The sequence below is a fragment of the Sphingobium xanthum genome, assembly GCF_019737615.1.
GTDB classification, from domain to species: Bacteria; Pseudomonadota; Alphaproteobacteria; order Sphingomonadales; family Sphingomonadaceae; genus Sphingobium; species Sphingobium xanthum.
This window is the reverse complement of the sequence record NZ_JAHKKS010000001.1, coordinates 223,549-335,107: the sequence shown is the minus strand read 5'-3', so window position 1 is coordinate 335,107 and position 111,559 is coordinate 223,549. Positions and strand designations below refer to the sequence as shown.

The 111,559-nt window shown below is 65.0% G+C and carries 116 protein-coding genes, 1 tRNA gene and 1 pseudogene (2 of these 118 running past the window's edge); 60 read left to right on the top strand and 58 right to left on the bottom strand.

What is annotated here, in order from left to right:
* Nucleotides 1–155, bottom strand: partial view of a MarR family winged helix-turn-helix transcriptional regulator gene (locus KM135_RS01670; protein WP_221712156.1) — the 5' portion only. The gene continues 316 nt to the left of window position 1, outside the view; the window shows 155 of its 471 coding nt (coding positions 1–155); it begins with the start codon at nt 153–155; its stop codon lies beyond the left edge, outside the window.
* A gap of 250 nt (nt 156–405) precedes the next feature.
* On the opposite strand from KM135_RS01670, the gene KM135_RS01665 reads away from it, so the two are divergent.
* Entirely contained in the window at nt 406–843 is a 438-nt protein-coding gene (locus KM135_RS01665; RefSeq protein ID WP_221712155.1) for an organic hydroperoxide resistance protein, read from the top strand.
* 113 nt (nt 844–956) lie between these two features.
* Here the strand turns inward: KM135_RS01665 and KM135_RS01660 are convergent, their stop codons facing one another.
* From KM135_RS01660 to pgsA, 4 genes are all read right to left on the bottom strand, one after another.
* On the bottom strand, nt 957–1,397 hold the full coding sequence (locus tag KM135_RS01660) for a hypothetical protein (RefSeq protein WP_221712154.1): 441 nt from the start codon (nt 1,395–1,397) through the stop codon (nt 957–959).
* Nucleotides 1,398–1,473: 76 nt separating this feature from the next.
* Nucleotides 1,474–1,923, bottom strand: a complete 450-nt coding sequence (locus KM135_RS01655) for a molybdenum cofactor biosynthesis protein MoaE (RefSeq protein ID WP_221712153.1) — start codon at nt 1,921–1,923, stop codon at nt 1,474–1,476.
* 1 nt (nt 1,924) lies between these two features.
* The gene (locus tag KM135_RS01650; RefSeq protein WP_221712152.1) at nt 1,925–2,185 is read right to left on the bottom strand and encodes a MoaD/ThiS family protein; all 261 of its coding nucleotides are present in this window, start codon (nt 2,183–2,185) and stop codon (nt 1,925–1,927) included.
* 3 nt (nt 2,186–2,188) lie between these two features.
* Nucleotides 2,189–2,755: a CDP-diacylglycerol--glycerol-3-phosphate 3-phosphatidyltransferase gene (pgsA, locus tag KM135_RS01645; RefSeq protein ID WP_221712514.1), complete on the bottom strand. Its 567-nt coding sequence runs from the start codon at nt 2,753–2,755 to the stop codon at nt 2,189–2,191.
* 155 nt (nt 2,756–2,910) lie between these two features.
* Here pgsA and KM135_RS01640 point away from each other — a divergent pair, with 155 nt between their 5' ends.
* Nucleotides 2,911–4,239 (top strand): MFS transporter, encoded by a 1,329-nt coding sequence (locus KM135_RS01640; protein WP_221712151.1) that lies wholly within the window; start codon nt 2,911–2,913, stop codon nt 4,237–4,239.
* 69 nt (nt 4,240–4,308) lie between these two features.
* Here the strand turns inward: KM135_RS01640 and KM135_RS01635 are convergent, their stop codons facing one another.
* A complete protein-coding gene (locus tag KM135_RS01635) occupies nt 4,309–4,500 on the bottom strand; it encodes a hypothetical protein (protein WP_221712150.1) in 192 nt (63 codons plus the stop codon).
* Between the two features lie 302 nt (nt 4,501–4,802).
* On the opposite strand from KM135_RS01635, the gene KM135_RS01630 reads away from it, so the two are divergent.
* From KM135_RS01630 to KM135_RS01620, 3 genes are read left to right on the top strand one after another with little or no spacing between them, the layout of a single operon-like run.
* Nucleotides 4,803–5,237 carry a hypothetical protein gene (locus KM135_RS01630; RefSeq protein WP_221712149.1) on the top strand — a complete coding sequence of 145 codons (435 nt, stop codon included), beginning with the start codon at nt 4,803–4,805 and terminating at the stop codon, nt 5,235–5,237.
* Complete coding sequence (locus KM135_RS01625; RefSeq protein ID WP_221712148.1) at nt 5,173–6,810, top strand: transferrin-binding protein-like solute binding protein; 1,638 nt, start codon at nt 5,173–5,175, stop codon at nt 6,808–6,810. The genes KM135_RS01630 and KM135_RS01625 overlap by 65 nt, the downstream gene beginning before the upstream one ends.
* Nucleotides 6,811–6,841: 31 nt before the next feature.
* Nucleotides 6,842–8,218: a surface lipoprotein assembly modifier gene (locus tag KM135_RS01620; RefSeq protein WP_221712147.1), complete on the top strand. Its 1,377-nt coding sequence runs from the start codon at nt 6,842–6,844 to the stop codon at nt 8,216–8,218.
* 89 nt (nt 8,219–8,307) lie between these two features.
* Here the strand turns inward: KM135_RS01620 and KM135_RS01615 are convergent, their stop codons facing one another.
* The 5 genes from KM135_RS01615 to KM135_RS01595 all read right to left on the bottom strand — a co-directional run bounded on the left by KM135_RS01615 (nt 8,308) and on the right by KM135_RS01595 (nt 12,787).
* The gene (locus tag KM135_RS01615; RefSeq protein ID WP_221712146.1) at nt 8,308–9,093 is read right to left on the bottom strand and encodes a hypothetical protein; all 786 of its coding nucleotides are present in this window, start codon (nt 9,091–9,093) and stop codon (nt 8,308–8,310) included.
* 32 nt (nt 9,094–9,125) lie between these two features.
* Entirely contained in the window at nt 9,126–9,881 is a 756-nt protein-coding gene (locus KM135_RS01610; RefSeq protein WP_221712145.1) for a DUF2334 domain-containing protein, read from the bottom strand.
* A complete protein-coding gene (locus KM135_RS01605; RefSeq protein WP_221712144.1) occupies nt 9,868–11,046 on the bottom strand; it encodes a glycosyltransferase in 1,179 nt (392 codons plus the stop codon). The genes KM135_RS01610 and KM135_RS01605 overlap by 14 nt, the downstream gene beginning before the upstream one ends.
* 254 nt (nt 11,047–11,300) lie before the next feature.
* A complete protein-coding gene (locus KM135_RS01600) occupies nt 11,301–11,825 on the bottom strand; it encodes a DUF2141 domain-containing protein (protein ID WP_221712143.1) in 525 nt (174 codons plus the stop codon).
* Nucleotides 11,825–12,787 carry a hypothetical protein gene (locus KM135_RS01595; protein ID WP_221712142.1) on the bottom strand — a complete coding sequence of 321 codons (963 nt, stop codon included), beginning with the start codon at nt 12,785–12,787 and terminating at the stop codon, nt 11,825–11,827. The genes KM135_RS01600 and KM135_RS01595 overlap by 1 nt, the downstream gene beginning before the upstream one ends.
* A gap of 348 nt (nt 12,788–13,135) precedes the next feature.
* Here KM135_RS01595 and KM135_RS01590 point away from each other — a divergent pair, with 348 nt between their 5' ends.
* On the top strand, nt 13,136–13,843 hold the full coding sequence (locus tag KM135_RS01590) for a PEPxxWA-CTERM sorting domain-containing protein (protein ID WP_221712141.1): 708 nt from the start codon (nt 13,136–13,138) through the stop codon (nt 13,841–13,843).
* 129 nt (nt 13,844–13,972) lie between these two features.
* Here KM135_RS01590 and KM135_RS01585 read toward each other — a convergent pair whose 3' ends face one another.
* The gene (locus KM135_RS01585; RefSeq protein ID WP_221712140.1) at nt 13,973–16,021 is read right to left on the bottom strand and encodes a TonB-dependent receptor; all 2,049 of its coding nucleotides are present in this window, start codon (nt 16,019–16,021) and stop codon (nt 13,973–13,975) included.
* Between the two features lie 278 nt (nt 16,022–16,299).
* Here KM135_RS01585 and KM135_RS01580 point away from each other — a divergent pair, with 278 nt between their 5' ends.
* Nucleotides 16,300–16,932, top strand: a complete 633-nt coding sequence (locus KM135_RS01580) for a PEPxxWA-CTERM sorting domain-containing protein (protein WP_246605654.1) — start codon at nt 16,300–16,302, stop codon at nt 16,930–16,932.
* A gap of 223 nt (nt 16,933–17,155) precedes the next feature.
* On the opposite strand, the gene KM135_RS01575 is transcribed toward KM135_RS01580, so the two are convergent.
* From KM135_RS01575 to KM135_RS01525, 11 genes are all read right to left on the bottom strand, one after another.
* Entirely contained in the window at nt 17,156–18,004 is an 849-nt protein-coding gene (locus KM135_RS01575; protein ID WP_221712138.1) for a hypothetical protein, read from the bottom strand.
* 90 nt (nt 18,005–18,094) lie between these two features.
* A complete protein-coding gene (locus tag KM135_RS01570) occupies nt 18,095–18,895 on the bottom strand; it encodes a glutathione S-transferase family protein (protein WP_221712137.1) in 801 nt (266 codons plus the stop codon).
* Nucleotides 18,896–19,036: 141 nt separating this feature from the next.
* Nucleotides 19,037–19,882 carry a beta-etherase gene (locus KM135_RS01565; RefSeq protein ID WP_221712136.1) on the bottom strand — a complete coding sequence of 282 codons (846 nt, stop codon included), beginning with the start codon at nt 19,880–19,882 and terminating at the stop codon, nt 19,037–19,039.
* A 161-nt stretch (nt 19,883–20,043) separates the two neighbouring features.
* Complete coding sequence (locus KM135_RS01560; protein WP_221712135.1) at nt 20,044–20,820, bottom strand: glutathione S-transferase family protein; 777 nt, start codon at nt 20,818–20,820, stop codon at nt 20,044–20,046.
* 78 nt (nt 20,821–20,898) lie between these two features.
* Nucleotides 20,899–21,813: an SDR family NAD(P)-dependent oxidoreductase gene (locus KM135_RS01555; protein ID WP_221712134.1), complete on the bottom strand. Its 915-nt coding sequence runs from the start codon at nt 21,811–21,813 to the stop codon at nt 20,899–20,901.
* A 151-nt stretch (nt 21,814–21,964) separates the two neighbouring features.
* Nucleotides 21,965–23,791 (bottom strand): glycogen debranching protein GlgX, encoded by a 1,827-nt coding sequence (gene glgX, locus KM135_RS01550; RefSeq protein WP_221712133.1) that lies wholly within the window; start codon nt 23,789–23,791, stop codon nt 21,965–21,967.
* Complete coding sequence (locus tag KM135_RS01545) at nt 23,788–25,419, bottom strand: alpha-D-glucose phosphate-specific phosphoglucomutase (protein WP_221712132.1); 1,632 nt, start codon at nt 25,417–25,419, stop codon at nt 23,788–23,790. The genes glgX and KM135_RS01545 overlap by 4 nt, the downstream gene beginning before the upstream one ends.
* Complete coding sequence (glgA, locus tag KM135_RS01540; RefSeq protein ID WP_221712131.1) at nt 25,416–26,870, bottom strand: glycogen synthase GlgA; 1,455 nt, start codon at nt 26,868–26,870, stop codon at nt 25,416–25,418. Before glgA ends, KM135_RS01545 begins: the two co-directional genes overlap by 4 nt.
* Before the next feature lie 39 nt (nt 26,871–26,909).
* A complete protein-coding gene (glgC, locus tag KM135_RS01535; protein WP_221712513.1) occupies nt 26,910–28,175 on the bottom strand; it encodes a glucose-1-phosphate adenylyltransferase in 1,266 nt (421 codons plus the stop codon).
* A gap of 10 nt (nt 28,176–28,185) precedes the next feature.
* Entirely contained in the window at nt 28,186–30,339 is a 2,154-nt protein-coding gene (gene glgB / locus KM135_RS01530) for a 1,4-alpha-glucan branching protein GlgB (protein ID WP_221712130.1), read from the bottom strand.
* Nucleotides 30,336–32,756: a glycogen/starch/alpha-glucan phosphorylase gene (locus tag KM135_RS01525; protein ID WP_221712129.1), complete on the bottom strand. Its 2,421-nt coding sequence runs from the start codon at nt 32,754–32,756 to the stop codon at nt 30,336–30,338. Before KM135_RS01525 ends, glgB begins: the two co-directional genes overlap by 4 nt.
* Before the next feature lie 271 nt (nt 32,757–33,027).
* On the opposite strand from KM135_RS01525, the gene KM135_RS01520 reads away from it, so the two are divergent.
* Nucleotides 33,028–33,549, top strand: coding sequence for a MarR family transcriptional regulator (locus KM135_RS01520; protein ID WP_221712128.1), 522 nt, complete (start codon nt 33,028–33,030; stop codon nt 33,547–33,549).
* A 129-nt stretch (nt 33,550–33,678) separates the two neighbouring features.
* Here the strand turns inward: KM135_RS01520 and KM135_RS01515 are convergent, their stop codons facing one another.
* Complete coding sequence (locus tag KM135_RS01515; protein ID WP_221712127.1) at nt 33,679–34,632, bottom strand: amidohydrolase family protein; 954 nt, start codon at nt 34,630–34,632, stop codon at nt 33,679–33,681.
* Between the two features lie 269 nt (nt 34,633–34,901).
* Between KM135_RS01515 and KM135_RS01510 the strand changes: the two genes are divergently transcribed.
* From KM135_RS01510 to KM135_RS01500, 3 genes are all read left to right on the top strand, one after another.
* Nucleotides 34,902–36,533, top strand: coding sequence for a thiamine pyrophosphate-requiring protein (locus KM135_RS01510; protein WP_221712126.1), 1,632 nt, complete (start codon nt 34,902–34,904; stop codon nt 36,531–36,533).
* Nucleotides 36,534–36,655: 122 nt separating this feature from the next.
* Nucleotides 36,656–36,814, top strand: coding sequence for a hypothetical protein (locus tag KM135_RS01505; protein ID WP_221712125.1), 159 nt, complete (start codon nt 36,656–36,658; stop codon nt 36,812–36,814).
* A 52-nt stretch (nt 36,815–36,866) separates the two neighbouring features.
* Complete coding sequence (locus KM135_RS01500) at nt 36,867–37,241, top strand: YbaN family protein (protein ID WP_221712124.1); 375 nt, start codon at nt 36,867–36,869, stop codon at nt 37,239–37,241.
* Nucleotides 37,242–37,271: 30 nt separating this feature from the next.
* On the opposite strand, the gene KM135_RS01495 is transcribed toward KM135_RS01500, so the two are convergent.
* Nucleotides 37,272–37,357, bottom strand: a tRNA-Tyr gene (locus KM135_RS01495).
* 105 nt (nt 37,358–37,462) lie between these two features.
* Between KM135_RS01495 and rlmB the strand changes: the two genes are divergently transcribed.
* From rlmB to KM135_RS01480, 3 genes are read left to right on the top strand one after another with little or no spacing between them, the layout of a single operon-like run.
* Nucleotides 37,463–38,215, top strand: a complete 753-nt coding sequence (gene rlmB / locus KM135_RS01490) for a 23S rRNA (guanosine(2251)-2'-O)-methyltransferase RlmB (protein WP_221712123.1) — start codon at nt 37,463–37,465, stop codon at nt 38,213–38,215.
* Nucleotides 38,216–38,257: 42 nt separating this feature from the next.
* The gene (locus KM135_RS01485) at nt 38,258–39,046 is read left to right on the top strand and encodes a hypothetical protein (RefSeq protein ID WP_221712122.1); all 789 of its coding nucleotides are present in this window, start codon (nt 38,258–38,260) and stop codon (nt 39,044–39,046) included.
* 1 nt (nt 39,047) lies between these two features.
* Nucleotides 39,048–39,476, top strand: coding sequence for a DUF2147 domain-containing protein (locus KM135_RS01480; protein WP_343228120.1), 429 nt, complete (start codon nt 39,048–39,050; stop codon nt 39,474–39,476).
* A gap of 30 nt (nt 39,477–39,506) precedes the next feature.
* On the opposite strand, the gene KM135_RS01475 is transcribed toward KM135_RS01480, so the two are convergent.
* Entirely contained in the window at nt 39,507–39,824 is a 318-nt protein-coding gene (locus KM135_RS01475; protein ID WP_221712120.1) for a 2Fe-2S iron-sulfur cluster-binding protein, read from the bottom strand.
* A gap of 95 nt (nt 39,825–39,919) precedes the next feature.
* Here KM135_RS01475 and KM135_RS01470 point away from each other — a divergent pair, with 95 nt between their 5' ends.
* Nucleotides 39,920–40,534 carry a DNA-3-methyladenine glycosylase family protein gene (locus KM135_RS01470; RefSeq protein WP_221712119.1) on the top strand — a complete coding sequence of 205 codons (615 nt, stop codon included), beginning with the start codon at nt 39,920–39,922 and terminating at the stop codon, nt 40,532–40,534.
* A 3-nt stretch (nt 40,535–40,537) separates the two neighbouring features.
* Here KM135_RS01470 and KM135_RS01465 read toward each other — a convergent pair whose 3' ends face one another.
* The gene (locus tag KM135_RS01465) at nt 40,538–40,840 is read right to left on the bottom strand and encodes a 4a-hydroxytetrahydrobiopterin dehydratase (RefSeq protein ID WP_221712118.1); all 303 of its coding nucleotides are present in this window, start codon (nt 40,838–40,840) and stop codon (nt 40,538–40,540) included.
* Nucleotides 40,841–40,897: 57 nt separating this feature from the next.
* On the opposite strand from KM135_RS01465, the gene ccmA reads away from it, so the two are divergent.
* Both ccmA and KM135_RS01455 read left to right on the top strand, forming a co-directional pair.
* Nucleotides 40,898–41,497, top strand: coding sequence for a heme ABC exporter ATP-binding protein CcmA (gene ccmA / locus KM135_RS01460; protein WP_221712117.1), 600 nt, complete (start codon nt 40,898–40,900; stop codon nt 41,495–41,497).
* Nucleotides 41,494–42,135: a heme exporter protein CcmB gene (locus KM135_RS01455; protein ID WP_221712116.1), complete on the top strand. Its 642-nt coding sequence runs from the start codon at nt 41,494–41,496 to the stop codon at nt 42,133–42,135. Before ccmA ends, KM135_RS01455 begins: the two co-directional genes overlap by 4 nt.
* Here KM135_RS01455 and KM135_RS01450 read toward each other — a convergent pair.
* Complete coding sequence (locus tag KM135_RS01450) at nt 42,132–42,635, bottom strand: nuclear transport factor 2 family protein (RefSeq protein WP_221712115.1); 504 nt, start codon at nt 42,633–42,635, stop codon at nt 42,132–42,134. The two genes, KM135_RS01455 and KM135_RS01450, sit on opposite strands and share 4 nt — an antisense overlap.
* Before the next feature lie 245 nt (nt 42,636–42,880).
* Here KM135_RS01450 and KM135_RS01445 point away from each other — a divergent pair, with 245 nt between their 5' ends.
* The gene (locus KM135_RS01445; RefSeq protein ID WP_221712114.1) at nt 42,881–43,030 is read left to right on the top strand and encodes a hypothetical protein; all 150 of its coding nucleotides are present in this window, start codon (nt 42,881–42,883) and stop codon (nt 43,028–43,030) included.
* Between the two features lie 3 nt (nt 43,031–43,033).
* Here the strand turns inward: KM135_RS01445 and KM135_RS01440 are convergent, their stop codons facing one another.
* The 11 genes from KM135_RS01440 to coxB form a co-directional block, all read right to left on the bottom strand.
* Nucleotides 43,034–43,924: a class I SAM-dependent methyltransferase gene (locus KM135_RS01440; protein WP_221712113.1), complete on the bottom strand. Its 891-nt coding sequence runs from the start codon at nt 43,922–43,924 to the stop codon at nt 43,034–43,036.
* Nucleotides 43,925–44,047: 123 nt separating this feature from the next.
* Complete coding sequence (gene thrC / locus KM135_RS01435) at nt 44,048–45,451, bottom strand: threonine synthase (RefSeq protein WP_221712112.1); 1,404 nt, start codon at nt 45,449–45,451, stop codon at nt 44,048–44,050.
* Nucleotides 45,452–45,506: 55 nt separating this feature from the next.
* Entirely contained in the window at nt 45,507–46,154 is a 648-nt protein-coding gene (locus tag KM135_RS01430; RefSeq protein ID WP_343228119.1) for an SURF1 family protein, read from the bottom strand.
* On the bottom strand, nt 46,151–46,540 hold the full coding sequence (locus KM135_RS01425; RefSeq protein ID WP_221712111.1) for a DUF983 domain-containing protein: 390 nt from the start codon (nt 46,538–46,540) through the stop codon (nt 46,151–46,153). The genes KM135_RS01430 and KM135_RS01425 overlap by 4 nt, the downstream gene beginning before the upstream one ends.
* Entirely contained in the window at nt 46,533–47,066 is a 534-nt protein-coding gene (locus tag KM135_RS01420) for a DUF3291 domain-containing protein (protein WP_246605653.1), read from the bottom strand. The genes KM135_RS01425 and KM135_RS01420 overlap by 8 nt, the downstream gene beginning before the upstream one ends.
* A gap of 22 nt (nt 47,067–47,088) precedes the next feature.
* Nucleotides 47,089–47,919 (bottom strand): cytochrome c oxidase subunit 3, encoded by an 831-nt coding sequence (locus tag KM135_RS01415; RefSeq protein WP_221712110.1) that lies wholly within the window; start codon nt 47,917–47,919, stop codon nt 47,089–47,091.
* Nucleotides 47,920–47,960: 41 nt separating this feature from the next.
* Complete coding sequence (locus tag KM135_RS01410) at nt 47,961–48,539, bottom strand: cytochrome c oxidase assembly protein (protein WP_221712109.1); 579 nt, start codon at nt 48,537–48,539, stop codon at nt 47,961–47,963.
* A gap of 1 nt (nt 48,540) precedes the next feature.
* Nucleotides 48,541–48,663 (bottom strand): hypothetical protein, encoded by a 123-nt coding sequence (locus tag KM135_RS19970; RefSeq protein ID WP_281422107.1) that lies wholly within the window; start codon nt 48,661–48,663, stop codon nt 48,541–48,543.
* Entirely contained in the window at nt 48,660–49,541 is an 882-nt protein-coding gene (locus tag KM135_RS01405; RefSeq protein ID WP_221712510.1) for a heme o synthase, read from the bottom strand. The genes KM135_RS19970 and KM135_RS01405 overlap by 4 nt, the downstream gene beginning before the upstream one ends.
* Before the next feature lie 169 nt (nt 49,542–49,710).
* Nucleotides 49,711–51,396, bottom strand: coding sequence for a cytochrome c oxidase subunit I (gene ctaD, locus KM135_RS01400; protein ID WP_221712108.1), 1,686 nt, complete (start codon nt 51,394–51,396; stop codon nt 49,711–49,713).
* Between the two features lie 11 nt (nt 51,397–51,407).
* On the bottom strand, nt 51,408–52,442 hold the full coding sequence (gene coxB, locus KM135_RS01395) for a cytochrome c oxidase subunit II (RefSeq protein ID WP_221712107.1): 1,035 nt from the start codon (nt 52,440–52,442) through the stop codon (nt 51,408–51,410).
* Nucleotides 52,443–52,632: 190 nt separating this feature from the next.
* On the opposite strand from coxB, the gene pyrE reads away from it, so the two are divergent.
* The 5 genes from pyrE (at nt 52,633) to KM135_RS01370 (ending at nt 56,581) form a co-directional block, all read left to right on the top strand.
* Complete coding sequence (gene pyrE / locus KM135_RS01390) at nt 52,633–53,211, top strand: orotate phosphoribosyltransferase (RefSeq protein WP_221712106.1); 579 nt, start codon at nt 52,633–52,635, stop codon at nt 53,209–53,211.
* Nucleotides 53,208–53,945, top strand: a complete 738-nt coding sequence (locus tag KM135_RS01385; RefSeq protein WP_221712105.1) for a pyridoxine 5'-phosphate synthase — start codon at nt 53,208–53,210, stop codon at nt 53,943–53,945. Before pyrE ends, KM135_RS01385 begins: the two co-directional genes overlap by 4 nt.
* A gap of 151 nt (nt 53,946–54,096) precedes the next feature.
* On the top strand, nt 54,097–54,498 hold the full coding sequence (gene acpS / locus KM135_RS01380; RefSeq protein ID WP_221712104.1) for a holo-ACP synthase: 402 nt from the start codon (nt 54,097–54,099) through the stop codon (nt 54,496–54,498).
* The gene (lepB, locus tag KM135_RS01375; RefSeq protein ID WP_221712103.1) at nt 54,495–55,439 is read left to right on the top strand and encodes a signal peptidase I; all 945 of its coding nucleotides are present in this window, start codon (nt 54,495–54,497) and stop codon (nt 55,437–55,439) included. Before acpS ends, lepB begins: the two co-directional genes overlap by 4 nt.
* On the top strand, nt 55,436–56,581 hold the full coding sequence (locus tag KM135_RS01370) for an AI-2E family transporter (RefSeq protein ID WP_221712102.1): 1,146 nt from the start codon (nt 55,436–55,438) through the stop codon (nt 56,579–56,581). Before lepB ends, KM135_RS01370 begins: the two co-directional genes overlap by 4 nt.
* A 195-nt stretch (nt 56,582–56,776) precedes the next feature.
* Here the strand turns inward: KM135_RS01370 and KM135_RS01365 are convergent, their stop codons facing one another.
* The 3 genes from KM135_RS01365 to KM135_RS01355 all read right to left on the bottom strand — a co-directional run bounded on the left by KM135_RS01365 (nt 56,777) and on the right by KM135_RS01355 (nt 59,543).
* Complete coding sequence (locus KM135_RS01365) at nt 56,777–57,349, bottom strand: FKBP-type peptidyl-prolyl cis-trans isomerase (protein WP_221712101.1); 573 nt, start codon at nt 57,347–57,349, stop codon at nt 56,777–56,779.
* 72 nt (nt 57,350–57,421) lie between these two features.
* Nucleotides 57,422–57,628 (bottom strand): 30S ribosomal protein S21, encoded by a 207-nt coding sequence (gene rpsU / locus KM135_RS01360; RefSeq protein WP_014075155.1) that lies wholly within the window; start codon nt 57,626–57,628, stop codon nt 57,422–57,424.
* Between the two features lie 181 nt (nt 57,629–57,809).
* Nucleotides 57,810–59,543: a bifunctional metallophosphatase/5'-nucleotidase gene (locus KM135_RS01355; protein ID WP_246605652.1), complete on the bottom strand. Its 1,734-nt coding sequence runs from the start codon at nt 59,541–59,543 to the stop codon at nt 57,810–57,812.
* Nucleotides 59,544–59,695: 152 nt separating this feature from the next.
* On the opposite strand from KM135_RS01355, the gene KM135_RS01350 reads away from it, so the two are divergent.
* From KM135_RS01350 to KM135_RS01335, 4 genes are all read left to right on the top strand, one after another.
* Nucleotides 59,696–60,454: a class II aldolase/adducin family protein gene (locus KM135_RS01350; RefSeq protein WP_221712100.1), complete on the top strand. Its 759-nt coding sequence runs from the start codon at nt 59,696–59,698 to the stop codon at nt 60,452–60,454.
* Between the two features lie 43 nt (nt 60,455–60,497).
* The gene (locus KM135_RS01345) at nt 60,498–61,049 is read left to right on the top strand and encodes a (2Fe-2S)-binding protein (protein WP_221712099.1); all 552 of its coding nucleotides are present in this window, start codon (nt 60,498–60,500) and stop codon (nt 61,047–61,049) included.
* Between the two features lie 192 nt (nt 61,050–61,241).
* Nucleotides 61,242–62,279 carry an RcnB family protein gene (locus tag KM135_RS01340; RefSeq protein WP_221712098.1) on the top strand — a complete coding sequence of 346 codons (1,038 nt, stop codon included), beginning with the start codon at nt 61,242–61,244 and terminating at the stop codon, nt 62,277–62,279.
* A 275-nt stretch (nt 62,280–62,554) separates the two neighbouring features.
* The gene (locus tag KM135_RS01335; RefSeq protein WP_221712097.1) at nt 62,555–63,244 is read left to right on the top strand and encodes a prolyl hydroxylase family protein; all 690 of its coding nucleotides are present in this window, start codon (nt 62,555–62,557) and stop codon (nt 63,242–63,244) included.
* Between the two features lie 22 nt (nt 63,245–63,266).
* Here the strand turns inward: KM135_RS01335 and KM135_RS01330 are convergent, their stop codons facing one another.
* Complete coding sequence (locus KM135_RS01330; protein ID WP_221712096.1) at nt 63,267–63,893, bottom strand: glutathione S-transferase family protein; 627 nt, start codon at nt 63,891–63,893, stop codon at nt 63,267–63,269.
* A 275-nt stretch (nt 63,894–64,168) separates the two neighbouring features.
* Here KM135_RS01330 and KM135_RS01325 point away from each other — a divergent pair, with 275 nt between their 5' ends.
* From KM135_RS01325 to KM135_RS01315, 3 genes are all read left to right on the top strand, one after another.
* On the top strand, nt 64,169–64,612 hold the full coding sequence (locus KM135_RS01325; protein ID WP_221712095.1) for an RcnB family protein: 444 nt from the start codon (nt 64,169–64,171) through the stop codon (nt 64,610–64,612).
* A 445-nt stretch (nt 64,613–65,057) separates the two neighbouring features.
* Complete coding sequence (locus tag KM135_RS01320; protein ID WP_221712094.1) at nt 65,058–66,881, top strand: DUF885 domain-containing protein; 1,824 nt, start codon at nt 65,058–65,060, stop codon at nt 66,879–66,881.
* 136 nt (nt 66,882–67,017) lie between these two features.
* Nucleotides 67,018–67,452 carry a hypothetical protein gene (locus KM135_RS01315; protein WP_221712093.1) on the top strand — a complete coding sequence of 145 codons (435 nt, stop codon included), beginning with the start codon at nt 67,018–67,020 and terminating at the stop codon, nt 67,450–67,452.
* On the opposite strand, the gene KM135_RS01310 is transcribed toward KM135_RS01315, so the two are convergent.
* The gene (locus tag KM135_RS01310; protein ID WP_221712092.1) at nt 67,453–69,069 is read right to left on the bottom strand and encodes a lysine--tRNA ligase; all 1,617 of its coding nucleotides are present in this window, start codon (nt 69,067–69,069) and stop codon (nt 67,453–67,455) included.
* 165 nt (nt 69,070–69,234) lie between these two features.
* Between KM135_RS01310 and KM135_RS01305 the strand changes: the two genes are divergently transcribed.
* The 4 genes from KM135_RS01305 to KM135_RS01290 all read left to right on the top strand — a co-directional run bounded on the left by KM135_RS01305 (nt 69,235) and on the right by KM135_RS01290 (nt 74,042).
* Nucleotides 69,235–70,119, top strand: a complete 885-nt coding sequence (locus KM135_RS01305) for a class I SAM-dependent methyltransferase (RefSeq protein WP_221712091.1) — start codon at nt 69,235–69,237, stop codon at nt 70,117–70,119.
* Nucleotides 70,120–70,243: 124 nt separating this feature from the next.
* The gene (locus KM135_RS01300; RefSeq protein WP_221712090.1) at nt 70,244–70,660 is read left to right on the top strand and encodes a PilZ domain-containing protein; all 417 of its coding nucleotides are present in this window, start codon (nt 70,244–70,246) and stop codon (nt 70,658–70,660) included.
* Between the two features lie 77 nt (nt 70,661–70,737).
* Nucleotides 70,738–73,494: an ATP-dependent DNA helicase gene (locus KM135_RS01295; RefSeq protein ID WP_221712508.1), complete on the top strand. Its 2,757-nt coding sequence runs from the start codon at nt 70,738–70,740 to the stop codon at nt 73,492–73,494.
* Nucleotides 73,491–74,042, top strand: coding sequence for a SixA phosphatase family protein (locus tag KM135_RS01290; protein ID WP_221712089.1), 552 nt, complete (start codon nt 73,491–73,493; stop codon nt 74,040–74,042). The genes KM135_RS01295 and KM135_RS01290 overlap by 4 nt, the downstream gene beginning before the upstream one ends.
* A gap of 162 nt (nt 74,043–74,204) precedes the next feature.
* Here KM135_RS01290 and KM135_RS01285 read toward each other — a convergent pair.
* The 7 genes and pseudogenes from KM135_RS01285 to KM135_RS01255 form a co-directional block, all read right to left on the bottom strand.
* Nucleotides 74,205–74,531, bottom strand: a pseudogene (locus KM135_RS01285) (MerR family transcriptional regulator); the annotation flags it as partial.
* A 49-nt stretch (nt 74,532–74,580) separates the two neighbouring features.
* Entirely contained in the window at nt 74,581–74,877 is a 297-nt protein-coding gene (locus tag KM135_RS01280) for an integration host factor subunit alpha (RefSeq protein ID WP_221712087.1), read from the bottom strand.
* 157 nt (nt 74,878–75,034) lie between these two features.
* Complete coding sequence (locus tag KM135_RS01275; protein WP_221712086.1) at nt 75,035–76,006, bottom strand: beta-ketoacyl-ACP synthase III; 972 nt, start codon at nt 76,004–76,006, stop codon at nt 75,035–75,037.
* Nucleotides 76,003–77,049, bottom strand: a complete 1,047-nt coding sequence (gene plsX, locus KM135_RS01270; RefSeq protein WP_221712085.1) for a phosphate acyltransferase PlsX — start codon at nt 77,047–77,049, stop codon at nt 76,003–76,005. The genes KM135_RS01275 and plsX overlap by 4 nt, the downstream gene beginning before the upstream one ends.
* Nucleotides 77,050–77,072: 23 nt before the next feature.
* Nucleotides 77,073–77,252 carry a 50S ribosomal protein L32 gene (gene rpmF / locus KM135_RS01265; RefSeq protein ID WP_221712084.1) on the bottom strand — a complete coding sequence of 60 codons (180 nt, stop codon included), beginning with the start codon at nt 77,250–77,252 and terminating at the stop codon, nt 77,073–77,075.
* 194 nt (nt 77,253–77,446) lie between these two features.
* Complete coding sequence (locus KM135_RS01260; RefSeq protein ID WP_221712083.1) at nt 77,447–78,121, bottom strand: MBL fold metallo-hydrolase; 675 nt, start codon at nt 78,119–78,121, stop codon at nt 77,447–77,449.
* 31 nt (nt 78,122–78,152) lie between these two features.
* Nucleotides 78,153–78,857, bottom strand: a complete 705-nt coding sequence (locus KM135_RS01255) for an NAD-dependent deacylase (RefSeq protein WP_221712082.1) — start codon at nt 78,855–78,857, stop codon at nt 78,153–78,155.
* Nucleotides 78,858–78,909: 52 nt separating this feature from the next.
* Here KM135_RS01255 and dapB point away from each other — a divergent pair, with 52 nt between their 5' ends.
* From dapB to KM135_RS01200, 11 genes are all read left to right on the top strand, one after another.
* The gene (dapB, locus tag KM135_RS01250) at nt 78,910–79,677 is read left to right on the top strand and encodes a 4-hydroxy-tetrahydrodipicolinate reductase (RefSeq protein ID WP_221712081.1); all 768 of its coding nucleotides are present in this window, start codon (nt 78,910–78,912) and stop codon (nt 79,675–79,677) included.
* A gap of 18 nt (nt 79,678–79,695) precedes the next feature.
* Nucleotides 79,696–80,337: an endonuclease III gene (gene nth, locus KM135_RS01245; protein ID WP_221712507.1), complete on the top strand. Its 642-nt coding sequence runs from the start codon at nt 79,696–79,698 to the stop codon at nt 80,335–80,337.
* A gap of 96 nt (nt 80,338–80,433) precedes the next feature.
* Nucleotides 80,434–80,700, top strand: a complete 267-nt coding sequence (locus KM135_RS01240; RefSeq protein WP_221712080.1) for a spike base protein, RCAP_Rcc01079 family — start codon at nt 80,434–80,436, stop codon at nt 80,698–80,700.
* Nucleotides 80,701–80,762: 62 nt separating this feature from the next.
* Nucleotides 80,763–81,104: a hypothetical protein gene (locus KM135_RS01235; protein ID WP_221712079.1), complete on the top strand. Its 342-nt coding sequence runs from the start codon at nt 80,763–80,765 to the stop codon at nt 81,102–81,104.
* A gap of 5 nt (nt 81,105–81,109) precedes the next feature.
* On the top strand, nt 81,110–82,657 hold the full coding sequence (locus tag KM135_RS01230) for an SGNH/GDSL hydrolase family protein (protein WP_221712078.1): 1,548 nt from the start codon (nt 81,110–81,112) through the stop codon (nt 82,655–82,657).
* Nucleotides 82,654–82,929 carry a hypothetical protein gene (locus tag KM135_RS01225; protein WP_221712077.1) on the top strand — a complete coding sequence of 92 codons (276 nt, stop codon included), beginning with the start codon at nt 82,654–82,656 and terminating at the stop codon, nt 82,927–82,929. The genes KM135_RS01230 and KM135_RS01225 overlap by 4 nt, the downstream gene beginning before the upstream one ends.
* 10 nt (nt 82,930–82,939) lie before the next feature.
* On the top strand, nt 82,940–83,173 hold the full coding sequence (locus KM135_RS01220) for a DUF7940 domain-containing protein (RefSeq protein WP_221712076.1): 234 nt from the start codon (nt 82,940–82,942) through the stop codon (nt 83,171–83,173).
* Nucleotides 83,170–83,670 carry a lysozyme gene (locus KM135_RS01215; RefSeq protein ID WP_221712075.1) on the top strand — a complete coding sequence of 167 codons (501 nt, stop codon included), beginning with the start codon at nt 83,170–83,172 and terminating at the stop codon, nt 83,668–83,670. The genes KM135_RS01220 and KM135_RS01215 overlap by 4 nt, the downstream gene beginning before the upstream one ends.
* Before the next feature lie 35 nt (nt 83,671–83,705).
* Nucleotides 83,706–84,179, top strand: a complete 474-nt coding sequence (locus KM135_RS01210; protein ID WP_221712074.1) for a hypothetical protein — start codon at nt 83,706–83,708, stop codon at nt 84,177–84,179.
* A gap of 444 nt (nt 84,180–84,623) precedes the next feature.
* On the top strand, nt 84,624–85,565 hold the full coding sequence (locus KM135_RS01205) for a SurA N-terminal domain-containing protein (RefSeq protein ID WP_221712073.1): 942 nt from the start codon (nt 84,624–84,626) through the stop codon (nt 85,563–85,565).
* Nucleotides 85,566–85,664: 99 nt separating this feature from the next.
* Nucleotides 85,665–86,849: a glycosyltransferase family 2 protein gene (locus KM135_RS01200; RefSeq protein WP_221712072.1), complete on the top strand. Its 1,185-nt coding sequence runs from the start codon at nt 85,665–85,667 to the stop codon at nt 86,847–86,849.
* A gap of 13 nt (nt 86,850–86,862) precedes the next feature.
* On the opposite strand, the gene KM135_RS01195 is transcribed toward KM135_RS01200, so the two are convergent.
* Nucleotides 86,863–87,180: a hypothetical protein gene (locus tag KM135_RS01195; RefSeq protein WP_221712071.1), complete on the bottom strand. Its 318-nt coding sequence runs from the start codon at nt 87,178–87,180 to the stop codon at nt 86,863–86,865.
* Between the two features lie 187 nt (nt 87,181–87,367).
* On the opposite strand from KM135_RS01195, the gene KM135_RS01190 reads away from it, so the two are divergent.
* Genes KM135_RS01190 through KM135_RS01180 form a run of 3 tightly spaced genes read left to right on the top strand, consistent with a single transcriptional unit; the run spans nt 87,368 to nt 90,091 of the window.
* Nucleotides 87,368–88,594 carry an MFS transporter gene (locus KM135_RS01190; RefSeq protein WP_221712070.1) on the top strand — a complete coding sequence of 409 codons (1,227 nt, stop codon included), beginning with the start codon at nt 87,368–87,370 and terminating at the stop codon, nt 88,592–88,594.
* The gene (locus tag KM135_RS01185; RefSeq protein ID WP_246605651.1) at nt 88,591–89,631 is read left to right on the top strand and encodes an amidohydrolase family protein; all 1,041 of its coding nucleotides are present in this window, start codon (nt 88,591–88,593) and stop codon (nt 89,629–89,631) included. The genes KM135_RS01190 and KM135_RS01185 overlap by 4 nt, the downstream gene beginning before the upstream one ends.
* Before the next feature lies 1 nt (nt 89,632).
* On the top strand, nt 89,633–90,091 hold the full coding sequence (locus tag KM135_RS01180) for a nuclear transport factor 2 family protein (protein WP_221712069.1): 459 nt from the start codon (nt 89,633–89,635) through the stop codon (nt 90,089–90,091).
* A 4-nt stretch (nt 90,092–90,095) separates the two neighbouring features.
* Here KM135_RS01180 and KM135_RS01175 read toward each other — a convergent pair whose 3' ends face one another.
* The 3 genes from KM135_RS01175 to KM135_RS01165 form a co-directional block, all read right to left on the bottom strand.
* Nucleotides 90,096–91,364, bottom strand: coding sequence for an MFS transporter (locus KM135_RS01175; protein ID WP_221712068.1), 1,269 nt, complete (start codon nt 91,362–91,364; stop codon nt 90,096–90,098).
* A 186-nt stretch (nt 91,365–91,550) separates the two neighbouring features.
* Nucleotides 91,551–92,048: a MarR family winged helix-turn-helix transcriptional regulator gene (locus KM135_RS01170; protein ID WP_246605650.1), complete on the bottom strand. Its 498-nt coding sequence runs from the start codon at nt 92,046–92,048 to the stop codon at nt 91,551–91,553.
* Nucleotides 92,049–92,165: 117 nt separating this feature from the next.
* Nucleotides 92,166–93,071: a CmcJ/NvfI family oxidoreductase gene (locus KM135_RS01165; RefSeq protein ID WP_246605649.1), complete on the bottom strand. Its 906-nt coding sequence runs from the start codon at nt 93,069–93,071 to the stop codon at nt 92,166–92,168.
* Nucleotides 93,072–93,223: 152 nt separating this feature from the next.
* Here KM135_RS01165 and KM135_RS01160 point away from each other — a divergent pair, with 152 nt between their 5' ends.
* From KM135_RS01160 to KM135_RS01120, 9 genes are all read left to right on the top strand, one after another.
* The gene (locus KM135_RS01160) at nt 93,224–94,705 is read left to right on the top strand and encodes an MFS transporter (RefSeq protein ID WP_221712067.1); all 1,482 of its coding nucleotides are present in this window, start codon (nt 93,224–93,226) and stop codon (nt 94,703–94,705) included.
* A gap of 63 nt (nt 94,706–94,768) precedes the next feature.
* On the top strand, nt 94,769–95,731 hold the full coding sequence (locus KM135_RS01155) for an AraC family transcriptional regulator (protein ID WP_221712066.1): 963 nt from the start codon (nt 94,769–94,771) through the stop codon (nt 95,729–95,731).
* 374 nt (nt 95,732–96,105) lie between these two features.
* A complete protein-coding gene (locus KM135_RS01150; protein WP_221712065.1) occupies nt 96,106–97,947 on the top strand; it encodes a PEP-utilizing enzyme in 1,842 nt (613 codons plus the stop codon).
* 13 nt (nt 97,948–97,960) lie between these two features.
* Nucleotides 97,961–99,001 (top strand): PEP/pyruvate-binding domain-containing protein, encoded by a 1,041-nt coding sequence (locus KM135_RS01145; RefSeq protein WP_221712064.1) that lies wholly within the window; start codon nt 97,961–97,963, stop codon nt 98,999–99,001.
* Nucleotides 98,998–99,468, top strand: a complete 471-nt coding sequence (gene accB, locus KM135_RS01140; protein ID WP_221712063.1) for an acetyl-CoA carboxylase biotin carboxyl carrier protein — start codon at nt 98,998–99,000, stop codon at nt 99,466–99,468. Before KM135_RS01145 ends, accB begins: the two co-directional genes overlap by 4 nt.
* A 155-nt stretch (nt 99,469–99,623) precedes the next feature.
* Nucleotides 99,624–100,973: an acetyl-CoA carboxylase biotin carboxylase subunit gene (locus KM135_RS01135; RefSeq protein WP_221712062.1), complete on the top strand. Its 1,350-nt coding sequence runs from the start codon at nt 99,624–99,626 to the stop codon at nt 100,971–100,973.
* 146 nt (nt 100,974–101,119) lie between these two features.
* A complete protein-coding gene (locus KM135_RS01130; RefSeq protein WP_221712061.1) occupies nt 101,120–102,586 on the top strand; it encodes a biotin carboxyl carrier protein in 1,467 nt (488 codons plus the stop codon).
* Between the two features lie 142 nt (nt 102,587–102,728).
* Nucleotides 102,729–103,577 (top strand): HAD-IIA family hydrolase, encoded by an 849-nt coding sequence (locus KM135_RS01125; RefSeq protein ID WP_221712060.1) that lies wholly within the window; start codon nt 102,729–102,731, stop codon nt 103,575–103,577.
* A gap of 104 nt (nt 103,578–103,681) precedes the next feature.
* A complete protein-coding gene (locus tag KM135_RS01120) occupies nt 103,682–104,317 on the top strand; it encodes an O-methyltransferase (RefSeq protein ID WP_221712059.1) in 636 nt (211 codons plus the stop codon).
* 19 nt (nt 104,318–104,336) lie between these two features.
* On the opposite strand, the gene KM135_RS01115 is transcribed toward KM135_RS01120, so the two are convergent.
* Nucleotides 104,337–106,004, bottom strand: a complete 1,668-nt coding sequence (locus KM135_RS01115) for an MFS transporter (protein ID WP_221712058.1) — start codon at nt 106,002–106,004, stop codon at nt 104,337–104,339.
* Nucleotides 106,005–106,084: 80 nt separating this feature from the next.
* Complete coding sequence (locus KM135_RS01110; protein WP_221712057.1) at nt 106,085–106,798, bottom strand: arylesterase; 714 nt, start codon at nt 106,796–106,798, stop codon at nt 106,085–106,087.
* Between KM135_RS01110 and KM135_RS01105 the strand changes: the two genes are divergently transcribed.
* Nucleotides 106,797–107,486, top strand: coding sequence for an ABC transporter ATP-binding protein (locus KM135_RS01105; RefSeq protein WP_221712056.1), 690 nt, complete (start codon nt 106,797–106,799; stop codon nt 107,484–107,486). The genes KM135_RS01110 and KM135_RS01105 overlap by 2 nt on opposite strands.
* Nucleotides 107,483–109,993, top strand: a complete 2,511-nt coding sequence (locus KM135_RS01100) for an ABC transporter permease (protein WP_221712055.1) — start codon at nt 107,483–107,485, stop codon at nt 109,991–109,993. Before KM135_RS01105 ends, KM135_RS01100 begins: the two co-directional genes overlap by 4 nt.
* Nucleotides 109,994–110,035: 42 nt before the next feature.
* On the opposite strand, the gene KM135_RS01095 is transcribed toward KM135_RS01100, so the two are convergent.
* Nucleotides 110,036–110,815, bottom strand: coding sequence for a citryl-CoA lyase (locus KM135_RS01095; RefSeq protein WP_221712054.1), 780 nt, complete (start codon nt 110,813–110,815; stop codon nt 110,036–110,038).
* A 92-nt stretch (nt 110,816–110,907) separates the two neighbouring features.
* Between KM135_RS01095 and KM135_RS01090 the strand changes: the two genes are divergently transcribed.
* Nucleotides 110,908–111,559, top strand: the 5' portion of a protein-coding gene (locus KM135_RS01090) for a CaiB/BaiF CoA transferase family protein (protein WP_246605647.1). 491 nt of this gene lie beyond the right edge of the window; 652 of the gene's 1,143 nt are visible here — the first part of the coding sequence; it begins with the start codon at nt 110,908–110,910; its stop codon lies off the right edge, out of view.

The following is a 111,559-nucleotide window of genomic DNA, read 5'->3' as shown; positions in this document are numbered from 1 at the left end:
ACGAGATATTGCGGATAAGTCAGGCCGAGATCGTCCAGAACGCTCTTGTAGAGGCGATTGAACGCCAGGCTGGTCGAATAGGCGGCAAAGCAGAGGAAGCGGTCGAAGGGCCCGGCATCCTCGCTTTTCTGCGGCTCTTGAGCTGAAAGGGTCATGCTCTGCGGCTCCTAACTTCACTAACTTCGCGCATATGCGCCATGTGGACGAACAAAAATGTTTAATTTCAATATCTTGATTACATAAAAATTACCAAATGCTGCGCCTGTAGGACAGCGAAAACCAATATATATCGCACACGATTAAATCGCAAGGTTGACATCCGAAGGCAATTCACCTAGATAAATCGTACACGATTTAATCGTGATCGATTTTAACTCCGCTCGACGACCCTGAAAGGACCCAGACATGACCAGCAAGATCCTCTACTCGACCAGCTCCACCGCGACCGGCGGCCGCGACGGCAAGGCCCGCACTGCGGACGGCAGCTTCGAAGTAACGCTCGGCACGCCCAGGGAACTGGGCGGCAACGGGCAGGGCAACAATCCCGAGCAGCTGTTCGCCTCCGGCTATGCCGCCTGCTTCCTCGGCGCGCTGAAGTTCGCCGCCTCGCAGAACAAGGACCTCGCCCGCGTCCCCGCCGACACGACCGTGACCGCGACGGTCGGCATCGGCCCGCGCGCCGACAAGGGCTTCGGCCTCGCCGTCACGCTCGACATCGCGCTGCCGGGTGTGGAGCATGACGCCGCCGAAGCGCTGATCGCCGAAGCCGACACGATCTGCCCCTATTCGCACGCGGTGCGCGGCAATATCGATGTGCAGTTGAAGGTGGCGGAACTGGCCTGAGTTGGACACCGATGAGCGGGCGACCTAGAGTCGCCCGTTTGTGCGTTTAATGTGCGCGAGTATGAAAGGTACGCTAATGATGGGCGAAAACATGACTTGAGGTAGTAAACTCCTTAACAGCCCCGCTCCCCGATCTGCTCAACAACCTGCCGAATTTCCGGTTCTATGAAGAGTCGCTCACGCATGAATAGCAGTACACTTTCCCTGTCTTCCTCGGAGAGAGAAACAATCAGATTTATGAGAAATGGACGATAGTATATGGCAGCTCTGACGATAATATCATCAGCATGATCCGGTGCCCTGTCACATATTCTTGCGACCTCTTCTCCGAGAACACAGAAATAGACTTGATCTTCGGCTAGTGACAGCCTTTCATTCACGCTCTCCTGTGAACCGAAATCGTCAATCGGTAGAAAAGTATCGAATAGGGCGCGAGTGAGTTCTTTCGATAGGGGGGAGGCGATGGATTCGACAGTCTCGACGAAAAGGTTTTCCTCAACCTCCGAGCGCCGCCACATCGTAGCGCGCAGCCTATCGATAATTTCGGAATCCATATCCACAAAGCTTCCTACACGGAAATAGCAGAGCACCACACGCACGCAATTGGTCGGCTTAGGTCCTCAGCCGGCCCTAGCGCCACTTCTCCGCTCGCGCATCGTCGGCACCTTGCGCCTCGACCCATCCCCGCGAGCCATCGCGGCGGAGTTCCTGTTTCCAGAACGGTGCCGAGACCTTCAGCCAGTCGATGAGGAAAGCGCAGGCTTCCAGCGCGGCGACGCGGTGTGAGGAGACCGTGCCGACGAAGACGATGCGGTCGCCGACCTTCATCGTACCGTGGCGGTGAATGACGGTGACGCCGAGCAGAGGCCAGCGCGCAGCCGCCTGTGCGACGATCTCCTCGATCTGGCGCTGCGTCATGCCGGGATAATGATCGAGATGCAGCGCTTCCAGCCCGCCATCGTTGCGCACGAGGCCGGTGAAGCTCGCCACGGCGCCGCTGGGCAGCGCCTCCAGCGCGGCGAGTTCCGCGCCGGGATCGAAATCCTCGGTCGAGACGCGCACGCTCAGCACGGCGGGCATGTCAGCCGCCCGTGACCGGCGGGAAGATCGCCAGCTCGCTCGCCTCGCCGATCTCGGTATCGAGCGGCACGAAGCGCTGATCGAGTGCCGCGCGCAACCTCGACCGCTCGGCAAAGGCGGCAGCGTGCGCCTCATCGGCCGCGCCGAGCGTATCGAGCAGGCTTGCGATGGTCGCGCCAGCGGCGGGCCGCTCCACCACTTCCTCATCCTGCCCGATGCGCTCGCGCACCCAGGCGAAGTAGAGAATGCGGAGCGACGCCATCGCTCAGGCCTTCATGTGCTTGAGGCCGACGCGCAGATAATCCCAGCCGGTGATGAGCGTGATGACCGCCGCCGCCCAGAGTGTCACCAGCCCGGTGATCTTCACGAAAGCGAATTGAGGCACGCCGCCCGCCAGGATCAACGCGCCCAATGAGATAAGCTGGAAAGCGGTCTTCCACTTGGCGAGACGCGAGACCGGCACGGAGATGCGCAGGCCGGCGAGAAACTCGCGCAGACCCGAAACCGCGATCTCGCGCAGAAGGATGACGAGCGCGGGCACGATATGCTGGCCCTGAATATCCCCCGTGGAGCACAGGATGAGGATCACCGCACCGATCATGATCTTGTCGGCAATCGGATCGAGGAAGACCCCGAGCCGGGAAACGGTGCCCTGCGCGCGGGCCAGATAGCCGTCGAAATAATCGGTGATGCCCATCAGGCAATAGAGCGCGAAGGCCAGCAGATAGCCGAGGCGCCATTCATGCCCGGTCTCGGCCGGCCAGAGCAGCGCCACGAGCAGCGGCACCGCGAGAATGCGGGAGAGCGTCAGGATATTGGGCAGGAGCATCAACACGGCGAGGATTGGCCTGCCACAGGCCGGGCGGGCAGACAAGAGGCTGAAACCGGGACGAATGCCGCAACGATGCCGTCTTTTCTCTGACTCATTTCACGGCTAGAAGGCCCGCGCGGCGCATGGACAGCCGCGCCACAAGAGTTGATGCACTTATGCAGGCATCCCTGCGATTACTGGCGCACCGGAAGTTTCTCCCACTCTTCGTCACACAGTTTCTCGGCGCTTTTAACGACAATCTGTTCAAGACGGCGATGATCCTGTTCGCGACTTATGTCGTGTTTCAGGATCCGCAGCAGGAGAGCTATTTCAACGCCATCGCGACGGGCCTGTTCATTCTGCCCTTCTTCCTGCTCTCGGCGCTTTCGGGACAGCTGGCCGACAATATCGACAAGGCGCGCATCATCCGCGTCGTAAAGCTCGCCGAGATCGTGATCATGGTGTTCGGCGCGGCCGGGCTGCTGATGTCGCAGAGCTATCCGATGATCGGCGTCGGCCTCATGCTGGTTGCGGTGGCGGCCATGGGCGTCCACTCGACCTTTTTCGGCCCGATCAAATACGCCATCCTGCCGCAGCATCTGGAGCCCGACCATGTGCTCGGCGGCACGGGGCTGGTCGAGGCGGGCACCTATATCGCAATCCTTGCCGGCACGATCGTCGCCGGCTGGATCAATCCGGCGACGGCCGCGATCGCCGTGCTCGTCATCGCCGTCATCGGCTATTTCTCCGGCCGCATGGTACCGCCCGCGCCGCGCGTCGGTCCGCCGCTGGTACTCGATTACAACCCGTTCCGCGCTTCCTGGCGCCTGATCTATGCCACGATGCACATCCGCCGGCTGTTCCTGGCGATCATGTCGATCAGCTTCTTCTGGATGGTCGCGACGGTGCTGATCATCATCTTCCCGCCGATGGTGAAGAACGATTTCACGGCCAGCAAGGAAGTGGCGAGCATGTTCCTCGCGATCTTCTCGGTCGGCGTCGCGGTCGGCTCGGTCGCGATCAACCGGCTGCTGCAGGGCCATGTCTCGGCGCGCTATGCGCCCATCTCGGTGATCATGATGGCCGCCTTCGTCTGGTTCTTCCAGTTCGTCTCGGAAGGGTGGACACAGGCGCCGGCCGGCGCGCTCTACACCGTCTCGGACTTCCTGGCGGCGCCGCACAGCTGGCGCATCCTCTTCGCCCTGTTCGGCATCGCCGTGTTCGGTGGCATGTTCGTCGTGCCGCTCTATGCTTTTCTCACCACCACCGTCCGCAAGGACGAGACGGCGCGGACCGTGGCGGCCAACAATGTCGTCAATTCGGGCGCGATGGTGTTCGGCGCGGGTGTGATCCTGGCGGCGACCGGCGCCGGGCTCAGCACGCAGCATGCGCTGCTGATCGTTTGCGGCATGTGTTTCGTCTGCGCCTTGCTCGCCATCAAGCTGCAGCGCGCCTGCGAGAAGGAAGGCCATGTCTCCCGCCCGCAGCAGGAACGGGTGGGCTGACCGTCAAACCTCTTCGATTTCGGTAAGTTCCGGGCATCAGATCACGCCTGACGACGCCGGTGCGCTCGCTCAGGCGATGAACGTGTAAGCCACCGTGAAGAAAGCCGCAAAGCTCAACAGGAAGAGCTTCCAGTCCTGATCGTCCGACCGCGCGGCGCGCGGGGCCGGCTCCTTCGCCGCGTCGACGAAGACGTGGCGGGCGAGACTGCGCCGGAACGGATGCCGGGCTTCCTCATGCGTCAGGACCAATGTTCGTTTCATGACCGCAAGAGTTACCGGGGCGTTAACGAATTGAAAAGGTTAAAACAAGGTTAACGGAAAGCTGCGCCGTTCCGGGACAGGCACGCATGCATTTCATGGCCTGATCTCACTCGGCTCGGCGTGCGGCGACGTCTCGGACGGGTGGAAAATGGGGCGCGGTAACTTTTCCTAAAGCATGATGTGGGCAGGGTTCGGATCGACAGCGCACCGGCGTGCGCCCGCAAATCCGGAGTTTCCGAGACCATGGTTCGCAACAGGCATTGGGCCGCCCCCACCCTTTTCCTCCTGCTTAGCACCACCGCTTGCGGTGGCGGCGGCGGAGGCGGTGTAGGCTCGACGCCGACACCGGCCGGATCGCCCACTCCTACTCCTACTCCTACTCCTACTCCTACTCCTACTCCTACTCCTACTCCTACTCCTACTCCTACTCCTACTCCTACTCCGACGCCGACGCCGACTCCGACGCCGACGCCCACGCCAACCCCGACACCGACACCGACGCCCACCCCGACCCCGACACCGACACCGACACCAACGCCAACGCCAACGCCAACGCCAACGCCAACGCCAACTCCGACGCCGACGCCCACGCCAACCCCGACGCCCACGCCTACCCCGACACCGACACCAACACCGATCACGCCGAACGTCACCGGTCCGAACAGCAGCCTGATGGGAACGCTCCAGACCGAGACGTTCACCAGCAACGGTGCCAATGCCTCCGGCCGCTTCTATGACGACGAGCGTCCGGTGGAGAATGGCACGGCGGGCGCCGGCGCGCTCACCATCGCCTATGATGCCGGCACGCAGAGCTACACGATCACGACTGCGGGCCGCACCGCAACGTTCGCGCCGGCGGATCTCGTCGGCTCCGGTTCACCGGATTTCGTCAGCTACGAGAAGATCGGCGCGACCAGCGAAGCGCTCACCATGACGCGGCCGGGCACGAGCGGCGCGCTCACCTATCGCTATGTATCCGGCGGCGCCTGGGAGCGCGCCACGATCTCCGGCGATCAGCTCGACTTCAGCTATGACCCCTTCACTTATGGCGTCGAGACGCCCGACAATGCGCTCGTGCGCAGCGGCACCGGCCTTTACGCCGTGAGCCTGGTCGGCGCCCGCGCAATGGACGCCCCCTATGCGATGGCCGGCAGCGGCACGATGCAGGTCGATTTCCTGGGCGGATCGCTCACCAGCAGCGGCGTGCTCACGAGCATCGACGTGGAGACCGGGCTCATCAAGAGCATCGGCGTCTATTTCGGCTCCGGCGCGCTTTCGAGCACGACGAACGATTTCACCGGCGCCTTCTTCATGGATGACGGCAAGCGCTTCACCGGCGGGTGGGACGGGCGCTTCTACGGCCCCGACGCCGAGGAAGTCGGCGCCACATGGTATCTGCGCAGCGCGGATGGCGAAGCGGCGGCCGGCTATCTGATCGGTCGCGAGGACGCGACCGTCGCGGGCCTCAACACGACGCTGACGGCGCTGGTCTATGACGACCTGTTCGAGCATCAGTTCAGCCAGGTCGGCTTCACCGATCTCGGCACGGGCAACAGCGCGACGGGCTTCGACGATCTGCGCGCCGAGGCCGAGCTTCGCTATGCTGCCTCCACGCAGAGCTATCGTTATGTGGACAGCGCGCGCAGCATCGACACGAGCTTCACTCCGGCCAATCTGGTCGCGGGCGAGACGACCGATGCGCTCGCCGTCTATCGGATGACCGCGATGGACGGCCTCACCTACAAGCTCTCGCTCAACAAGGCGGGCAGCGGCAACTCGACCATCGCACTCACTTATGCGAGCTTCGGCCACTGGGAACGGCTGCAGGCGGCGGGCAGCGACAAGCTCGATCGCTGGTTCACCTATGGCATCCGCACCAACGGCTTCCAGATTCCCAGCGGCACCGGCACCTATGTCGGCATCATCCGCGGCACGGCGAACCGCTTCAACGGCGGCGCGCTCTACTCGCTGGCCGGAACCGCGAATTTCGCCCTCGATTTCGGCAACAGCAGCTTCACCGGATCGATCAGCCCGGTCGGCACGAGCCTCGCCGATGGATCGACGCGCAATTTCGGCAGCTTCACCTTCGCCCGCGGCGCGATCGACCTCGATGCCGGCCTGAATGCCGACATCGTGAACGGCAGCAATGCCTATCTGGGCTATTTCCAGGGCGCGCTCTACGGCCCGACCGCATCGGAAATCGGCGGCAGCTTCGGCATGCAGACCGAGAACACCGATAGCGGCTCGGCCCCGGGCGCCAATGCGGCTTATCTGACCGGCGTCATCGTGGGCACACGCACGGGAAATTGAACCGACCCCGCCATCTCGGCTAGGAAGTCCCATGATTCGCCGCCCGGCAACCAGAGCCCGCCTGCTTGGCGGACTGGCGCCCCTGACCATTGTCCTCGCCATCGCCCTCTCGGCGCCGGCGCTGGGCCAGGAGTCGGCGGGGCCGCAGGTGTCGTCCGACGGCACCGCCCTCACCGGCCTGAGCGCCGCCCAGCTGTTCGACATTGCCGATCAGGCGCGCGTGGCCGGTCGCCTGGCCGATGCCGAGGCGATCTACAGGGCGCTGACGCAGGATGCCGCGCAGGAGATCCGCTCGGAGGCGCGCTTCCGGCTCGGCATGATGCTCTCGGACCAGAAGCGCTATCAGGACGCCGCGCTGGCTTTTCGCGCCATTCTCGACGAGCAGCCGGAGGCGACGCGCGTCCGGCTGGAACTGGCCCGCGTGCTCGCCGCCATGGGCGACGAGGGCCGCGCCCGGCAGCAGCTGCGCCAGGCGCAGGCGGCGGGCCTGCCGCCGGAGGTGCAGCAGGTCGTGAATCGCTTCGCGTCGGCGCTCCGCTCCAACAAGAGCTTCGGCGGCAATTTCGAAGCCGCTTTCGCGCCTGATACCAATCTGAACCGCGCGACGCGCTCCAAGACGCTCGATACGGCCCTCGGCGAGTTCACGCTCTCGGACGATGCGCGCGAGCAATCGGGCCTCGGTTTTCACCTGACTGGTCAGATCTATGCCCGGCTCGGCCTCGGCGGCAATTTCACGCTGGTTCCGCGGGTTTCTGGCGATGGCACATTCTACGGCAAGAGCCAGTTCAACGATCTTGCGGGCAGCGCGCTGATCGGCGTCGAATGGCAGTCGGGCGGCGACCGGATCATTCCCTCGGTGGGCCGGACCTGGCGCACCTATGGCGGCAACGCTTATTCGCGCACGACGAGCGCAGACCTGCGCTGGACGCATCGGCTGGGGCAGCGCGCCCAGTCCGACATCGGCCTGTCCTATGCGCGGACACATTATATGCGCAACGCCCAGCAGGACGGCGACCTGTTCGGCCTGACCGCCAGCATCGAACGGGCACTCAATGCACGAGCGGGTGTCGGCATCAGCCTGAGCGGCCAGCGGCAGACGGCGGCAGACCCGCAGTTCGCGACCACGTCAGGCGGCGCGACCCTGCTGGGCTGGCGGGAGGCGGGACGGATGACCTTCTTCGCCAACGCAACGGTGCGGCGGCTGGAATCCGACGCGCCCTATCTGCTCACGGGAACGCGCCGCAAGGAATGGTTTCTGCGCGGCGGCATCGGCGCGACTTTTCGGCAGATCGAGGTCGCCGGCTTCTCGCCCGTGCTGCGCTTCGCCTATGAGCGTAATATCTCGTCGGTCACCTTGTTCGACTATCGCCGCGCAACGGTCGATGTGGGGATTACGCGGGCGTTTTAGGCAGGCTAAGTTTTTGGCCGATCAGGATAGTCCGGCAGCGTTCCATCTGCGAATCAGCCAATTTCGCAAAGGAAGAGCATCGTTCCGTCTCAGTAGATGATCGCGATCCGGCGGCCGTCCCAACTTGCGATGGGGTTACCATTCGCGTCTATCGCCGGTTTTGAATAGCGAACCCGCTTCATGAAGGAAGAGCAGATCGCGACATCCAGTTCGACCTTTCCAGAACTGGAAACCAGCTTACAACGTGACGGCTGACCATTGGTGTCAACTCGCCAGATCACGAACGGCCGGTAGAGCGCTCGATCGCTCCGTGAGCGCGGCAAATCGGCTTCGTCAAACCAAATCTTGGGATTCGGTGATGGGATAGCACGAGTGAAAGAATATCCGACCTCTGCAGGATCGATATCCAGCTGTTGAAGGTATTGCGATCGACAGGCGTTCAGCAAATTTTGCCCATCGGTGAGGCCGTCGGGCGATACCACTCTTCGGCCATCGGCAGTTTTTAGGCCAAGCCCACTAAAGGAAACAGACTTCGCCCAATCCCGGGAAAGCCTGACCTCCACATCATAACGCTTGCCCGACAACTTTCGCGAAGTGAAGCTCGGCTTGGGAACTCGCATGGGCTCGCTCGCAACTTCGTAAGTTGGCTCTCCCATTGTCTTCCATCCAACGCCTGATACAGGAGCAGAAATCGTCACCTTGAAATAATTGAACACGATGTCCCAAGAGATCGACGTGACCTCGACCTCATCGGCGGAAACGCTGCCATTCCGTTGAACTATGCAGTGCCCATCATGATATGCCGCATCCCAGTTTTCTACGTGGGTCTCCGGTGGCGTAGCTGTCACCAACGCAAACATAACGAACGAGAACATCTTCACTTTCCCCCAATGTTTGCCACGACGGCTCAGCCGCCGGTCAGCAATTCCGCATACCGCCCTGGCCGGTGACTACGCGCAACCTTGGCCAGCGCGCCGCTGATGCTGCGCAGGAGCGCGGGGACGCCGGTGTCGCCGGGATGCACGGCGATGCGGGCGACGGGCATGCGGCGGAGCAGCGGCGGCAGCGCGGCGGCTGCGAACAGGGATGAGGCGATGCGGGGCTTGCTGCGGCTGGCCCAGGTGAGCACCGGTCCCTTGGCAAGCGGCGCATCGGGTGCGGCCGGCTTCCAGATGCGCCAATGATCCTCGGCCAAGGCAAAGCCGGCGCGCGCCATGGCGGCATGGGCGCCGGGGCCGTAGAGCCACGCCGGGGCAATGAAGCCGGTGACCGGGCGGCCGATGATATCCTCGATCAGCGCGCGGCCTTCGGTCATGCGGCGATAGGCGGTCTCTTCGTCGAGGCCGAGAAACTCGCCTTCCGACGCCGTCATATGCTTCGCCTTCATGCGCGCGGCGAAGCTCTCATGCTCGGAGGTGTCGCGATGATACCAGCCATGCACGAACATCTCGCTGCCCGCCTCCGCCCAGGCGCGCAGGCGCGCGGCGAAGGGCGTGCCGGCCTTGAGTGGCGCCTCGCCCCAATGATCGGGCACGACCAGCATGGCGAGGCTTTCGACCGGGACGTGGGCACCGAGATGATCGCGCAGGGCATCGACCTGCGCTTCGGAACGCGGGCCAACGTCGTGGATGGACGTCAGCAGCAGGCGGTCAGGCGGCGACATGCGGGATCGTCACTTGCTGGCGGGCATAGAGGTCGAACAGGCTCTCGAAATGCGCTTCCATGGTCGGGACACTCGCCGCCGTCGCGGTGGCGCGCCAGCGCGCGCCCTGCGGATCGCCCGCCAGAAAATCGGCAATCGCCGCGGCCAGCGCCGCGCCGCTGCGTGCGCGGTAGCGCGCGCCCTGCCCTTCGACGAACTGGTCGCTGGCGCCGCCTTCGTCCGGCACGATGATCGGCAGGCCGCTGGCCTTGGCTTCCGCCGCGACCATGCAGAATGTCTCCGCCTCGCAGCCATGGACCAACGCATCGGCACTGGCGAGGATGGTCGCGAGGTCCTGTCGGTCAGTCACGGGCGCGGCGAGATGGATATGCGGATTGAGGCCGGCGGCGCGCACGACGCGCGATCGCTCGCGCCCGTCGCCGAACAGGATGAGGCCAATCGGCCGCTGATAGGCGGCCGCCGTGACCGCATCGAACACCATCGGCCAGCGCTTCTCGCTCGCATGGCGGCCGAGCGCGACGAGCAGGGTCGCCTCCGGCCCGAGACCGCATCGCTGGAGCAGCCGCGCACGCAAATCGGTATCGCGCCGGGCCGGATCGAACAGGCCTTTCTCGACGCCCATCGGGATCGTATGCACGCCGGTCATACCGCCCTCGATCAACCGGGCGCTGAGGCTGGGGCTAGCGCTGATCACCAGCTCGAAGCTTTCGTCGAGCTTGCGCAGATGCCGCCAGAACCAGTCGAAGCCCTTGTCGATCATCTCCCGCGAGGCGACATGGCCGAACCAGCGATAAGCATAGGCCGAGAGCGGATCGGCATGCATGATGAGCGCGCGCGGCACATCGGCTTCCCAGCGCGCCACCATGGACGGGCTGCCCCAGGGCGAGGAGCATTCGACGAAATCCGGCCGCAACTCATCGAGCGCGGCATGCAGCGCGGGCTCGTCCTGGAAGTAGCGATAGCGCCGGTCGAGCGGGAAGAAGGGCGCCTTGACGGTGCGTATCGATCCGCCCGGTGCCTCATGGATGACGCCGTCGCTTTTGCCGGGCGCGAGGATGATGACCTCTTCCCGTCCGGGGCGCGCTGCCGCCAGCTTGCGCTCGACATAGGTCTTCACCCCGCCGCCATGGGGCGAATAGAAGGCGCAGACATCGACGATGCGCATCAGGGTCAGACGGAACGGGTCATGAAGGTCACGACCCGACCCCTAGCGCGTTTCGGCAGCCGAGGGAATCGTTCCGCTTCCAGGCATGCGCATTCTCCGCCGCGCGAAGTCCGAACAATCCTCCCCGGTGGGAGAGGTGGCAGCCCGCAGGGCTGACGGAGGGGGTCTGCGACAGCGCACGGCCGGGCCACCCCCTCCACCACCGACCTGGCTGGTTGGCGGTCCCCCTCCCCGTTCCGGGGAGGATTTGATCTCTATCGGTTGACGGGACCGAAGCTGAAGAGGCCCCTGCGATATTGCATGGTGACGTTAATCCGCGTCGGCCCGTTGCCCGCGACCGCGGCGGCGCTGCGCCATTTGGGCTTGGACCAGCCGAGCTTGGGATCGGTCGGGAAGCCGACGCCATCGGTCGACAAGCCGAACTTACGATTGGCATCGCGGTCATGGAGCAGGCTCAAGGTCCAGGTTCCGGCCGAGGGCGCGCGCACGCACAGGACGACGGGGCCGGTCGCCGGCACGTCCATCTCCACCCGGCGGAACGTCTTGCCGGCAGCGACGAGCTTGTTGTCGTCCTGCAGGAAATCCTCGTCATTGGGCGGATAGAGCTCGACCTTCACCCGGCCCTGACGGTCCTTGAGACCGACAAGGTTGATGAGAAAGGACGGCCCGCTCTCATTGGGGCGGCAGCGACCCTCGGCAGTGCCGAGATCGGGCGTGGAAGGAATGGCCTTCACCGTTCCGGCGGCAGCGGCCAGAGCGAGAAGCATGGTCATGGACATCAGCTGGATTTCTCCCTGATGAGACCGGTCACGCCGAACACGAGACCGATCACGAAGTGAGCTGCCACCGTCAAGGTGGCGAGCAGGAGCATGGCATGTGACACCTCGGTGTCACGGCCGACGAAGAAAGTTGCGAGACTGACGAAAATCACGTCCTTGTTGGGCAGGAACGGCAGGCGCGAGAGCAATTGCCGCATGGTCGCCAGCAACAGCCAGTAGGTGAAGCTGATGCCCGGCAGGATCAGGTGCCAGAGCAGGCCGCTCAGCAGCGCATAGGAGAAGATGCGCACGAAATGGACATTGGCGACGAACCAGAGATCGCTCGCGGGCAGCGTGAACAATTGGCGGCGCAGCAGCAGGAACAGGATCGAGGTGCCCATCACGAAGGCGATCGACCAGGCGAAGGTGTTGCTCGAGATGCCGAGATTGAGCTGGCCGATCATCGGCGCGGCGAGCACGACCATCAGGATCGTCGAGATGTTGCCGGTGAGCGCGGAAAGGATCGTCACATCCTTGATCGCGCCGAACGGCGAGGCAATGCTGGTCACATGCCGCTTGGCCCAGGCATAGAAATAGACCTCGCCCAGGTAACCCAGCAGGATCTCGTTGCTGACATATTTGCGCAGCAGCGCGCCCATGCCGGAAAAGGGAAGCTGCCAGAGCCGGCGGAACATGATCCAGTCCGTGAGCGGCGCCTGAAAATAGCTGAAGAGGAAGACCAGCCAGAACAAGAGCGAGGTCGGCATGAGATCGCCGACCTTGCTGAAGTCCATGTCGCGCAGCTGCCAGACCGCTCCCGCCAGTAGCAGAATCGACACAGCCGGACCGAAATAGCTCGGCCAGTTTCGGCTTTTCTCGACCAGCGGCTTGGGATCGATGAACCGGCCGACGCTGGCGCCGGCAGCCGCCGCTGCATTGGGGGCATCGCTGCCGGGCGCGACCAATTCCCCGCCTTTATCCATACAGTCATTCCCGATCAGCAGCTTCAAACAGTCGCTTGCCCCCGCAGCGGGGGCGTATGTAGTCATTTTCACACTGGTCCGCTAGGCAATGATTGTGGCCGTATCTGGACCATGGCGTGGCGCGGGTGAACGGGACATGGCTGAGTCGGGCGAGGTTGCGAAAGAGCCTGCACTCGTAGCCGGGGCCGTTGATTTGCTCCGGCCATCGGCTCGAAAATCCCGATCTGTGCCGCATCGGAACGGCAAAGATGACAGTTGCCGTTAGGAAGATGAAGAATGTCTTCACCGCGTTGACGTCGCGGTCCGCCTCGCTCTTCCTCCTGCCAGCTCATGTGGGAGGAATGAAAAATGCGCACTATTTTGGGGAATGTGGCGATGCTGGCCGCGACGGCAATGAGCATGCCTGCCTCGGCGGCTTCGCTGCTGACCAACGGCAGCTTCGAGCAGGGCCCGGCCCTCAATGTTCAGGGCTATAATCGCGGCGGCCTGCCGACCAGCTGGTCGTCCTCTCCAGGCTGGGAAACGCCGGACATTCTCGGCAGCGGCTATCATCAGACGGGCGCGGGCTTCGCACAGTTGCTGGGACCCCAGGACGGCGATCGCTATCTCGACATGAATGGAGCGAGCCCGACCGGTGCCATCCGCCAGACCGTTTCCGGTCTGACGGGGGGATCGTTGCTGAAGCTCAGCTTCTGGAGTGGCAGCTGGGCGCAGAACAGCTCGGGCAATCTGACCGCCTATCTGGTGGACGCCGCCAACATGGCCGTGCTGGCCAACAAGAGCATCGATTATCCCTATAATCCTGGCGCGACGACCAGCCAGTGGACGCAATATTTCCTGAGCGCAGTGGTGCCGGTTTCCGGACAGGTCAGCGTCGTCTTTTCCGGCAACAGCGGCTCGAGCGCGCGCGGCGCGCCCGGCCTCGATAATGTCGCGCTCGTCGCCGTGCCGACGGCTGTACCCGAGCCGGCGAGCTGGGCGATGATGATCGGCGGTTTGGCGTTCGTCGGCGGAGCTTTGCGCGGCCGCCATAAGGCGCGCGCCGCGACCGCCTGAGAAGCGCCGCCGAATCCGACGGACTATCGCGTGAACTCCTTCCCTTCAGAGGGCTCAGCACGGCTGTCGGCCAGGAAGCACGCGGGTTGTCCCCGTGTTCGCCCCATGTCGACCGAAACGCGAGATAGCCTATCCGAAGCTGTGCTTCACCGTGATGTAACCGAGCACATGGGTGCTGCGGAGGCGGTCCTCGTGGATCACCGGGTCCGGCGACCGGCGATCCGGCGTGTAGAAGTCGCGCCCGCGACTGACGGCCGCGTCCGTCAGGTTGCGCGCCCCCAGCACGACCGTCCATTTCGACGTGGGGCGATATTCAACGAAAGCGTCGAGCTGCGGCATGAGGCCGACGAGCTCATCCGTCTCGTCACGGCGATAGTTCGTATACGAGGTGTTGCCCTCCAGTTCGAGGCCCCAGGCGAAGCGGCCGAGATCCTGACGGAAGTTCGCCGTGAAATAGAACAGCGAATTGCCCGAGAAGGGCCGCTTCCGGAGCGTATAGGGGTCCCGCACGGACGTCTCGACATAGGACCCGTAGAGGCTGAGTCGCCCGCCGGTCACGCCCACGGTGCCGAGCGGCAGATCGAGATTGCCGCGCACGATGAACTCCGTGCCGCTGCCGAGATTGCCCGGCGCATCGAAACCCTGCGGCGTCGGGACGCGGTCCTGCACGAGAGAGACGGCATTATAGCCGACGTCCAGCTTGACGCGGCCATCGCCCAGCACCGGGCGATCGACGCTGGCGAGAAATTCCCACGCACGCTGCGGCAGCAGCTCGGCGTTGCCGCCATTGACCCGGTCGCTGCCAAGATCGGCACCGCTGATGAAATCCTCGAAAGCGAGCTGCGCGACCGTGCGCTGGGCCGTGAACTGACCGTGCCAGACGCCCGACCGCCAGTCGATCGTCGCCTTGGGCTTTAGGAACTGCAGCGAGCGCTTCGCCTGCGCGTCGCCCGTGACGGTAAGGCGCGAGGCCTCGTAAGTGACGCCCAGATCGAGCCGGATGCCGCGCGTCAGCGCGCGCCCGGCATTGGCGAAGACCTCGCCGCGATATTCCTTCACCACGGCATCGTCGATCGGCAGATCGACTGCGGTCTTGTTGCCCGCGCCGTCGGTCTGCACGAGATTGACCTTGCTCTCCAGCCGGTTGAGCGCGCCTTCCGCGCCGAACTCGACGGTCCAGCCGGCAAGCTTGGGATGCGTCCAGCTAAGCCGCGCGACACTCTCCTCGCGCCAGTCCTTCTGGTTCTGCGAGACGCCGCCGAGCGCGGTTCCGGTCGTCGTCATCAGCGTCGCGATGTCGTCGCGATCGCGCTTGCGGCGCGTGATGAGTCCGACCAGCTTGATGCCGCCGCCGGCGAGCGGGCGCGTGACGTCGCCGCCCAGTTCGATCGTGCGGGCGTAATAATTGTTGTAGAGCGTGTCGTCGCGCTCGGGCGCGCCGCGCGGGATCACATGACTGGTCTGGTTGAGGATGAACGCGCCGGCGCCGTAGCTCGCATTGAGATGCGCACTGCGATTGTTGCCGTCCTCCAGCGCCCAGCTCACCGAGCCGGTGGCATAGGGTTCCTTGATCCGGTTCATCTTGATGCGCAGCTCTCGCTCCGCACCACCCGGCAGATCGGTCAGCCGGTCGGTGCCGTTCTCCGTGGTCGCGTTCGCGCGCAGATTGACAGCCACGTTAAAGGTGGACGGGCCTCGCCGGATGAGCGCGGACGCGCTGCCTTCCGGGACGATCGCTCCGGTGAACTCGCGGTACAAGGTCGCCTCGGCCGTGCCGGCGAGTCCGCCGGCACCGGACAGGACGATGTTCACGACCTGCGGCTTGCCGGCATAGTCGGACCCGAACTGCTCGCCCGAGGCAAGCTCGACACGCAGCACGCTGGAGGCGGGGATGCGCGTCAGCACGGTTTCCAGCGTCTCGCTCTTCGAACTCGGGCGCTGGCCGTTGATCACGACATTGCCCGCGGCCTGGCTGAAGCCGCGCACCTCATCGTCGCCTTCATCGAAGGTGAAACCCGGCACGCGCTCGACGATCTGCAAGGCGTTGGCGGGCGAAAAGGGCTGGAAGAACGCAGCCTCATAAACGAGCCGACCGTTGGCATCCGTCTGCTGTGCATATGCGGCTTGCGCCGACAGCGATATCGCCAATGCGGCGATCAGGGCAACGCGGCCTCCCACAAATCCCTCCTCCATATCGATCGGACGATTTGCCGACCGCGCGCCGCCATGGCTACGCGGCGTAGCGGCACCAATGCAAGGTCTGTTGGGGTGTGGAAACACACGACGCCGCATGCCGTTGCCGTGGAGCGACAGTCTGTCCGAATTGCCGTTACGTCACCGGTGAAAAGCAACGGCTCGTCTCGCGGACGGCGACGATCGCCCGGCGCGGGAATATGGTTAACGAAACCAGAAAAGTCGGTCGCATCGAAACAGAACCAGACACGTGGGAGTTAAGGATGCGCACTTTGAAAGCGACCGCCCTCGCGGCGGCTACCGCCTTTGCCCTTTCGTCGGTCCCGGCCAACGCCACGGGCAGCCTGTTCTTCATCATCGACGGCGACACATTCAGCCAGCCCTATTCGATCACGAACAATAGCGACGCCGGTGAGACGGTCGTCGGCTTCGGGATCACGCTGATCGCGCCGTTCGGCTTCGATACCGTCAACGGCGGCTTCGGCATCGACAATTCGACGGCTTTCGCGCCGGTCGGCGGCACCGACGTCACGACGGGCTATACCGGTCCGGGCGTCTTTGCCGATGGCGCCACGAGCATCGCCTTCACCTTCAACGACTTCGACGCGGGTGAGAGCTTCATCTGGAACATCGACGTGGATTCGCCCTCGACAGCGACGATCTTCGGCAATGAGCTGATCGGCTCCGCCGTCTATGTCGATTTCAGCAACGGCCTGCGCGGCTCCGGATTCCTGGAAGCCGTGCCGGGCAACGATGACGCGGCGCAGTTCGTGATCCGCGTCTTTTCGCCGACCCCGGCCATACCGGAGCCGGCGACCTGGGGCATGATGATCGCCGGTCTCGGGGCCGCCGGTTACGCGATGCGCCGCGCGCGCGCCAAAGTCGCCTTCGCCTGATCGATCATCGGGCGAGCCCCAGTGAAGAGGGGTCCGGCGATCTGCTCGCCGGGCCCCTTTCCGTTTTGAAGAGATTTGTTTTCGTGATGTCCGAGCCGCCCGATTATGCCGTCTGGCGTGAAATTGCACAAGTTGGGAACCAGTGAATTGGGCCAATCTCGCGCCGGCTTTCGGACATCGTGGTGTGGGGCAGAGCGTGTGAAATGGGGTGATGAGCGGACCTTCACCGTGCGTCGATTGGCTCCAATCGCAGAAAACGTGGAAGGGGAAAGCCAGATAGGTGCGAAGCCAATGTCGCACCCACTTCCTCATAGGTGAAGGTATCATCTAAGACAGAGTGACCAGTTGCCGCAGAGTCATTCCGAACTGCTCTGTAATGTTTATCCGGCCTACCCTTGCGAACCTCAAGAACATATTCCGCATCTCGGCAAGCTGTTTGAATGTAATTCTGTGATCCGGTCTCAATTATCAAAAAATCTCCATTCCCTACACGCATTAACGCGCTTTGGGCGGCCTCCTGCGTTACTGGGGTATCAAGATGGTCACCGTTCAAAATCAGTCGAAATCCCTCTCGAATATCGAGACCGCCTCCCGTCGATTTAGGGCGAGCAGCGGAGGGGGTGAGGTTCTTGCGCAAGAAGCGCTCAAGCGGTTCGGCATCCTTCCGCTGTTTGTGCGCAGACCAATAGACCACTGGGCCACCAACGAGGAACAGCAACGCTATGACTAACAGCCGCCCAAATGAGGCTTGCCCTTCAGAAATCATCATGAAGACCAGCCAAGCCATCATCGGGATCAACAACGTGAACGTCACTACGCCGTTTAGGTCTGACCCCGTCCTGCCTTTCACGCGAGTGCCGGAATTGTCGGCTGAGATGAGACCAAACAACATTGGCCCGTACCGGTCAAAAGCGCTGAACCATAGGCATATGAACGGCCCGACGATCCACCCGCGAGCGCCGTTCTTGGCGTCGAATACTGTTGTCTTCTTCGACCGAATTGCCGCCTTTGCCTCCGTCGGAGTAAGTTCCGAGGTGATTTCGAAACGGTGTCCGAAAGGTTGGAACGTCAAGTGCTCTTCCTATAGTCCCTCAGCAGGCCACGAGAGTGACATGGCATCGCTATGTCCGCAATGGCGTCGGGTCCGGACTGTCCGCTTTTATCAGGCGGCGGCCGGGGCCAACCCAAGCTCCGCGTCGGTCGCGGCATGGCCCCATTTGTCGCGAGGCGGCATCGGCCGTGTGCGCCAGTCGAAATCCGGCGAGAAGCTCGAGATGGCGCGGCCTTCCGGAATGCGTCCGTTTCCGCCGCCCTGGCTGTAGTCGTAGTACAGCTTCAGCAGCTCTTCCTTGCTGCGATATTGCGCGGCGTGATGCGACAAGCAGGCCTCGCGCCAGCGCAGCACGCGGTCATATTGGGCCGGCACGTCGTAGCCCTCGTAATAATCGAGGAACCAGAGCCGCTTGAACATCGGCGTGAAGGCGACTTCCGCCCAGCCGAAGCGATCCTCGAACAGGAAATCCTTGCCCGTCGCATAGCGCTTGAGGAAGGTATCGACCTTGCCAAATTCGGCATCGACCGCCGCGCGCATCTCGTCGCGCTTGGTCTCGTCGCGATTGAGGATCATGCGATAGCCCGCGCCCGAGAACAGCCCGGACAGCTCCGCCAGCATGCCCTCGACCGCATGCTTGTACGGGTCGCTATGCTGCACGGCCGGCTCGGGATAGCGCTGCTCCAGATAGCGCAGGATGACCATGCTCTCCTTGAGGCTCTCGCCATTCTCGACATCGAGCAGGGGCAGCGCGGTCGTGCCGCCGCTCTTGGCGAGCAGCCAGTCCGGGCGCGGCTTGGAGATGTCGATCTCGACATCCTTCATCGCCAGGCCCTTGAGCTCCAGCATGATCTCGACCCGCTCCGAAAAGGGGCAGCCGGGGATATGATAGATGGTCAGTTCCTGAGGCATGCTGTCGTCCTTTGCCTTAGCCCTCCTCTTCAGGAGGGGTTGGGGTGGTGCTGGACGATGCCGTGAGATCGCTACGCGAGCGATGCTGGCGCATCGCCACCACCCCTTACCCCTCCTCTGAAGAGGAGGGGCTATTCTTTGCTATTCCGCCTTGGCGTCCACGCGCTCCGGCATCTTCGTCGCCTGCGGGCCGGTATTGACCCGCTGGCCGCCCGCGCCGGCGGGGCCGGTCTGCCTGGCGAACGGCTCGGGATCGCCCTCGCGCAGCTTGAGGCCGAACAGCGGGTTCATGCCGGGATGCCGGCCAAGGCCGCCGAACAGATCGAAGCCGCGATCCAGCCAGTCGCGCAGCGGATCATCCTCGACCAGCGGCGGCGTGCGCGCGACCGAGGCGGTCCAGAGGAACACGGCCAGCGCCGAATAGTCGGCGAAGTTCGGCGTATCGCCGCCCAGCCACTTGGTCTCGTTCAGGATCTTGCGCAGCGGCTCCAGCGTCGGCGAGACGAGCGGCAGGCGATCCTCGCGCCCGGCCTGCACATCCTCCAGCTTCTGGCCGCCCAGGAACCACTGCTCGCGGCTCCAGCGGACATAGTCGCGGTCCTGCGGCAGCGAGAGGTCGTGATAATCGAGGATGTAGCAGCGGAACCACGGACCGATCGCCGTCGCCCACAGCCAGTTGTCCAGGAACTTCATGAGGTTCTTCTGGGTCGGCCCCTCGAAGAGCATCGGCCGGTCGGGATATTTCTCGTCGAGATATTCCGCGATCACCCAGCTGTCGAGCACCCACTCGCCATCATCGACGATGACGGGCACGCGCTCCGAACGGCCACCGGTGCGCTCGGCGATGCCGGTGAAGCCGCCGGGCACGATGTCGATGTCGAAGCCCTTGTGCGCCAGCGCATATTTGGTGCGCCAGACATAGGGACTGATCGTGCAGCCGCTTTCGAGCTGCAGATCATAGAGGGTGATGGTGTTGTTCTTGGCCATGGCTCAGCCTTTCCGTTCTTGAGGATCCTCCCGTGCAAAGGGAGGGGGACCGCCAGCGCAGCTGGTGGTGGAGGGGGCGTCAGGCGTAACGCTGCCTCGCAGAGCCCCTCCACCAGCCTGCGGCTGGTCGCCCTCCCCGTGCCGGGGAGCAGTGAAATGTCTTACGCATCGACCTTCTTGTCCGCGTCCTTGAGCAGCGCCTCGCGCTGAGCCTTGGCGAACATCTCCTTGATCGCCGGGCGCTCGTTAATGCGGTCGAGCCAGGCGCACAGGCCGGGAGTCTTCTCCGGACTCACGTAATCGCCGAAGAAGCCGCCGGGTCGCTGCAGGCCATTGGCAATGGCGAAATTGCAGATGTCGGCGAGGCTGTAGCCACTGTCGACCAGATAATCCTGCTTGGAAAGCGTCTCCTCCAGCCGCGCGACCGACACGCCGACCTTGCGGAATTCCTCGTCCAGCATCTCCTGCGGGAAGCCGTTGCGGGCGCGGCGCCACTTCAGCTGCTGCTCGGGGATCGTCACGTTCTTCTCGATGTGTTCCTCGAACTCCTTGTCGCTCATCTTCTGGGCGATCGCCTTGATACCGAACGCCCAACCAATCGTGGAGACGCACCAGCAGAAATATTCATCGACCCACTTGGTCCACACGCGCATCTCGGCGCGCTTGAACGGATCGGCCGGACGCAGCGAATTGCCGGCATCCGGGAACACGTCCTCCAGATATTCGCAGATCACCGTCGATTCCGTGATGACCTTGCCGTCATGCCACAGCGCCGGCACCTGACCGCGCGGGTTGATTGCCTTGAACCAGTCGGAATGCTGCTCGAACTTGGCCGGATCGACGAAGACCGGCTCGAACGGCAGCGCTTTCTCATAGAGCGTGGCGAGCGGCTTCAGCGAATTGGCGCCGGGGCCAAAGCTGTAGAGTTTGAGGGTCATTCTTATCTCCTGGCATCTTGTTCGGTTATCATGTGCGAAAAGGGCGCGGCGCAGTAGCCGCCACGCCCCGGGATTTCGTCAGGCGCCTTCCTTGCCTTCGGAGAAGACGCGGGTGCGGTCCCTGCCCCAGTTGACCAGGGCCTCGACCCGCAGCCTTGCGCCTTCGGGATCGCTCTCCATCGGGGCGACCGAGTCCACGATCGCGGCGAAATGCTTCTCCAGCCCCTCGCGCACTTCGGGATAGGGGATGATGTAGAGCGCATTCTCCTCGATCCCCTTCTTGATCGCCTGGCCGAGCGCTTCGGGATCAAGGCCATGCTGGTGGATCGAGTGGAGCGAGGCGATGCTGTCCTCATTCTCGACATAGCCGCTGGTACCGTATTTCGCCGGACGCAGCTTGCTCGCCTCCGCAATGTTCGACTTGATATTGGCCGGGGTTACGACCGAGACGCCAATGCCGTATTTCTCGAGACCCTGACGATAGCCTTCCATCAGGTTGATGCTCGCGGCTTTGGCGGCGGAATAGGGGCCGGCCAGCGCGCTGCCCATGAATCCGCCCAGCGAGGAGACGGTGACGATGTGGCCGGGCACGCCCGCTGCGATCATGCGCGGCACGAAGGTGACCATGCCGTTGATCACGCCGTTCAGATTGACGCCGATGATCCAGTCAAAGTCATCATAAGTCGTGTTTTCGATCGGACCGAAGCTGTTCACGCCCGCCGTGTTCGAGAGGATGGTCGGCGCGCGGCCGCAGACCGCCTCGACCTCGTCGGCGGCTGCCGCATAAGCGTCGCGATCCATGATGTCGAGGACGACGCCATGCGCCTTGATCTGTTCCTCGCGCAGCTCGGCAACGGCCTTCTCGACCGCTTCGGCGCGCACATCGGCAATGACGATCTCTGCGCGGGCACGCCCAAAAACCTTGGCCTGCCCGAAGCCGGCGCCGGACGCGCCGCCTGTGATAAAAGCGAGCTGACCCTCGAAATCCTTCATGCCTTCTCTCCTTGACGCGGCGCGCGAGGATGAAATCGCTCAATCATGAGCTTTGCAACGATTCCCTGTTCCGCGTTCATGCGCAATGCCGGAAATTGCTGCAAATCATGCGCTCAATGAAAAGCGAGCATGTTGAGTCCTCACGCGACCCTCAGCGAGCCGGGCTTTCCACGCAATTCTGGACAATGTCAACGATTACTCTGCGGGCAACCCGATCGATCGTGAGGCGATAGCGCCCGCCATCCTCGATAACCGCCTCATAACGCGCGAAATCGGTGGCGGGAGACTCCCAGTCGGCAACCGTCATATCGACGCCATCCGCGCGATACCAGGTGCCGGGCTCGGGGAAGGTCGCGAAGAGCGCGGCATGCTCCTTCCGTGTTTCGGAGAGCGCGGCCGCGAAGTCCTCCAGCGCAAGATCGCGCCCGGCCCAGTCGACCCAGCTCAGATCATTGTCCTGCGCATAGGCATTGTTGTTGCCCCGCTGGCTACGGCCGAATTCGTCGCCGGCGGTCAGCATGACCGTGCCGGTCGATGCGAAGAGCGTGCCGAGCAGTGCCCGCAGGTCCGCCTGCCGCGCCGCGATCACCGCCGGATCGTCGCTCGGCCCCTCGACACCGTGATTCCAAGAGAAATTCTCGCCATGGCCGTCGCGATTCTGCTCGCCATTGGCTTCGTTGTGGCGTTCCTCGTAGGCGACCGTGTCGGCGAGGGTGAAGCCGTCATGCGCGGCGAGGAAATTGACACTGCGCGTGGGCTTGCCGAACAGATCGGCGGACCCGGCGATGCGCGTTACCGCCTTGCCGATGCCTTCGTCGCCCCGCCAGAAGCGGCGGATATCGTCGCGATAGCGATCGTTCCACTCGATCCAGTCCGATGGAAAATTGCCGAGCTGATAGCCGCCGGGGCCAATATCCCACGGCTCGGCAATGAGCAGCCGATCGGCAAGCCAAGGATCGGCGGCAATCTCGGCGAAGATCGGCGCTTGCGGCTCGAAGCCCGGACCGCGTGCCATGATCGGCGCCAGATCGAAGCGGAAACCGTCGACGCCAGCCTGCCGCACGAACTGGCGCAAGCTGGCAAGGATGAGCGCGCGCACCTGTGGCTCGGCGCAGTTGAGCGTGTTGCCGGTGCCGGTATCGTTGATCAGCCGCCCGTCCGGTTCCAGCGCGTAATAACGCCGCTCGCCAAGGCCGCGCATCGAGAGCGTCGGGCCGAGCCGGTCGCTCTCGCCCGTGTGATTGAAGACCAGATCGAGGACGACGCCGATGCCGGCGCGATGCAGCGCGGCGACGGTCGTGCGCAGCTCCGACATGCCGCCGGGGCAGAGGCGCGGATCGAGCGCCATCGGCACGACCGGGTTATAGCCCCAGGCATTGGTAAGGCCGAGCGGCGGCAGATGGCGCTCGTCGATCCAGGCGGTGATCGGCATCAGCTCGATGGCCGCGACATGCAGCTTGCGCAGATGCGCGATGATCGCGGGATGGGCGAGCGCGGCGACGGTGCCGCGTTGCTGCTCCGGCACGTCCGGGTGCAGCATGGTGAAGCCGCGCACGTTGAGCTCGTAGACGAGACCCGCAGGGTGGAAGCGCGGCGGCGTCCGGCGCACATCGGCGAGCGGCTTTTGGAGAACGGACTTCGGCACCAGTCCGGCAGTATCCACACCGCGCTCGCCGAGGCACGGGTCGTACACGAATGGGCGATCGATCGCCGTCGCATAGGGATCGACGAGCAGCTTGGCAGGGTCGAAGGCCAGCCCCTGATCCGGCTGCCACGGGCCGTCGGCGCGATAGCCATAAAGCTGGTCTGCCGCGACAGCCGGCACCTTTACGCGCCAGACGTCGCCCTTGCGCGCCATGGAGAGAGGACGCTCGGCCTCGCCGTCGAACAGGCAGAGCGTGAGCGCCGTTGCATCGGGCGCCCATACGGCGAACTCGGCCCCGCCGCGCGTCAGCCGGGCGCCGGGCGCGTCGCTCATGTAACGACGTCGGGTGCGGTGCGACCGGTGTGGCGGACGATCCCGGCGATGGCGTCGGCCGCGGCGATGAGATCGGCCAGCATATCGGGTGTTTCGGCGTCCAGCGTCCCGCCCGCAGGCTCGTAGCGCTCCAGATAGACGCGCAGGGTCGCGCCTTCCGTGCCGGTGCCGGAGAGGCGGAAAACGATGCGCGAGCCGCCCTCGAACATCACCCGCAGCCCCTGATTGGCGCTCACCGAGCCGTCGACAGGATCGGCATAGGAGAAGCTGTCGGCCGCCGCGACGACGAGCGGGCCGTGCGCAGTGGCGGGCAGCGCGGGAAGCGCCGCCGTCAGCTCGGCGATCAGCGCATTGGCCTTGTCAGTCGACAGTGCTTCATAGTCGTGCCGCGCATAATAGTTCCGGCCGAAGCGCGCCCAGTGATCCTGCGCCAGCGCCTTGGCCGGCACTTGCCGTATCGCGAGGATGTTGAGCCAGAGCAGCACGGCCCAGATACCGTCCTTCTCGCGCACATGGTCGCTGCCGGTGCCCGCGCTTTCCTCGCCACAGATGGTCGCCATGCCGGCATCGAGCAGATTGCCGAAGAATTTCCACCCTGTCGGCGTCTCGAAGCAGGATATGCCGAGCGCCTCGGCCACGCGATCCGCCGCCGCGCTGGTCGGCATCGAGCGGGCGATGCCCTTGAGGCCGCCCGCATAGCCCTTCGCCAGATGCGCATTGGCCGCCAGCATCGCGAGCGAGTCCGAGGGCGTGATGAAGATGCCCTTGCCGATGATGAGATTACGGTCGCCATCGCCGTCCGACGCCGCGCCGAAATCGGGCGCCGCCGCGCTCATCATCAGATCGTAGAGCTCTTTCGCGTGGACGAGATTGGGATCGGGATGATGATGGCCGAAATCCTCGAGCGGCGTGCCGTTGCGGACCGTGCCCGGCGCGAAGCCCAACCGCCCCTCGAAAATCTCGTGCGCATAGGGGCCCGTCACCGCGCTCATCGCATCGAACGCGAGGGTGAAGCCACCATCTGCCATGCCGCGGATCGCATCGAAATCGAACAGGGCCTCCATGAGCGCCGCATAGTCGGCCACGCTGTCGATCACCTCGACGCTCATGCCGCCGACCTCGACCGTACCGATCGCATCGAGATCGATATCCGCCGCCTCCACGGTCAGCCAGCGGTCGATCGTCGTCGTGCGGTCATAGATCGCCTCGGTGATCTTCTCCGGCGCCGGGCCGCCGTTGGAGACATTATACTTGATGCCGAAATCCTCGTCCGGCCCACCCGGATTGTGGCTGGCGGAGAGGACGAGGCCGCCGATCGCGCCATATTGCCGGATGACGTTGCTCGCGGCCGGCGTCGAGAGAATGCCGCCCTGCCCCACCAGCACCTTGCCGAAGCCGTTGGCGGCGGCCATGCGGACCGCCTGCTGGATAACCGTGCGATTGTGGAAGCGCCCGTCGCCGCCGATGACGAGCAGCGCGCCCTCTTTGCCCTCAACCACGTCGAAGACCGACTGGATGAAATTCTCGGAATAATTGGGCTGCTGGAAGACCTTCACCTTCTTGCGCAGGCCGGACGTCCCCGGCTTCTGCCCGTCGAACGGCGTCGTCGGCATCGTCAAAATAGTCATTGAGGCTCCTTCAGCCGACGATAGAGCGCGGCATAGTCGCGGCCGCTCTGGTCCCAGGAAAAATCCGCCGCCATGCCGCTGCGCTGGATCTGCTTCCAGACGGCCGCGTCGCCATAGAGCTTGATCGCACGCGCTATGGCGTCGGCCAACGCTTCATAGCTGACGGGCGAGAACTGGAGGCCGGTTGCGGATTTCGACGCGATCGCCGCGACATTGGTGTCGACCACCGTATCGGCGAGGCCGCCGGTCCGCGCGACGATCGGCACGCAGCCATAGGCCAGCCCATAAAGCTGGGTGAGCCCGCAAGGCTCGAAGCGCGAGGGGATGAGGATCGCGTCGGCGCCGCCCTGCAGCAGATGCGCCAGCTTCTCGTCATAACCGATGCGCACGCCGATGCGCCCCGGATGCCGCGCGGCGGCGGCATGAAGCCCGGCCTCGATTGCCGCGTCCCCGGTGCCGAGCAAGGCAAGCCGTCCGCCGAGGCCGACCAGATGGTCGAGCACCTCGATGAGCACGTCCATGCCCTTCTGCCAGGTCAGGCGGCTGATGACGGTGAACAAAGGGCCATCGCCCGGCGTCAGCGCAAAGGCCGTTTCGATCGCGCGCTTGTTGGCCGCGCGACCCGCCAGCGCCTTGGCCGTGAAAGGCGCGTTCAGTGCCGGATCAGTCGCCGGGTTCCATTCCTGCGTGTCGATGCCGTTGACAATGCCGGACAGCCGGTCCTGGCGTCCCAAGATGAGCCCTTCCAGCCCCATGCCGAATTCCGGTTTCTTGATCTCTTCCGCATAGCGCGGGCTGACGGTCGTGATCGCATCGGCCAGCATGACACCCGCCTTCAGCATGCCCACGCCGCCATGATATTCGACGCCGTCGATGGAGAAGGCCGCGCGCGGCAGCTCCAGCCGGGGGAAGAAATCCGCGCCGAAAAAGCCCTGAAACGCCATGTTGTGGATCGTCATGACGCTGGCCGGACGGTGGTCGGCATTCGCCCCATGGACGAGATAGGCCGGTGCAAGCCCCGCCTGCCAGTCGTGCGCATGCAGCACGTCGAACGGCTTGTGGCCCGCGCGCCCGGCGGCGACATCCGCTCCGGCCCTGGCGAGGGCCGCGAAGCGCAAGCCATTGTCGAACCAGTCACGCCCCATGGGATCCGAATAGGGCCCGCCATCGCGATCATAATAAGCCGGCGCATCGAGGACGAGCAGCGGCCGGTCGTCATGCTTCGTCGCGAGGATGCGGGCCGGGCTGCCGAGCAGCGAGTCATATTTGTGCAGCGTCCGCTTGCGGCCGAGCTTGTGCATGACGGCGGGATAGCCCGGGATCATGCGCGTCATCGCGACGCCATGCGGCTCCACCGCTACCGGCAGCGCGCCCACAACATCCGCCAGGCCGCCGGTCTTGACCAGCGGCCAGCATTCCGATGCGAGGGAAAGGACAGTGAGATCGGTCACGGCGTGAATGAATAGAAGGTCAGAGCCAAAAAGAACAACTCATCCCAGCCGATCGATCATCGACTTGGTGATCAGGCAGATCCCGCTATCGGTCCGGCGAAAACGCCGGGCGTCCTGCACAGGGTCCTCACCCACGACGAGTCCCTCGGGAATCCGCACGCCGCTGTCGATGACGCAGCGGCTGAGGCGCGCGCCGCGGCCGATGTTGCAATAGGGCAAGATCACCGCTTCCTTGACGTCGGAATAGCTGCCCATCTTCACGCCGGTGAACAGCAGGCTGCGCCAGGCGCTCGCGCCCGAGACGATGCAATCCTGCGAGATCAGCGAGGAGACGGCCATGCCGCGCCGTCCCTCCTCGTCATGCACGAACTTCGCGGGCGCGGCGATGATCTGGTCGGTCCAGATCGGCCAGTCGCGATCGTACATGTTGAGCTTGGGAACGACGTCGGTGAGATCGATATTGGCTTCCCAATAAGCGTCCAGCGTCCCCACGTCGCGCCAATATTCCTCGATCTCCTCCGCCGCGCGAATGCCGCTGTGCGAGAAGAGATGCGCCACCGCCTTACCGTGCTTGACGATATAGGGGATGATGTCGCCGCCGAAATCGCGCTTGCTGTCCGGCGTCTCGGCGTCGCGGCGGAGCTGGTCGAACAGGAAATCCGTGTTGAACACATAGATGCCCATGGAAGCGAGCGCGACATCCGGCTTGCCGGGCATGGCCGGCGGATCGGCCGGTTTCTCGACGAAATCGGTGATGCGGCCCTTCTTGTCGACCGCCATGACGCCGAAGCCGGTCGCCTCCATGCGCGGCACTTCCAGGCAGCCGACGGTAACGTCCGCGCCTTCCCGCACGTGCTGCTGGAGCATGATCTCATAGTCCATCTTGTAGATGTGATCGCCGGCCAGCACGACGATGTAGCGCGGGGCGTGCGCCTGGATGATGTCGATATTCTGGAAGACCGCGTCGGCCGTGCCCTCGTACCAGTGGAACTCGTCGATGCGCTGCGAGGCGGGGAGGATATCGAAGCTCTCGTTGCGCTCCGGCCGCATGAAGTTCCAGGCGCGCTGCATGTGGCGGATAAGCGAATGCGCCTTGTATTGCGTGGCGACGCCGATCCGGCGGATGCCGCTGTTGAGCGCATTGGACAAAGCGAAATCGATGATGCGCGACATGCCGCCGAAATAGACGGCGGGCTTGGCGCGATTGTCGGTCAGCTCCATGAGGCGACTGCCGCGCCCGCCGGCCAGCACATAGGCCATGGCTTCGCGCGCCAGCGGCTGTCCTCTCATTTCGCGCACCGGCATCCCCATCGCTTCATCCTTCGCTCAGCAGCATGATCGTCGCCAGCGGCGGCAATCTCACGCTCGCGGCACCGTCCCTGGCCGTGACTCGACCCATATTGCCGATACCGCTGCCGCCATAATCGGTTGCATCGCTGTTCAGTATTTCTCGCCAGATTCCGCCGACTGGCAAGGGCACGCGGTAATTTTCGCGGGCGAAAGGCGTCATATTGGCAATGACCGCCACCGGCTTCTCGCCCGGCGCCTTGCGCAGCCAGGCAAAGACGGAATTGTCGCGGTCATCGACGATGAGCCACTCGAACCCCTCACCCTCGCAATCGCGCGCATGCAGGGCGGGAAGATCGCGATACAGGCCGTTGAGATCGCGGACGAGATTGCGCACGCCTTCGTGAGACAGCGCGTCGCGCAGCTCCCAGTCGAGCGCGCGCTCTTCGCTCCATTCGCGGCGCTGGGCGAACTCCTGCCCCATGAACAGCAGCTTCTTCCCCGGATAGCCCCACATCAGCGCGTAATAGGCGCGCAGATTGGCGAATTTCTGCCAGTCGTCGCCGGCCATCTTGTTCAGCAGCGATCCCTTGCCGTGAACGACCTCGTCATGGCTCAGCGGCAGCACGAAATTTTCGGCGAAGGCGTACATCAGACCGAAGGTGATCTCGTCATGATGGTGCCGGCGATGGATGGGGTCACGCGCCATATATTTCAGCGTGTCATGCATGAAGCCCATGTTCCACTTGAAGCCGAAGCCGAGGCCGTTGTCGTGGACCGGATGGGTCACGCCGGGCCAGGAGGTGGACTCCTCCGCAATCGTCAATATGCCGGGATGCGCGCCGTACATGGCCTTGTTCATCGCCTGGAGGAAAGCAACCGCTTCCCAGTTCTCGCGGCCGCCCTGCTGATTGGGGATCCATTGATCGGCGGCGCGGCTGTAGTCCCGATAGAGCATGGAGGCGACGGCATCCACGCGGAGGCCATCGACATGATAGCGCTCCGCCCAGAACAGCGCATTGTTGACGAGGAAGCTCGAGACCTCGCGCCGCCCGAAATTGTAGATGGCCGTGTCCCAGTCCGGATGATGGCCAAGGCGCGGATCCTCATGCTCGTAGAGCGCCGTCCCGTCGAAGCGGGCGAGGCCATGCGCGTCTGTCGGGAAATGCGCCGGCACCCAATCGAGCAGCACGCCGATGCCGGCCCGATGCGCGCCATCCACGAAGCGCGCGAAGCCGGCCGGATCGCCGAAGCGCGCGGTCGGCGCGTAGAGGCCGGTCGTCTGATAGCCCCAGCTGGGGTCATAGGGATGCTCGCTGACCGGCAGGAACTCGATATGGGTGAAGCCCATCTCGACCACATAGGGAATGAGCCGCTCGGCCATCGCATCCCAGGTCAGGAACCAGTCATGCGCGTCGCGCTGCCAGGAGCCGGGATGGACCTCGTAGATGGAAATGGGCACGCGGCGCGGATCGACCGAAGCCCAATAGGCGCGATGCCCCTCGTCGCCCCAGTCGGCCTTGCCGGTCGCCATCGTCATGGAGGCGGTCTTGGGTCGCAATTCGGACGCGAAGGCGAACGGATCGGCCTTGAGCGGCTGAATCTCGCCGTCCGGTCCGGTGATCTCGAACTTGTAGGCCTGCCATTCGCCGACATCGGGCACGAAGATTTCCCACACGCCGATGTCGGCGCGCTGGCGCATGCCGTGACGGCGCCCGTCCCAATCGTTGAAATTGCCGAGCAGGGCGACCCGCCGAGCATTGGGCGCCCAGACCGCGAAGTGGACGCCGCGCGCGCCCTCATGCTCGATCAGATGCGCGCCCAGCTTGTCGAACAGGCGGAAATGCGTGCCCTCGGCCATGAGCAGATCGTCGACCGGGCCGAGCACAGGCCCGAAACTGTAGGGATCGCTCACCCACCAGGCGCCCTCGCCGCCCACGGCGCGATATTTGACCGGCTGGCGCGGGCCTTCGATGGTGCCTTCGAAGAGACCGCGCGGATCGACCCGCGCTAGCTTGCCGAGCAGTTCACCTGAGAGATCATGCGCGGTGACGCTGTCTGCACCGGGAATGACGGCGCGCGCAAAAACCCCTTCCGGGCCTTCATGCACGCCAAGCAGCGAGAAGGGATCGGCATGTGTGCCTGCAAGCAGGGCTTCAATGGCCGCTTGGGGCGGCTTCACATAACTCCCCAGATGTCTTTCGCATATTCGGCGATGGTCCTGTCTGACGAGAACCAGCCAACGTTCGCAATGTTCCGGATGGCGGCCGCTTGCCAGCCGGTCGGATCGATCCAGCGCTCGTCCACCGCGCGCTGCGCCTGGCTATAGCTCTCGAAATCGGCGGCGACCATGAACCAGTCGTGGTCGTAGAGGCCGCCGATGAGGTCCTTGTAACGGTCCGGATCGTCCGGAGAGAAGACGCCCGACGCAATGGCAGAGACAGCCTGCTGCAACTCGCGCGAGCCTTCGATGACGGCACGCGGATTATAGCCCGATGCGCGTTTTTCGGCGACCTCGTCCGCCGTGAGTCCGAAGATGACGATATTCTCGTGGCCGACCCGATCCTTGATCTCGATATTGGCGCCATCGAGCGTGCCGATGGTCAGCGCACCGTTCAAGGCGAACTTCATGTTGCCGGTGCCCGAGGCTTCCATGCCGGCGGTCGAGATCTGCTCGGAGAGATCGGCCGCGGGCATGATCTTCTCGGCCAGGCTCACATTATAGTTCGGCACGAACACGATCTTGAGCAAGCCGCCCACAGATGGGTCACTGTTCACCCGGCGCGCGATGTCGTTGGCCAGTTTGATGATCAGTTTGGCATTATGGTAGCTCGGCGCCGCCTTGCCACCGAAGACCTTCACGCGCGGCACCCAGTCGCGCTCGGGATGACTACGGATCTGGTCGTAAAGCGCGACGGTCTCCACCAGATTGAGCAGTTGGCGCTTATATTCGTGAATGCGCTTGATCTGGACGTCGAACAGCGCGCCGGGATCGAGCCGGACGCCCATATGCGTTTTGAGATGCGCGGCCAGCGCTTCCTTGTTGGCGCGCTTCACGGCGGCGACCTTCGCGTTGAAGCTGCCGTCCTCGGCGAAGCGCGCTAGATCGACGAGTTTCTCGGCATCGTCCATGAACCCGTCGCCGATTGCCTCGCGAATGAGGTCGGTCAGCCCGGGATTGCACTCGAGCAGCCAGCGGCGCGGCGTCACGCCATTGGTCTTGTTGTTGATGCGATCGGGGTAGAGGCGATGCAGATCGGAAAACACGGTCTGCTTCATGAGCTCCGTGTGAAGCGCCGCCACGCCATTGACGCTGTGCGCACCGGCGAAAGCGAGATTGGCCATGCGCACGCGCCGTTCGCCGCTCTCGTCGATGATCGAGATCGATGAGATCGCGCCATCCTCGAGGATCTTCTTGGTTCGCGCCTCGCGCAGCACCATCGCGTTGATCGCGTAGACGATCTGCATGTGACGCGGCAGCATCCGTTCGAACAACGGCAGCGGCCAGCTCTCCAGCGCCTCGGGCAGCAAGGTGTGGTTCGTATAGCCGAAGGTCGCTCTGGTCATCACCCAGGCATCGGCCAGTTCCAGCCCGTGATCGTCCATGAGCAAGCGCATCAACTCGGCGACCGAGACTGCCGGATGCGTGTCGTTGAGCTGGATAGCGACCTTTTCCGGCAGGGTCTGGATGTCGCCATGATATTGCATGTGCCGCCGGACGATGTCCTGGATGGACGCGGACGAGAAGAAATATTCCTGCCGTAGGCGCAACTCCTGACCGGCTGCAGTCGAGTCCGCAGGATAAAGCACGCGAACGAGGCTCTCGGCGCGCACTTGCTCGGCCAGCGCGCCGGCATGGTCACCGGCATTGAAGGCGTCCAGCCGGATGGGGTCGATCGGGAAGGCATTCCAGAGGCGCAACGTGTTCACGCGCTTGCCGCGCCAGCCGACCACGGGCGTATCGACGGCCGTCGCGATCACCTGCTCCGCCGGTTTCCACTGGACCTGGCCGTCGGCGTCGCCGATCACCTCACCACCGAAGCCGATGCGATAAGCGCTTTCGCGCCGCTCGAACTCCCAGGGATTGCCGTGCGCCAGCCAGTTTTCCGGCAGCTCGACCTGCCAGCCATCGTCGATGCGCTGGCGGAACATGCCGTTCACATAACGGATGCCATAGCCATAAGCGGGTATATCGAGCGTCGCCAGACTCTCCATGAAACAGGCGGCGAGACGCCCGAGCCCGCCATTGCCCAGTGCGGCATCCGGCTCGATTTCCTCGATCTCGTCGAGATCGACGCCGTGCGCCGCGAGCGCCGCCCGCACCTCGCCCGACACGCCGAGATTGGCGAGCGCGTCGCGCAGCAATCGGCCGATCAGGAACTCGAGACTGAGATAATAGACTCTTTTCGCACCCGCAGCATGAGACGCCTTGGATGATGCCATCCAGCGCTCGATGATGTCATCGCGCAGCGTGTAGATCGTGGCCGCGAGCCAGTCATGCGTCAGTGCGGCCTGCGTGTCCTTGCCGATGCGGTGAACCAGCGCGTCCTCGATCCGCTCCTGAAGGCTTTTCCCCGCCAAGGACTGAATCGTCGCCATATCAGCTTACCCCCTGTTCGATCCACGCCCGGCCTATGCCGCAGTGCGACATGACCGATGGATATCAAGGGATGCGCCGGGGCGCCACTGCTCGTTTCGACAAAATTTCGGGATGATCTCGCGGCCCTTCCTCACTCCGGCCCAACCCGTTGGCCCGTCAGGGGAGGATGCGTGGTTGCGCGGATTTCATTCGGCCTCTAACGTTGAGCCATTCCACAAGGCGGAACGCCGGAAAGTCCGGCAACTGCCGCCAGGAGGGGGGCAGGAGATTTTGACGAACAGCATCGCGACCATGGCCGACGACGAGAGCATCTTCGGGACCATCCTTCCCTCCAGGGAAGGCTATCCCGCGCCCGAGCTCGGCCTCACGATGTCCATCGTGCTGACCGGCCGCCGCTGGCGATCGCTCCTCGACGACAAGTTGCGCGAACTGGGCCACAGCGCCTCGCGCATGGAAGCCATGTCCGCCATCGCCTACGCGCCGCCCCACACGACACAGATCCAGATCGCCAAGCGTGTCGGCATCGAAGGCCCGACGCTCACCCGCACGCTCGACATGCTGGAGGCGGACGGGCTGGTCGAGCGCCTGCCCGACCCCTCCGATCGCCGCAACAAGCACATGAAGCTGACCAACGCCGGCTTTACCGCGCTCGGTGAAATGCTCGCCGTGACCGGAGCGCTGCGCAGCAAGCTGCTCGAAGGCATCCCCATGACCGAGATTCGCAGCAATCTGGGTTTCCTCTCGCTGCTGATGGAGCGGATCGACGACGGGCTTTCGCTCGACGAGGATTGAGAAGGTGGCGGCGGCTCGCGAGTGATTGAGGCCTTTAACCCCTCCTCTTCAGAGGTGGGGTGATGACAGCTGCTCCCGTTACGGCCGTTCCACAATGCAACCGAGCGAAGGACGAAGTGATCGCCAACCTCAGTCCGTGCCGTCCCACTTCATGAGGACGCGGCGGCCGGTGTCGTGCAGCACCTTGCGGCGCTCCTCGTCCGTAAGCAGCACTGTGGAATCGACGGCGCGCTGGACCATCTCCTTGTAGGTGCCCGAGGACGTGCCGATGTCCGAGCCCCACATGATCTTGTCCGCACCGTAGAAATCGACCGCGCGGCGCAGCACGTCCGGGACCGAAATGCCCTGCTCGCGGATGACGTCCATGCTGAGCGAGGTCCATTTGAGATAGACGTTCGGCCGCGTCCGATAGCCGTCATAAATGGCATCGATGCCGAAATTCGGCTTGGTCACGTCCGGCATGAACAGGTGATCGAGCACGATCGGGGTGTTCGGGAACCGGTCGGCCATGGATTCCATCACCGGGATCAGCTCCTCGCCTTCCCAGGGCGGCCCTTCGATGTCGACGGCGAGGCCCAGCTCATCGCACAATGCCCAGACGGCGACGGATTTCTCCGAGCCGAACCAGGCGACCTTGTCGTCCACATTTACAGGGAAATAGCGCACACCAACGATGCCGCGGCTGGCGCCTGCGCGGATTTCTGGCAGCGTCTTCTCCTCCTCGGGGTCGAGGATGACGATCGCGCGCATTTCGTCCGGAAAGATGTCCGCGGCATCGACGATATAGCTGTTGTCGGTGCCGTAGATCATGCCCTTCTGCACCGCCGCGATGCTGACCACATTCTCCTCGGCCATCCACTGGTGCAGCTGCTCGGCGGTCGGCTTTTCATTGACCGGCGTCGGGCCATGCATGCCGCCGGGAATGCCGATCGTGCCCGGACCAAAGGGCGGACGAAGCGCGGGGCGCCCGTCCGGCGAGGGCTTCATTTTGAAAGGGTTGCGCGGATAGCGCGCGTCGTCGCTCGAAACGAGGTGCGCGTGCGAATCATAGAGGCGAAGACCCTCGCGAGACACTTCAGACATCGATTCTCCCATGACCTTTTTGATGATCTCAACGTGCTTCGACCTTTGACTCATTGTTTCATAGATCGCAACACTGTTTCACGATCTACAACGTATCGATTTCCCCCGTGCCGCATGCGCCGTCCCGCGCGACCTCCACGACCCTTTGCACGCCGCCATAATCGTGGGAGAAACCAACCATTTTCGCTGGCCAGTCACGCGGCTTGACCCTAGGGGATTCTCCGCCGTGCCTCGAGGCGCGCTGCATCCGATTGGCATGGGAGACACGCATGAAAGCCGCCGACGCGATCATAGACATCTTGAAGCGCGAAGGCGTCGAAGTGCTGTTCGGCTACCCGCGCAATGCCTTGCTGGAGGCGGCGGCCGCTGCGGACGTGCGCACGATCATCCCGCGTCAGGAGCGCATCGGCCTGCACATGGCGGACGCCTATTCGCGCCTGACCAAGGGCGAGAAGCTCGGCGTGTTCACCTGCCAGCACGGGCCGGGCGCGGAAGTCGCTTATGCCGGCGTGGCGCAGGCCTATGGCGAGTCCGTGCCGATCCTGTTCCTGCCCGGCGGCTATGCGACGCCGATCGCGCATGTCGGCCGCAATTTCAACAGCGTGCGCAACATGGCGCAGATCACCAAGTCGGCCGAACCGCTGAACTTTCCGGGCCATGTGAACGCGGTCATGCGCCGCGCTTTCACCGCCCTGCGCAACGGGCGCGGCGGACCGGCGCTGGTCGAGTTGCCGTTCGACGTGCTGGAGCAGGAAGGCGCCGAGGTCGACTACAAGCCGGTGCTGCGCACCAAGTTCGCGCCCGACCCCGCGCAGGTGGCGCGGGCGGCCGAGCTGCTGTGCGCCGCCAAGCGCCCGGTGCTTTATGCTGGTCAGGGCATTCACTGGGCGAGCGCCTATGCCGAACTCGCCGAGCTGGCCGAGCTGCTGGCGATCCCGGTCTGCACCAGCCTGCCGGGCAAGAGCAGCTTCGACGAGACGCATCCGCTCTCGCTCGGCTCGGGCGGCGCGGCCATGCCGTATCAGGTTCGCTATTTCCTCGAGGAGTCGGATCTGATCCTGGGCGCGGGCTGCAGCTTCACCTCCACCGCGTTCGGCATCCGCATGCCGACCGGCAAGACGGTGATCCATTCGACGCTCGATCCGGTCGAGATCAACCGCGCGGTCGATACCGAGGTCGCGCTGATCGGTGACGCCAAGCTGACGCTGCGTGCGCTCATCGAGGCGTGCAAAGCGATTGTCGGCGGCACGCCGCGCGATGCGAGCGTCGTGACCGCCGAGATCAAGAAGGTGAGCGACGACTGGTTCGCCAAGTGGCTGCCCAAGCTGACCAGCGATCAGGAGCCGATCACGCCGTATCGCGTGCTGTGGGACCTGCAGCACACGGTGGACGTCGCCAATACGATCATCACCCATGACGCCGGCTCGCCCCGCGATCAGCTCTCGCCCTTCTGGAAGACGCGCGCGCCGCACACCTTCCTTGGCTGGGGCAAGACGACGCAGCTTGGCTACGGGCTTGGCCTCGCGCTCGGCGCAAAGCTCGCCTGCCCGGACAAGCTCTGCATCAACGTCTGGGGTGATGCCGCCATCGGCTTCACCGGCATGGACTTCGAGACGGCGGTGCGCGAGCGGCTGCCGATCATGTCGATCCTGCTCAACAACAGCTCCATGGCGATGGAGCTGAACGTGATGCCGACCGCGACGGAAAAATATCGCTCGACCGACATTGGCGGCAATTATGCCGACTTCGCCAAGGCGCTCGGCGGCCATGGCGAGCGCGTCAGCAAGGTCGCGGACATCGTACCCGCCATAAAGCGCGGAATCACGGCGACGCAGGCCGGAAAACCCGTACTACTCGAGTTCATGACGTCACAGGAACAGGACTTCTCGCGTTATCCTTAAGGATCGGTGATGACGGTTCCGTCCTATCCCCGGAGCGTTCCGGCGATAGAAGCTGTCACCGAGTCGTGGATCGCGCCAAGGCGCTGAACCGCGCTCGCGCGCCTGAAAGGACGGCAGTGAAAGTGACTGATTTGGGTGGCCAGATCCTGGCCGAACTGGACCGTGCGCGCCGGCTGCTGCTGGCGCTCAACGATCCACAGGATCGGCAGAATATCGAACGCTATATCGCGGAGCTCGATGCCCGCGCTGCTGACCCGCGCGCCGAACCGGCCAGCGCCTGACCTTTCGACGCCCCAATTGCGCCACCGGAAGGACGCTGGCGACGCCCGCCTCATGACCAGGCAGCCCAGACCGCTCCTGCGGCCCTTCTATCTCGCCGCCGGACTGGTCGCCATGGCGCTCGGCATCATTGGCATTCCAGTGCCGCTGCTGCCGACCGTGCCGTTCTTCATCCTCGCCGCCTTCTTCTTCGCGCGTAGCAGTCCGAGACTCGAGGCGCGCCTGCTCGATCATCGCCGCTACGGGCCGCATATCCGGCGCTGGCGCGAGCATGGCGCGATCAGCCGCAAGGCCAAGCAGGCGGCAACCATCGCCTTCGCAGTCAGCATCGCCCTCTCGCTGTGGCTTGCGCCATGGCCCTGGCCGGCCGTGACGATCGCGGCGGCGCTGGTGTCCGGCACATGGATCTGGTGTCGGCCAGAGGCATAAGCCCGCCAGACAAGACTGTTCTAAAGGAAATGGTGGAAGGGGCTGGATTCGAACCAGCGTACGCTCTCGCGGGCAGATTTACAGTCTGCTGCCATTAACCACTCGGCCACCCTTCCAAGGCGCCTGATCCGCGGGGGCAAACGCCCGAAAACGGATTTGGAGCGGCGTCTTTGGCGAAAGGGGCCTTGCCTGTCAATGCTGCGCGTGGAAAAGCGCGGGACATGAAGAGAGGTCATCGCACCGGCAAGCCCAAGGGCGGATATCCGCATCTTTACGGGCGACATGCCGTCACCGCCGCGCTCGCCAATCCCGAGCGCGTGATTCGCAAGATATGGGGTACGCGCGAGGTCATCAACGCGCTCGAGCTGCCGTCGAATCTGCCCATCGTCTATTCGGACGTGGCGGACATGGCGCGCTATGTGCCGCACGACGCGCCGCATCAGGGCCTGGTCGTGGAGGTCGAGCCGCTGGAGGACGTCTGGCTGGGCGACCTGCTGGAGCAGGGCGCGCCGGACGATCAGGCCCGCCGCCCGATCCTCGTGCTCGATCAGGTAACCGACCCGCACAATGTCGGCGCCATCCTGCGCTCGGCCGCCGCCTTCGACGCGCTCGGCATCGTCACGCAGGACCGGCATGCCCCGCCCGAATCCGGTGTGGTCGCACGTGCGGCCGCAGGAGCGCTGGAGATCGTGCCGTGGGTGCGCGTGGTCAATCTCGCCCGCGCGCTCGATGAGATCGCCGAGGCCGGCTACTGGCGCATCGCGCTGGACGGCGAAGCGAAGGAAACGCTCGGCACGGCCCTGCAGGGCGCGAACCGCGTCGCACTGGTGCTGGGCGCCGAGGGCGAAGGGCTGCGGCTCAACAGCATCAATCATTGCGACATGCTGGCCAAGCTGCCGATCAGCCCGCGCATGGAAAGCCTCAACGTTTCCAACGCGGCGGCAATCGCGCTATACGCCTGCACGACACGGTAAGGCGCGACCCTCACCAGCCTTGCCCAATGGGGGACGATCGGCATGGCACATCTCACGCGCTGGCTGACAGTGCTCGCCGCGCCGCTCCTGCTCACCAGTTGCCTGCTGGTGCCGACGAGGTTCACCTCGACGCTCGATATCAAGGCGGACCGGGCCTTCACCTTCACCTATGTGGGCGAAGTCCAGCTTGCCAAGCAGAGCAAGCCTGACGATCCGCCTGAAGCCACGGAAGAGGAAGGCGGTACCGAACAGAGCTGGCAGGACAGCGGCGACGGCGAGGCGCGGATGATCAAGATCGCGACGCCGTCCAAAGCGAGAGGCAAGGCGGCCAAGCCCGACGAGACTTTCGGCGACACGCCCGAGGACGCGACCAAGCTGCGCGACCTCGCGAAGACGCTCTCGGCCGAATATGGCTTCCGCTCCGTACGCTATATCGGCAACCGCAAGCTGGCCGTGGACTATCGGATCACGGGCCGGCTCGACCATGCCTTCGTCTTCCCGTTCAATCCGGACGGGGAAGTGATGTTCCCCTTTCTTGCCATCGAGCTGCGCGGCAAGGACCGGCTGCGCGTGAAGGCGCCCGGCTTCTCCAATGACCAGTCCGCGCAGGGATCGATGGGCGGCATGGGCGGTATGGGCGGTGGCGGCGATGGCCCCGGCTCGCAGCTCGATGGCAGCTTCACGATCACCACCACGGCGGAAGTGGTGAGCCAGAATCAGGAAGAAGGCGCGATCACCCAGCCCGATGGCAGCAAGAAGATCGTCTGGAAAGTCAGCCCCAGCACGAAGGATGCGCCAATGGCGGTTCTCAGGGTCGTGGCGCTGCCCTGACGTGCCGGCATTGCCAACCCTGAGCGCGAGCGCCGCGGCATTCGCTGCCTTGCTTGCGAGCGCGAGCGCCCCCACGCAGGTGGAGCCTTATGGCAGCATCTGGACAAACCCGAAGCGCAGCGTGCAGGTGCATGTACATCGTTGCGGGCAGGCGCTGTGCGGCACGATCGTCTGGGCGGACGACAAGGCCAAGGCCGACGCCCGGAAAGGCGGCACCGATCCGCTGATCAGCACCCAGCTGTTTCTCGGCTTCGTGCCGGACGGCAAGTCGGTCTGGCGCGGAAAAGTATTCGTTCCCGACATGCGCAGCACATTCTCGGGGACGATCACCATGGTCGACGCGCAGACGCTGCGCGCGCAGGGCTGCCTGGTTGGCCGGGTCTTGTGCAGATCCCAGGTCTGGACCCGCGTGGGCACGGCGCCGAGCTGATCGTCGGCGGCGCGCTCCGGGTCGGGCCGATCAGTCTTCCGGCGCGATCGTGACGGTCATGCCGTCCAGCTCGGGGCCGATCGGGATCTGGCAGGACAGGCGGCTGGTCGGCCCGCGATGCTCGGAGCTGTCGAGCAGATCGTCCTCGTCGCCCTTCATGGCGGGGAGCTTGCCGAAATAGGCGTCGTCCACGAACACATGGCAGGTCGCGCAGGAGCAGCAGCCGCCGCAAATCGCCAGAAGCTCATCGATCCCCTGATCGCGGATCGCTTCCATGACCGTATAGCCATCAGGCGCATCGAACTGCTCACTGGTTCCGTCCCGCTTCACGACCGTCAACTGCGCCATTTTTATCTCCCAACCGTGGAAGCGCTCGCTATGAGGGGCGGATGTTCAGAAATCAACCGGCCACGTGACCAGGCCGGCGCTGTGTGGAACGGACGATGCTCGACGAACAGGCGCTGCGCACTTCCCTCGACGCCGTGGCGGCGGACCATCCGCTGATCGCGACGCTGATCGCCGACTATGGCTATCCCGAGCCGCGGCTGCGCGAACCGGGCTATGAGACGCTGCTGCGCACGATCGTCGGCCAGCAGGTGAGCGTCGCCGCGGCGGCATCGGTCTGGGCAAAGCTCGAGACGGTACTCGGCCTCGGCTGTGCGCCCGAAGCGCTGCTCGCGCAGGATTTCGACACGCTGCGCGCCTGCGGCCTTTCGCGTCAGAAGCAGGGCTATGCCCGCAGTCTCGCCGAGTTGGTGACGAGCGGCGCGCTCGATCTGCATGCGCTGCCCGAGGACGACGAGGAAGCCATTGCCGCACTTGTCCGGATCAAGGGCATTGGGCGCTGGTCGGCGGAAATCTATCTGCTGTTCGCCGAGGGACGGAAGGACATCTGGCCGGCGGGCGACCTCGCCGTGCAGATCTCGATTGGCCATATTCTCGGCCTCCCCGAGCGGCCCAGCGAGAAGGACATTCGCGAGATCGCCGAGGCCTGGCGTCCGCACCGCAGCGCCATGGCGATCATGGCCTGGCACCGCTACAACACGAAGGTTCTGTGAGGGCTATGCCTCGCTCAGCAGCGCGTCGATCTCCTGGGCGAGGGCTATGTCACGCACGCTCAGCCCGTCGGCATCGTGGGTGGTCAGGCGGATATCCACACGGCCATAGACATTCGACCATTCGGGATGATGATCGGCCCGCTCCGCGAGCAGGGCGACCCGCGACATGAAGCCGAATGCCTCCACGAATGTCTCGAAGCGGAAACTCCGGCTGATCCCGCTCGCGTCATCAGCGAGGCGCCAGTTCGAAACGGTGGGCAGCGCGGCAGCGCGCTCTTCGTCGGTCAGTTTGGTCAAGCGGGACATGCGACTCTCCTGGGCTTGCCTGGCATATTCGGCCTCAGACGCATTGCGGGTCAACCCGTGAGCGGCGCGGCACTGTCGCTTCAGGGTCTTGCGTGCCTGCGTGGCGGCAGGGTGCTGTTCGCCGGCGTCGATCTCGATCTTGCGCCCGGCGGCAGCGCACAGATCGCCGGGCCGAACGGGGTCGGCAAGTCGAGCCTCCTGCGCGTCGTCGCGGGGCTGCTGCGGCCTTATGCGGGTATCGTGCGCTGCGAAGGCGCGGTTGCGCTGACCGACGAGCTGGACGCGCTCGACCGGGAGAAGACGGTGCGCACGGCACTCGCCTTCTGGACGCGGATCGACGAGGTGCCGGGCGCGCGGATCGACGCCGCGCTCGACGACCTCGCCATCGGCCATCTCGCCGATATTCCGGTTCGCATGCTCTCGACCGGCCAGCGCAAGCGCGCCGCCCTCGCACGGACGCTGGTGACCGGCGCGTCGATCTGGCTGCTCGACGAGCCCGCCAATGGCCTCGACACCGCCTCGGCCGCGACGCTGGGCCGACTGGTCGATCGGCATCGCGCGGCCGGCGGCATCGTGCTGGCCGCCTCGCATCTCCCTCTGGCCTGGGCGCAGGATGTGACGATCACGCTCGAACCGCCACGCGAGGAAAATGCATGATCGGCGCGATCATCCTGCGCGATCTCGGCCGCGCCTATCGCGGGGGCGGGGCATGGCTGCCCCTCGCCTTCCTGCTACTGATCGCGGCGCTCTTTCCGTTCGCGGTCGGCCCCAATGCCACGCTGCTGAGCCAGACCGGCGGCGGACTGCTCTGGATCGCCGCCCTCCTCGCCAGCCTGCTCCCGATCGACCGGCTGATCGAGCCGGACCGGGAAAGCGGCGTGATCGATCAGCTGGTGCTGCGTGGCCTCGGCGAAGGAACGATCCTGCTCGCCAAGGGAATCGCGCACTGGCTGAGCTTCGGCCCGCCCCTGCTGATCGCGGCCTTGCCGGCAGGAGCTTTGTTGAAGCTGGAGCCGGAGATGCTGCAATTGGTGATCGCCGGGCTTGCACTGGGGACGCCGGGCCTTGCTGCGCTGGCTCTGCTGGTCGCGGCACTGACGGCGGGCCAGCGCGGCAGCGGTGCGCTGACCGGCCTGCTGGTGCTGCCGCTGGCGGTGCCGCTCCTGATCTTCGGGGCGGGAGCCCTGCAATTCGGCGGCGCAAGCGCGCTCAAGCTGGTCGCGGCCTGCTCGCTGCTGCTCTGTGTGATCGCCCCTGTCGCGGGTGGCGCAGCCATGCGCGCCGGGCGGGATTAATCCCGCGGCGCCACATTGCGGCTCTGGATCAGCCACTTGCCGTCTACCCGCACAACCTCGTCCACACCGCGCCCGGCGGCCGCGACGCGCGGCGCCGGCCCGCTGGGCTGGCCGGCAAAGACCGTCATCCAGTAATAATGATAACGCGCATGGTCCTTGTCGATGAACTCGATATGGTCGTTGCTCATGACGTGGTGCATGGCGGGGATCGCCTCGCCCTTGGCGCGCCGGTCGTCCTGGCTCCTCTTCAGGTCCACGACCATCTTGCGCAGCGCGTCGCTGCCCTTGACCGCGTTGAACGTGCCGTCCGGCGTGAAGACCGCCGCATAGGCATCGGGATTGAGCGTATCGATCGCGCGGACATAGGTCCACATCAGCTGCGTGATTGCGGCGCGGTCCTGGCTCTCACGTAATATGGCGGCATCGGACGCCGCTGCCGGGCCTGGCGTCGCAACCAGCATCAGCACGGCAAGCGCCGCGGCCTTCAGCTTCCTGGGCATCGTGTCTCTCCTCTTGTCACCGGCGTCGTGGCGCAGGCTCCGGGCATCCTATTGCCCCGGGGACGCCGCTTCAATGGAAGATGACATCATCAACTAGCGCCGTCTCCTTGTTTGCCGTGCTTTCCAAGCCGGCAGGTGTTTTCACCTGTCTCGAAATGGCTCCAGAGATCGCTTGGCCGCACCCATGCCGCCCATGGCCGCAGATCGGCGAGAACCGGCCTGTGTGGCACCCCATCTCCGCGCGCATGAAACTGTCCATCAGTTCCGCGCTCGCCATTGGCCTGATCATCGGGGCGTGCTTCGGCATCGCGCTCGAGAACATCATCGCCGGTATCAGCATCGGCATCGTCACGGTGATCGCGCTCCGCTGGGAACGCGGCAGCGGCGGCGAATAGCGCCTAGTTGCGGCTCCAGCGTGCCCAGATAGCGGTCGGCAGCAGCAGGCCCCGCGCTTCCTCGCGCACGGCAAGTTCGCCGCATTCGATCCGCCCCGGCAAGTCGCCGAGATGCGCGCGCAGCAATTCGCCGATCGCGAGCGCCGACATGCGCACCGCATAGACCGTCAGGAACATGAACCGACTCTCGCTATCCAGCAGCGCGCGGCAATTGGCGATGAGACCGGGCAGATCCTCCTCCAGCCGCCAGATCTCGCCATCCGGCCCGCGGCCGTACTTGGGCGGATCGAGCAGGATGCCGTCATAGCGCCGCTCGCGCCGCACTTCGCGCGCGACGAACTTGGCCGCATCGTCGATGATCCAGCGGATCGGCTTGTCGCCCATGCCGGCCAACGCAGCATTATCGCGCGCCTGCGCCACGGACTTCTTGGAAGCATCGACATGCACGGCCTGCGCGCCCGCCGCCGCAAACGCCAATGTGCCGACACCGGTATAGCCGAACAGGTTCATGAACTGCGGCGCGTCCATCCCGGCAAGCTGCTCGCGACCCCATTTCCAGATCGGCGCCATATCCGGGAAGAACTGGAGATGGCGGAACGGCGTGCAGGCCGCCTGGAAGCGCGCTTCCTCCCAACGCAGCGGCCAGCCCTCGCGCGGCACCGGCTTGTCGAAATGCCAGCGCCCACCGCCATCCTCGTCCGAGGCGGGGATGAAGCTGCCATGCGCGTCCCAGTCGGCCTCCGCCGGTGCCCACATGGCCTGCGGCTCGGGACGGATGAAGCGATAGGCGCCATAGCGCTCCAGCTTGCGTCCGGCGCCACTGTCGATGAGGCCGTAATCGGCCCAGGGCTCGGCGATCATCACGCCGAGGGGGAGCGGAGCGACTGTCGTCATGGCACCACCAAAAGCCCCTCCCTTTCAAGGGAGGGGTAGGGGGTGGGTGTCGCGCAGCGATCTGCGACGTTGAGCCCCACCCCAACCCCTCCCCTGAAGGGGAGGGGCTTGAGGAAGAGCTTCTCAGCCACGGCGCGGGACGGCCCGCTCGGCGACATAGGCAGTGACCGCCTCGAAGGTCGCCGGCAGCGTCGCATAGCGCTCTTCGCGACCGAAGAGATCGCCGGCGCGCGAAGGCAGCGACGGGCGCGTGCCCGTGGCGCGCTCGACGGCATCGCGGAACTTGGCGGCATGCGCGGTCGCCAGCGTCACGACCGGCACCGAGGGATCGAGATCGGCGGCATGCGCGGCGGCAAGCCCCACAGCCGTATGCGGATCGATGATCTGGTCGGCAGCATCATAGGCCCAGCGCATGGCGCGCGACATGCCATCGGCATCGATGCGCGCGGATCCAAACAGCGCCGAGGCGCCTTCGCGCTGCGCATTGGTGAGGCGCATCGCCCGCGTGCTCTCGAAGCCCTTCATCTGATCGGCCAGCGCGAGGCCATCGCGCCCGCCCAGATCGAACAGCAGGCGCTCGAAATTCGAGGAGACCTGGATGTCCATGCTCGGCGTCGCCGTCGGCACCACCGTGCCCTGGCTGTAATCGCCTTCGCTGAGCGCGCGATGGAGGATGTCGTTGACGTTGGTCGCGACGATCAGCCGCTCGACCGGCAGGCCCATCTGCGCCGCGACATAGCCGGCGAACACATCGCCGAAATTGCCGGTCGGCACCGCGAAGGCGACTTTCTTCTCCGGCGCGCCGAGGCGCACGGCCGCATAGACATAATAGACGACTTGCGCGACGAGCCGCGCCCAGTTGATGCTGTTCACGGCCGAGAGATCGAAGCGCCCGGCAAAGTCCGCATCGTTGAACATGCGCTTCACCAGCGCCTGCGCATCGTCGAAGCTGCCCTCGATCGCGATGTTGTGGACATTGGGCGCCAGCACCGTCGTCATCTGGCGGCGCTGCACATCCGACACGCGGCCGGCCGGATGCAGCATGAAGATATCGATCTTGGCGCGGCCCGCGACCGCATCGATCGCCGCCGATCCGGTATCGCCCGAGGTCGCGCCGACGATCGTCAGATGTGTCTCGCGGCGGCTGAGGAACTTCTCGAACAACAAGCCGAGGAGCTGGAGCGCGACGTCCTTGAAGGCCAGGGTCGGCCCATGGAACAGCTCGAGCAGCCAATGGGTGTGATCGAGCTGAACCAGCGGCGTCACCGCGGCGTGGGCGAAACGCCCATAAGCCTGCGTGCAGAGCTCGCGCAGTTCCTCTTCCGTGAGGCTGTCGCCGACAAAGGGCAGGATCACCCGCACCGCTGTTTCGACGTAAGACAGGCCGCGCATCGCCGCGAACTCGTCCGCCGTGAAGGTCGGCCAGCGCTCGGGCAGGTACAGGCCGCCGTCGCTCGCAAGCCCCGCCAGCGTCGCGCCCTCGAAATCGAGCGCCCCCGCGCGCCCCCTGGTGCTCACATATTGCATGACCGGGCGCTCTTAGCGGCCGATTGCAGGGGGCGCAATGATAGGCCTGCGATGATCAGGGCTGCGGCGGCTCCGGCGTCGTCTCGCGCAGCCGCTTGCGCACGGCCAGAGCATAGATGACTGCAGCGACCAGCGCGAAGAAGAACCATTGCCACATATAGGCGCGGTGATTGTTGGGCACGGACGCGGGATCGGGCGCTGCCGACGGCGTCAGACCCGGCGCTGCCGTCTCGGCGACGATCATCAGGCGCAATGGCGAGGCATGGCCGGCCAGCCGCTCCAGCCAGGCCCGCTGGTCGGGCTCATGCGTCGCATGGCCGCGCACCAGCCCGCCGGCCCAACTCACTTTCGCATCGGGCGCCTGGCTCACACCCATGTCGACGACGAGGCCCGGCCCTTCCGCACCGGTCGCGCAGGTCGCGATGTGCCGCCAGCCGGGCTGGCCCTGCGCGCTGCGCCCGCCGACCACTTGCCAGCTCACGACGCGCAGGCAATGGGCCGCAAGGCGACGGAACATCAGGCTTTCATCGGCCGGATTGGCGACGGGATAAGCCGTCTCGGGCAGCGATATGTTGGCGCGCCAGGCCGCGACCGCCGCGTCCTTCTGCCCGGCGCGGCCAAGCTGCCAGACGCCAAGGCCGATCATGACCAGGATCGCCGCCGCTACCACGATCGTGGGGATCAGCGGCAGCTTGCGAATCACACCCTCGGCTCCTTGCGCTGCGCTTCACCGGTGCGATTGCGATATTCGAGGACGAGCAGCGCGGCCTTGGACACGCGCAGGCACAACACGACCAGCAGGCTGGTGAGCGGCACCCAGAGCAGGATATGGACCCAGAAGGGCGGATCGGCCGCGAGCTGGACCATGAGCGCCAGCGCCGTGATCAGGCCCCCCACGATGAGGATGAGGAAGGCCGCCGGCCCGTCGCCGACGTTGAAGGCCGCTATATCCAGCCCGCACGCCCGGCACTTGGGCGCGAAGGTTACCCAGCCTGCGAAGAGCGGCCCGTTCTCGCAGCGCGGACAGCGCGCGGCGAGCGCGGCGCGGACGAGCGGCGTAGGAGGCGCGGGTTCGGTCGGTTCAGGCATTGCCCATGCACCACGGGTCGGGCCGCATGTCGGCCGGCGGGCCAGCACGATCGGGCTCGGGGAAACGGGCCTTGAAGGTGAAGGCATCGGGCGAGGGGCCGAAGCGATCGAGCAGCCACAGGCGCGACAGGCCATCGCTCAGCGTCGGCACGGTGCCCGCGGGAATCCACCACAGCGCCTGATAAGCCCCGTCGAAACGCGCGAAATACTCACGCCGCCGCGCCATCACCGGCGTGTGGGCGCTGCGATAGACGAAGTCGAACAAAGCATCGGCATCCTGCCAGACGGACATATTGGGAATGAGCAGCGGGTCGGGGCCGATGGCGATGGCAGTCGCATTGCCGACGCCACGGCCGGCCCCGATGCCGTCATCGTCCTTGAGCCGCCAGACGAAGCCGGGCGAGGCTTCGGCCAGCGCATTGATGCTGTCGAGCGCCTCGAAGAAAGGCTGGACGCGCGGATCGCCCCTGGGAGCGACGAGCCGGCCAATGTTGATCTGCGCCAGATGAAAATCGGGCGTCATCATCGGCCGGGCCATCGAAGCGCTATCAGCCGGCGTGGACCGGGGCTCCCCAGCCGCCCCAGACATAGACGGCGACGAAGAGGAACAGCCACACCACGTCGACGAAGTGCCAGTACCACGCTGCAGCTTCGAACCCGAAATGCTGGCGGGGCGTGAAGTGGCCCTTATAGGCGCGCACGAGGCAGACGATCAGGAAGATCGTGCCAACCAGCACGTGGAAGCCGTGGAAGCCGGTCGCCATATAGAAGGCCGAGCCATAAGGCGTCGTGCCGAAGGCGAAGGGCGCGTGCATATATTCATAGGCCTGGATGGCCGTGAACAGCGCGCCGAGCAGGATCGTCAGCCACAGGCCCTTCTTGAGGCCGTCGCGATCGCCATGGATGAGCGCGTGGTGCGCCCAGGTGACCGTAGTGCCCGAGCAGAGCAGGATCAGCGTGTTGAGCAGCGGCAGTTCGAAAGCGCTGAGCGTCTCGATGCCCTTGGACGGGAAGAGGCCGTCGATCGGCGGCAATTCGCTGGGGAACAGCGAGAAATCGAAGAAGGCCCAGAACCAGCCGACGAAGAACATGACTTCCGAGGCGATGAACAGAATCATGCCGTAGCGCAGGTGGAGCTGCACGACCGGGGTATGATCGCCGGCATGAGCCTCGCGGATCACGTCCGACCACCACATGAACATCACGGCAAGCACGCCGAGCAGGCCGATGATGAAGCCCGCACCGCCCCAGCTACCCATTTCAGCCGGGTGCATCCAGGCGACCGCGCCTATCGCCATCACGAAGGCCGAGATCGCGCCGAGCAGCGGCGTGATCGCGGGCGGAAGAATATGATAATCGTGGTTCTTGGCGCCGGCCATGTATGTTCCCCGTATCTGAGCGCTCTTGCGTGCGCGCCTGTTTAGCTGTCGTCGCCCGGCTTCTCAACCGGGTAGAAGGTGTAACTCAAGGTGATTTCCTCGACATCCTTGTTGTCCTTGTCGTCGAGGATTTTCTTGTCGACATAGAAGAGCACGGGCATGCGGACTTCCTGCCCGGGCTTGAGCGTCTGCTCGGTGAAGCAGAAGCATTCGATCTTGGTGAAATAGGATCCGGCCGCTTCGGGCGTCACGTTGAACACCGCGCGGCCCTTCACCGGCTTGTCGCTATGGTTCTTGGCGATGAAGATCGCCATCGACTTGCCACCGACACCCACCGTCACCGTGCGCTTCTCGGGATAGAAATCCCAGGGCAGGCCATTGGCCGTGTTGGAATCGAACCGGATCGAAAGCTGGCGCGTGCCGCTCTGCACGGTCTGCGAGGCAACCTGCGCTTCCTCCGCCGTCGCGCGCTGCGTCGTGCCGCCGAAGCCGGTGACCTGACAGAACAGGCGATAGAGCGGTACCGACGCGAAGCCGAGGCCGAGCATCGCGAGCGCGATCAGCCCGGCAATCAATGCCGTGCGCCGGTTGCCGGGGCGGGACTTTGTGAGGCTGGTCATATCAGGACATCTTCGCGATGGTGATACCGAAGAACAGGACGACGAGCGCGAACAGCACCAATGCCATGATGAGCGCGCGCGAGCGCTGCCGCTCCTGGATGATCTTCTGCTCTTCCGGGGTCATGCAGCGTACACCCAGTGATCGACGACGACCGCGCCGAAGATGAGGAAGAGATAGAGCACCGAATATTTGAACAGCCGCCGTTCCGGGATCATCTTTGCGGGGTCCGTCTCGCGGCTGAGCGAAACCTGGAAGGCCATGACGGCGAAGATCGCGGTAGCGATGAAGGCGGTCAGGCCATAGACGAGGCCGGTGAGCTCCAGCAGCACCGGCGCCATTGCGGCGGCGGCCATGATGCTGGTGTAGAAGAGGATCTGCCGGCGCGTGACGCGCTCGCCCGCAACAACGGGCAGCATCGGGATGCCTGCATTGGCATAATCCATGCGGACGAACAGAGCGAGCGCCCAGAAATGCGGCGGGGTCCAGAAGAAGATCAACATGAACAAGGCAAAGGGCAACGCCGCGACGTCGCCCGTCACCGCCGCCCAGCCGATCAGCGGCGGGAACGCACCAGCGGCACCGCCTATGACGATGTTCTGCGCCGTGCGCGGCTTCAGCCAGATTGTGTAGACGAACACGTAGAAGAGGATCGACACGGCCAGGATGCAGGCCGCGAACCAGTTGGTCGCAAAGCCCATCAGCAGCACCGAGAAGAAGGACAGGCCCACGCCGAAATGCAGTGCGCTCTCGCGGTCCATGCGGCCGGCAGGCAGCGGACGGGCGGCCGTGCGCTTCATCCGCGCATCGCGGTCCGCCTCATACCATTGGTTGAGTGCGCCGGCAGCCCCTGCGCCGAGCGCGATGCAGAGGATCGCGGTGAAGCCGAGGATCGGCGCGATATGGCCCGGCGCGACCAGCAGACCGCAGAGGCCCGTGAAGACGACGAGCGTCATCACGCGCGGCTTGGTCAGCGCGACGAAATCGCGCCACTCCGCCGGCATCGGCACGGAGGACACCGGCGCCTCGTCAGTCAGCAGGGATGCATTCGTTGCCAAAACCGGGCCTCAAAATCGCTTCATCTGTTTAACAGGGCGGCGAGAGCGCCGCAGCGCCCTCGCCCCCTCTCTTGTCTTGCCTTACCGCGTCCTCGCGGCTCGGCCATCGATCCGATCAGTGGTGACCGTTGTCGTCGATGACCGGCAGCGTCTCGAACTGGTGGTAAGGCGGCGGGCTGGACAGCGTCCATTCCAGCGTCGTCGCGCCTTCACCCCACGGATTGCCCTCGGCCTTCTTGCCGGCGACGAACGTGTAGATGATGTTCACGAACCAGATGCCGACGCCGACGGCCATGATCTCATAACCATGGGTCGCGATGCCGTTCCAGTAGGCGAGCGCGTCCGTATAGTCCGGAACGCGGCGCTGCATGCCGCTCATGCCCAGGAAGTGCATGGGGAAGAACAGGATGTTCACGCCCAGGAAGAACACCCAGAAGTGCAGCTGACCGAGGAACTCGCTGTACATGCGGCCACTCATCTTCGGGAACCAGTAGTAGAAACCGGCGAAGAGCGAGAACACGGCGCCCAGCGAGAGCACATAGTGGAAGTGCGCCACCACATAATAGGTGTCGTGCAGATTGTCGTCGATGCCACCATTGGCGAGCACGACGCCGGTCACGCCGCCAACGGTGAACATGAAGATGAAGCCGAGCGCCCAGATCATCGGGGTCTTGAAGCTCAGCGAGCCGCCCCACATCGTCGCGACCCAGGAGAAGATCTTCACGCCTGTGGGGACCGCGATGACCATCGTGGCGGCGGTGAAGTACATCTTCACGTTGGCGGTCATGCCGGTCGTGAACATGTGGTGCGCCCACACGATGAAGCCGACCACGCCGATCGCGACCATGGCATAGGCCATGCCGAGATAGCCGAACACCGGCTTGCGGCTGAAGGTCGAGACGATCTGGCTGACGATGCCGAAGCCCGGCAGGATCATGATGTACACTTCGGGATGACCGAAGAACCAGAAAAGGTGCTGATAGAGCACCGGGTCGCCGCCACCGGCCGCGTCATAGAAGACGGTGCCGAAGTTACGATCGGTCAGGAGCATGGTGATAGCGGCGGCGAGGACCGGGAGAGCCAGCAGCAGCAGGAAGGCGGTCACGAGCACCGACCAGACGAACAGCGGCATCTTGTGCAGGGTCATGCCCGGCGCGCGCATGTTGAAAATCGTGGTGATGAAGTTGACCGCACCCAGGATCGAACTTGCGCCCGCGATGTGCAGCGAAAGAATGGCCATGTCGACAGCCGGCCCTGCGGACCCGCTCGTCGAGAGCGGCGCATAGACCGTCCAGCCGACGCCCGCGCCATTGCCGGTGCCACCGGGAACGAAGGTCGAGCCGAGCAGCAGCAGGAAGGCCGGAATGAGCAGCCAGAAGCTGATATTGTTCATGCGCGGGAAGGCCATGTCCGGCGCGCCGATCATGATCGGCACGAACCAGTTGCCGAAGCCGCCGATGATGGCGGGCATGACCATGAAGAACACCATGATCAGGCCGTGCGCGGTGATCAGCACGTTCCAGAGGTGATAGGCCTGGTCGATCGTGGCGCCCGAACCGTCCGAATATTGCGCCCAGAGCTGCAAGAACTGGATGCCCGGCTCGCGCAGTTCGTAACGCATCAGGCCCGAGATCGCGCCGCCGATCACGCCGGCGATGATCGCGAAGATCAGATAGAGCGTGCCGATGTCCTTGTGGTTGGTCGACATGAACCAGCGGGCGAAGAAGCCCGGCTTGTGGTCGGCGTCATGATGATCGTGCGCATGTGCGCCGTGGAAATCATCTGCGGTGGTGGTGCTCATGGTCGATTACCTCAGGAAGCAGTGGCGTTCGCGGCGGGCGCGGCAGCATTGGTGGCGGCAGCGGGCTCGGCGGCGGCCGGCGCTGCGGCGGCGGGAGCGGCTGCGGCAGGCGCGGCGGCTTCCGCCTCGCCCTTCATCGTGCCGCCCTGCGACTTGACCCACTGGGCGAACTTCTCGGGGCTGACCGCCTCGACCGCGATCGGCATGAAGCCGTGGCGCGCGCCGCACAGTTCGGAGCAGACGCCATAATAGACGCCCGGCTTCTCGATGGTGAAGGTCTTCTCGTTGAGACGGCCCGGCACGGCGTCTTCCTTCACCCAGAAGGCGGGGACGGAGAAGCTGTGAATGACGTCCGCGGCGGTGATGATCAGCTTGATCGGCACGCCGACGGGCAGGACGAGGCGATTGTCGGCGCCGAGCAGGCGGGGCTCGCCACGGGCGGCCGCCTGTTCCGGCGTCAGCATGTTCGAGACATATTCGCCGATGCCGTTATCGACATATTCATAGCCCCAGTACCACTGGTAGCCGGTCACCTTGACGGTGAGCGCTTCCTTCGGCGCGGGCTTGAACTGGGCCGCGAGCAGCTTGATCGATGGAACCGCGATCGCGACCAGGATGATGACGGGGATCAGCGTCCAGGCAATCTCGATCGCCGTGTTGTGCGACGTGCGCGAGGCAACCGGGTTGGCGGCGCGGCGATAGCGCACCACAACCCAGAGCAGCAGCGCGAGCACGAACAGCGAGATGACGGTGATGACCGGCATCAGGATCCAAGTGTGCATCCAGTAGGCATAGCGGCCGGTCGGCGACACCTGTTCCTGGAAATAGACCTCGCCCTCGCGCGGCATGCCGACGCCTTGGACGGGCCTGGAATATTCATAAGCCGGGACCGGCGTCGCCGCATTCGACGCCTCGGCGGCAGCGGGAGCCTCCTGCGCATTGGCGGCGGCGGGGGCCGCTTCTGCCTGCGCCACGGCCGAGGACGGCGCCAATGCGCTCAGCCCCAGGGCCATCGCCATCATGAAGGCATTGATTCTTCTGTTCATGCGGTCCGACCTGCTTTCAATATCAGGCCGCTATGTTCCAGGCGGAACGGCGGCCCCCCTCTGTCATCTCCGGCCCCTATACGCAGGCATCCCCGATGCCTCAAGCACTGATATCGCCGGTTTTCGGGCCGTTGATTGTCGGCCCATCCCCCGCTATCTGCCGCCGACGAGCGAGAGGACCAGGGGACCGATGACCGAATCAGAAGTGCTTGCGGAATTCCGGACGGCGGAAGCGCTCCTCCAGGGGCATTTCGTGCTGTCGTCGGGCAAGCACAGCGCCAATTATCTGCAATGCGCGCGGGTTCTGATGAACCCCGAGCGCGCCTCGCGCCTTGCTATCGCGCTGGCGCAGAGCCTGCCGCGCGACATTCGCGCGGCGGTCGAGATCGTCGTGTCGCCGGCCATGGGCGGCATCATCATCGGCCATGAAATGGGCCGCGCGCTGAATTGCGACGCCCTGTTCCTCGAGCGGCCGCACGGCACGTTCATCTTCCGCCGTGGCTTCGACATCACACCGGGCCAGAAAGTTCTGATGGTCGAGGATGTCGTCACGACTGGCCTCTCCTCGCGCCAGGCGATGGATGCGGTGCGCGCGGCGGGCGGCGAGGTCATCGCCGAAGCCGCCCTCGTTGATCGCTCGGCGGGCGACGCCAATCTCGGCGTACCGTTCTTCCCGCTCGTCAGCCTCAATTTCCCGGTCTACGATCCGGACGATCTGCCGCCCGAGCTGGCCGCGATCCCGGCAACGAAGCCCGGCAGCCGGGCGTGACCGGCCCGGGCCATCTGCGCCTCGGCGTCAATATCGATCATGTCGCGACCATAAGGAACGCGCGCGGCACGACCTATCCCGATCCCTTCCGCGCGGCGCTCATGGCGCAACAGGCCGGCGCCGACGGCATCACCGCGCATCTGCGCGAGGACCGACGGCACATCACGGACGACGACATCGCCCGCCTCTCGGCCGAACTCGAAATCCCGTTTAATTTCGAGATGGCCGCCACCGAGGAAATGCTCGAGATTGCGCTGCGCCATCGCCCCCATGCCGTCTGCCTCGTCCCCGAGCGGCGCGAGGAGCGCACGACCGAGGGCGGACTGGACGCTGCCGGGCTGCACAATCATCTGGCGCCGATGGTCGACAAGCTTGGTGAGGCCGGGTGCCGCGTCTCACTCTTCATCGAGGCTGACCCTCGCCAGATCGAGGCGGCATTACGCCTCAAGGTGCCCGTGGTCGAGCTGCACACGGGCAAATATTGCGAAGTCGAGGGCGATGAGCGCGCGGCGGAGCTGCGCCGCATCAGCGACATGGCCGCGCTCGCCGCCAAGAACGGCATCGAGCCGCATGCCGGCCACGGCCTCACGTACGACAATGTCATGCCGATCGCCGCGATCCCGCAGATCGCCGAGCTCAACATCGGCCATTTCCTGATCGGCGAGGCCATCTTCCTCGGCCTGCACGAAAGCGTTGCGCAGATGCGCCGGCTTATGGATGAGGCGCGGGGGTGAGGCACCTGCTTCCTAAATCCTCCCCGGCACGGGGAGGGGGACCAGCGAAGCTGGTGGAGGGGGCCGGCACAGCCGCGCGACCTCGCCAAACCCCCTCCACCACGCCGCTGCGCTTCGCGGTCCCCCTCCCCGTGCCGGGGAGGATCTGGCGGTGATCATCGGCCTCGGCTCCGATCTCTGCAATATCGAGCGAATCCAGGCATCTCTGGATCGCTTCGGTGACAAGTTCGAGCAGCGAGTGTTCACCGATACCGAAATCGCCAAGGCCGCGCGGCGGCCCTATACCAAGGCGGCGACCCTCGCGAAGCGCTTCGCCGCCAAGGAGGCTTTCTCCAAGGCAGTCGGCACCGGCTTCAAGGCGGGCGTGTTCATGAAGGACATCGGCGTGGTCAATCTGCCCTCGGGCGCTCCCACATTGGCACTCTCCGGCGGCGCGAAGGCGCGTCTCGATGCCTTGACCCCGCCGGGTGCCAGCCTATTTGTGCATCTGACATTGACCGACGACCATCCCTGGGCCCAGGCATTCGTCATATTGGAGGCGCGTTTCCCGTGACGGATCAGGCACCGGTCAAGGCCGCAGAGGGGCTACGCGACAAGGCGAAGAAGAAACCGGCCGGCACCGACTGGTGGGCGGAGGTCAAGAGCATCTTCTGGCTGCTGCTGGCCGTGCTCGGTTTCCACAGCTTCGTCGCCAAGCCCTTCTACATCCCGTCCGAATCGATGATGCCCGGCATGCTGGTCGGCGATCGGCTGGTCGTGACCAAATATGCCTATGGCTGGTCCTATGTCTCGCCGACCATCCCCAATCCCGCCGCAATCTTCCGCAGTCTCGTGCTGCGCGGGCCGCCCGAGGCATGGGGCATCACCCTGCCGTTCATGAACGGCCGCGTCTGGGGCAAGATGCCCGAGCGCGGCGACATCGTGATCGCGACCCCGCGTCACAGCAACGAGGACTATATCAAGCGCGTCATCGGCTTGCCGGGCGAACTTCTCGAAGTGCGCGACGGCGTCGTGCTGATCAACGGCACGCCGATCCGGCAGGAGACGCTCGCACCGGTCCGCATGCCCGTCGACAGGAATTCGCCCTGCGATCCGCGCCAGTTCCCCGGCGCGCTGCAGATCGATCCGGACGGCACCTCGGTCTGCGTCCTCCCGGTGAAGCGCGAGATCCTGTCCAACGGCCGCACCTATCTCATCATCGACATGGGCGCGCGCGAGATCGACTGGTACGGGCCGGTGCGCATTCCCGAGGGCCATGTCTTCCTGATGGGTGATAATCGCGACAACAGCGCGGACAGCCGCGTGAGCCTCGAGATGCAGGGCCTGGGCGGCCCGATCCCGTGGGAGACGATCGGCGGCCGCGCCGAGTTCATCACCTTCTCGCTGAACGGCACGACCACGCTCAATCCGGGCACCTGGCTCAGCGGCTTCCGCTCCGGCCGCGCCGGCACCTCGCTGCGGCCCGAGCAGACCGAGGCGGCACCGGCGCAGTGACCGCCCGCTCGCCAGGCAAGGCCGCGGCGAGCAAGCCCGCCGCCACGACGAAGCACGCGCCGGCCGGCGTCACCGTCGAGCGACCCGCATCCGATGACCCGGACGAGCGCCCCGGCCCGGCCGACGCGCATTCCGCGACCTTCTGGTACGAGATCAGGCGCGCCTTCATCTGGGTCTGCGTCGTGGGCGCCGCCGCCCTCGTCGTTATCCTGATCGAGCCGATCCTGTTCATCATGGGCTCGGTCGTCATCGCCGTCATGCTGGACGGCGGCACGCGCCTGCTTGGCCGCGTCCTGCCGATTCCGCGCAGCGCGCGGCTGGCGATCGTGACGTTCGCCGTCTTCGCCTTCGTGCTCTGGACGATCTATCTCACCGGCACGCAGGTGTCGGAGCAGGCCGCGCAATTGCCTACGCTCATCGAGACGCAAGTGGCGCGGATCAATGCCTGGGCACAGTCGCATGGCATCAATCTCGGCCTCAACGAAGCGCGCGAGGCAGGCCGGCAATTGCTCGGCTCGGTGGGACGTGTGACCGCAGCGCTCAGCACGGCGGCCGGCATCCTCTCGAGCCTCGTCATGATGATGGTGCTGGCGATCTTCCTCGCCTCCGAACCGCAGATCTATTCGCGCGGACTCGCCTGGTTCGTGCCGCTCTCGCAACGCGAGGACGCGCATGTCCTGTTCGACAAGATGGGTTGGACCTTGCGCCGCCTCATGGCCGGGCGCCTCGTGGGCATGATGGCGACCGGATTCCTCACCGGCCTGCTGCTGATGATCAGCGGCGTGCCGATGGCGACGCTACTCGGCGTGCTGACCTTCATGCTCGCCTTCCTGCCCAATATCGGCGCGATTATCTCGGGCGTGCTGATCACGCTCGTCGGCTTCTCGGTCGACGTGCAGCACGGCCTCTTCGCCATCGGCATCTATTTCGCGGTGCAGACGGTGGAGAGCTATCTCATCACGCCGACGGTCGCCCGCCGCGCCGTCGACATGCCGCCCGCGCTCGTCCTCGGCGCGCAGATCCTGTTCGGCGCGCTGTTCGGCATATTGGGGCTGGCGCTCGCCGACCCCATCCTCGCGATGCTCAAGGTGTTTCTTGAGGAGCGCGCCAGTCGGCGGCTCGATGAGAAGGTCGGGGCTTAGGGTTTCAGAGCGCGTCCGAATAATCTGGACCAAGCAGGAGCGGACGTTTCCGACTTGACCGTTCCCCGGCGAAGGCCGGGGTCCATGCCCCAAGCAAAACGCGCGCGGGAGCGCGCATTCGGCGCTTCGTGCCGACACTGGACCCCGGCCTTCGCCGGGGAACGGTTAGGAGGAAATACACCCCCCGCCACACCTTCACTGAATCGGCTGCGCGCCCTCGGGTATCGGCGGCATGCCGCCCGGACCGGCCCCGCCCTGCTGCTGGCTCTGCATCATCTGCTGCATCTGCATCATGCGCTGCTGCTCCATGATTTCCTGACGCGAGCGGAACTCGAGCAGCTTGATCTCGAACACCAGCGGGCTGTTGGCGGGGATCGTGCCGTCCGGCGGCGGATTGGCGCCATAGGCCAGATTGGCCGGGATCCAGACGCGCAGGCTGCCGCCCTTCTTGAGCAGTGTCACAGCTTCGGCGAAGCCGGGGATCGTTCCGCCACCAAGATCGAGCGGTACGCCGGGATTCTCGTCGAACACCGTGCCGTCGGGCAGCATGCCCTTGTAGCCGACCATCGCATAATGATCGGCGGTCGGGTGCTCGCCCTTGCCTTCCTGCAGGATCTGGTAGCGCAGACCGCTGTCGGTCTTGCCGAAGGTCCGGCTGCCGGCCCAGGCGAGCACGGCCGCCGCGGCGAGAACCAGCACGATCGCGAGCCAGAAGCGGCGGATCGACCCGCGCTGAATGGGCCGCAATGGAACCGCCGTCACCGACATGGCCGCTTACCTTCGATTTTTAGAAACGCACTTAAACGAAGAGGGCCGGCAGCGCCGGCCCGCATCAGTCTCTTAACGAGCGCCGTCGCGCTCAGCGCGCTTGCGCTCCAGCTTGCGCGCGCGGCGCACGGCGGCAGCCTTCTCGCGAGCACGCTTTTCCGAGGGCTTCTCGTAGTGACGACGCAGCTTCATCTCACGATACACGCCTTCACGCTGCAGCTTCTTCTTGAGTGCGCGCAGTGCCTGATCGACGTTGTTGTCGCGAACGATAATTTGCATAAGCCCGTCAGTCTCCAATTCTATCGAATGCTTTCCCGCGCGGCCCGAGTCGTCGGCCGAAGCGCAGAGAAGCCCAAAAAACAAAAGCGCCGCGACGGCTCGTCACGGCGGACCGGAGCGCCCCTTATCAGGGAGAGGTTACCGGATCAAGACCGGAAAGCGGCCTCAAACGCCACTTTCGTCATTGCGGCGTGACATTGCGAATACGGTCGAGCGCGGGCACCGCACGGCCCGGCATGGCGCGGACATAGGCTTCCAGCACTTCCAGGTCTGACGGTCCCTCGCCCACCAGTGGCGCGGCCGTGAACATGGTAAAGCCGTCGCCGCCCTGCCCCATGAAGTTGTTCATGGCGACGCGATAGGTCTCGCCATCGCTGATCGGGCGCCCGTCGAGCGTGATACCGGATACCCGCTGACCGACCGGCTTGCTGCTGTCGTAGCTGTAGCCAAAGCCCTGCGAAACGCTTAGAATCGTCGGCAAATCGCCACGCGCGAACTGATATTCGAGCGCCTCGCGGATCTGCGCGCCGGTCAGCGCCTTCACCACCATCGTATTGCCGAATGGCTGCGCCGCATAGAGCGAGCCGAAGCTGACCTCGCCGCTCGCCGAGGGCGTGACCGCCGCCCGGATGCCGCCGGGGTTCATGAACGCGATCTGCGCGCCGCCCTCCGCAGCAGCTGTCATGGCCGCGCGCTGCGCATCGGCGATGAAGTTGCCGAGCGTACTCTGCCCGCTCTTGTCCGCGATGTTGCTGAGCGGCCCCGCAACCGTCCCGACGACGCGATTACGCACGCCCGCCGCGGCCGCCTCGTAGCGATCGACCAAAGCCGCAATCTCCGGCTGAGTCGTTTTGTCGGCCGCCGGCTGCTCGACCAGCAGATTCTGCGCGCGCTTGTCGACCAGCTTGCCGGTGCCGAAGTCATAGTCGAGCGTGATCCGCGTGACCAACGTGCCATATTGCCCCGCGCTCGTGACGAGGAACGGCCGCGTCGGATCTACCGGCGCATAGGAGCAGACATAGGCCTGATGCGTATGACCGGAGATGACCAGCGCATAAGCAGGGTCGAGCTTGGCAAGAATCGGCTTCAGGTCGCCGATCATGTTGGCGCAGTCGGCCGGGTCCGTGTCCGGCTTCATGTTGCCGCCCTCGTGGACCAGCACCGCGAGAATGTCCGCGCCCGCCGCCCGCAAGGTCGGGATCAGAGCATTGGCCGTCTCCGCCTCGTCGCGGAAGCTAAGGCCCTCCACGCTTCTCGGCGAGACGATCGCCGGCGTGCCCTTGAGCGTCATGCCGACGAAGCCGATGCGCACGTTGCGCCCGCCAATGTCGAAGCGCTTGATGCCATAGGCAGGGAACAGGCTCTTGCCGTCCGCCTGCAAGGTGTTCGCGGCAAGGAAGCCGAAGCGCGCGCCGGGGAAGTCCGCCATCACCTGACAGGGTTCCAGCAGCGTATATTTGGCGCAGCCACCCGCCTGCATCCGCCGGATTTCCTGCTGCCCGCGATCGAACTCGTGATTGCCGAGCGCGCTGTAATCGATGCCGATGACGTTCATCGCGCGCACGGTCGGCTCGTCGAGGAAATGCCCCGATGCCAGCGGCGAGGCGCTGATGAGATCGCCCGCCGTCACCACGGCGCTGTTGGGGTTCTCCGCGCGCAGCTTCGCGATGGCCGCGGCGAAATGCACGGCGCCACCGGCCTTCACCCGCGCCGCACCCTGGGACGCGCCGGGCGGCACGACCTGCTGGTCGTCAGCGCCGATATGACCGTGGAAATCGTTGAAGGCGATGATCTGGAGCTGCGCCAGCGGTCCCGGCCCATCGCCCGTCCGCACGCCGGACTGCATCCCCGTCTGCGCACAGCCGGCCAGCAGCAGCGCCGCAAACGCCCAGCCCGATTTCGCGACTCCGCTCATGCCCGCACTCCTCCTCTGGCCGCCCGCGCCATAGCAAATATGCGCGGCCGAAGAAGGCGCGATTGCGCCGTTCTCGACATTTCACAATGCGAGGCGCATGATCCTGCGCAACCCCTTCCACGGGTAAAACAAAGTCGCAAAGGAGAGAAAGCATGGCCACCGCGCTCAAGTCGGCCACCATGTCCGACGCCGAACGGGATGCCCGGCAGCAACTCGCCGCCTGCTATCGCATTTTCGCCCATCTCGGCTGGGACGAGCTCATCTATAATCACATCTCGCTGCGCGTGCCGGGCGAGGACGATGCCTTCCTCATCAATCCGTTCACGCTGATGTATGGCGAGGTGACCGCCTCGAACCTCGTCAAGATCGATATCGATGGCAACAAGCTCGACGACAGCCCGCATCGCGTCAATCGCGCCGGCTTCGTGCAGCACAGCCTGTTCCACCGCCATATTCCGGACGCGCATTGCATCATCCATACGCACACGACCGCGGGCATGGCCGTCGCCTCGACCGAGGAAGGGCTCCAGCCGATCGACTTTTATTCCAGCATGTTCGCGGGCCAGATCGCCTATCATGACTTTGCCGGCGTCACGATCCATGCGGACGAAGGCCCGCGCTTCCTCGAAAGCCTGGGCGACAAGCGCATCATGATCCTGCGCAATCACGGCCTGCTGGTCATGGCACCGACCCTGCCGCAGGCCTTCCAGACCTATTTCTTCCTGGAGCGTGCCTGCGCGATCCAGATGGCGGCCAAACAGGCGGGCACGCCGCGCCGCGTGCCGGACGAGGTGGTGGCGGTGCATCAGCGCGACGTGCTGACCGCCGCACCCGAGGGCATGCGCGGTGTCGCCGAGTTCGCGGCGATGACGCGGCTGATCGACCGCATCGACCCGAGCTGGCGTAACTGATCTGGTCTCGCGGCAAGGTTGCGGCTAGGGCCGCTGACATCGCATGACCAAGTTCACCGTCAACGATCGCCCGGTGCAGTATCGGATGGACCCGCAGACGCCGCTGCTGTGGGCACTGCGCGATGCGTCCAACCTCACCGGCACCAAATATGGCTGCGGCACCGGAGATTGCGGGGCCTGCACGGTCGATGTCGACGGCCGCGCCATCCGCTCCTGCCAGGTCGCGATCGCGGCGATCGAGGGGCGGTTCGTGACGACGATCGAGGGTCTTTCGCCAGATCGGAGCCATCCGGTCCAGCAGGCTTGGGCTGCGCAGAACGTGCCGCAATGCGGCTATTGCCAGTCCGGCATGATCATGACCGCCGCCGTGCTGCTCCGCCGCAACAACAACCCGACCGACGCGCAGATCGATGCGGTCATGACCAATATCTGCCGCTGCGGCACCTATCCGCGCATCCGCGAGGCGATCAAGCAGGCCGGGCGGATCATGCGCGGCGAGGAGCGCGTCGCCGCCGCACCGGCGCCGGGCATCGCCCCGGCCGATGCCGCGCGGCGCGTGCCCGGCCTCACGCCGCCGGCCGAGGGCAACGACTAGAGTGATTTCGAGGCAGGTGGAATCCACCTGCCGGCTCGGAAATCACGACAGCAAGGAAAATCTGGGAGCCGGTCCCGCTGCGGCACATCCTTGCAATAAACTGACACATATGTTCAGCCATGCGACAGCCATACTGACCTAGAACCATCTTCATTGGCGGAGACTCGCCAGCTTTTTGAGGATGTTTCTGAAATGAAGCGCATCTTGGTTCTAGGCCTCATGGCATCGACGCTGTTGACCGCCGTTCCGGCGACCGCACAGCGCGAAGGTGGCCGTGAGGATCGCGGTCGCGGCGGCGGACGCGGCGAAGCGGGCTGGGTGAACAGCCCCCGCCCCAATCAGCCCGCCAATACGGCGCGCGAAGGCGGCGGAGATCGCGGCCGCTCGCCTTCGGCACGCGAAGATCGTGCCCCGCGCGCTGTCAACAATGTCGCCGTGCCCGCCTCCAGCGCCCAGCCGCAATGGAACCGCCAGCGCGACAACAGTTCGCCTGCCCCTCGCCCCGACGCCACGGCGGATCGCGGCAACTGGCGCGGCAATCGCGATCGCGGCCCTGGCGCGGCACCATCGGCCCAACCACAGCCCGCCCAGCAGGCGCCCGCCGCGCGACCCGGCTGGAACCGCGATGGCAATGACAATCGCCAGCGCGACTGGAACCGCGGCGACACCGCACGGCGCGACAGTGACGCTCGTGGTGACAATCGCGGCCGCCCCGGCTGGTCGAACGACGATCGTCGCGACAATGATCGCAATCGGGACGGCAATCGGGACAACGCCCGGAACAACGACCGGGATCGCAATTGGCGGGACAATGATCGCACGCGCGACTGGAGCCGCAATGACAATCGCGGCAACGACCGGACCTGGAACTATCAGCGCCGGCTGAACGACCGCGATCGCTGGTCCGACTATCGCCGCTGGGACAATAATGGCTGGCGCTCCGACCGCCGCTATGACTGGCAGCGCTACCGCACGCAGAACCGGTATATCTACCGGCTGCCGACCTATTATGCGCCTTATGGCTGGAACTACGGCTACCGGCGCTTCTCGATCGGCATCTACCTCAGCAACGTGCTGTTCGGCTCGAGCTACTGGATCGACGATCCGTACGAGTATCGCCTGCCGCCGGCCTACGGTCCGCTGCGCTGGGTCCGCTATTATGACGACGCGCTGCTGGTCGATATCCGCGACGGCTATGTCGTCGACGTGATCCACGGCTTCTTCTGGTGAGCTGACCGCTCCGAGAGACGAGTTCCTGATCGGCCTTCAGGAAAGACTGGGCCGGTCCCTGCTTCGGCAAGGGCCGGTCCTTTTTCTTTGGGCTACCATAAGCCCCTCCTCTTCAGAGGAGGGGTTGGGGTGGTGGCGATGCGTCAGCATCGCTCGCGCAGCGATGAATTGGCAGATCGCAGCACCACCCTCTGCCCTCCTCTGAAGAGGAGGGAGCGCAATGTCGGCGCCAACTCCCCTTGCCCACCCCACGCGCCGATGGCAGGACACGGACGATGACCGATACCTGGCTCGACGACGCCGAACTTCCCTCCACCGCCCGCGCCGAAATGGGCTCGCGCGTGCTCGCACGCCTGTCGCGCAATCCGATGATCAGCCGCCTGCCGACGCAGCGCGCGGAGATGTTCCTGCGCCACGGCCTGATCTCGCCCAAGGAATGCGCCGAGCTCATGACGCGCATCGACGCGGGCTGCAAACCGTCCAAGCTCTTCTCGGGCGTTGAGAATGGCTATCGCACGAGCAGCAGCTGCAATCTCGACATCTACGATCCCCTGGTCATCGCGATCACGCGGCGGATCGATGCACTCGTCGGCATCGAGGGCGACTATGGCGAGTTGCTGCAGGGCCAGCGTTATTATGAAGGCGAGCAATACCAGCTGCACTGCGACTTCTTTCCCGGCAATGTCCATTACTGGCCGGCGATGCGGGTGAGCGGCGGACAGCGCTGCTGGACGGCCATGGCCTATCTCTGCGAGGTGGAGGAAGGCGGAGAGACACAATTCCCCCGCCTCGGCATCACCGTGCCGCCGCGCCCCGGCACATTGCTGATCTGGAACAATCTGGGCGAGGACGGCGCGCCCAATCGCGACACGCTGCACGCCGCGCTGCCGGTGACCAAAGGCGTCAAATATATCGTGACGCGCTGGTACCGCGAGCGCCGCTGGGAACCGCGCAACAAGGCGTGAGGCGAGCGATCCGCTGACGGCGTCAGCTATTCACGCCGGCGTGCGACCGCTCCATGGCGCGCTTGTAAGCATCGCGACCCGTGGTGCGCGCGAGATAGGCCTGCTCGACGTCGCCGAGGGTGATGCCGCAGTGCTGCTGGCCGAGGTTCAGAGCATAGGTCACCGAAATGTCCGCAGCCGTGAAAGCCTGGCCAGCGAGATAGGGCGAGTTGGCAAGCCGCTCGCTGACAAGCTTCAGCCGCTTCCGGAACGACTGCAGAGACCATCTCGCACCCCAATTCTCCCGCTCACCCTCGGGCGCGATGAAGCGACTGACGATGACGGGCATCATCAGCGTTGCGAGGCCGGCTTCGCCCAAATGCAGAAACTGCTGATAGGCGGGAAAGATCGGATCGTGCGGCGCAGGCGCCAGCGACGTCGGCCCATACCGCCCCATCAGATATTCCATGATCGCGATCGACTCGACCATGACGACCTCGCCATCCTCGATCGCCGGGATATAATTGGCGGGGTTGACCGCCAGGAAGGCGGGGTCCTGCTCTGCGGCCAGCATGTCGACCTGCTGCATGCGATAGGGAAGGCCCATCTCCTCCAATACCCAGACGACCCGGATCGATCGCGACGTCTGCCCGCCCCACACGGTAATCATCGGCCAGTCCCTTTCCCGATGCGATTGAGGTGCCATCGTAGCGGACCTTGTGCGACCTTCCTATGACCTTCGCGCGCCAGGCATATCCGCATCCCGGTTTCGGCTATGAGGAAAAAGCGACAATTTGCGACACTTATGACCGGAAACTGACGACGCCATTCGACCATTGTTCAGGGCGGAAGCGCCATAACGGCCTTGTCGGACAGAGGCGGGGACCTTTCCTCCTCACCCTGGGGTTCCTGCCTCGTCCGGCAGCGAAATAGGAGTGTCAAACCATGAACAAGAAACTGATTTTCGCGAGCCTCGCCGCTCTGGCGCTCGTCCCCTCGACGGCGATGGCTCAATCTGCGAGCGAGTTGCGCCGCGACCGCCAGGAAGTGCGTGAGGAGCGTCGCGACGTCCGTGACGCCCGCCGCGACCTCAAAGAGGAAAAGCGCGAACTGCGCGACGCCAAAGGAGATTATCGCCGGGAAGCGCGCGATTATGATCGTGCCCATCCGTGGCGGGCGAACTTCCGCTACCAGCAGTTCCGCCCCGGTGCCCGCATCCAGCCGGTCTATTATGGCCGCAACTATGTGATCGCCGATTATGCGCGGTTCCGCTGGGATCGCCCGGGCGTCAACCAGCGCTGGGTGCGCCACTATGACGACGCACTGCTCGTCAATGTCCGCACCGGCCGCGTGGTGAAGGTCGTCCACAACGTCTTCCGCTGGCGCTAAACGCCCGCTCCGACTCTCACGGCAAGGCCCTTCCGCGACAAGCGGGAGGGCCTTTCGCCTGTGTCAGAAGCCCTGTCCGCTGGTGAGGAAAAATCGCTGTCCTACAGCCCCCGCCACATGGCACTCCGGATCAGCTCTTTCTCAGGTCGGAAAATCTCCCTCAGCACCACGGGCGCTGAACGCGAAAAACAGGCGCGATAGTGTGACCTCACGCAAGCACGCACCGATCGTCCGTGCAGCCCAAGGAGAAAAAAGATTTGCGCCGACCCCCGAACTTTCCGAACCTTTGAAAGAAAATTACGTCTCGTGACATAGCCAAGCAATACAGCATCGCGCTGACGAAAATATCGCGAAATCCGTGGTTTCCGGCAGTTGTCGGCGCCTGTTTCGGCCGTTACGCAGTCGCATCCGATCAGCTCTGATCGCCCGATCGAAAGGACCATCCATGATCCGCGCCTCGCGCATCCTTCGGCCCGCCGCGCTTCTGCTCGCGGCCTCCGCCTTCGCCCTGCCCGCTATCGCCCAGACCGCCGCGCCGGCCACCGCCGCCAACGCACAGACGGAGGACGAGAAGCTCTTCGCGCTGTTCGCCGCATCGGACGAAGCCAATCTGAAGCGCAACCCACTGAACGCGCTGTTCCGCGGTGATCTGCGCTACGCCGACCGCCTGGGCGACTATATCAGCGACGCCTATTTCGACGCCGAGCGCAAGGCATCGGAAGGCGATCTGGCCGCGCTGCGCGGGATCGATCGCACCAGGCTGACCGAGCAGAACAAGATCGCCTATGACGTCTTCCAGTGGCAGACCGAAGAGGCGCTGAAGGGTCTTCGCCCGGAGATCATGGCGCTGACCATCGTGCGCCCCGTCAACCACTTCAGCGGCTTCCACACCTTCTACCCGACTTTCGCCTCGGGCAAGGGCGCCGCGCCGTTCAAGACGCTCGCCGACTATGAGAACAATCTGAAGCGCCATAAGGACTATATCGTCCTCACCGATCGCGCGATTGGCCGGTTCCGCGAGGGCATGAAGAGCGGCGTCGTCGAGACCAAGCTGACGATCAACAACGTGATCCAGCAGCTCGACGCGCTGCTGGCCCAGAAGGTCGAGGAATCGCCCTTCTACCAGCCGGTGCTGAACTTCCCCGAGGGCATCTCGGACGCGGATAAGACCCGCCTCACGGCTGCCTACAAGGACATCATCCTGACCGGCATCAACCCGGCCGAGAAGCGCCTGCGCGACTTCCTCGCGGCCGAATATCTGCCGGTCGCGCGCACGACCGTCGGCCTCAACACGATGAAGGGCGGCGACCTGCTCTATGCCGAACTGATCCGCGGCACGACCACCCTGCCGCTCACGGCAGACTATGTGCATAATCTCGGCCTGTCCGAGGTCGCGCGCATCCGCACGGAAATGGACCAGGTTCGTACCGAAGTGGGTTTCAAGGGCACGCTGGGCGAGTTCTTCACGCACATCCGCCAGGCGCCCGAGTTCCACCCCAAGTCGCGCGAGTGGATGACGCAGGACTTCTACCGCATCGGCAAGATCGTCGACGAGAAGGTGCCGAGCCAGTTCTCGACGCTACCCAAGTCCAAGCTGGAGATTCGCCCCTATCCGGAATTCCGCGAGAAGTTCGAGGCGGGTGGTTCCTATGAGAACGGCACGCCGGACGGGTCGCGCCCAGGCGTCTTCTACTTCAATGCCTATGACCTGCCATCGCGCAGCATTCCGGGCATGACGACGCTCTATCTGCACGAAGGCGCGCCGGGCCACCACTTCCAGCTCAGCCTCGCGCAGGAAAACGAGGCGCTGCCCGCGTTCATGCGGTTCGGCGGTAACACGGCCTATGTCGAGGGCTGGGCACTCTACGCCGAGAAGCTCGGCTATGTTTTCGGCCTCTATGGCGATCCCTATCAGCGCCTTGGCCATCTCGACGACGAGATGCTGCGCGCCATGCGTCTGGTCGTGGACAGCGGCCTTCACGCCAAGGGATGGACCCGCGATCAGTCGATCCAGTACATGCTGGACAACAGCTCCATGGGGAAGACCGACGCAACGGCCGAGGTCGAGCGCTACATCGCCATCCCGAGCCAGGCGCTTGCCTACAAGATCGGCGCGCTCACCATCCAGCGCCTCAAGAAGAAGGCGCAGGACCAGCTCGGCGCGAAGTTCGATCCCAAGGAGTTCCACGCACAGGTGCTGATGACCGGCTCCCTGCCGATGGTGGTGCTCGAGAAGAAGATCGACGACTGGATCGCTTCGAAGAAGTGACCCGGCGCTGGCCGCCTCATCCGCTTGACGGAGAGGCGGCCGGTAGCTCACAAAGGTCACGTGGCTCCACATCTCATTATTGCAATTCGTTCGCAATAGCATATACCGAGTCGAACAAATCGGCTTGGATGAAGGCATGGCACGCGATCTAACGGCACTGTTCCGCTTCAAGGACCTCCGCGGCTATCCTTTGACGGCCGTCCATCTCATCATGGCGACGCGGCTCTGCATCCTCTTCGGTCAGGCCGGTCGCGACCCCCTGCCCGACCTCGCCGTCCGGCTGCGCAGTATGGAGGCCGCGCGCCGCGTCGCCCGGATGGTCTGCTCACTCCAGCAGAGCTGGCCCGAAAGCTTCCTGATCCATCGACCCTGCTGCATGGCGCTCAGCCCGGACGAAGCGCTGCTCGGCGACCTTGCCGTCTCGGCGACGCAGGGCGATGAAGATGTGGCAGTGCAGCTGCTGCGCGACGTCCTGCCGCGCCACACCAGCCAGCAGCTATTCGTGGAGACCGTGTCGGCCGCCGCCGCAATCCAGGCCGCACAGCTCCAGCCGCACCGCCCGGACGCCTGATCAGCCGGCGGGAACCGCGTCCAGCGCCTGAGCGATGAGCTTACGGCTGTTCTCGATGCCATAAAGTGCGATGAAGCTGCCCATGCGCGGGCCCTGCTCCGCGCCCAGCAACGTCTCGTAGAGCGCCTTGAACCAGTCGCGCAACTGCTCGAACCCGTAGTGCGGATCCTTGCCGATCTCGTAGACGATGTTCTGGATGTCCTCGGCCGTCGCATCGTCCGGCGACGCCGCGATCTGCGCGTCGAGCTCGCGCAGGGCCATCGCTTCGTTCTCGCTCGGCGGACGGCGCTTCAGGGTCGGCGCGATGAAGTCGCGATTGAAGGCGAGCGCATTGCGCACCAGCCCGGCGAGGCGCGGATAGTCCTCCGCGCTCGCGCCCGGCGCATAATTGCGCAGATAGGCCCAGACCTGCGCCTCGGTTGCATCGGCGCCCATCACGCCGACGAGATTGAGCAACAGGCCAAACGTCACTGGCAAGGAGTCCTGCGACACCTTGCCACCGTGAACATGATGCACCGGATTGCCGAGCCGCTTGTCGATCGCCTGCGTCGCATAGCTGGCGCGGAACTGCTCGTAATCGTCCACGGCACGCGGGATCACGCCGATATGGAGCGACTTGGCCGCCTTCGGCTCGCGATAGATGTAGAAGGCCAGGCTCTCTTCCGAGCCATAGGTCAGCCACTGCTCGATCGAGAGGCCATTGCCCTTGGACTTGGAGATCTTCTCGCCCTTCTCGTCGAGGAACATCTCGTAGTTGAAGCCCTCGGGCGGGCGGGCACCGAGCGCCCGCGCGATCTTGGACGACTGCGTGACGCTATCGATCAGATCCTTGCCGGCCATCTCATAATCGACGCCGAGCGCCACCCAGCGCATCGCCCAGTCGACCTTCCACTGCAGCTTCGCGCCGCCGGACAGGATCGACTGCTCGATCGTCTCACCTTGATCGACGAAGCGAACGAGGCCCGCATCGGCATCGATCACCTCGACCGGAACCTGCAGCACGATGCCGCTCTTCGGACTGACCGGCAGCACCGGCGAGTAGGTGAGCTGACGCTCCTTGCGCAATGTCGGCAGCATGATGTCCATGATCGCCTGATAGGCGCGCAGAACGCCCTTCAGGGCCTCGTCGAACTGGCCGCCGCGATACATCTCCGTCGAGGAGACGAACTCATAGTCAAAGCCATAGCGATCGAGGAACGCGCACAGCATCGCATTATTGTGATGTGCGAAGCTCTCATACTTCTCGAACGGATCGGGCACCTGCGTCAGTGGCTTGCCGAGATGCTGCGCGAGCATTTCCTGGTTCGGCACGTTGTCCGGCACCTTGCGCAGCCCATCCATATCGTCACTGAACGCGACAAGGCGCGTCGGCGCGCCGGTCAGTTCCTCATAGGCGTGGCGCACCATCGTCGTGCGCTGCACTTCGTTGAACGTGCCGATATGCGGCAACCCGGACGGGCCATAGCCGGTCTCGAACAGCACTGGCGCGAGCGCTCCGTCTTTGGCCGTCTTCCCCCGCGGATAGCGCTTCAGCAACTTGCGCGCCTCTTCATAGGGCCAAGCCTTGGAGACCAGGGCCGCCTGCCGCAGGTCATTGCTGATCGGATCGTCGCTCATGCTGCGCCACCTAACGCCTGGCGGCGCCTTCGTCACCCCGTTCCGCGCACCAACACGACTCAACCCACTCGCGTTGACATGCTGCGCTGCATCAATTAGCCAATTTAACGGTTTCTTGGGCCATGGCCGGATAGATGCCGCACCGTTCTGACAAAGCGAGGTAGCATGAGTTCTGTGGTCTGCAATCTGTGCGGCGCCGACGATTATGTGGTGCGCTTCAAGGCCGGCGAAGCCCAATCCTCGCAGATCGTCGAGTGCCGCAAATGCGGTCTCATGTATGCCAATCCCCGCGCCGCAGCGCCGGACCACGAGCTGGTGGCGCGCTGGGATCCCGATTTCGTCGAACAGGTCGGCGAAGGCAGCCAGCGCTTCACCAAGGAAGAGCTTCAGGTCCGCGACTATGCGACCACCCGCAAGATCCTGGCCGAGCGCTTCCCCAATCGCGGGCGTATGCTCGAGGTCGGCAGCGGCTATGGCTATCTGCTCGACTATTTCCGCAAGGATGGCTGGGATGTCGTCGGCGTCGAGCCCAGCGAGGGCCTCAATCGTCACGCGCGCAAGGTGCTGGACCTCGAAGTTCTGCCGGTGATCCTGCCCGACGCGAAATTCCCCGATGCCTCATTCGACGTCGTGACGATGATGCATGTGATCGAGCATGTGCCTGATCCGACCGACACGCTGGCCGAGATTTTCCGCATTCTCAAGCCCGACGGCATGCTCGTCATGGAAACGCCGCGTTACGATACGCTGATGTTCAAGCTGCTCGGCCGCCGTGAACGCAGCCTCTCCTGTGAGGGCCATATCTATTTCTTCACGACCAAGACGCTGCGCGACATCAGCGAGAAGGTCGGCTTCAAAGTGGAGCGTGAGGATATGGTCGGGCGTTCGCTCACCGTGGACCGGCTCATCTACAATGTCGGCGTGATGAGCCGGAGCAAGGCGATAGCCAAAGCGCTCACCTCGGGCACACGCGCCGTGGGCCTCGCGGATGCTGCCATGACGTTCAATGTGCGGGACATGGAACGCATCTACATCAGCAAGCCAGCCTGAATTCGGCAAAATTGGCTGATTTAGACCACGCGGTTACCCGAAAATTTACCAGTACGTGTAAAATGTCACAGAGTTCAGCCGTTCTTTGAAACAGAGCGGCATTGATCGGGGGGCAGGCACACATATGGATACGCAGGTTCAGCGGCAGCGGCGCATCAACGTCGATATTCCGATCACGGTGACGACGGTTCTCGACTCGCTGGACCTGGCCATCGTAGACATGACCGAGCATGGCGCACAGGTCGTAGGCGGTAGCCTCCCCGCCGGAACACGCTTCCAGATCGAGTATATGGGCCATACCGTCTACGCGCAGTGCCGCTGGGCCGAGGTCGATCGCATGGGCATCAAATTCTCCTTCCCGCTCACGGACGGGCCACTCTACGAGCGCCTGATGTTCGCGCGTGCGACGCAGTTCCCCGACGAAGCGACGGGTGCCCCGCAAATGGTCTATGCTTCCACGCACGCCCGTGCTGCCGTGCCGGGCGGTCGATCCTTTGGCCGTGCGGCAAGTCCTGGCGGCTTCGGGCGCCGGATGGGCTGATCACCAGCCCGCCACGTCCAAACGGCAAATTTCGTTCACGAACCGTTCCCCTCCGCCACGCAGGCCGCTATGGGAGGATCGTGCCACCGCCTTCCCTTCCTCAAGCGCTGCATGCCAGCCATGCCGGCATCTGGCTCACCAACGGCGATGACGACCTCGTCACGCTGAGCCGGGGAGAGGCGCTGGCACAGGCGGCGGGGACACCGTTGCTGCTGGTCAACGCACCGCTGCTGGGATCGCGACTGGGCCATGCCGATCTCTCCGGCCTCGATCTGCTCGAACTGTTCGCCTTCCTCTTCCCCGCGCAATTCGTGATCCCGACCGTCAGCGGGCTCGCACGGGCCATGGGGCAAGCCTCGCCGCAGGACGACACCGAAGCCGCTCGTCTGATCCCAACGCTCGCGGCGGAGATGCTCGAATGGGCAGAACGGACGGACTGGGCCGAGCGCGAGGGCGCTTGGACCAGCCTGCGCCAACTGGAGCGCCTGCGCTGGAGCTGGGCGCCGCTGTTGCGCGACCGGATCGCCCAGCCGCGCGAAGCGGAGCGATGGCTGTTCAGCCGCCTCCCGCAATGGGAAGAGCAACCGCCCCGTGCCCAGCCGCGACCGGTGCTGCTGGATGAAAGCGCGGTGCTCGATCGGCTGAGCGACCTTACCGGCCGAGGCGCCGAGGCGCGCATCGGGCAGCGTGATTTCGCGAATGCGGCGGCCGAAGGGTTCGCGCCGCGTATTCGGGACGATATGCCCAATGTCGTGCTTGCCGAGGCCGGGACCGGAATCGGCAAGACGCTCGGCTATCTGGCGCCAGCAACGCTCTGGGCGGAGCGCTCGGGCGGCACAGTGTGGATTTCAACATATACCAAGGCGCTGCAGCGGCAGCTCGATCGGGAGACACGGCGTCACTATCCCAATGACGCGGCGTTCCGAAAGCATGTCGTGATTCGCAAGGGACGGGAAAATTATCTCTGCCTGCTCAATCTCGAAGATGCGCTGCAGGGCGGCTTTGCGGGCCGCGCGGCCATCCTCGCGCAATTCATCGCGCGCTGGGCGGGCTATACGCGTGACGGCGACATGGTCGGCGGCGATTTGCCGGGCTGGTTGCCGGCTCTCTTCCGACGAGCCGGTGCGACCGCGCTGACCGACCGGCGCGGCGAATGCATCTACGCCGGCTGCCCGCATTTCCGCACCTGCTTCATCGAGCGCGCCACTCGCGCCAGCCAGGGCGCCGACGTCGTGATCGCCAACCACGCTCTGGTCATGATCAACGCCGCGCGAGGGCGGGAAACGCAGGGGACGCCGACGCGCATCGTGTTCGACGAAGGACATCATCTCTTCGACGCGGCCGATTCGACCTTCGGCGCGGCGCTGACCGGGCGCGAGGCGATCGAACTGCGCCGCTGGGTGATCGGCCCCGAGACGGAACGGCGCGGACGGCGGCGAGGGCTCGCGGCGCGCCTCTCCGATGTGGCGAGCTACGACGCCGATGGTGCCGAAGCGATCGATGACGCACGCGAGGCAGCACGCGCGCTCCCGGGCGACGACTGGTTGCGGCGTGTTCTGGAGCATGGCCCGCTTGGCGCGATCGAGATCCTGCTGTCGGTCGTGCGCTCGACGGTCTATGCGCGGGACGAGCGCGACGGCAAGGAAACTGATCCGGGCTATGGCCTGGAAGTCGATCTGGGCGATGTGGACGGCGACCTGATCGATGCCGCGACCAATGCGGCCGGGGCGCTCGAAGCGCTGCTTGCACCGCTGCAACGGCTCACCAAGCGACTGATTGCCGTGATCGAGCTGGCACCGGACTGGCTGGACGCGCCGGCGCGCGCGCGGATCGACGGCGCGATCTCGGCGCTTGGCTGGCGCTGCGACCTGCTCATGAGCTGGATAGCGCTGTTGTTGCGAATCGGTAGTGCCCCGGATGGGCGGTTCGTCGATTGGCTGGCGGTGGATCGGGTCGAGGGCCGCGAATATGATATCGGTCTACATCGCCATTGGCTCGACCCGACCAAGCCGCTCGCCGAAGTCGTACTACGGCCCGCCCATGGCGTGATCGTCACCTCGGCCACCTTGCGCGCCGGGGGTGACACGGAGACCGCCATGCAGCGCTCGGGCGCGACACATCTGGCCGGCAAACCGCACTGGTTCGAGGTCACCAGCCCCTTCGACTATGCGCAGCAAAGCGAAGTGCTGATCGTGACCGATCTGAAGCGCGGCGACTTGCCGGCGCTGGCGGGTGCCTATACGCGCCTGATCGAGGCAGCCGGCGGCGGCACACTTGGCCTGTTCACCGCCATTCGCCGTCTGCGCTCCGTCCAGGCACGAATCGCGGACCGGCTCGCACGCACCGGCCTTCCGCTCTACGCACAGCACGTTGATCCGTTCGATCCGGCCACGCTTATCGACATGTTCCGCGACGATCCGCGCGCGTCTCTGCTCGGGACGGATGCGCTGCGCGACGGCATCGACGTGCCCGGCGAGTCGCTTCGCCTCGTCATCATGGAGGGTGTGCCATGGTCCAAGCCCTCGGTGCTGCACACGGCCCGCAAACAGGGCAGCGGCGATCCCAGCGGCTATGAGGACCGGCTCGTGCGGGCACGGCTCGCGCAGGCGTTCGGGCGATTGATCCGCAGGGCCGACGATGCCGGGCAATTCGTCATCCTGTCGTCCGCCATGCCCAGCCGACTGCTGAGCGCTTTTCCGCCCGAGGCACCGGTTCGGCGCATTCCCCTCGACGAGGCGATCGAGCGCGTGCGCTCGCGGCTTGGTTCGCGCGCGATTTTCGGGCAGGAGGCGCAAAGTGGGTCTCCAGCGGACGGGGTGCAGGCAGAGGAATGAAGACGGTCATCATCCTGCGTCATGCAAAGTCGGACTGGAGCGATTCGGCGCTGCGCGATTTCGACCGGGGACTCAATGACCGCGGCTATCGCGCCGCGGCGGTGATGGGCCGCTGGGCGGCGGTCAACAAACTGTCTTTTCAGGCGATCATCGCCTCGCCGGCCGTTCGCGTGGTCGAGACGCTGCGCCGCTTTCGCGAAGCCTATGGGCCGGCACCGGAACCACAGTTCGATCTGCGCATCTACCTGGCGACCGGGACCGCGATCGCCGAAGTGCTTTCCGAACAGTCGGAAGACATCTCGCAGATATTGCTGGCGGGCCACAGCCCCGGTCTTGAGGAATTGATCCTGACGGCAGTGACAGACGACGGGCGCTCGTCCCTGCGCGACGCGGTGGAGGTCAAATTCCCGACCGCGGCGCTCGCTGTGCTCGATTTCAACGTCGAGAGCTGGGCAGCACTGGCCGAACGGTTCACCGGCAGTGGAAAACTCCGCGCTTTCACGCGCCCCCGTGACCTCGACCCTGCTTTGGGTCCGGATCAACCCTGACGATCAGTCCGATTCGAGCGCATCGACCAGATTCTGCCGGATGACCGTCAGACGCGCGATCAGCAGCGCGATATCGGACGTCGCAACCTGGGAGGGCGATGTTCCGTCGTTGGGGACGCCTTGCGGCGCTGCGTGAGGCTCGCCAATAGGCAGCACGCCCTGCGCTCCGACCGCCTGGATCGGCGCGGAAGATTCGGGCCCAGGCGGCGGAGTGGCCGCGACCACCGGCGTCTCCCTGGCCGAATCCTTGCTGCGGCTCGAAAGCACGCGCTGCGCACCCCGGACGGTGAAGCCCTCTTCGTTCAGAAGGCGATTGATCGTGCGCGCGACATCGACATCACCCGGGCGATAATAGCGCCGATTGCCGGATCGCTGCAGCGGTCGGAGCTGGGAAAAGCGCGTTTCCCAGTAGCGAAGGATATGTTGAGCAACACCCAGTTCCTGGGCCAGCTCCCCTATCGTCAAAAACGCGCCGTCATCCTTGGCCATATCGCCTTGTGCAACGATCCCGCTGCGCGGGTCAATCCGAGTCCGTCAATCAGGCGCCCGCGACGCGATCGCGCAACGACTGGCTGGGACGGAACGTTAAGACCCGCCGCGGTGTGATCGGCACCTCGATGCCGGTCTTCGGATTGCGGCCCACGCGCTCATTCTTGTCGCGCAGCACAAACGTGCCGAAACCCGAAATCTTGACGTTTTCGCCTTGCTCGAGCGCTTCGGCGACCAGATCGAGAACCTGCTCGACCAACTGCGCGGATTCCGCCCTCGACAGTCCAATCTGCCGATTGAGCCGCTCGGCGATTTCCGCCCTTGTCAAAGTGTCATCAGAACTCATTTCGCCCCCAAAAACGAACCTGGATGCGGCTCTGCCCCCACAGTCCCGCAAACCTTTCTGTGCGGCAGAATCTCGCGCTTTGCAACGAGAAGAATCGAGAGCAAACTACCGATATCGGGTGATACTTATCCGTCGCGAAACCTCGCCCGGAGCGTGGTCAAAAGCGCAGCGCGCAAGCACCCCAGGTGAAGCCGCCGCCCATGGCCTCCAGCACCACCAGATCGCCCGTCTTGATCCGCCCATCCCGAACGGCGACGTCAAGCGCGAGCGGGACCGACGCCGCCGACGTGTTGGCGTGACGATCGACGGTAACAACGACGCGAGCCGGATCGAGACCGAGCTTGCGCGCGGTCGCGTCCAGGATGCGCGCATTGGCCTGATGCGGCACGACCCAATCGACATCCGCCGCCGAGAGACCGGCATCGTCGAGCACTTCCTGCATGACCTGCGCGAGATTGACGACGGCGTGGCGGAACACGTCCTGCCCCTTCATACGGACCTTGCCAACAGTACCGGTTGTTGAAGGACCGCCATCGACGCTGAGCAGGCCGTTGTGCCGACCGTCGGCATGGAGGCGGTTCGCGATGATACCGCGGCCCGTCGCCGCATCGGTTTCCTGCGCCTGCAGGACGATGGCGCCCGCGCCGTCGCCGAACAATACGCAGGTGGTGCGGTCTTCCCAGTCCAGAATACGGCTGAAGGTTTCCGAGCCGATGACGAGCGCCGTTTTCGCGGCGCCGCCACGCAGCATATTGTCCGCGACTGTCACGGCGTAGAGGAAACCCGAACAGACAGCCGCCACGTCGAATGCGACGCAATCGTTGATACCGAGCCCTGCCTGCACCGTGGTGGCGCTGGCCGGGAAGGTCTGGTCCGGCGTCGCCGTCGCAAGGATGATGAGATCGATGTCGGTCGCTGGCAGCCCCGCTGCTTCGAGCGCACGCTTCGATGCCGCGATGGCCAGGCTGGAGGTCGTCTCACCCTCCCCCGCGATATAGCGGGAGCGAATGCCGGTCCGCGCGACAATCCACTCGTCGCTTGTGTCCACCGTCTTTGCCAGTTCGGCATTATCGACACGACGACGCGGCAAGGCCGAGCCTGTCCCCAATATCACGGACCGCAAGGTCATTTGGCGATCAGTTCCTCGCTGACTATGGGTCCGACGCGCGCCAGATCCTCGCCGATCCGCCCGCTCAAATCCTCTTCGATCAGCCGTGCCGCGACATGCACCGCATTGGCAATGCCTTTTTCGTCGGCGCCGCCATGGCTCTTCACCACGACACCGTTGAGGCCGAGGAATACCGCGCCGTTATGGTTGTTGGGATCGAGATGCACCTTGAGCAGATGCAGAGCCGGCTTTGAAAGCAGGAAGCCAGCCTTCGAACGGATCGAACTGGTGAAGGCACGGCGCAGCACATCGGTCACGAAGCGAGCCGTGCCTTCCGCAGTCTTGAGCGCGATATTGCCTGCAAAGCCTTCCGAGACGATCACATCCGCGTCGCCGGAGCCGATCTTGTCGCCCTCGATGAAGCCATCGAATCGCAGCGGCAGGTTCGTCGTACCGCGCAGCGAAGCCGCAGCATCGCGAATCTCGTCCGTGCCCTTCAGGTCTTCCGTGCCGATGTTGAGCAGGCGGACGCGGGGCGTCTCGAGATCAAGGACAATCCGGGCATATGCCGCACCCATGATCGCGAACTGGACGAGATTGCGCGCGTCGCACTCGGTATTGGCGCCGAGATCGAGCATGACGACATCATTCTCGCCGAGCGTCGGGAGGAACGCCGCCAGCGCGGGACGATCGATGCCGGGCAGCGTACGCAGCGCGAGCTTCGCCATGGCCATCAGAGCGCCCGTATTGCCCGCCGACACGGCGGCACCGGCCGATCCGTCCTTCACTGCCTGGATGGCGAGACCCATGGAACTGCCGCGTGACTGACGGATGGCCTGGCTGGGCTTGTCCGTGGCGGTGACTACCTGATCGGTATGGACGATCTCGGCCGCTTTGGACAGATTGGGATGATTTTTGAGTGCGGCGCGAATCTGCGTTTCATCGCCGAACAGCGTGAACCGCAACTGCTCATGGCGATGACGCGCCAAAGCAACGCCCGCGACCGTGACGCGAACGCCCTCATCACCGCCCATCGCATCAATCGCGATCCGCGGCGTTATCACCCCCGGGATTCCCTAAATCGGGCTCAGGCGCCGACGGCGACGACTTCGCGGCCGTTATAGTGACCGCAGGCGCCGCAGAGATTGTGCGGACGCTTCAGCTCGCCACAGTTCGGGCATTCCTGATAGGCCTCAACGCGGAGGCTGTCATGGCTGCGGCGCATGCCGCGCTTGGACGGCGAGGTTTTTCTCTTAGGGACAGCCATGAGGCACCTGTTCCAAATCGTAAAAAGTCAAAACGAACTCGCGAACCTGACATATCGACCAATCGGCAGCCACGAAGGCGCCGAAACCGAAAGGCGGGCAGTCGCGAAGAGTGTGCGCCTATAGCGTTTTTTCGCGGCGGCGCAACCGATTCATTGGGAAATCGAAGGCGCTGTGACTTTCCCGCATCGGGGCTTCAGGCAAGGCCTGTCACACGATCGCCGACGAAAGGATTTGTTGCACGCTCATGCGCGAAGCTGCTCGGCTGGCCGTGCCCCGGAACGAAAATCGTGTCACCGCCCAGCGGCCAGAGCTTGCGTGTGATGGACGACAGAAGGTCCTCATGATTGCCGAGCGGGAAGTCCGTGCGGCCAATCGATCCCTGAAACAGGACGTCGCCCACGATGGCGAGCTTCGAGGCAGGGTGATGAAACACGACATGGCCCGGCGTGTGGCCGGGGCAATGGATCACGTCCAGTTCCAGCTCGCCGACCGTTACCTTGTCGCCATCGACGAGCCAGCGCGTCGGCTCGAACGGCTCACCCGGCAGACCCCAGCGCTTGCCATCGTCATCGAGGCGCGCGATCCAAAAGCGATCATCCTCATGCGGCCCTTCGATGGGAAGGCTCAGTTCCTTCGCGAGAACGCCGGCCTGGCCGCAATGGTCGATATGGCCATGAGTGACGAGAATCTTCTCGAGGGTGACGCCCTGATCGGCGACGGCCTTCTTGAGGCGGGGCAAGTCGCCGCCCGGATCGACGAGAGCGCCGCGCATCGTCTTCGTACACCAGACCAGACTGCAATTCTGCTGGAGCGGCGTCACCGGGATCATGGCCGCGCGTAGCGGAGGGTTTTCGATCGGAGCGTTCATGTGCCCGATCTGGCAGGTGCGGCGGCGTCGTTCAAGGCTGGGCCAGCAGTTCATCGACCCAGCGAGGCACGAGCAGGCTGGCCGGGCCATGACGACAATCATCGAACCAGCCGCTGCCCGCCGACGGCTCCAGATTGAGTTCCAGGGTCTCGACGCCCATGGACCGCGCCATGCGCACAAAGCCCGCAGCGGGATAAACCGCGCCGGAGGTGCCGATCGACGCGAACAGGGACGCGCCGGCTAGCGCCTCCTCGATGCGTTCCATCTGATAGGGAATCTCGCCGAAGAAGACGATATCGGGACGAAGCCGCGGCGCTCCGCAGGACGGGCAGACGGCGCCGGGCGGCAAGCTCCCGCTCCAGGGCTCGCGACGATCGCACGCCGCGCAAAGCGCCGAGTTCAGTTCGCCATGCATATGGATGATGGTCCGCGAGCCGGCGCGCTCGTGCAGGTCATCGACGTTCTGCGTGACGATCAGAACGTCACCCGCCCATGCCCGCTCCAGACGCGCCAGCGCATCATGGGCAGCATTGGGCACGACCGTGGCGAGCGCCTCGCGCCGCAGATCGTAGAAGCGATGGACGAGCGCCGCGTCGCGCGCGAGCGCTTCGGGCGTGCAGACATCCTCGATCCGGTGGTTGGCCCAGAGACCATCGGCGGAGCGGAAGGTCTCAAGACCGCTCTCGGCCGAAATGCCGGCACCGGTCAGGATGACAATTGCGCGCGAGTCTGGCATCGGCGCGATCAGACAGATTTCACGTGAATTGAGCAAGAGGGGCGCAAGCATCATGACGGCGATCGGCATCTTCGGGGCGCGCGGGCGGATGGGCCAGGCGATCGCCGGCATAGCGGGCGATGCCGGGCTGGACGTTGCGGGCGGAACCGACAGTCAGGCAGGCGGGACGATCGGGGACGCCGGAGCAGCGATCACCGCTGATCCCGCAGCCCTGGCGGCGCGCGCCGATGTGCTCATCGACTTCTCGGTGCCGGCAGCGCTGGACACGCATCTCGCGGCCTGCATCGCCGCGGGGAAGCCGCTGCTGATCGGTACCACCGGCCTCGAAGCGGAGCATCATGCGGCGATCGATCGCGCGGCCGAGCGCATCGCCGTGCTGCAGACCGGCAATACTTCTCTGGGCGTCAATCTGCTGGCGGCACTCGTGCGGGAAGCGGCGACGCGGCTGGGCGATGACTGGGACATCGAGATCGTCGAGATGCATCACCGGCATAAGGTCGATGCGCCCTCGGGCACGGCTTTGCTGCTCGGCGAAGCTGCCGCGGCGGGGCGGAACATCCGACTGGACGAGCGCGCGGTGCGCGGTCGCGACGGCATCACCGGTGCGCGTGGCGCCGGCGATATCGGCTTCGCCTCGCTGCGCGGCGGATCGGTGGCGGGCGATCATCAGGTGATCCTGGCGACCGATCAGGAGCGGATCGAACTCAGCCACCGCGCCGAAAGCCGGATCATCTTCGCGCGCGGGGCGATCAAGGCGGCGCAATGGCTGATCGGCAAGGCGCCGGGGCGATATTCCATGGCGGACGTGCTCGGGCTCTGAGGCGTGGCGAGCCGTCAACTGACCCGCCCGCAGATCTTCGAGATGTTCTCGCGCCTGGCGGAAGCCAATCCGGCGCCGCGCACCGAGCTGGAATATGGCAACGACTACCAGCTGCTCGTCGCGGTCGTCCTGTCCGCTCAGGCGACCGATGTCGGCGTCAACAAGGCGACGCGCAAGCTGTTCGAGACGGTGAAGACGCCGGAACAGATGGTCGCTTTGGGTGAAGAGGCGCTGAAGCAGCACATCAAGACGATCGGCCTGTTCAACACCAAGGCGAAGAACGTCATCGCGCTTTCCGAGGCGCTGGTCGCGAACCATGGTGGCGAAGTGCCACGCGATCGAGATACGCTGACCGAACTGCCCGGCGTTGGTCGCAAGACGGCGAATGTCGTCATGAACACCGCGTTCGGCGAAGAGACCTTCGCGGTCGACACACATATCTTCCGCGTCGGCAATCGCACCGGTCTCGCGCCGGGAAAGAACGTGCTGATCGTCGAGAAAGGCCTGGAAAAGAAAGTCCCTCAGCCGTTCCGGCGCGATGCGCATCACTGGCTGATCCTGCATGGCCGTTATGTCTGCAAGGCGCGCAAGCCCGAATGCTGGCGCTGCGTGATCGAGGACATCTGCCTGTTCCGCGACAAAACGCCCGCACCGACATAAATTTTCCAAATAGGTAAAATTTCGCTGTCCTACAGCTATGGTTCCTTGGCCTATGGGTGATGCGGCGATTCGGCCGCGCCCAGGAAAGGCAAGGACATGGCCGACCGCTTCGACACCCAAACCGACTCGCTATCCCAGCCGGCGCGTGACGCCTTCGCCATCACGCCGCATGTCAGCAACGAGATCGACCCGCTGCCCAAGGCGATCTTCGTGGGGACTGGCGGGAACATCACGCTGCGCGCGGCCGATGCGACCGCCGACGTCGTGTTCAAGAACATCGCCTCCGGCCAGATCCTCGACGTTCGCGCGCGCTACATCCGCGCGACGGGCACGACCGCGGCCGACATCGTCGGGCTCGCCTGATGCCGGGCCGCGGATACGGATATGGCTTGGGCGACAAGGGCAGCACGCGCCGGCACCGGGCGATGACCGGCACGCCCACCCCCTCGCCGACGCCGAGCGCCGGCTTCACGATGACGCAGTTCGCGGCGCATGAAGCCAAGCGCATCTATCAGCGCGCGACCACCACCGGCGGCGGGCAAGGCAAGGGTCAGGGCGTCATTCGCATTGCCCTGACGGGCGCCAGCGCGGGCACGGTCGGCGCCCGCATCCGATCCGACGACGGCAGCACGATCCTGCAACCCGAATGGATCGCCGCCTCGAGACGACGGCCTATATGCCGACGGTCGCAATCATGCCCTAGCAGACGCCCGGCGATGTCGGCAACGGCAATGGTCCCAATGCTGTCGGCGTGGGCGAATTCCTGAACCGGATGACGGCTCTTCTCGGCGTCAATTGCGGCGCTTTCGGGCATAGCCAAGGCGGCGTCGCGCTCAACACGTTCCTCAGCGGCAGCGGCAACTGGACACAGCTGAGCAGCCTCATCAGCCGGGTTGGCGGCGCCTTCGAAGGCTTCGTCTGGGGGCAGGGCCATAGCGACAGCGCTTTTGGGCTGCCGCCCAAGGCCTATCAGAGCGGCCTCAACGCGGTGTTCGGTCAGCTGACCGCCGCAAACAGCTTCAGTGGCTATGCCAGGATGGTCTGGACTGTGCCCAATATCCGTTCGAGCACCTGGGGAACGCCCTATGCGATCAACCGCGTCCGCAAGGGCGCGCGGGACTGGTGCAGCGCCAACGGCGGCACCTATGTCCACATGCACGACGTCGATCAGGTCGATAATATTCACCAGAGCCAGGTGGGATCGCGCACCATGGGCCGGCACATCGCCCGTGCCTTCCGCGCCGGCTATGGCGCGAGCAATGGCCTCGGCCCGGCACCGCTCAGTGCCATACGCAGCGGCGCGACGATCACACTGACCCTCTCGAACGTCGGCCAGAGCGCGCTGACCCTCGTCGGCACGCCTGGCAACCGTATCTTCGTGTTCGCCAAAGGCAGGGTCGATCGCCCCGCCAACAGCGACAACAGGTTTCCTGTCTCGTCGGTCGCCACGCCAAATGCCACGACGCTCTCGATCGTGCTGGCGAACGATCCCGGCGATGGCCACGAACTGGAACTCTATCTTTACTGGGGCAATGGCCCGGTGAACGGCACGACCGATAACATCTATGACGACCGCGACGATGACGCCGTCGGCATCGGCCGGCAGGTGCAGGCGAACTTCGACCCCATCGCCGTCGCTGCGCCGACGCCGGGCGGAGCCGTCAACGCACCGCCGAGCGGCTTCGTGGCCAATGTCAGCCCGTTCGACATGATCGAGACCAGCGCAAGCTATGGCGCGGGCGCCAGCGGGTTCGGGCAGGAAATGACCGGCGGCACCGCGCTGGCGGTGACCGGCAAGACGCCCTGTTTCGTGCCGGTCACCATCGAGGGCTTCTTCACCTGCCCGACCATCCCCGGCTCCGGTGCCGTGGTGCTGTTCGGCGGCTTCGGCGCGACCGCGTCCTGGTATGTCGGCATCGACCAGAGCGGGAAAGTGAAAGCCGGCAGTGGCACGCCGACGGGCGCGACGACGCTGGTTGCCGGCAAGCGCTATCATGTCGCCGCCCAGTTCGGGCCGAGCGGCCGTTCCATCTATCTGACTAACATCACCGATGCCGGCGCCGGTGTCCGCGACTATAACTCGACGGGGGCCCAAACGATCGCGACGGTCCCGCCCATTGCCGGGCGCTTCGCCCTGCGCAACCAGGGTGGCGGCAGCGCTCCTTCCGGTGGCGCAGTCGACGAATGGGCTGTATTCAACAGCGAGCGCTACTCCGGGACGAGCTACACTTGCCCCACAGCCCCGTTCACCGGCGCCGAAGCGGATCTGGTCGCGCTCTATCATTGCGACGGCGATACGCAGGACGCGGTGGCGTCATGAGGCCGAATAGCATCACCGAGGTAAAGCGCAGCCTCGATCACCTGCTCGGCAAGATGGAGGCGCTCGCGGGCACGCTCGAAGCCCATGGCGAACAACTTGGCCATCTGGGCGAGCGGGTCGCGCAGCTCGAGCAGGGTGTGCGGGCGACCAAGGACGTCGTCGAAGCCTTCACGACCGCCAAAAGCTCGATGCGCTTTCTCAAATGGCTGACCGGCCTTCTCGCCGCCGGTGCCGGAATCATAGCCGCCATGAAAGGCTGGCTGCAGAAATAGGAGATCGAAGATGTTGAATGACTTGCGGACGCGCTTCCGGGCGCGCCTGATCGCCGACGTGCGCCGTGCGCACCGCCTTTGGTCCGTTCGGCTGTCCGCGCTCGGCGCGGGCCTCTCGGCCGCGTGGACTGCCCTCCCGCCGGACACGCGCCTCTCCCTGCCGGCCGGCCAATGGATCGGCCTCGCGCTGTTCCTGGCGATCGGCCTCGCCCGCATCGTCGATCAGCCGGAGACCCGGAAATGAGCCGGGTAGCTGGGCCTCAGACGGCGGGCATTCTCGGCGGCACACTGGGCGGCGGCGCCTTCGTCGCGCTCGCCCTTGCAATCGCGACGCCCACGGTCGAGCGATGGGAGGGAACGCGCATAGCGCCCTATCGCGACATCGTCGGCGTCTGGACGGTCTGCACCGGCGAGACGCGCGTCGCGATGCGCCGCTACACACCGGCGGAATGCGATGCGATGCTGCGGCGGGCACTGGAGAGCGACTATGCTCCGGCCGTCCTCGCAGCCGTCCCCGCACTTCGAAATCGCCCGCATCAGTTGGCCGCTTCGATCTCGCTTAGCTACAATATCGGCAAGGCCGCTTTCGCACGCTCGACCGTGGCGCGACGGTTCAAGGCAGGGGACTGGCGCGGCGGATGCGAGGCATTCCTGATGTGGAACCGCGCCGGTGGTCGGGTCGTGCCGGGGCTGACCCGTCGCCGACAGGCCGAGCGCGCCCTGTGCCTGACCGGGCTGTGAAGGCGATGCTCCTCCGTTTCGCACCCCAGCTCGGTTTGGCCTCGCTGATCGTCATCGCCATGCTGGGCGCCGCGCTGAAGATTCAAGCGACGCGACTGGACAAGGCCAAAGCGGCACTCGCCGCAAGCACAGCCGCCCATGCGCGCGACATCGCCACTGTCCGGGCCGCGCAGGACCGCGCCAATGCCGACTGGCAAGCGCAACTCGGCCGCCTCGCCGCCGCGCAAAGGAGACAGAAGGATGACACGGATCGCAAAGCTGACACTGCCACTATCCTGTATCGTGACCGCGTCCTGCGCCTCCCCGGTCGCGCGACCGCTGAGGGTATTGCCGCACACTCCGCTCTGCCCGGCGCCGGACTTCCCCCGCGCGCTGACGGACCCGGTGCGGACACCCTCATTCTTGCAAGAGCCGACGCGCTGATCTGCGCCGAAAACAGCGCGCGACTGGCTGCCGCGCATGACTGGGCCAAGGGGTTGATCAGCGACGGATCACCCGTCTCCCCATAACTTATGCATGCGCTCGACTGGCTCCATGCGCTCGACGAGACAGTCAATCGCCAGTCACGCGATTGAAAATCGTGTCTCTGTTCGTACTCCACGCAAAATTAATCGTACGCTTCTATTCGGTGCCGCAACGGCACAGGCCCGATCCACATGGCGAGACAGGCTTGTTCCGGCGCATGCGGCGCGGTAATAGGGCGCCACATGAACCGGCCGGATGAGTTCAGAACGACAAGATCCGGTGGGAGGAGGTCCATGCACATGAGGTCATGCATATCGACGCCGTTCCATTCGGCTGAAGGGTGCTGACCTTGCGTTTCGCGTTCGCATCATCGTTGCGCCGAGGTCCACGCAAGACGGACCCGCGCTCCCCGCTGAAGCTGATATTGGTCGCCGCATTTGTTGAAGTTATCCGTTCAAATCCATTTCACGCCTGTCTGGAGACTATTGATGCCTAAGCTGAGGAGCGTTTCGCTTGTTGCGCTCGCGTCCATTTCCCTGCTCGCCCTGTCCGCCTGCCAGAAGAAGGCCGAAGGTCAGGTCGTCGCCATCGTCAACGGCGAGGAAATCACGCTCACCGAGCTGAATGCCGAGATCGCCGATCTCAACCTGCCGCCCAGTGCCGACAAGAACCTGGTGCGTAGCCGCGTTCTGCAGCGCATGGTCGATCGCAGGCTGCTGGTGCAGGCAGCCAAGGAAGCCGGGCTCGATCGCGACCCCGCCTATCTGACGCAGGAGCGCCGGATGCAGGAGCAGTTGCTGGTCAATATGTACGGCAAGAAGGCGATGGACACGATCCGCGTCCCCGAGGCAGTGATGCTCGACCGCTACATCTCGTCTCACCCCAATGCCTTCGCGCAGCGCCAGCGGCTGCGGCTGGAACAGCTCGTCATCGACGTGCCCACCAACCCGCAGCGCCTCAAGGAGCTGGAAAGCGCTCACACGCTGGCCGAGGTCGCGACCCGCCTGACCGCCATGGGCATCGCCTTCCAGCGCGGCAACGGCGTGCTCGACACGGCGACCGTCGCGCCGCAGGTGCTCGAACGCATCAAGGCGCTGCCGCCGGGCGAGCCCTTCATCGTGCCGAACAACGGCAAGCTCGTGATCAACTCGATCGCAGGCAGCGAAGCCGTCACGATCCCGACCGAGCAGGCCCGCCAGCTCGCAGCCCAGGCGATGCGCAACGAGGAGCTGAACAAGATCGGCGAATCCCGTCTCAAGGAAGCCAAGGCCAAGGCCAAGATCGAGTATCAGACCGGCTTCGAACCCAAGGCCGGCGATGCCGCAGCCAATGCTGCCGGCGCTCCGGGCACGGCTCCGGCGGCTCCCGCTCCTGGTGCTGCTCCGGCCGCGCCGGCGGCAGACAACGCTGCGGCGCCCGCAGGTCTCTGATCGCGTTGCAATATTGAACCGGGGCGCTCTCCTCATGGGGGGCGCCCTTTGTTATGGGCTTGATGCCCCGTAGGGCGGGCGAAAGCGGAGACGGCGATCTTGATCCTCGACAGCCTCGCCTGGATTTTGGCAGCGATCCCGGCCCTCCTGCTCTGCGTGATCTCGATCGAGCTTCTGACCGGCGTCCTCGCACCCGGCCGCAAGACGGCGCTGCCGCCCGAGCGACCGTATCGCGCCGCCATTCTCATGCCGGCACACAACGAAGCAGGCGGTATCGGCGCAACGCTCGCCCAGGTCTTGCCGATCCTTGATGACGGCATCCGCCTGATCGTGATCGCCGACAATTGCTCGGACGACACCGCGCAGCGTGCGCGGGCGGCGGGCGCGACCGTGATCGAACGCAACGACCCCGGCCAGCGCGGCAAGGGCCATGCGCTCGCGTTCGGCCGCGACTGGCTGCGCGGCGACCCGCCGGATTGCGTCGTGATCCTCGACGCCGATTGCGAGATGAGCAGCGCACATCTTCGCGCTCTCATCAACGCCGCCGTGCAGACCGGACGTCCGGTGCAGAGCTGCTATTTGTTCCGCACCCGCCCCGGCGATGGACCGATGACGCAGATTTCCAATTTCGCGATGCTCATCAAAAATCGCGTCCGCCAGCGCGGCGCTACGACGCTGGGCGCGCCCGCGCTCCTGGGCGGCACCGGCATGGCCTTTCCCTGGGCTCTGATAACCGATGCACCGCTGGCAACCAGCCATCTTGTCGAGGATCTGGTGCTGGGCATCGATTTCGCGCGCAAAAGGCAGGATCCGCTCTATTTCGAGGCAGCCGAGACCTGGAGCGACGCGGCAAGCCAGCAGGGCACGCTGACGCAGCGCACTCGGTGGGAACATGGCTATGTGCAGACGGCGCTCAGGCACGGTCTGCCGCTGGTGATCGAAGGCATGGGGCGGCTGCGGCCCGGACTGGCCTGGTTCGGTCTCAGTCTGATGGTCCCTCCGCTGGCGCTGCTCATGAGTCTCGGTCTGGCCGCACTCGCGGGGACGACAGCGCTCGCGCTGCTCGGCGCAACGGCGATGCCTGCCTGGATCCTTCTGGCGTTGATGGGGGCGGTGGCTTTACTGCTAACCGTCGCATGGGCGCGCGACGGACGCCGGATCGTGAGCGCGGCGACGCTGGCGCGCATCCCGCTCTATCTCGCCTGGAAAATACCGGTCTATCTGAAGCTGGTCCGCAAGCGTGAAACCGAGTGGGTGCGCACCCGCCGCGATGGCGAAGCTTGAGGTCGAGGCAGGTTCAGGCGGCAAGCACGGCCAGCGTCAACAGCGACCCGGCCAATAGTACGAGAATGGAGACAATCGTCAGCAACTGGCGCCAGGCGGAAGGTGCCGAGAGGCCGATCTGGCGCCGCCACGCCATCATTGCGCCATAGGCCGACGACGCGACTGGCCCTTGCCGGCCGCAGCGCGAGCAGATGGCAAAGAAGCAGCCATCCCAATGGCGCAACTGGAAATCGACGCCACAACAAGAACATGGCTTCCGCGATCCAGCCCGGTCGTCGTCCTCGTCCGCAGCGCCTTCCGCCTCGCGCGTGTGCATGGCCCACGCCCTCATGTCGATCCTGCCCATATGCGCAGTCTACGCCGCGCTACCGTCAGGCTAAGCGCAACTACCGCCGTTCTGGACGAGCCGCATTCGACATGAACAAACGAGGGACGTCTCACTTTCTCCTTGCAACCTCCGCGCCTTGCCGCCCTATTGCGCCGCGCTGGCCGGTCGAGTCAGGCAAACAGGGGGACGCATGAGCATGACGGAACGCGCGGAAGGCCAGACGGGCAGTTGGCGCGGCTTCATCCTGATCCTGATCGCTCTCGTCGTGGAAGGCTTCGACCTGCAGGCCGCCAATTTCGCGGCACCGTCGATCCTCGAAGCCTTCGATCTGACCCGCGTGCAGATCGGCCCGCTCCTGTCGGCGAGCCTGGTCGGCGTCCTGTTCGGCGCAGTCGTGATCGGTCCGCTTGGCGACCGATACGGCCGGCGGATGATCCTGATCGCGAGTTGCCTGTCTTATGGCGTGCTCTCGCTCGTCGCCGTCTTCGCCACCAGCCTCATGCAACTGATCATCCTGCGCTTCCTGATCGGCATCGGGCTCGGCGCCGTCATGCCCAATGCCCTGGCGCTCGCGGGTGAATTCGCGCCGCGCAAGCATCTCGCCCGCGCGGTCGGCCTGGTCGGGATCGGCGTCACTTTCGGCGGCGTGGTCGCCGGGGCCGTCGCGGCGCGCTATCTGCCCACGCACGGGTGGCAGAGCATCTTCGTGGCGGGCGGCATTCTCCCCATCATCATCTGCGTGCTGCTATGGTTCGGCCTGCCTGAAAGCCCGGCGCTGAAGCGCGAGACTCTGGCAAAGCCGGGCACATCTGGCCTGCGCGCGATCCTGTCGCCGGCCTATCGCCCACGCACGCTGGCTATCTGGGGCATTTTCACGATGCTGCTGATGGTCGTCTATCTTCTGGGCGGATGGATCCCGATGCTGATCAAGGATCAGGGCTATTCGGACCGGACCGCCGCCCTTGTCGCGACCGCCTATCATGCCGGCGGCGTGATCGGCGGCATCACGGCGAGCCTGCTTCTGTCGGAACGCTATTGGCGCATCCTCGCCCTGTTCGCCGCGGGCGCCGCGCTTTCGCTTGCCGCACTCTCCGCCGCCAGCTGGGGCATCGTCCCGCTCACCGCCCTCATCGTCCTTGCCGGCGCGCTCGTCACGGGCACGCAAAACTGCATCAACGGCTCGACCGGCGCCTCCTATCCGGCCGAGATGCGCGCCTCGGGCCTCGGATGGGGCCTCGGCCTCGGCCGCGTCGGTTCGATCATCGGCCCCTTGGCAGGATCGGTGGCGCTGATGATGGGCCTCGGTGCGCCGCGCCATTTCTTCATCTTGCCGGTTCTGCCCCTTGCGATCGTCTGCCTGCTCGGGCTTTGGCTCGCAAGGCACACCGGCCAGACCACAGGAGAGAAAATGCCATGACGAGAATGCGCAAGATCGCGACCGAAGAAGCCTGGTCAATCCCGGAAGTCGCAGCGGAACTGCGTGAGGTCTCGCGCGGCCCCAGCCAGAGCCTCGACAAGCTGCTCGTCGGCGGCATCTACGACGCACCGGCCGATGCTTCGGGCTATTCGGCGATGAATTTCCTCGACGGCCTGCTCGACATCGAGGAGAAGCGCCTGCCGGAGATGGACGCGCTCGGCGTCGATATGCATCTCCTGTCGCTCACCGCGCCCGGCGTGCAGATGTTCGACGCGGACACCGCGACTGAGCTCGCCGCGCTCGCCAACGACCGCCTGGCAGAGATCTGCCGCAAGCGCCCGGACCGCTTCGCCGGTCTCGCGAGCTTCGCGCCGCACAGCCCGAAGCGCGCCGCCAGGGAAATGGAGCGCGCGATCAACGACCTGAAGCTGAACGGCTTCATCCTCAACAGCCACACAAATGGCGAATATCTGGACGATCCGAAATATTGGCCCGTCCTCGAAGCCGCCGAAGGGCTGAATGCCTGCATCTACATCCACCCGCGCGCCGCATCGGACACGCTGAAGGGTCCGCTGCAGGATTATGGCATGGACAGCGCCATGTGGGGCTATGGCGTCGAGGTCGGCACGCATGCCGTGCGCATGATGGCGGGCGGCGTGTTCGACAGCTTCCCGAACCTCAAGATCTGCATCGGCCATATGGGCGAAGCGATCCCGTTCTGGATCTGGCGCATCAATTTCATGAACAGCCGCGCACAGGCAATCGGGCGTGCCCGCAAGACCAAGCGCAGCATGGCGGAATATTTCCAGAGCAATTTCGTCATCACGACAAGCGGCGTCGAGGATCCGCTGGCGCTGCGTTACGCGATCGACAAGATCGGCATCGACAATGTGATGTGGGCGATCGACTACCCCTATCAGCCGCAGAAACCGGCGGTGGACTTCATGGATGCCGCGCCCGTGACTGACGCGGAGCGCCACGCGCTCTATCATGGCAATGCCGAGCGCATCTTCCACATCGCACCGCTGGAGAACTGAGATGACCGGCCCCAGTACCGAGGATCGCCTCGCCATCTTCGAGCTTTATGCCCGCTACAGCTGGGCGCTCGATACCGGCGACACGGACGGCTATGTCGATCTGTTCACGGACGATTGCGAAGCGACGGAGGAAAGCCGCGAGGGCACGCTCGAAGTGCTCAAGGGCAAGGACGACATTCGCCATCTCGTCCTCAAGTTCCACAATCGCGAGGGCTTTCCTGGTCACCAGCACCAGATGGGCCAGTTCGTGTTCGAGGCCGATCCGCAAGGGCGGCCAGATCACTGGCTGGTGCGCTCCTATGCCTGGGCGACGATCAACCATCCGCCCGAACCGCCGCACCTGCATTGGTGCGGCCATGTCCGCGACGTCGTGGCCAAGATCGACGGGCGCTGGCTGATCCGGTCCAAGGATATCATGGGCTGGGCCGGCGCGGTGCTGGCGCGTTTCGAAAAGGCCTGATCGTTCAGGTCAATTCCTCGTCGGCCTCCAGCGCGGGGACCGCACTGGAAGGCTTGGCCGGTTCGCCCCGGCGCAGGACATAGCGAAGACCGATCAATGTCGCCGTCACGCCGGCCGCCGCTCCAACGCCGACGGCCCAGCGAGGCCCGAAATGGTCCGCGATCCAGCCGACGATCGGTGCGCCGATCGGCGTGCCGCCCATCGCGATCGCCATGCGCAGCGCCATGACACGCCCGCGCATCACCGGATCGCTCGAAAGCTGCATCAGCGCACTGCTACCCTGCAGGAAGGTGAGCGAAGCCACGCCGATCAAGGCGAGCGCGGCACCGAACAGCCAGAAGGTCGGCGCGAAGGCCGCCAGCGTGCAACCGAGGCCGAAGATGGCCGTCCCCATCAGCAGATGCGAGAAATAGGGCCGGTCGCGCCCCGCCGCGAGCAGACCGCCAGTGATCGTGCCGATCGCCATCATCGAGGAAAGGATGCCGAATCCGTGCGCGCCGGTCTGGAAGACGCGCACGGCCATGGTCGAGATGAAGATCGCGAAATTCATGCCGAACGTGCCCATGACGAACAGCATGATCATGAGCGCACGAAGATCCGGTCGCGCCCAGACATAGGCGAGCCCTTCACGAAAGCCGTTCTTCGAGCGCTGGGCCCGTGGGCTTGAGGTCAATTCGTGACGGCGCAGAAACAGCAGCGAGATCAGGACCGCGCCGAACGACGCACCGTTCATCAGGAAGGCCCAGCCAGTGCCGACCGACGCGATGACCAGGCCGGCAATCGCCGGGCCGATCATGCGCGCACTGTTGAAGGTCAGGGAATTCAGCGCCACTGCATTGGCGAGGTCCTTCTCGCCCACCAGGTCCGCCACGAAGGTCTGCCGCGACGGCGCATCGAAGGCGGCCGCGCTGCCGAACAGGAAGGCGAACACATAGACGTGCCAGAGCTTGACGAGGCCCGTCACGGTGAGAAGCCCCAGCGAGATCGCGAGCGTCCCCATGACCAGCTGCGTCATGATCATCAGTTTGCGTTGATCGAAGCGGTCCGCTGCCGATCCCGTCCATGGCAGCAGAAGCAATTGCGGCGCGAATTGCAGACCCATGGCGATGCCGACGGCCGAGGCCTTGTTGTCGGTAAGTTCGGTGAGGATCAGCCAGTCCTGGGCAATGGTCTGAATCCAGGTTCCGACGTTGGAAACGAGCGCGCCGGCTGCCCACAGCCGATAATTGTAGATCCTGAGCGATCGAAATGCGGAAGTGAGCCAGAGTCTCATTCGCTCTCCCGAACGTTATCGCGCCCGGGTCAGCCTGGCGTCAAAAACGCCGGTCAGTTCGGATCGGGCTGCGTTTCCTCAAGGTGTTTCGGACAACACAGTCAATGGAAACGGTGGAAAAAAAACGAGCCTGTAGCGGCAGAGCGGAACTTCCCGCCCCTCCTATGCCCCCACGGGAAAGCGCCTTCAGCGCGGACCGTCGGTCACGGCTGCATAAGCCCGGCGCAGCAGCGCGATGAGCGTCGCCAGTTCCTCTTCGCTCATCGCATCGCGGATGGGCTTCTCCACCCGCATCGCGCAGGCGATCATCTCCCCCATCAGCGTCTCGCCCTCCGGCGTCAGCGCGAGGCTGTTGCGCCGCCGATCGGTCGCCGAGCGGCTGCGCACGGCCAGGCCGCGCTCTTCCAGCTCATCGATGATCGCGACCATGGCGCTGTCGTCCATCGCCACTTCGCGGGCCAGCTCGGCCTGCGAACAGCCCGGATTGGCCTTGATCAGCACCATCGTGGACAGCGCACCGGAGCGCAGCATGAACGGCGCATAGGCATCGATGATGCGGTTGGTCAGCTCGTTGCGCAGCAGGCGCACGCTGGTGCCGACACAGCTGCGCAACAAGCCCCAGTCCATGCCGAGATTCTCCGATATGTCCGGCTGCCCGGTGCGCTCGCTCGCCATCTTGCTCATATGTCCGTCGATGCCCCCATCCTGTTTGCGTTTCTGGCCTATGGAGGGGGTGATTTCAATGGTTGTAAGTCACAACCAAAATAAGCACGCTCCGAAATTTGCCGGGAAACGCCGATTTCACTCGAAGAAAGCGATGCTCCGGCACTCGATGCTCTCGCGCGGATGCGCATCGGGCAGGCTCGAATCCCAGAAAGCCGTGTGCGGGACGCGCCAGGCACCCGAGCGATCGCTGTCGTGGAACTTGAACAGCAGAGCCTCGTCCCGCTGCATGCCGGAGAAATACCACCAGCGATGATCGGGATTGTGACGGAATATGTGCGCGGCGGGCTTGCTGTCGTCATCCATCGGCGCGAACATCGCCTCGCCTTCCGGAATCTTGTCCACGATCCAGAGGATGTTGGGTGTGCCCTCGTCGTCACGCACGCTGCGCCCGTCGCAGAGCGCCAGCGGGCAATCGTGCGGCGGCGGTGAGTAAGCTCGCCAGAAGCTCGATACGATGAACCGCTTGAAACCCGGCCCATCCGGCCGCGCTTTGCGATAGGCCATTTCGGCCGCCTTCTGCTGCCGGGCCGGATCGGTATCGACATGCACTTCGCCCGCGGGCGGCTGGACGCCGCCACGATGCTGATAAGGCTCGTCGGATTTCTTCTGGCGGCTCGCCAGTTCGCCCGAAGTGCGGATCATCCAGCCATGCGCGATGACGAGATCGGCGCCCGTCGCCTGCTGCACATAGCGCTCGACTTCGCCCGGATAGAGTCGGTTCACTGCATCGCTGTCGCCGAAATCGGTAACCCCCGTCGGCGCGTCGAGCAGTGTGAATCCCTGCCGATCCAGCGTGAAATGCTCGCGGATCGGCCGCGCATCGCGGATCGTCATCGGAAAGGGGCCGTAACTGCCGGTGTTCACCTCGACACCGGCCGAGACGAAGCGCCGGTTGATGTCCGGCCCGGGCAGCAGATAATTGAGCTGCGCCGGCACGGTGCGCGCGCCTTCCTCGACATCGAGTATCTCGACGGACATCATTCTCTCTCCTTGAAGCCGTTCTGTCCGACTCCATTGCCTACCATGGCAGCTAATAGTCCGACTGCAAGCCTTCCCGATCCGGCAGATCGAACGAACAATTTTCGCGCTGCCCTTGGCGTGGCCCGCCCGCACTGCCATGGCACGGGAACGCCATGACTTCGCAAGCTACTGATCCGATCGAGCAGAAACCGGACGAGTCCGAAGAAGCTCTGCGGCGCGCTCGTGTCACGGCGATCGTGCTGGCCGCCACCATGTTCATGGTCGGCATCGACGGCACGACGCTGATCACGGCACTACCGCGCATGGCGGAGTATTTCGGCGTGCCCGTCACAACACTCAGCACGACAATCACCATCTATATCATGGTCTCGGTGATGATGCTGCCGGTGAGCAGCTGGATCGGCCAGCGCTTCGGGTCGCGGCGCGTGTTCACCACGGCGATCGTCGGCTTCATTCTCTCCTCCATGTGCGCGGGGCTCTCTCCCAATCTGCCGTTGTTCCTCGCCGCGCGCATCTCGCAGGCGGTGTTCGCCTCGCTCATGATACCGGTCGGCAACATCGTGCTGCTGACGATCACGCCGCGCAGCTATCTGGTAACGGCGATGACGATCAGTTCCACTCCGGCGCTGATGGCGCCGGTCCTTGGCCCACCGCTTGGCGGCTTCATCACCACCTTTCTCGACTGGCACTGGATCTTCTTCCTCAACGTGCCGACCGCGACGATCGCGCTGATCGCGGCGCTGCGCTACATCCCCAATATCCAGTCCGCCGAGCGCACGCCGTTCGACTGGAAGGGCTTCGTCCTCACCTCCGGCTTCCTGTGCGTGCTGATCTCCGGCCTCGACCGCGTGAGCCACAGGGGCGACAGTCGGCAGATCGGCCTGCTGCTCCTGATCGCCGCGATCAGCCTCGGCTATTTCGCCTGGAAGCATGCCCGCACCGCGCCGCACCCGATCGTGCCGCTGACGCCGATGCGCTACCCCTGTTTCCATGTCTCGACCGTCGGCGCGGGCACCTGGATCCGCATCGCCTTCATGGGGCTCGGCTTCGTCCTGCCGCTGATGCTGCAGCTCGGCATGGGGCTGAGCCCATTCCATGCCGGCCTGCTGCTGCTGGCACAGAATGGCGGCGATCTGGTGCTGAAGAGCATCGCACCCCGCGCCTTGCGCTATCTCGGCTTCCGCGAGGCGCTGGTCAGCGGTTCGCTGATGATCGCAGCCTCCATGCTGGTCTGCGCGTTCCTGACCGAGGACATCCCGTTCCCTCTGCTCTTCGCCATCATGTTCGCGGTCGGCATGGCGCGATCGGTGCATCTCACCGCGATGATGGCGCTGCGCTTCGCCGACATGCCGCAGAGCGAAGTGGGCGGCGCGACCGTACTCGGCAACATGCTCCAGTCGCTCTCGCAGGCGCTGGCCATTTCCGGCGTCGCGGCGATCCTCAGCCTGCTCTCCGCAGGGGCCGACGCGCCGACCATGGCCGACTTCCGCATCACCATCCTGATCCTCGCCGGCTTCGCCCTGATCTCCACACCTTTGTTCGCCCGCCTCGCCAAGGATGCGGGCGCCGAAGTGACCGGGCGCGCAACGCGCGGGCTCAAGGACATACGGAAAGAGGAAAACGAGGCGGCCTAGGCCGGGAAGAGCCGGACAATCGCACAGCTTGCGAGTCCCGTCCGCCCGGCGTAAAATCATCGCATGCAGCAGCCGCCGGCCCACGACGATCACAGCTGGTCCTCCACCGGTCTTGCCCGCAACGAGGCGATCAACCAGTGGCGCGACTGGGCGGCGAACACGATCGCGCCGATCGATGTCACCGTCTTCGACACGGATCATTTCGCGGCGCGCTGGACGAGTCACGGAGTCGGCCAGCTTCGCCTCCTCCAGCTCCATGCGCCGGCCCAGCGCGTCGTGCATACCGGCGACGGCAGCTCGGGTCGCGCGACGCCCTCCATCCAGCTCGTCTATGCCCGGCGCGGCACGCACAAGACGCGCATGGGCGGCAAGAAATTCAACGTCGAGCCGGGCCAGTTCGTGCTGCTCGATAATACCCGCTTCTACCAGATGGAGATGGACACGGAGCATGAGGCGATCGACCTCATGATGCCGCACGCCTGGCTGGAGAAATATCTGCCCGAGCCCGAGGCGCTGCTGGCGCGGCCCATATCGGCGAGGGAGGGCTGGGGCGCGCCGCTCGGCTGCCTGATCGAGACGATGGTGATGGGCCTCGACGAGAGCCCCCTCCCCAGGCCGCTGATCGCCGAGCAGGTCGGCGCGCTGCTGACGCTCGCAACCGGCTTTCACGAAGCGCCCCAGAACAGCCGGCATCGCGGCCAGCTCGCACGCCGGATCCTGCGCCGGATCGAGACCGACTATGCCGATGTCGAGTTGACGCCCGAGCGCATCGCCGACGATCTCGGCATTTCGCGGCGCTATTTGCAGGCCCTCCTGGCCAGCGCGGGCACGAGCTTCGTGCAGGAACTGAATGCACAGCGGCTGGACCGGGCCAGCGACCTGCTGACCGATCCCCGCGCGGCGAACCTGTCGCTCGGCGAAGTCGCTTGGCGCTGCGGATTCCTCGATCCCGGCTATTTCGCGCGGCTGTTCCGCAAACGCTTCGGCGTGACGCCGAGCCAGTGGCGCGGGCATCCGCTGGGCTGATTGCCGCGTAATTTTCTTTCGAAAGTTCGGAAAGTTCGGGGGTCGGCCGAATTCTTTTTTTTCGCCGCGTTCGGTGACGAATGGAGATGTTGGCAGCGTCATTGTGACAGTTGGCCCTGGACGGTGTCGTGTAGGACAGCGTTTTTTCGGAAGGGACCCCGCAAAATCTCCTGCGCGTTTGTCCTGACGGCCCTTCGCGCGAATCCTTTGGCCGTGCGGGACAATTGGCTAGCTTGGCCAACAGTTCACTAGGTGTAGCGCCGCGCGATTCTCCCGCGCGTCACCGCATCGAAAGTGACAGACGAGGGTTCAACGCGGCCGGGCGACAGACGGAAGAAGCGCGCGGCGCCGGCCGACATAGTGAGAGGATTTCGATGAGCGACCAGATCAAGGGCTTCCCCCTGCCCAGCTCTCTGAAAGTGGTGCCGGGCACCGAGGCGGCCCAGGCGGCCTTCCCCTATTACACGCAGTTCCATGACGGCGACGACGATCGCTTCTGGTTCTACAACAGCATGCATTTCCCTGAGCCGATGCATCATTTCGACATGATCACGGCGGAAGCGGCCTATTGCGCGCTCGGCTCTTTCAACACCCGCGTGCATGTCCTCCCCACGACCAAGGGCATCGACCATCGCATCATCAATGGGCGCGTCTATATCGGCGGCGTGGCCGTGACCGATCCGGCCGAGATCGAGGCCCGCGTCGGCGAGTTCCAGCAGCGCGCCTTCTATTATTACGAGCATTGGGAAGAGCTGTACGACAAGTGGAAGGACAAGATGCGCGCGCTCATCGCCGACGCGCAGGCCCTGCCCAGGCCGTTCCTGCCCGATCTGGAGCCGATCGAGACAACGCACACCGGCAAGGGCGTCGCCGCCAATCACGCACTGATCGACACCTACCGGAAGACGCTCGAGGGCTATTTCCGGATGTGGCACCACCATTTCGAGTTCCTGCTGCTCGGCTATGGCGCCTATCTGACCTTCTTCGACTTCTGCAAGAAGGCGTTCCCCGAGATCAGCGATCAGGCGATCAGCCGCATGGTCGCAGGCATGGAAGCCGAGATTTTCCGCCCTGACGAGGAAGTGAAGCGCCTCGCCCGCCGCGCGGTCGAGCTGGGCGTCGATGCCCATTTCACCGAAAATATGGACATCGAGAAGGTCCTCGCCGAGCTCGACACCGTCGGCAACAGCGGCAAGGAATGGCTGGCAGAGCTGGAGACGAGCCGCAACCCGTGGTTCAACGTCAATGTCGGCGACGGTTTCTACCATTATCACCGCAGCTGGAACGACGACCTCTCGATGCCGTTCGCGGCGCTGCCGGGCTACATCTCCAAGGTGAAGAACGGCATCAACATCGAGCGGCCGATGGCGAAGCTGATCGAGGAACGCGAACAGCTGGTCGAGGACTATCGCGAGCTGCTCGACACGGACGAGGACCGCGCGACCTACGACCAGCTCATCACGCTGGCGCACCGCGTATTCCCCTATGTCGAAGGGCACAAATTCTACTGCGAGCATTGGTACACGAACCTGTTCTTCAACAAGATTCGCGAGTTTGGCGACCTGCTCTGGCGTCACGGCTTCTTCCCGGAGCCCAAGGACGTCTTCCACCTGACGCACTATGAGCTGGAAAGCGCGATCGTCGATCTAATGCTCAGCTGGTCCAGCGGCTCCGATCCGATCGGTCCGCGCGTCTGGCCGGCCAAAGTGGCCGAGCGCAAGGCCGCTAACGAAGCATGGGCCGACCATGTCGTGCCGCCGGCCCTCGGCGTCGTGCCCGACGTGATCGACGATCCGGCGATCGTCATGCTCTGGGGCATCACGCGCGAGAGCCTGGACGTGTGGCTGTCCGTCGATGAAGGCGCACCGAGCAACGAGCTCAAGGGCTTCGCCGCCTGTCAAGGCGTCGTCGAGGGTCCCGCGCGGGTGGTCAAATCGGTCGAGGAAATCAAACGGCTGCAGCAAGGCGACATTCTCGTCTGTCAGGTGACGAACCCGACCTGGGCGCCGATCTTCCAGAAGATCTCGGCGGCTGTTTCCGACATTGGCGGATCGATGAGTCATATGGCCATCGTGGCGCGCGAATATGGCCTGCCCGCCGTGGTCGGCACCGGATCGGCGACGCAGCGGATCAAGGACGGCCAGCGCATCCGCGTCGATGGCGGACGCGGCATCGTCACCATCCTGGAAGACCAGCCCGTGCTCGAAGAGGCTTGAGGAGTTGAAAACGATGAGTGCGACCGACGCGATCGGCTGGTTTGCCGACCTGCGCATAGGCGATCGCCCCACGGTGGGTGGCAAGGGCGCGAGCCTCGGCGAGCTGACCCATGCGGGCATCGACGTGCCGCCCGGTTTCGTGGTGACGACGGCGGCGTTCGAGCAGTTTCTGAAGGCGCTGGAGGAGCGCTCGCCGGTGCGCGCGCTGATCGAGCCCCTGGACGAGAACGATCTCGATGCCGTGACGGCGGTGTCCAGGACGCTGCGCAAGCGGGTCGAGGAAGAGGCGCTGCCGCCTGAAGTCGAGCAAGCGATCATCGACGCGCATGCCAGGCTCGGCGCGACGACCGTCGCCGTGCGCTCTTCGGCCACCACCGAGGACGCCGAGGACGCCAGCTTCGCGGGCCTTCAGGACACGTTCCTCTGGGTACTCGACGCGCAGGACACGGTGCATCGCGTCCGCGAATGCTGGGGCAGCCTCTATTCGGTCGAATCCATCACCTATCGCCGCAAACATGGCCTGCCCGAGGACGGCGTCGCCATGGCCGTGGTGGTGCAGACGATGGTCGATGCACGCACGGCCGGCGTCATGTTCACCCGCTCGCCTACCACGGGCGACAAGTCGGTCATCACGATCGAGGGCGCCTGGGGCCTCGGCTCGGCGGTCGTCTCGGGCGAAGTGACGCCGGACCGCTGGGTGATAGGCAAGATCACCGGCGAGATTTCGGTGCGCGATATCAGCGACAAGCATATCCGCCAGGTTCCCGCACCGGGCGGCGGCATCGTCGACGAAGCGCTGGAGAGCGAGATGCGCACGCAGCCCTGTCTCTCCGACGATGAATTGCAGACGCTGCGCGGAGTCGGCCGCAAGATCGAGCGGCATTATGGCCGTCCGCAGGACATCGAATGGGCGATGGACAAGGCGGGCAAGCTGCTGCTGCTGCAGAGCCGGCCCGAAACGGTCTGGTCCGCCAGGGACGCCAAGCCCGTGACCGGCACGGAAGCCAATCCACTCAAACATGTCATGACGATTTTCGGGGGACGCAAGGGATGAGCCTCACGGCCAAGGATGTCGAGGAGATCATGAAGCTGCTCGAAGGCTCGTCCTTCGACCGGCTCGTGCTCGAAGTCGACGGATTGAAGCTTGAGCTTGAGCGCGGCGGATCGGGCGCGCCTCGCCCGGCGCGACAGGCTGCGGCGCCAGCGCCGGCACCGGCCGCTCCAGCAGTAGCACCGGCAGCGCCCACGGCGCAGGCGCGGCGCAGTACGGAGGCCGGCCTCGTCGAGGTGAAGTCGCCGTTGCTCGGCATCTATTATCGCGCGCCCAAGCCGGGCGAGCCGTCGTTCGTCGAGGTCGGCTCGAAGGTCGATACCGAGACGGTGATCGGCATCGTCGAGGTCATGAAGCTCATGAACTCGGTGCCCGCCGGCGTGAAGGGCGAGGTCGTCGAGATCCTCGGCCAGAATGGCGAGCTTGTGGAGCATGGCGAAGTGCTGCTGCTGGTTCGGCCGGAGAGCTGAGGTGGCGCAGATCAACCACAAGATCCTCCCCGGCACGGGGAGGGGGACCATGCGCAGCATGGTGGAGGGGCCTTTCTGCGTTAAGCAAAGTCGGCAAACCCCCTCCACCAGCTTCGCTGGTCCCCCTCCCCGTGCCGGGGAGGATTGAGAAGCCCATGACCATCCGCCGTATCCTCATCGCCAATCGCGGCGAGATCGCCGTGCGAATCATCCGCACGGCGCAGAAGCTCGGCCTGGAGACGGTGCTTGCCGTGTCCGAGGCGGATCGCGGTTCGCTCGGCGCGCAAATGGCCGACCGCGCGCTCTGCATCGGCCCCGCGCGGCCGGGCGATAGCTATTTGCGCGTGGAGACGATCGTGCAGGCCGCGCTTGGATCGGGCTGCGACGCCATCCATCCGGGCTATGGCTTCCTCTCCGAGCGGGCAGCGCTGGCGCAGCTCTGCGAACATGAAGGCATCATCTTCATCGGCCCCACGGCCAAGCAGATCGAAGCCGTGGGCGACAAGCTGCGCGCCCGGACCGAGGCGATCGCCGCAAACGTGCCGGTCGTGCCGGGCGGTCCGGTGGACAGCATGGCGGAGGCGCAAAAGCTCGCCGAGGAGATCGGCGCACCGATCCTCGTGAAGGCCGTCGGCGGCGGCGGCGGGCGCGGCATGAAGCTGGTCGAGGATCTCAAGGACCTGACCGCGACGATGGACATGGCCTCGGCCGAAGCCGGCGCCGCGTTCGGCGACGCGCGCGTCTATCTGGAGCGCTATGTGGCGCAGGGCCGCCATGTCGAGGTGCAGGTGCTGGGCGACGGCGCCGGCAAGGTCGTCCATCTGGGCGAGCGCGATTGCTCGGTGCAGCGCCGTTACCAGAAGCTGATCGAGGAGACCCCTGCCCCCCATCTGCCAGACGATATCCGCGCGCAGATGCACGAGGCGGCCGTGCGCTTCGCCGCGCGGCTGGACTATCGCGGCGCCGGGACGGTCGAGTTCCTCTACGACGTCGCGCGCAACCAGTTCTACTTCCTGGAAATGAATGCCCGCATCCAGGTCGAGCATCCGGTGACCGAGATGGTCACGGGCGTCGACCTCATCGCCGAGCAGATCGCCATCGCCAACGGAGAGGGCCTGCGCTTCGGCCAGGAGGATATCCGCATCGACGGCGCGGCGATCGAGATCCGCGTCAATGCCGAGGACCCGGCGCGCGACTTCATGCCCTCGCCCGGCACCGTCTCGGCGGTCAGCTGGCCGCAGGGCAACGGCATCCGCGTCGACACGCATATCGTCGATGGCGCGAAGATCCCGCCTTTCTATGACTCGATGGTCGCCAAGATCATCGCGCATGGCCCGGATCGCGGGACGGCACTGGATCGCCTCAAAGGCGCGCTGCGTGAAACCCGCATCGAAGGCGTCTCGACCAACATCGCCTTTCAGGCAGAGAGTCTGGCCGATCCCGATTTCGAGACGGGCGGCGTGGACACCGGATTTCTCGCGCGGCGGGCGGCGAAGAGTGGATGACATTGCGTGCGCCGCAAAACCAGTGCTCCTGCACAGGCAGGAGCCCAGGGCGGCTGAGCCGGACGTTACGCTGCTGCGCCCTGGGTTCCTGCCTTCGCAGGAACACAGCGTAGGGCGATTTAGATAGGACAGAATTCGGAAAGCCGATGGCCAATATCCAACTCGTCGAAACGTCGCTGCGCGACGGCAATCAATGCCTGTGGGCGGCGCTCGGCGTCGACACGGCCCGCACCCTCACCATCGCCCCGATGATGGAGCGCGTCGGCTTCAAGGCGATCGATTTCACCACCTCCACCCATATGGGCGTGGCGGTGCGCTACAAGCAGGAGGACCCGTGGGAGCGCATCCGCCTCATGGCGGCCGCCTGCCCCACGACGCCGCTGCAATTCCTCTCCACCGGCTTCCGCTTCATCGCCTGGGAGACGGCCTCGCCGGACTTCATGGCGCTGGCGTTCCGCACGCTCATGAAGAACGGCATCGGCCGCTTCGCGCTCGCCGACCCGAACAACGATGCCGACGCCAATGTCGAAGTGGCGCGGATGATCAAGGCGGACGGCAGCGCCTATGTCGTCGGTGCGCTGGTCTTCACCTTGAGCCCCATCCACGACGACGCGCATTATGCTGAATGCGCGCGCAAAATGGCCGCCTGCCCCGATATCGACGCGCTCTACATCAAGGATGCCGGCGGGCTCCTCTCGCCCAAGCGCGCGCGTACGCTGATCCCCGCCATCCTCGCGGAAATCGGGGACAAGCCGCTGGAGCTGCACGCGCATTGCACGATCGGGCTGGCCGAGCAGAGCTATTATGAAGCCGCCGACATGGGCGTGGAGACGTTGCAAGGCGCCAGCGGCGCGCTCGGCGACGGAACGTCCAACCCACCGCTCGAGCGCGTGATCGCGAACCTGCGCGCGCTCGGCCACACCGTCGATATCGACGACGAGGCGCTGGCGCATGTCAGCCGCTATTTCACGGAGATGGCGCAGGCCGAGGGCCTGCCTTCGGGCCAACCCATGGCCTATGATGCCGCCTATCTCCAGCATCAGCTGCCCGGCGGCATGGTCGGCACGATGCGCCGCCACCTCGCCGATCATCGCGTGCCGCATCTGGAAGGCGCGGTCGTCGAGGAACTTGGCCGCGTGCGCGAGGAGCTTGGCTGGCCGATCGTGATGACGCCCTTCGCGCAGATGGTGATGACGCAGGCGGTGATGAACGTCACCGGCACCGAGCGCTACAGCGTCGTGCCGGACGAGGTGATCCGCTATGCGCTCGGCAAGTTCGGCCGGCCCAACCAGCCGATCGCGCCGGACGTGCTCGATCGCATCATGGCCATGCCACGCACCAAGGAACTGGCGGCCGAACCCGGCCAGGCCGACCTTCCCACCTTGCGCAAACGCATCGGCGCGAACCTGTCGGACGAGGAATTCCTGCTGCGCGCGACGATGCCCGCCGGCCAGGTCGATGCGATGCAGGCTGCCGGCCCGGCACCGCGCCATTACGACCCGGCCCTGCGTCCGGCGATGGACCTCATCCGCAAGCTGATCGCGCGCAACGACATGACGCGCATCGCAGTTCAGAAGCCGGGCTTCAAGCTGGAGCTGGAGAGCTACGGGTGAATTTTCATAAGCCCCTCCCCTTCAGGGGAGGGGAACGGGGTGGGGGCGATGCGCCGCATCGCTCGCGAAGCGATCAAACGGCACCGCCCCTCCCCACCCCAACCCCTCCCCTGAAGGGGAGGGGCTCGAAAGAGAGATTACCATGACCGCCGCCCTGTTCACCGAAGCACTCCGCCCCGCCCAGGGCTTCATGTTCGATCTCGACGGCACGCTGATCCTCAGCGATCGCAACCTCGGCGGCTACAAGCTGCTGGATGGCGCCATCGAGCTGCTGAACGATCTGCAGGCGCGCGGCATCCCCTATCTCGCGCTCACCAATGGCAGCGCCTATCCGTCGTCCCAACAGGGCCCACGCCTCCGCGCGCTCGGCCTGCCGATCCCGGACGATCATTTGTTCACGCCGAACAGCGTCGCCGCCAAGGTCTTCCAGGATCGCGGCTTCGGGCGCGTCCTCGTGCTCGGCACGCAGGGCGTCGTCGATGCGCTGAACGGCGACGGCATCGCGACCGTCCGCCCCGGCGAAGACGGCGACGTGAAGGCCGACGCGGTCTATGTCGCCTGGCACCCCGATTGCGGCATGCCGGACATTCACGCGGCCTGCGAAGCGGTGTTGGGCGGTGCCACGCTCTTTTCCGCTTCGGACGTGCCGTTCTTCGCTTCGCAGAGCGGCCGCGCCTTCGGCTATAGCTGCGCGATCGGCGGCGCCATCGCCCGCGTTACCGGCGCGGAGCCGGAAGTGACCGGCAAGCCCTCGCTGCATGCCATGCGTTTCGTCGCTGCCAGGCTTGGCGTCCCGGTCGAGGGTGTCGTGGTGATCGGCGACGATCCCAAGGTCGAGACCGAAATGGCCCGCTCCGGCGGCGCCATGGGCATCGGCGTCACGACCGGCACGACCTCCGCTGCCGAATGGGCCGCCCAGCCCATCGAGCGCCGGCCGCATCGCGTGATCGACGGCCTCGGCGAGATCGCAGCGCTCGGCCTCATCGATTAAGGCGTATCGATAGAAAGGCGGGCCGATCCGTCTTTCCTCTGGCGCACCGGCGGAAACTGACGGAGACTGACCCGGACAATCGCCCCGCGAGTCTGGAGAGGCCCATGATTTTCGACGATCCCGCCGTCGCAGCCGTGTTCGAAAGCTATCAGCAGCGGCTCGACGGCGAGCGCAGCCTGTTCAACACCCGCACGCCGGTTTCGCGCGACGACCTGCTGCTGCCGGTAGGCGAGGAAGTCGGCGCATTCCTCCATGCCATGGTCCTCGCCCGCCAGCCCAAGCGCATCCTCGAGCTCGGAACCAGCTATGGCTATTCGACGCTGATCCTCGCCGATGCCGCGAAGAAAGTCGGCGCCAGCCTGATCACCATGGAACTGGCCGACTACAAGCAGGCCTATGCGCGCGAGAAGCTGGCCGAGGCAGGCCTCGTCGATGTGGTCGATTTCCGGCAAGGCGATGCCGTCGCGATGATCGAAGCGGACGACGGCCCGTTCGATCTCGTGCTGCTCGACATCTGGAAGGACGTCTATCTCCCCTGCTTCGAGGCCTTCTATCCGAAGCTCTCGGAAGAGGCGGTGATCGCCGCGGACAACATGATCGATCCCGTGGGTGCGCGGGAGAGCGTGCGGCTCTATCGCGCTGCCGTCCAGGCCAAGAGCGACCTCCAGACCGTGCTGCTACCGATCGGTCAGGGCATCGAGCTCAGCGTCAAGTGGAGCGCGGGGAACCCGAAGCTCTAGCGAGTGTCACGCTCTCCATTCAGCCATCGATGTTCCGCCGGAAGGTCTCGGGCAGGAACAATAGCCCGATGATGACGGTCAGCACCGCAACCACGACCGGATACCAGAGGCCGTAATAGATATCCCCCGTCGCCGCGACCATCGCGAAGGCCGTGGTCGGCAGAAAGCCGCCGAACCAGCCATTGCCGATATGATAGGGCAGCGACATCGAGGTGTAGCGGATGCGGCTCGGGAACAGCTCCACCAGCATCGCGGCGATCGGCCCGTAGACCATGGTCACCAGGAAGACGAGGTAGAAGAGGATCGCGATGACCAGCGGCTTGTTGACCTGCTCGGGATCGGCCTTGGCGGGGTAGCCGGCATCGTCGAGCGCGCCCTTCAGTGCATCCTGATAGGCCGTGATCGCCGCCGCTCGTTCCGCGCCGGTGACCCGCGCCGGATCGGGCGCGGTCAGCACGGTCGAGCCGATCGCGACGGACGCGATGGTGCCGGACGGCGCCTCGACATTCTCATAGTCGATGCCGTTCTTCGCGAGATAGGCCTTGGCGATGTCACAGCTCGACGTGTCGAACTTGTTCCGGCCGATCGGATCGAACTGGAACGAACATTCGCCGTCATAGGCCGTCACGCGGACCGGCGCGCTGCTCTCGGCCACCGCGAGCGCCGGATTGGCGGCGGAGGACAGCGCCCTGAAGGTCGGAAAATAGGTAAGCGCTGCCAGCGCGCAGCCACCCAGGATGATGTATTTCCGCCCGATCCTGTCGGACAGCCAGCCGAAGAACACGAAGAACGGCGTCGCCAGCGCGAGGGCAATCGCGACATAGATGTTGGCGCTCGCCCCATCCACCTTGAGGATCTTCTCCAGATAGAAGAGCGCGTAGAACTGCCCGGTGTACCAGACTACCGCCTGACCCGCGACGGCGCCGAACAGGGCGATCAGCACCCAGCGCAGGTTGCTCCACTTTCCAAAGGCCTCGGTCAGCGGCGCCTTGGAGGTCGTGCCCTCATCCTTCATCTTCTGAAAGACGGGGCTTTCGGCCAGTTGCATGCGGATCCAGAGCGAAATGCCGAGCAGCAGGATCGAGACGAGGAACGGCACGCGCCAGCCCCAGGCACTGAAGCTCTCCTCGCCCATGCCGGTGCGCAAACCGATGACGACCAGCAAGGCGGCGAACAGGCCGAAAGTCGCCGTAATCTGGATGAAACTCGTATAGAGGCCGCGCTTGTTGTTCGGCGCATGCTCCGCGACATAGGTCGCCGCGCCGCCATATTCGCCGCCCAGCGCCAGCCCCTGCAACAGCCGCAGCGCGACCAGGATGATCGGCGCGGCGATGCCGATCGTCTCATAGCCGGGCAGCAGGCCGACCGCGAAGGTCGAGAGGCCCATGATGCCCATCGTCACGAGGAAGGTGTTCTTGCGCCCGACCAGATCGCCGATCCGCCCGAAGACGAGCGCACCGAACGGCCGCACCGCGAAGCCCGCAGCAAACGCGCCCAGCGCCAGGATGAAGCCCGTCGTCTCGTTGACGCCCGCGAAGAAGACCTTCGAGATGAAGGTCGCCATCAGCCCGTAAAGGTAGAAATCATACCATTCGAAAACGGTGCCGAGCGACGAGGCGGTGATGACCAGCTTCTCGCTCTGCGTCGCTTCATGATGCTTGGGCGCTGCTTCCTCTGCGCTGGCCATGCCGTCCGGTCCCCCTCTGATTTGGCGCGATAGTGCAGACATCGACCGGCGGACGCAACCGCGCCGCGCGGGATTCGGCCCTAGTTACTGAGCCGCTCCGCCACCATCGGCGCGACATGCCCCGAGACGATCTTCACGCCGTCCGCATTGGGATGAATGCCGTCCTGCAGCATCAGCGCGCGATTGCCGAGCACATCCTGCAGGAAGAAGGGATAGAGCGGCACATCATATTTAGCGGCCAGATCGGGATAGATGGCGTTGAACCGGCCCGCATATTCCGGCCCCATATTGGGCGCCGCGAGCATGCCGGTCAGCATGGCGGGAATGCCGCGCTTCTTGAGCTCGGCGAGGATCGCATCGAGATTGCTCCGCGTCGCCGCGGGATCGAGGCCGCGCAGCATGTCGTTGCCGCCGAGGCCGACCACGACCAGATCCGGCTTGCGCGCAAGGCCATCCAGCACGAAGCCGAGCCGCGCCAGCCCCTCCGCGCTGGTGTCGCCCGAGACGCCGGCATTCACCACCTGCGCCGCGACGCCCCGCACCTTCAGATCGGCCTGCAGCACCGGCGCGAAGCCCTCGCCGTCGGCCAGCGAATAGCCGGCATAGAGGCTATCCCCGAAGACGACGACCAGCCTGGCATCGGCAGCCACGGCCGCGTTTCCCGCCGCCGCATTGGGCGCCGTTTCGTTGCCCGGCGGCGGCGCGGAAGGCGAACAGGCAATCGCCAGATGGACAAGCAGCAAAGACGCCCCATATTGTCGAAACTTACCCGCCAAGGAGCACTCCCTCTTCATGCACGCGACCATTGACCTCGCCTCTATCGCGATCCGCGCGCGCAATGTCACTCTTTCCCTCGGCAACACCGAAATTCTCAAGGGCATCGATCTCGACATCGCACCGGGCGAGAGCCTCGCCATTCTCGGCGCCTCGGGCTCGGGCAAGTCCTCGCTCATGGCGATCCTCTCCGGTCTCGAGCGGGCGAGCGGCGGATCGGTCATGGTCGCCGGCACCGATTATGGCACGCTGGACGAGGACGCGCTGGCCCGCGCGCGGCGTGGCAAGATCGGCATCGTGCTCCAGTCCTTCCACCTCCTGCCGACGATGACCGCGATCGAGAATGTCGCCGTGCCGCTCGAACTGGCCGGCACGACCGACGCTTTCGAGCGGGCCGCGCGCGAGCTGGAAGCGGTCGGCCTGAGCCATCGGCTCGATCATTATCCCGCGCAGCTCTCTGGCGGCGAGCAGCAGCGCGTCGCCATCGCCCGGGCCATGGCGCCAGGGCCGTCGATCCTCTTCGCCGATGAGCCGACCGGCAATCTGGACGCCGCGACCGGCGCCGCCGTGATCGAGCTGCTGTTCGACCGGCAGCGCGCAAGCGGCGCAACCTTGCTCATCATCACGCATGATCCCGAGCTGGCCGAGCGCTGCGACCGCATCGTCGAGATGCGCGACGGCACGATCATCGCCGAGCGCCGCCCATGAGCACGCTTGGCTGGGCGGCCGCCTGGCGCATCGCACGGCGCGAGTTCAGCGCGGGCTTTCGCGGCCTGCGCCTGCTCTTCCTCTGCCTGTTCCTCGGCGTCGCGACACTGGCGGCGATCGGCAGCCTGACCGCCGCGATCACCGATGAGATCGGCGCGCGCGGCCAGGTGATCCTGGGCGGCGACATCGAAGTCGAGATGACCCAGCGCGAGCTGGATCCGGCCAATCGCGCAAGCCTGAGCAAGCTCGGCACGCTCAGCGAAACGATCCGCATGCGTGCGATGGCTCGGCCGGTCGCCGGCGTCGATCGCAGCGTGCTGACCGAGCTCAAGGGCGTGGACCGGCTCTATCCGCTTTACGGATCGCTCTCCCTCGCCAACGGGCGCTATGCCCCGCTGTCGCCTGATCGCATCCTCATCGGCCCGGCGCTGGCCGAGCGGCTGAGCGTCAAGGCCGGCGACCGGCTGCGCTACGGCTCGGCCGAGTTCGTCATCGCCGATATCATCACGGACGAGCCGGACCGTGTCGGCGAGGGTTTCACCCTCGGCCCCGTCGCCATCGTCTCGATGGAGGGGCTGCGACGCACCGGCCTTATCCAGCCGGGTAGCCTGTTCGAGAGCAAATATCGCATCCGCCTGCCCGTCAATGTCGATGCGCATGCGTTGCGCCAAGACCTCGAAAAGCAGCATGCGAGCGACGGCTGGGAGTTCAAGGACCGCGAACGCGCGGCGCCGGGCACCAACCGCTTCATCGAGCGCATGGGGCAATTCCTGTCGCTCATCGGCCTCACTGCTTTGATCGTCGCGGGCATCGGCGTCAGCAATGGCGTCGCATCCTATCTGGCGATGCGGCGCGGCAGCCTCGCGACGCTCAAGGTGCTCGGCGCCACATCGGCCGATATCGAGCGCATCTATCTGTTGCAGATCGGCGCGGTCGCGGCCGTCGCCATCCTGTTCGGTCTCGGCGTCGGCGCGACCGTCCCCTCGCTGATCGTCTCGCTGCTCGGCGACGTGCTGCCGGTCCAGCCGGGCTTCCGCCTGCATCCGCTGCCTTTGCTCACCAGCGCGGCCTATGGCCTGCTCGTGGCGCTCATCTTCACCTTGCCGCCGCTTGCCCGCGCCCGCACCGAGCCGGTTGCCGGCATATTGCGCGCATTGGTCGATCCGCCGCATGGGCGCGACAAGCGCAGCCTCGTCCTCGTCTCACTCGCGGCCGCCGCGCTGATCGCCATTGCGCTCGCCACCGCGCGCGAGCCGCTCTTCTCGGCCGCCGTGCTGGGCGCGACGGGTGCCGTGCTGCTCCTGCTTCTCGGCCTCGGTATCGGCGTTCGATGGGCCGCCAAGCGCGCGCCGCGCCCGCGCGGCCCGTTGCTGCGCCTCGCGCTCGCCAATCTACACCGCCCCGGTGCGCAGACCTCTGCGCTGGTCGTGGCGCTCGGCCTTGCGCTCACGCTGTTCGTGACGCTCGCCGGCATCCAGACCAGCCTCGATGCCGAGATCGACCGCACCATCCCCAAACAGGCGCCCAATCTCTTCGCGCTCGACCTCCCCTCGGGCAGCGAGGCGCCGTTCCGCGGGATCGTCGCGCGCCACGCGAAGGACGCGCAGCTCAATGTCGTCCCCTCGCTCCGTGGCACGGTCGTCGCTTATGGCGGCACGCGCGTCGCCGATCTCCCGGAAAAGCCCGAGGGCGCGTGGATCCTGCGTGGCGAGCGCGGCGTCACTTACAGCGCGGCCCTGCCGGAGGGGAGTGAGATCGTCGCCGGCCAGTGGTGGGCACCGGATTATCAGGGGCCGCCGCTGGTCTCCGTCGATGAGGAGCAGGCGATCGCCCTCGGCCTTGGCGTGGGCGACAGGATGACCGTCAGCATTCTCGGTCGCGAGATCGAGGCGCGCGTCGCCTCGCTGCGGCGGATCAACTGGGACACGATGGGCTTCAATTATGTGCTGGTCTTCTCGCCCAGCGCGCTCGCCGCCGCGCCGCACAGCCTCACCGCGACAATCACCATGGCGCCCGGCCGCGAAAACGCGATGACGGCCGCCCTGCTCGATGCCTTTCCCGGCGTCTCGGTGATAGCGATCGGCGACATGATCGGGCAGGTGAGCGACATTCTCGACCAGATGGCGAGTGCGATCCTGACCGCCGCCTCGATCACGATCCTCGCCGGCATCGCCGTGCTGGTCGGGGCCATCGCCGCATCCCGCCAGACGCGCAGCTATGACAGCGTGATCCTCAAGACGCTCGGCGCGACGCGCGCGCAGGTGCTGGGCGCGCAGGCACTGGAGTACGGCCTGCTTGCGGCGATGCTCGCTCTGGTCTCGCTGGCGCTCGGCACGGCGGCCGCCTGGTTCGTGATTGTGCAGGTCTTCGAGTTCGGCTGGGCGCCGGATTGGGGCACCGTGCTCATGACGCTGGGCGGCGGCGCGCTGCTGACATTGGGCATCGGGCTTGTCGGCTCGATCCCTCTGCTATCGGTGAGACCGGCAACGGCGCTGCGGTCGCTCTGATGCTTCTTAGCCCCTCCTCTGAAGAGGAGGGGCTAACGTTGACTACTCCCCAAACGCGATCCGGTCGGCCGCCGCGCCGGCCATGATGAAGCCGATCGGCCGATCCGCTTCTTCCTGCAAATGGCCGATCAGGCTCGCCGTCCGCGCCAGCAGCGCGATGCCCTTGAGCGCAGCGAGCGGGAAGCCGACATCCAGCAGCACGGCCGGGATCGCGCCGTTGACGTTGATCGGCAATTCGCGCCCGATCGCCTCGGGCATCGCGTCGCGCACTTCATGCAGCATCGCGATATGCCGCCCCGCCACGCCATGCTCCTGCGCGAGACCGATCAGCTTCAGCGCACGCGGATCGCCGCCGCTATGCTGCGGGTGGCCGAAGCCGGGGATCGCCTTCTTCTCGGCCCGCAGCGCCTTGATGCCGGCAATCGCCGCGTCGCGATCGGCCAGACCCTCTTCTGCCGCCCGCGCGATCGTCTGCGCGAGGAACTGGCCCGCCAGATCGGCGCTGCCGAGAATGACCGAGCCGCAGCCGAGCAGCCCCGCCGCCACCGCGCCCTGCCAGGCCTCCGGTCCGGCCGCAAGCGTCATGCGCGCCGCGACCACGCTCGGCACCAGCCCATGCTCGGCAATCGAACAGAGCGTCGCATCCGCAAACATCTTCTGCACCGGCGTCGGCTGCTGACCCGCCACCAGCAGCCAGAAATAGCTGGTGAAGTCCATCTTCCCGATGATGTCGCCGCACAGGTCGAGGCCGCGCACCGTGATGCTCTGCGCATCCGAGGTGCTGATGGACGTGACTGCATTGTCCTGCTTGCCGATGCGCATGTCGCTCTCCTGTTGCGGCGCCTAGAAACGCCATTGATCCGGCTCATCGAAGGCCGTAGCGCTCAAGTCAAGGCAGGAGAGGGAGAGAGACTTTGGCGCTGCCGCTCAAGGACATCACGGTGCTCGAAATGGGCACGTTCATCACTGGCCCCGCCGCGGGCATGCTGCTTGCCGATCTCGGCGCGAACGTCATCAAGATCGAGCAACCGGAGACGGGCGACCCGTTCCGCTCCTACAAGGGCGAGCTCTATTCGCCGCACTTCCAGACCTACAACCGGAACAAGCGCAGCATCACGCTCAACACCAAGCTGCCGGAGGACCTCGCCGCGTTCGACAGGCTGGTCGAGACCGCAGACGTCTTCATCCAGAATTTCCGCCCCGGCGTCGCCGACCGGCTGAGCGTCGATGCCGCCCGGCTGCGCGCGATCAACCCGCGCCTCATTTATGCCTCGATTTCCGGCTTCGGCGCCAGCGGCCCGGACCGCGACCGCCCGGCCTTCGACACCGTCGCCCAAGCAGCCAGCGGCTTCCTGCGGCTGCTGGTCAATCCCGGCAATCCGCGCGTCGTCGGCCCGGCGATTGCCGACGCGATGACCGGCTTCTTCGCGGCCTATGGCGTGCTCGGCGCGCTGGTCGAGCGGCAGACCACCGGCACCGGGCGACTGGTCGAGACCTCGATGCTCGAGTCCATGGCCTATTTCAATCTGGACGACTTCACGCATCTCTTCTCGGCCGATCTCGTCA

What these genes read in the sequence shown, in the direction of transcription:
- KM135_RS01665 (WP_221712155.1), top strand. Translation starts at nt 406, where the DNA reads ATGACCAGCAAGATCCTCTACTCGACCAGCTCCACCGCGACCGGCGGC.
- KM135_RS01660 (WP_221712154.1), bottom strand. Translation starts at nt 1,397, where the DNA reads ATGGATTCCGAAATTATCGATAGGCTGCGCGCTACGATGTGGCGGCGC.
- KM135_RS01655 (WP_221712153.1), bottom strand. Translation starts at nt 1,923, where the DNA reads ATGCCCGCCGTGCTGAGCGTGCGCGTCTCGACCGAGGATTTCGATCCC.
- KM135_RS01650 (WP_221712152.1), bottom strand. Translation starts at nt 2,185, where the DNA reads ATGGCGTCGCTCCGCATTCTCTACTTCGCCTGGGTGCGCGAGCGCATC.
- KM135_RS01640 (WP_221712151.1), top strand. Translation starts at nt 2,911, where the DNA reads ATGCAGGCATCCCTGCGATTACTGGCGCACCGGAAGTTTCTCCCACTC.
- KM135_RS01635 (WP_221712150.1), bottom strand. Translation starts at nt 4,500, where the DNA reads ATGAAACGAACATTGGTCCTGACGCATGAGGAAGCCCGGCATCCGTTC.
- KM135_RS01625 (WP_221712148.1), top strand. Translation starts at nt 5,173, where the DNA reads ATGGGAACGCTCCAGACCGAGACGTTCACCAGCAACGGTGCCAATGCC.
- KM135_RS01620 (WP_221712147.1), top strand. Translation starts at nt 6,842, where the DNA reads ATGATTCGCCGCCCGGCAACCAGAGCCCGCCTGCTTGGCGGACTGGCG.
- KM135_RS01615 (WP_221712146.1), bottom strand. Translation starts at nt 9,093, where the DNA reads ATGTTCTCGTTCGTTATGTTTGCGTTGGTGACAGCTACGCCACCGGAG.
- KM135_RS01610 (WP_221712145.1), bottom strand. Translation starts at nt 9,881, where the DNA reads ATGTCGCCGCCTGACCGCCTGCTGCTGACGTCCATCCACGACGTTGGC.
- KM135_RS01605 (WP_221712144.1), bottom strand. Translation starts at nt 11,046, where the DNA reads ATGCGCATCGTCGATGTCTGCGCCTTCTATTCGCCCCATGGCGGCGGG.
- KM135_RS01600 (WP_221712143.1), bottom strand. Translation starts at nt 11,825, where the DNA reads ATGTCCATGACCATGCTTCTCGCTCTGGCCGCTGCCGCCGGAACGGTG.
- KM135_RS01595 (WP_221712142.1), bottom strand. Translation starts at nt 12,787, where the DNA reads ATGGATAAAGGCGGGGAATTGGTCGCGCCCGGCAGCGATGCCCCCAAT.
- KM135_RS01590 (WP_221712141.1), top strand. Translation starts at nt 13,136, where the DNA reads ATGCGCACTATTTTGGGGAATGTGGCGATGCTGGCCGCGACGGCAATG.
- KM135_RS01580 (WP_246605654.1), top strand. Translation starts at nt 16,300, where the DNA reads ATGCGCACTTTGAAAGCGACCGCCCTCGCGGCGGCTACCGCCTTTGCC.
- KM135_RS01570 (WP_221712137.1), bottom strand. Translation starts at nt 18,895, where the DNA reads ATGCCTCAGGAACTGACCATCTATCATATCCCCGGCTGCCCCTTTTCG.
- KM135_RS01565 (WP_221712136.1), bottom strand. Translation starts at nt 19,882, where the DNA reads ATGGCCAAGAACAACACCATCACCCTCTATGATCTGCAGCTCGAAAGC.
- KM135_RS01560 (WP_221712135.1), bottom strand. Translation starts at nt 20,820, where the DNA reads ATGACCCTCAAACTCTACAGCTTTGGCCCCGGCGCCAATTCGCTGAAG.
- KM135_RS01555 (WP_221712134.1), bottom strand. Translation starts at nt 21,813, where the DNA reads ATGAAGGATTTCGAGGGTCAGCTCGCTTTTATCACAGGCGGCGCGTCC.
- glgX (WP_221712133.1), bottom strand. Translation starts at nt 23,791, where the DNA reads ATGAGCGACGCGCCCGGCGCCCGGCTGACGCGCGGCGGGGCCGAGTTC.
- KM135_RS01545 (WP_221712132.1), bottom strand. Translation starts at nt 25,419, where the DNA reads ATGACTATTTTGACGATGCCGACGACGCCGTTCGACGGGCAGAAGCCG.
- glgC (WP_221712513.1), bottom strand. Translation starts at nt 28,175, where the DNA reads ATGCCGGTGCGCGAAATGAGAGGACAGCCGCTGGCGCGCGAAGCCATG.
- KM135_RS01525 (WP_221712129.1), bottom strand. Translation starts at nt 32,756, where the DNA reads ATGGCGACGATTCAGTCCTTGGCGGGGAAAAGCCTTCAGGAGCGGATC.
- KM135_RS01515 (WP_221712127.1), bottom strand. Translation starts at nt 34,632, where the DNA reads ATGTCTGAAGTGTCTCGCGAGGGTCTTCGCCTCTATGATTCGCACGCG.
- KM135_RS01510 (WP_221712126.1), top strand. Translation starts at nt 34,902, where the DNA reads ATGAAAGCCGCCGACGCGATCATAGACATCTTGAAGCGCGAAGGCGTC.
- KM135_RS01500 (WP_221712124.1), top strand. Translation starts at nt 36,867, where the DNA reads ATGACCAGGCAGCCCAGACCGCTCCTGCGGCCCTTCTATCTCGCCGCC.
- rlmB (WP_221712123.1), top strand. Translation starts at nt 37,463, where the DNA reads ATGAAGAGAGGTCATCGCACCGGCAAGCCCAAGGGCGGATATCCGCAT.
- KM135_RS01485 (WP_221712122.1), top strand. Translation starts at nt 38,258, where the DNA reads ATGGCACATCTCACGCGCTGGCTGACAGTGCTCGCCGCGCCGCTCCTG.
- KM135_RS01475 (WP_221712120.1), bottom strand. Translation starts at nt 39,824, where the DNA reads ATGGCGCAGTTGACGGTCGTGAAGCGGGACGGAACCAGTGAGCAGTTC.
- KM135_RS01470 (WP_221712119.1), top strand. Translation starts at nt 39,920, where the DNA reads ATGCTCGACGAACAGGCGCTGCGCACTTCCCTCGACGCCGTGGCGGCG.
- KM135_RS01465 (WP_221712118.1), bottom strand. Translation starts at nt 40,840, where the DNA reads ATGTCCCGCTTGACCAAACTGACCGACGAAGAGCGCGCTGCCGCGCTG.
- KM135_RS01455 (WP_221712116.1), top strand. Translation starts at nt 41,494, where the DNA reads ATGATCGGCGCGATCATCCTGCGCGATCTCGGCCGCGCCTATCGCGGG.
- KM135_RS01450 (WP_221712115.1), bottom strand. Translation starts at nt 42,635, where the DNA reads ATGCCCAGGAAGCTGAAGGCCGCGGCGCTTGCCGTGCTGATGCTGGTT.
- KM135_RS01445 (WP_221712114.1), top strand. Translation starts at nt 42,881, where the DNA reads ATGAAACTGTCCATCAGTTCCGCGCTCGCCATTGGCCTGATCATCGGG.
- KM135_RS01440 (WP_221712113.1), bottom strand. Translation starts at nt 43,924, where the DNA reads ATGACGACAGTCGCTCCGCTCCCCCTCGGCGTGATGATCGCCGAGCCC.
- thrC (WP_221712112.1), bottom strand. Translation starts at nt 45,451, where the DNA reads ATGCAATATGTGAGCACCAGGGGGCGCGCGGGGGCGCTCGATTTCGAG.
- KM135_RS01425 (WP_221712111.1), bottom strand. Translation starts at nt 46,540, where the DNA reads ATGCCTGAACCGACCGAACCCGCGCCTCCTACGCCGCTCGTCCGCGCC.
- KM135_RS01420 (WP_246605653.1), bottom strand. Translation starts at nt 47,066, where the DNA reads ATGATGACGCCCGATTTTCATCTGGCGCAGATCAACATTGGCCGGCTC.
- KM135_RS01415 (WP_221712110.1), bottom strand. Translation starts at nt 47,919, where the DNA reads ATGGCCGGCGCCAAGAACCACGATTATCATATTCTTCCGCCCGCGATC.
- KM135_RS01410 (WP_221712109.1), bottom strand. Translation starts at nt 48,539, where the DNA reads ATGACCAGCCTCACAAAGTCCCGCCCCGGCAACCGGCGCACGGCATTG.
- KM135_RS19970 (WP_281422107.1), bottom strand. Translation starts at nt 48,663, where the DNA reads ATGACCCCGGAAGAGCAGAAGATCATCCAGGAGCGGCAGCGCTCGCGC.
- KM135_RS01405 (WP_221712510.1), bottom strand. Translation starts at nt 49,541, where the DNA reads ATGCCGGCGGAGTGGCGCGATTTCGTCGCGCTGACCAAGCCGCGCGTG.
- ctaD (WP_221712108.1), bottom strand. Translation starts at nt 51,396, where the DNA reads ATGAGCACCACCACCGCAGATGATTTCCACGGCGCACATGCGCACGAT.
- coxB (WP_221712107.1), bottom strand. Translation starts at nt 52,442, where the DNA reads ATGAACAGAAGAATCAATGCCTTCATGATGGCGATGGCCCTGGGGCTG.
- pyrE (WP_221712106.1), top strand. Translation starts at nt 52,633, where the DNA reads ATGACCGAATCAGAAGTGCTTGCGGAATTCCGGACGGCGGAAGCGCTC.
- KM135_RS01365 (WP_221712101.1), bottom strand. Translation starts at nt 57,349, where the DNA reads ATGTCGGTGACGGCGGTTCCATTGCGGCCCATTCAGCGCGGGTCGATC.
- rpsU (WP_014075155.1), bottom strand. Translation starts at nt 57,628, where the DNA reads ATGCAAATTATCGTTCGCGACAACAACGTCGATCAGGCACTGCGCGCA.
- KM135_RS01355 (WP_246605652.1), bottom strand. Translation starts at nt 59,543, where the DNA reads ATGAGCGGAGTCGCGAAATCGGGCTGGGCGTTTGCGGCGCTGCTGCTG.
- KM135_RS01350 (WP_221712100.1), top strand. Translation starts at nt 59,696, where the DNA reads ATGGCCACCGCGCTCAAGTCGGCCACCATGTCCGACGCCGAACGGGAT.
- KM135_RS01345 (WP_221712099.1), top strand. Translation starts at nt 60,498, where the DNA reads ATGACCAAGTTCACCGTCAACGATCGCCCGGTGCAGTATCGGATGGAC.
- KM135_RS01340 (WP_221712098.1), top strand. Translation starts at nt 61,242, where the DNA reads ATGAAGCGCATCTTGGTTCTAGGCCTCATGGCATCGACGCTGTTGACC.
- KM135_RS01335 (WP_221712097.1), top strand. Translation starts at nt 62,555, where the DNA reads ATGACCGATACCTGGCTCGACGACGCCGAACTTCCCTCCACCGCCCGC.
- KM135_RS01330 (WP_221712096.1), bottom strand. Translation starts at nt 63,893, where the DNA reads ATGATTACCGTGTGGGGCGGGCAGACGTCGCGATCGATCCGGGTCGTC.
- KM135_RS01325 (WP_221712095.1), top strand. Translation starts at nt 64,169, where the DNA reads ATGAACAAGAAACTGATTTTCGCGAGCCTCGCCGCTCTGGCGCTCGTC.
- KM135_RS01320 (WP_221712094.1), top strand. Translation starts at nt 65,058, where the DNA reads ATGATCCGCGCCTCGCGCATCCTTCGGCCCGCCGCGCTTCTGCTCGCG.
- KM135_RS01315 (WP_221712093.1), top strand. Translation starts at nt 67,018, where the DNA reads ATGGCACGCGATCTAACGGCACTGTTCCGCTTCAAGGACCTCCGCGGC.
- KM135_RS01310 (WP_221712092.1), bottom strand. Translation starts at nt 69,069, where the DNA reads ATGAGCGACGATCCGATCAGCAATGACCTGCGGCAGGCGGCCCTGGTC.
- KM135_RS01305 (WP_221712091.1), top strand. Translation starts at nt 69,235, where the DNA reads ATGAGTTCTGTGGTCTGCAATCTGTGCGGCGCCGACGATTATGTGGTG.
- KM135_RS01300 (WP_221712090.1), top strand. Translation starts at nt 70,244, where the DNA reads ATGGATACGCAGGTTCAGCGGCAGCGGCGCATCAACGTCGATATTCCG.
- KM135_RS01290 (WP_221712089.1), top strand. Translation starts at nt 73,491, where the DNA reads ATGAAGACGGTCATCATCCTGCGTCATGCAAAGTCGGACTGGAGCGAT.
- KM135_RS01280 (WP_221712087.1), bottom strand. Translation starts at nt 74,877, where the DNA reads ATGAGTTCTGATGACACTTTGACAAGGGCGGAAATCGCCGAGCGGCTC.
- KM135_RS01275 (WP_221712086.1), bottom strand. Translation starts at nt 76,006, where the DNA reads ATGACCTTGCGGTCCGTGATATTGGGGACAGGCTCGGCCTTGCCGCGT.
- rpmF (WP_221712084.1), bottom strand. Translation starts at nt 77,252, where the DNA reads ATGGCTGTCCCTAAGAGAAAAACCTCGCCGTCCAAGCGCGGCATGCGC.
- KM135_RS01260 (WP_221712083.1), bottom strand. Translation starts at nt 78,121, where the DNA reads ATGAACGCTCCGATCGAAAACCCTCCGCTACGCGCGGCCATGATCCCG.
- KM135_RS01255 (WP_221712082.1), bottom strand. Translation starts at nt 78,857, where the DNA reads ATGCCAGACTCGCGCGCAATTGTCATCCTGACCGGTGCCGGCATTTCG.
- dapB (WP_221712081.1), top strand. Translation starts at nt 78,910, where the DNA reads ATGACGGCGATCGGCATCTTCGGGGCGCGCGGGCGGATGGGCCAGGCG.
- KM135_RS01240 (WP_221712080.1), top strand. Translation starts at nt 80,434, where the DNA reads ATGGCCGACCGCTTCGACACCCAAACCGACTCGCTATCCCAGCCGGCG.
- KM135_RS01235 (WP_221712079.1), top strand. Translation starts at nt 80,763, where the DNA reads ATGACCGGCACGCCCACCCCCTCGCCGACGCCGAGCGCCGGCTTCACG.
- KM135_RS01230 (WP_221712078.1), top strand. Translation starts at nt 81,110, where the DNA reads ATGACGGCTCTTCTCGGCGTCAATTGCGGCGCTTTCGGGCATAGCCAA.
- KM135_RS01225 (WP_221712077.1), top strand. Translation starts at nt 82,654, where the DNA reads ATGAGGCCGAATAGCATCACCGAGGTAAAGCGCAGCCTCGATCACCTG.
- KM135_RS01220 (WP_221712076.1), top strand. Translation starts at nt 82,940, where the DNA reads ATGTTGAATGACTTGCGGACGCGCTTCCGGGCGCGCCTGATCGCCGAC.
- KM135_RS01215 (WP_221712075.1), top strand. Translation starts at nt 83,170, where the DNA reads ATGAGCCGGGTAGCTGGGCCTCAGACGGCGGGCATTCTCGGCGGCACA.
- KM135_RS01205 (WP_221712073.1), top strand. Translation starts at nt 84,624, where the DNA reads ATGCCTAAGCTGAGGAGCGTTTCGCTTGTTGCGCTCGCGTCCATTTCC.
- KM135_RS01195 (WP_221712071.1), bottom strand. Translation starts at nt 87,180, where the DNA reads ATGAGGGCGTGGGCCATGCACACGCGCGAGGCGGAAGGCGCTGCGGAC.
- KM135_RS01190 (WP_221712070.1), top strand. Translation starts at nt 87,368, where the DNA reads ATGAGCATGACGGAACGCGCGGAAGGCCAGACGGGCAGTTGGCGCGGC.
- KM135_RS01185 (WP_246605651.1), top strand. Translation starts at nt 88,591, where the DNA reads ATGACGAGAATGCGCAAGATCGCGACCGAAGAAGCCTGGTCAATCCCG.
- KM135_RS01180 (WP_221712069.1), top strand. Translation starts at nt 89,633, where the DNA reads ATGACCGGCCCCAGTACCGAGGATCGCCTCGCCATCTTCGAGCTTTAT.
- KM135_RS01175 (WP_221712068.1), bottom strand. Translation starts at nt 91,364, where the DNA reads ATGAGACTCTGGCTCACTTCCGCATTTCGATCGCTCAGGATCTACAAT.
- KM135_RS01170 (WP_246605650.1), bottom strand. Translation starts at nt 92,048, where the DNA reads ATGAGCAAGATGGCGAGCGAGCGCACCGGGCAGCCGGACATATCGGAG.
- KM135_RS01165 (WP_246605649.1), bottom strand. Translation starts at nt 93,071, where the DNA reads ATGATGTCCGTCGAGATACTCGATGTCGAGGAAGGCGCGCGCACCGTG.
- KM135_RS01160 (WP_221712067.1), top strand. Translation starts at nt 93,224, where the DNA reads ATGACTTCGCAAGCTACTGATCCGATCGAGCAGAAACCGGACGAGTCC.
- KM135_RS01155 (WP_221712066.1), top strand. Translation starts at nt 94,769, where the DNA reads ATGCAGCAGCCGCCGGCCCACGACGATCACAGCTGGTCCTCCACCGGT.
- KM135_RS01150 (WP_221712065.1), top strand. Translation starts at nt 96,106, where the DNA reads ATGAGCGACCAGATCAAGGGCTTCCCCCTGCCCAGCTCTCTGAAAGTG.
- KM135_RS01145 (WP_221712064.1), top strand. Translation starts at nt 97,961, where the DNA reads ATGAGTGCGACCGACGCGATCGGCTGGTTTGCCGACCTGCGCATAGGC.
- accB (WP_221712063.1), top strand. Translation starts at nt 98,998, where the DNA reads ATGAGCCTCACGGCCAAGGATGTCGAGGAGATCATGAAGCTGCTCGAA.
- KM135_RS01135 (WP_221712062.1), top strand. Translation starts at nt 99,624, where the DNA reads ATGACCATCCGCCGTATCCTCATCGCCAATCGCGGCGAGATCGCCGTG.
- KM135_RS01130 (WP_221712061.1), top strand. Translation starts at nt 101,120, where the DNA reads ATGGCCAATATCCAACTCGTCGAAACGTCGCTGCGCGACGGCAATCAA.
- KM135_RS01125 (WP_221712060.1), top strand. Translation starts at nt 102,729, where the DNA reads ATGACCGCCGCCCTGTTCACCGAAGCACTCCGCCCCGCCCAGGGCTTC.
- KM135_RS01120 (WP_221712059.1), top strand. Translation starts at nt 103,682, where the DNA reads ATGATTTTCGACGATCCCGCCGTCGCAGCCGTGTTCGAAAGCTATCAG.
- KM135_RS01115 (WP_221712058.1), bottom strand. Translation starts at nt 106,004, where the DNA reads ATGGCCAGCGCAGAGGAAGCAGCGCCCAAGCATCATGAAGCGACGCAG.
- KM135_RS01105 (WP_221712056.1), top strand. Translation starts at nt 106,797, where the DNA reads ATGCACGCGACCATTGACCTCGCCTCTATCGCGATCCGCGCGCGCAAT.
- KM135_RS01110 (WP_221712057.1), bottom strand. Translation starts at nt 106,798, where the DNA reads ATGAAGAGGGAGTGCTCCTTGGCGGGTAAGTTTCGACAATATGGGGCG.
- KM135_RS01100 (WP_221712055.1), top strand. Translation starts at nt 107,483, where the DNA reads ATGAGCACGCTTGGCTGGGCGGCCGCCTGGCGCATCGCACGGCGCGAG.
- KM135_RS01095 (WP_221712054.1), bottom strand. Translation starts at nt 110,815, where the DNA reads ATGCGCATCGGCAAGCAGGACAATGCAGTCACGTCCATCAGCACCTCG.